We start from the raw sequence: 115,343 nt of genomic DNA on the forward strand, positions 1-115,343 counted from the left end.
TTGGCTGACGCGCAGGTCAACCTCGCAGTGGTCTGGTCCAGCGTCCTGGACGGGATCGACAACGACTCCCTCCCCGCGCACCAGCGCGCATGGCTGCCGCAGACCCGCCCGCTGGGCCTGATCGAGGACACCGCGCTCATCGCGGCGCCCAACGAGTTCACCAAGAAGGTGCTGGAGACACGCCTGTACCCGGCGATCAGCAAGGCGCTCTCCGCCCACCTGGGCCGGGAGATCCGGGTCGCGGTGACGGTCGACCCGACCGCGGTGCCGACCCCGCCGCCCACCCCGACGCCGCCCGCCGCCCCGGGGCCGCAGGGCCCGCGGAGCGTGGAGGGGCACACGGCGCCCGCCTTCTCCCCCGTCGTGCCGGGCACCGCCCCGGGCCCGGCCCGGCCGACGGCTCCCCAGGCGGCGCCCGCGGACGCCCAGCGGACCGCGCCCGCCTCCCGGGGACAGCACGCGCGCCCGACCGCCGAGCCGCCCGCCCCGTGGCCCTCGGCCCCGGTTCCGGAGCAGGCCGACCTGCTGGGCCCCACTCCCCCGGCCGACCCCCCGCCCGCCGACGAGGAGCCGCACACGGTCCGCGACGCGCCCGCGCCCTGGGTCCAGCAGACCTTCGCCTCGCCCCAGGAGACGCCCACCGCGCCCCCGCTGTGGGAACAGCCCTCGGCACTGGAGCGGCCGCAGGAGCCCGCGGGGTGGCAGCAGCAGGCCTGGACGGACCCGGAGTGGGACCGGCCCAACCGCTGGGAGACCCCGCGGGAGGAGGCGCCCGCGCCGGGGCCTGAGGCGGAGGAGGCCGCGCCGCCCGCTCCGGAGGCCGCGGAGGCCCCCGTGGAGGACGAGGCCCCGAAGGCCCCCTCCTCTCCCCCGGGGCGCTCGCAGGAGGTCCCGCCGGGCGAGCACGCGCGCCTGAACCCCAAGTACACCTTCGACACCTTCGTCATCGGCTCCAGCAACCGCTTCGCGCACGCGGCGTCGGTGGCGGCCGCCGAGGCCCCGGCCAAGGCCTACAACCCGCTGTTCATCCACGGCGGCTCCGGGCTGGGAAAGACCCACCTGCTGCACGCCATCGGGCACTACACGCACCGCCTCTACGAGGGTTCGCGGGTGCGGTACGTCAGCTCGGAGGAGTTCACCAACGAGTTCATCAACTCGATCCGGGACGGCAAGGCGGACGGGTTCCGCCGCCGGTACCGCGACATCGACGTGCTCCTGGTGGACGACATCCAGTTCCTGGAGAACAAGGAGCAGACGCAGGAGGAGTTCTTCCACACCTTCAACACGCTGCACAACTCCGACAAGCAGATCGTGATCTCCAGCGACCGGCCGCCCAAGCAGCTGACCACGCTGGAGGACCGGATGCGCAGCCGGTTCGAGTGGGGCCTGCTCACCGACGTCCAGCCGCCCGAGCTGGAGACCCGGATCGCCATCCTGCGCAAGAAGGCCGCGCAGGAGGGCCTGGCGGCCCCGCCCGAGGTGCTGGAGTTCATCGCGAGCAAGATCTCCACCAACATCCGGGAGCTGGAGGGCGCGCTGATCCGCGTGACCGCCTTCGCCAGCTTGAACCGGCAGTCGGTGGACCTGGACCTGACCAGCCAGGTGCTGCGGGACCTGGTGCCCAGCACCGAGGTCCCCGAGGTCACGGCGGGGGCGATCATGTCCCAGACGGCCGCCTACTTCGGCCTGACGGTCGAGGACCTGTGCGGGACCTCGCGCTCCCGGGTGCTGGTGACCGCCCGGCAGATCGCCATGTACCTGTGCAGGGAGCTGACCGAGCTGTCCCTGCCCAAGATCGGGCAGCAGTTCGGACGCGACCACACCACGGTCATGCACGCCGAGCGCAAGGTCCGCGGACTGATGGCCGAGCGCCGGTCCATCTACAACCAGGTGCACGAGCTCACCAGCCGGATCAAGGACCAGCCCTCGCTGACCTGATCCGCGTACTGCGCACGAACGCCGTGGGGCGGTCTCCTGGACGGGGGCCGCCCCACGGCGTTCGTGCCGCGGCCCGCGGCGGCGTGTCGGCCTGTGGACACGTCCACCTGTCGACACGTCCACAAGGCGGCACAGCCACAAGACGGCACGGCCCCGAGGCGGCACACGTTATCCACAGGGCTCCACCACGCCCGCGGACAAGTTATCCACAGGCTTGTGCGCACTAACGCCCCCCCCCCCCCCCCTCTGGAGGGGTTCGCCGCCTCTGTCGACGTCCGGACCGGTTCGTGCACGGCACGCCCTGTTCTCCCTGTTCTCCAGGCCTTCCGGGGGCGCTGTTGCCCTTCCCACACCTGGTCGGAGGCCTTTGCGCCGGTGTTCGGCGCGCGGAACGGGAGACGCCCCTGTGGACAAACCTGTGCACAGACCCTTTGTCAGGGTTCGGGGGATCTGTGGAGGGGCTCGGAAAAAAATTTTGGCGCTCTCTCGCCCAAGTTATCCACAGGAGAGGGGTCAAATCTGTGGACAACCCTGTGGACAACCTGTGGAAAAGCGCGTCGAGCCTGTGGGTAACCACCCCTGTCCCTGTGGACGACGATGTGGGTCACCCGGTGCCCGAACCACCGATCCCTGTGGAGAACCTGGGGAAAACCTGTGGACGACGCTGTGGACGGAGTGTGGAAAACCTGGGGACGGCCTCGTTCGTCCACAGGCGGGCCAAGTTACGCACAGGGTTACCCACAGGCCCTGTGGACAAAAATTCGCATGTTGACCTGCGAAAACAAGGGTTATCCACACTATCCACAGGCCCTACTACTACTGCGCACCTTCATTAACCAAGATGTGGCTTCGAAACCGCTCCGCGGAAAATCTGTGGACAACTCTCCGAGACTGGCGCGACGACAGCCCGGTGCTGAGCTGTCAGCGGCAGCGGGTGAATCCGGGTAACGTGTGGTCTCGCCCCTGTCCTCCGCCGCCCGGATCCGAGCGGTGACCCCATACGGGATCCGAGGCAGCTCCCGGCGCCACCGGCGGTGCCCGCGCACCGGCGCGGCCTCCACAGCCCTGTGGACGGAGCCCTCGGCAGACCCGCAGATCCACGAGCTGCAACGTTGAGGCTTCGACCGGCACGCCGGTCGTGCGGAAAGTGAGTCGGAAAGTGAAGTTCCGGGTCGAACGCGACGTACTGGCCGAGGCGGTCGCCTGGACCGCGCGCACACTGCCGACGCGCCCCTCGGTGCCGGTGCTCGTCGGCATCCTGCTGGAGGCCGGTGAGTTCGAGGGCCGCCAGCAGCTGCGCCTGTCCGGCTTCGACTACGAGGTCTCCACCCAGGCCGCGGTGGACGTCGATGTCGAGGAGCCGGGCACGGTCCTGGTCACCGGCAAGCTCCTGGCCGAGATCACCCGCAACCTTCCCGCGCAGCCCGTGGAGATCTCCACCGACGGCGCCAAGGTCGTCGTCACCGGCGGCAGCGCGAAGTTCACCCTGACCACCATGCCGGTGGAGGACTACCCCACGCTCCCGGAGATGCCCGGTGTGAGCGGGACCGTCGGCAGCGACGCCTTCGCCGCCGCGGTCAGCCAGGTGGCCGTGGCCGCCGGGCGCGACGACACCCTGCCGATGCTCACCGGCGTGCGCGTCGAGATCGAGGGCGAGACCATCACGCTCGCCTCCACCGACCGCTACCGCCTGGCCGTGCGCGAGCTCACCTGGAAGCCGGAGAACCCCGACCTGTCCGCGGTCGCGCTGGTCCCGGCCAAGACCCTCCACGACACCGCCAAGTCGCTCACCTCGGGCGCCGAGGTCTCGATCGCCCTCTCGGACGGCGGTTCCGGAGAGGGCATGATCGGCTTCGAGGGCGGCGGCCGGCGCACCACGACCCGCCTGCTCGACGGCGAGTTCCCCAAGTACCGGGCGCTGCTGCCGGACACCTTCAACTCGGTGGCCGAGGTCAGCCGCTCCGAGTTCGTCGAGGCGGTCAAGCGCGTCTCGCTGGTCGCCGAGCGCAACACCCCGCTGCGGCTGTCCTTCAGCCAGGGCCAACTGGTCCTGGAGGCGGGCACCGGCGAGGAGGCGCAGGCGGTCGAGGTCCTGGAGGCCGACCTGGACGGCGACGACATCCAGATCGCCTTCAACTCCGGGTTCCTCCTGGACGGGCTCGGCGCCATCGGCACCGACGTCGCCCGCCTGCACTTCACCACCTCGACCAAGCCGTCGATCCTGACCGGCAAGCCCGCGGAGGAGGGTTCCTCCCCCGAGTACCGCTACCTGATCATGCCGGTGCGTCAGCCGGGCTGATCCGCGGCCGGTCCGATTGACTGGCACCTGCCGGATCCGGTCCGCGACCCGGGCCGGCCGGCGTCCATCCACAGGCGGCGAAGGGGAGCAGAGCAACCATGCAGCTCGGAATGATCGGTCTCGGCAAGATGGGCGGCAACATGGCCGCCCGGCTGCGGGAGAAGGGCCACGAGGTCGTCGGGTACGACGTCGCCTCGCCGGAGCGCGACGTCGACACCCTGGCCGGACTGGTCGAACGGCTGGCCGCCCCCCGGGTGGTCTGGGTGATGGTCCCCGCCGGCGACCCCACGGCCGCGACCATCGCCGAACTGGGCGAGCTCCTGGACGAGGGCGACCTCGTCATCGAGGGGGGCAACTCCCACTACGCGGACGACCGCGTCCGCGCCAAGGCGCTGGAGGAGAAGGGCGTCGGCTACCTCGACGTCGGTGTCAGCGGCGGTGTCTGGGGCCGTCAGAACGGCTACGGCATCATGGTCGGCGGCCCGGCTGAGGACGTCGAGAAGGCCCGTCCGGTCTTCGCCTCCCTCGTGCCCGACGAGGGCGTGGGCTTCGTCCACGCCGGAGCGGTCGGCGCCGGGCACTTCGTCAAGATGGTCCACAACGGCATTGAGTACGGCATGATGCAGGCCTTCGGCGAGGGCTACGAGCTCATGGTCGCCTCCGGCCTCGTGGACGACGTCCCCGGCACGTTCGAGAGCTGGCGCGAGGGCACCGTGGTGCGCTCCTGGCTGCTGGACCTGCTCTCGCGGGCCCTGGAGGAGGACCCCGAGCTGTCGCGCCTGCGCGGCTACGCCGAGGACTCCGGCGAGGGCCGCTGGACCGTCCAGGCCGCCGTGGACCTCGCGGTCCCGGCCCCGGCGATCACCTCCTCCCTCTACGCGCGGTTCGCCTCCCGCCAGGACGACAGCCCGGCCATGAAGGTCGTGGCGGCCCTGCGCAACCAGTTCGGCGGGCACGCCGTGCACCGCGCCGAGACCTCCGACGACATCGACGTCTGAGGCTCCCTCCCCGCACCGACCCCGACCCGGGGACGCAGCCCACAGGGCCGTCCCCGGGAGCGACCCCTTCCCCCGACCGCCGCCGCCCCAGGAGGAAGGCCGGATGTACGTATCCCACCTGCAACTGGCCGACTTCCGGTCCTACCGCGAGGCCCTCGTGGAGATGGGCCCCGGCGTGAGCGTGTTCGTCGGCGCCAACGGCCAGGGCAAGACCAACCTGGTCGAGGCGGTCGGCTACGTGGCCACCCTCGGCAGCCACCGGGTCTCCTCCGACACCCCGCTGGTCCGCCAGGGCGCCCCCCGCGCGATCGTCCGGGCCAAGGTGGTGCGCGACGAGCGGTCTATGGTCGTGGACCTGGAGCTCAACCCCGGCAGGGCCAACCGGGCCCGGATCAACCAGGCGCCCGCGGGTCGCCCGCGCGAGGTCCTCGGAATCCTGCGCACCGTGCTCTTCGCCCCGGAGGACCTGGCCCTGGTCAAGGGCGACCCCGGCGAGCGGCGCCGGTTCCTGGACGACCTGCTGGTGGCGCGCGCGCCCCGGATGGCGGGCGTGCGCTCGGACTACGACCGGGTGCTCAAGCAGCGCAACGCCCTGCTCAAGTCGGCCTCCGGCCGGATGTTCCGCCAGCGTTCGGCGCCCGACCTGAGCACGCTGGAGGTGTGGGACTCCCACCTGGCGGAGACGGGCGCGGAGCTGCTGGCGGCGCGGCTGGACCTGGTGGAGGAGCTGCGGCCGAGGATCGCCGAGGCCTACTCCGGGCTGACCGACTCCGGGGGCCCGGCCGTCCCCGACTACCGCTGCGGCGCGGTCCCCGAGGGCGCTGAGCCGCCCACCGGCCGCCCACAGCTTGTGGAAACCCTGCGCACCGCCATGGCCGAGGCCCGCGACCGCGAGCTCCAGCGCGGCGTCAGCCTGGTGGGTCCGCACCGCGACGACCTGGTCCTGCGGCTGGGCGGGATGCCCGCCAAGGGCTACGCCAGCCAGGGCGAGTCCTGGTCGTACGCGCTCTCGCTCAAACTGGCCGCCTTCGACCTGCTGCGCTCCGACGGCGACGACCCGGTGCTGATCCTGGACGACGTGTTCGCGGAGTTGGACAGCGAGCGCCGCCGCAGGCTGGCCGAGCGCGTCGGCGACGCCGAACAGGTCCTGGTGACCGCGGCCGTGCCCGAGGACATCCCCAAGGAGCTGGACGGGGCGCGGTTCGGCGTGCGCGAGGGGGTCGTCACGGGTGAGTGAGCGTTATCCACACCCTGTGGACCGTGGCTCGGCCTCCGGCGCGGCCGACCACGGCGGCGGAGGACTCCGTCCACAGCCTGTGGACGGAGCGCGGCGCCCGCCGGAGACGGGGCCGTCGACTCCCCCAGCCCCGTCCGGGGCCGACCTGGCCCGCCAGGCTCTCGCCCGCGCCCGGGCGGAGGCCAAGGACCGCGGCGCGGTGCCCCGGGGGCTCCAGCGCTCGCGTCGGCGTGGCCGGTTGCGGTCACGCAACGAGCCCCAGATGTTCGGTGAGGCCGTGCGCACGTGGCTGATCGAGCACGGCTGGCAGGAGCAGGTGGCCATCGGCGGCGTGTTCGGCCGCTGGGCGGACATCGTGGGCGATTTCAACGCAGAACACCTCCGTCCGGAGAGCTATTCGGACGGGGAACTGGTCGTGGTGGCCGATTCGCCCACCATGGCGGCCCACGCGCGAGCGATGGTGCGCGATCTCATGCGCCGCCTCAACGAGGAGCTGGGCGACGGTACGGTCGTCGCCATCAAGGTCCGCGGCCCCGGTTTCCGGCGCCGCTGAGGCGCGCCCGCCCTGGCCGCAAGGGCGGGATGCCCGTTTCCTCCACTTTCGCGGCCTGTGGATATCCCCAGGTGAACGCCGTTCCCGCGGGTGTCCGCCGGCGCCGGGGAGGGCCCCGGGCCGCGTCGGGGCCGCCGGTCGCCGCAGGCGCCACTCAACCGCACCGGGACTTGCGCGCAGCCCCTCCCGCGTGTAGGGAGTCGTCTCCCTCCCTGAACGTTCGTTGTGAGGCGGCACAGGGCCGCCAATGCCACTTTGTCGCACCGTGCGGGGTATCATGGAGACGGTTCTTCAGACGCCTGTAGCCGGTCCCACGCCCCCAGAAGAGGGTGGGCGGACGGCCCCTGTGGCGAACGGTGATCCCCCAGGTGTCGCGGCACGCAGACCCTCCCGATCACCGTGTCACGGGGTGACCGTCGCCGCTCGGCCGCGGTCGGCAGGCGTCCCCAGCAGGAGGGTGTTCCCACTTGGCCTACGACGCAGGTTCAATCACGGTTCTGGAGGGGCTTGAGGCGGTCCGCAAGCGCCCCGGAATGTACATCGGTTCCACAGGGGAGCGGGGCCTGCACCACCTGGTCTACGAGGTGGTCGACAACTCCGTCGACGAGGCGCTGGCGGGCCACGCCGACGCCATTGAGGTGACCCTGCTGGCCGACGGCGGCGTGTGCGTGGCCGACAACGGCCGCGGCATCCCCACCGACCTCCACCCGGTGGAGAAGCGCCCCGCCGTCGAGGTCGTCCTCACCACGCTGCACGCGGGCGGCAAGTTCGACGGCAAGTCCTACGCGGTCTCCGGCGGTCTGCACGGCGTCGGCGTCTCCGTCGTCAACGCGCTGTCCACCGCACTGGAGGTGGAGATCCGCCTCCACGGGCACGTGTGGCGCCAGCGCTACGAGATGACCGCGCCCACCGGCGAACTCGTCAAGGGCGAGAGCACCGACGAGACCGGCACCCAGATCACCTTCTGGCCGGACGGCGGCATCTTCGAGACCACCACGTTCTCCTTCGAGACGCTCGCCCGCCGCATGCAGGAGATGGCCTTCCTCAACAAGGGGCTGTCCATCACCATCCGCGACGAGCGGCCCGAGCACACCGACGGCGGACCGACGGTCAACACCTTCCACTACGACGAGGGTCTGTCGGACTACGTCCGCCACATCAACGCCAAGAAGGAGCCGGCGCACGCGTCGATCATCTCCTTCGAGGAGGAGGGCGAGGGCATCTCGGTCGAGATCGCCATGCAGTGGAACCAGTCCTACACCTCCTCCGTGCACACCTTCGCCAACACCATCAACACGGCCGAGGGCGGCACGCACGAGGAGGGGTTCCGCTCCGCGCTGACCACCCTGGTCAACCGGTACGCCCGCGACCAGAAGCTGCTGCGCGAGAAGGACGACAACCTCACCGGCGACGACATCCGCGAGGGTCTGACCGCGATCATCTCGGTCAAGCTGGCCGACCCGCAGTTCGAGGGCCAGACCAAGACCAAGCTGGGCAACACCGAGGCCAAGTCCTTCGTCCAGAAGGTCACCAACGAGCACCTGCGCGACTGGTTCGAGCGCAACCCCGGCGAGGCCAAGGACATCGTGTCCAAGGCCAGCCAGGCCGCCCGCGCCCGCGTGGCCGCCCGTCAGGCCCGCGACCTGACCCGCCGCAAGACCCTGCTGGAGACCACCTCCCTCCCGGGCAAGCTGTCGGACTGCCAGTCCACCAACCCGGAGGAGTGCGAGGTCTACATCGTCGAGGGCGACTCGGCGGGCGGCTCCGCGAAGGGCGGCCGCAACCCGCACAACCAGGCCATCCTGCCCATCCGGGGCAAGATCCTGAACGTCGAGAAGTCGCGCATCGACCGCATCCTCAAGAACGCGGAGGTCCAGGCGATCATCACCGCCCTGGGCACCGGCATCCACGAGGAGTTCGACGCCGAGAAGCTGCGGTACCACAAGGTCATCCTGATGGCCGACGCCGACGTCGACGGCCAGCACATCCGCACGCTGCTGCTCACCCTGCTGTTCCGCTTCATGAAGCCGCTGGTCGAGGCCGGGAACGTCTACCTGGCCGCGCCGCCGCTGTACAAGATCAAGTGGGACCAGAAGGGCAGCGACGCCAGCTACGCCTTCTCCGACGCCGAGCGCGACCGGGTCATCGAGGCCGGGATCGCCCAGGGCAAGAGGGACCCGCGCCCGCGCGACATGGTGCAGCGCTTCAAGGGTCTGGGCGAGATGAACGCCAACGAGCTGTGGGACACCACGATGGACCCGGACCGCCGCGTCCTGCTCCAGGTCAGCCTGGAGGACGCGGCCCAGGCCGACGAACTGTTCAGCGTGCTCATGGGTGAGGACGTCGAGTCGCGGCGCGCCTTCATCCAGCGCAACGCCAAGGACGTCCGCTTCCTGGACATCTAGCGCTCCGCGGATGTCCGGGGCCTCCCGGGGAGGACCCGGGCCCCGCTCCCACCCGTGCTCAAGCAAGCTTCGTAGAAGGGACCGACATCCGTGACGGATGCGAACAACCCCGACGCCCCTGAGGGCGGGGACTCCAGCGTGGAGGCCCCGCCGCGCGTGACCGACCGGATCGAGCCCGTCGACATCCAGGTCGAGATGCAGCGCAGCTACCTCGACTACGCGATGTCGGTCATCGTCGGCCGCGCCCTGCCCGACGTGCGCGACGGCCTCAAGCCGGTCCACCAGCGCGTGCTCTACGCGATGTACGACGGCGGCTACCGCCCCGACCGCGGCTACTTCAAGTGCGCCCGCGTCGTCGGCGACGTCATGGGCAACTACCACCCGCACGGTGACAGCGCCATCTACGACACCCTGGTGCGCCTGGCCCAGTGGTGGTCCATGCGGATGCCGCTGGTCGACCCCAACGGCAACTTCGGTTCGGCGGGCAACGACCCGGCCGCTGCCATGCGCTACACCGAGTGCAAGCTCGCGCCGCTGGCCATGGAGATGCTCCGGGACATCGACAAGGACACCGTCGACTTCCGGCCCAACTACGACGGCCGCTCCGCCGAGCCCGTCGTGCTGCCCGCCCGCTTCCCGAACCTGCTGGTCAACGGTTCCTCGGGCATCGCGGTCGGCATGGCCACCAACATCCCGCCGCACAACCTGCGCGAGGTCGCCGACGGCGTCAACTGGTACCTCGACAACCCCGAGGCGCAGGACGAGGAGCTGCTCGACGCGCTCATCGCCCGCGTCAAGGGCCCCGACTTCCCCACCCGCGGCCTTATCGTCGGCAAGCGCGGCATCGAGGAGGCGTACCGGACCGGGCGCGGCTCCATCACCATGCGCGCCGTGGTCGAGGTGGAGGAGGACAAGCGGGGCCGCCAGACCCTGGTCGTCACCGAGCTGCCCTACCAGGTCAACCCGGACAACCTCGCGCTCAAGATCGCCGACCTGGTCAAGGACGGCAAGATCACCGGCATCGCCGACGTGCGGGACGAGAGCAGCGGCCGCACCGGGCAGCGCCTGGTCATCGTGCTCAAGCGCGACGCCGTCGCCAAGGTCGTGCTGAACAACCTCTACAAGCACACCCAGCTCCAGGAGACCTTCGGCGCGAACATGCTCGCGCTGGTCGACGGGGTGCCGCGCACCCTGCGCCTGGACCAGATGATCCGGCACTGGGTCAAGCACCAGGTCGAGGTCATCGTCCGCCGGACCCGGTACCTGCTGCGCAAGGCCGAGGAGCGGGCGCACATCCTGCGCGCGCTGCTGCGGGCCATGGACCGCATCGACGAGGTCATCAACCTCATCCGGGCCAGCGCCTCCGCGGACCAGGCCCGCACCGGTCTGATGGACCTGCTGGAGATCGACGACATCCAGGCCCGTGCCATCCTCGACATGCAGCTGCGCAAGCTCGCCGCCCTGGAGCGCAACGCGCTGACGGCCGAGTACGACGAGCTCATGGCGCAGATCGCCGACTACAACGACATCCTCGAATCGGACACGCGCCAGCGGAGCATCATCCGCGAGGAGCTGGGCGAGATCGTGGAGAAGTACGGCGACGAGCGGCGCACGCACATCATCCCCTTCGAGGGCGACATGCGCATGGAGGACTTCATCGCGGAGGAGGACGTGGTCGTCACGATCTCCCGCGGCGGATACGCCAAGCGCACGCGCATCGACAACTACCGCGCCCAGAAGCGCGGCGGCAAGGGCGTGCGCGGGGCCCAGCTCAAGCAGGACGACATCGTCCAGCACTTTTTCGTCACCACCACCCACAACTGGATCCTGTGCTTCACCAACCAGGGCCGGGTGTACCGCACGAAGGCCTACGAGCTGCCCGAGGCCGCCCGCGACGCGCGCGGCCAGCACGTGGCGAACCTGCTCCCGTTCCAGCCGGGCGAGGAGATCGCGCAGATCATGGCGCTGCGCGACTACGAGGCCGCCCCGTACCTGGTGCTCGCCACCCGTGAGGGCCTGGTCAAGAAGTCCCGCCTGGAGGACTTCGATTCGGCGCGCGCGGCGGGCATCATCGCGATCAACCTGCGCGAGGACGACGAGCTGATCGCCGCCCGGCTGGTCTTCCCCGACGACGACCTGCTGCTGATCTCCAGCGACGCCCAGGCGATCCGGTTCCCGGCCTCCGACGAGTCGCTGCGCCCCATGGGCCGCGCCACCAGCGGCGTGATCGGCATGCGGTTCCTGGAGGACGACTACCTGCTGAGCATGGACGTCATCCGGCCCGGCGACGGCTCCACGGACGTCCTGGTCACCACCGAGAACGGCTACGCCAAGCGCACCCCGTCCGAGCAGTACCCGGTGCAGAACCGCGGCGGCAAGGGCGTGCTGACGGCCAAGGTGGTGGAGGCCCGCGGCAAGCTGGTCGGCGCCCTGATGGTCGACCCCGAGGTGGACGAGGTCTTCGCGATCACCTCCGTCGGCGGTGTCATCCGCACCGGCGCCGACGAGGTCAAGCGGTCCGGCCGCACGACCATGGGCGTCCGACTGATGAACCTGGACAAGGGCAACAAGATCGTCGCCGTGGCGCGCAACGCCGAGGCCGCCGAGGAGGAGGCCGTCGAGACGGCCGAGGACGCGGGGGAAGCGGCCGCCGACACGGCCGAGGACGTGAACGCGAACGTCGAAGGCAACCCGGAGGCCTAGACTTCGCGTTAGGCCCCATATGGGCCGCGGGGTTCGTTTTGCGCGGACCCCGCGGACACCCTGGTCGCGCCAATCACCCGTTCTCAAGGAAAGTCCAGCGGTAACGTTTCTATGTCTGACAACCAGCGGAACACCACCACGAACGAAACCGACCCGGACACGGCGGAGAGCGCCAAGGGCGGGGACGTGGAGACGACCGAGAAGGACACGGCAGAAGCGGGGGCCGCCGTGACCACCGAGGTCGACGACAAGGCCGATGCGGCGACGGGCGCCACCGAGGCCGACACGGCCGAGGAGCCCGGCGAGGAGTCGGGGAACAAGCCCGGCGACGAGGACGAGGGTTCCGCCGACAGGGCGGACACCGGGTCCGAGGCCGCCGCCGGACCGGCCGAACCCGTGGCGGAGGACCGCGTCGAAGCGGGGGGAACGCCAGTGTCCGAATCGAAGACCTCGGTGCCTGAGGGCCCGAACGCTGTGAAGGCCAGCCTGTCCAGCCGTAAGGCACACCTGTCGGTCTCCCGTGTGGAGCCGTGGTCGGTGATGAAGTTCAGCTTCGTCGTCTCCCTGGTGTGCTTCATCATCCTGTTCGTGGCGGTCGCGGTGATCTACGCGACGCTGTCGATGCTGGGTGTCTTCGACGAGCTGACCAACATGCTCACGGCGCTCCTGGAGGGCGACGGGACCGAGGACGAGCTCGGCCTCGACCCGGCCTCCTGGTTCTCGCCGGGCCGCGTCCTGGGGTACACCGGCGTGGTCGGCGCGCTGAACATCGTGCTGATCACCGCCCTGTCCACGGTGGGCACCATGCTGTACAACCTCGTCGCCGACCTGGTCGGCGGCATCGACGTGACGCTGTCCGAGGCCGAGTAGCACCGCCGTGAGGGTCCGGTCCCCGCTGGGGCCGGGCCCTCACGCGTCGGTTCCGAGCACTTCCGCGCCCGGGTAAAATGGGAGGTGGAAAGGGACGCGTACGCCGCGTCCCGCCTCGCGTCCGCCCCGGATCACCGGTTCGCCCCGGTCCCGCCGATGCGGTAGAGTTCCACACGCAGCAAGGGCGTATAGCTCAGTCGGTTAGAGCGCATCCCTGATAAGGATGAGGCCCCAGGTTCAAGTCCTGGTACGCCCACACACGAGAAGGCTCCCCACGGGGGGCCTTTTCTCATGTCCGTGCGTCACACGTGCGTCGTCGGCGCCCGAGGCGCGGCCCGGCCGGGTGCCGTGTCTCCGTGTCGACAACGAGCCGTGTCGACCTGTCGCTCGTGTCACCCGTCGACTCGGGGACCTGATGCGGTCAGGGGCGCCTGTAGGATGCGGCGCACCGGGAGGGCTTCGTCACCTCCGCCCCGGAGCGCGGGGCGCGGGCGGCCTCCAGAGCGAGGACGGAGAAGCGTGGCCACGACCTTCGACTACCAGCTTCCGTTCCACATCAACCAGGTGTGAAACATGCTCCCCCACTCCGTGTCGCGCACCAAGGGGGCCTCGGGCCCGGGGAACCCGGTGCCCGGCCCCGGTTACCGCTACGCCTTCTCCACCGGCATGAGCCTGCTCACCTGGGGGTTCAACGTGTACGTCGACCTCTTCCCCCATCCCCAGGGCACGCACATGAGGGTGACGCCCAGCATGAAGTTCGGCATCGTCGACTGGGGCGAGGGCAGCGAGGTCGCCGCCAGCCTGCACCACCACCTCGGCAACATGCTCCAGATCCAGATCAACCAGGGCTACGGCCGGGGCGGGCGGTAGGGCCCGCCCCGGAACCGGTTGGCGGAACGGGCGCCGCCCGGCTCCGCCGCCGCGCCCGGTCGAGCCGGGAAGACGCTCCGGGTCGACGTGTCGACTCGTGCACGTGTCGATTCATGTACCTGTCGACACGGCGACCCGTCGACTCGGGACCCTCAGCCGCACGTGCTGACCCTCCCGGCGAGCGCGGCGTTGAGTTCGCACACCATGTCCTCGGGGTGCGGGTCGGTCGAACCCGGGCGGATCTGCGTGTCCACGTGGTCCCGCAGCACCTCGCTCACGTACGGGTAGTAGGGGGTGCGCGGCCGCAGCAGGCCCTCGCCGACGGCGTCGCGCAGCTCCTCCCAGTACCGCACGTCCCTGTCCTCGGCTCCGCTCAGCCGGTAGCCGCTGCCGCGGGCGGGGAGCAGCCCGGCCTCACGGAACTCCGCCTGGACGTCCTGCCCGGTCATGGCCGCGACCAGACTCCAGGCCTCGTCCCGGTGCGGCGAGTCCCCGGTGACCGCCAGGCTGTTGCCGCCGAGTACGGCCGCGGGCAGCCGGAGCACCCCGAAGGCGGGGTCGCCGCCCTGGGCCTCCCCCGCCCAGCCGACCCAGCGCAGCCCCTCCCGGAGCGTCTCGGCGCTCTCGGAGTCGGCCTGGAGCTGGGGCACGACCCGGGGCCAGTGGCGCATGAACACCACCTCGCCGCCGCGGAACCGGTTCAGGCTCTCGGTCTCGGTCTCCTCCAGGGCCGCGCGCGGGATGACGCCCCCGGCCTCGGGGTCCAGCCCCGCCTCCAGCACCTCCAGGCCCTGGAACTCCCCGCTCGCACCGGCGGACGTGGCACAGCCCTCCTCCGCCCCGCCGCCGTCCGCCGAGCCCGCCCCGTCCGCGCCGTGGAAGGCACCCCGGCTGTCCGCCTCCAGGCCGGGGTGCCCGCCCAGGACGAACTCCAGGGCGTTGACGGTCAGGCCCTCGTAGTCGCCGAACTGGCCCGTGTACCCGTGGTCCAGGCCGTGATCGTCGCGCACCTCGCCCGCGAGGCCCAGCAGCCCGCGCCAGCCGTCCTCCTCGATCCGGGCGGTGACCTCCTCGGGGCCGACCAGGTCGGCGCGGTAGTAGAGCAGTCCCACGTCCATGTGGAACGGCACCGCCCGCGCCCGGCCCTCGTAGCACACCGCGTCCCGGGCGCGGCCCAGGAAGCCGTTCCACGCCAGCGGGCCGTCTCCCCCGGTGTCCACCTCCGCCAGCCAGCCGCGTTCGTGGAACTCCGGCACCCACTGGTTGTCGAGGAGGAGGACGTCGTAGGCCGCCGGGTCGGCCTGCATCGCCACGACCATCTGCGAGCGCTGCTCGTCCGCCCGGGGCGAGAGCCACTGGACGTCGACCTCCCACCCCTCGTTCCGCGCCTCCCAGCGCTCGATGAGCCGCGTGTACACTCCGCCCTCGCCCGCGTCCCCCGTGGCGGTGACGTCCACCGGGAGGGCGACGCGCAGGACCCGTTCGTCCCGCTCGCCCCGTGCGTCGCAGGCGGCGGAGCCCAGCAGCACGAGCGACAGGAGCGCGCACACGACCGGCCCCGGCGGCCCCGGGCGGGGTCGCCGCCCTGGTCCCGGCCACGATGCCGTAGACGACCTGTTCGAGTTCGTCGGCGCGCGGGTGGTGGCACTCGGCCCCCGCCCCCGCCAGCCGGCTGAGCAGCCCGTCCCCGCCGCACCCCTCGTTGCCCACGGACACCACGTGCACCCGCACGCGTTCGTCGAGGTCCTCCAGCACGGCCGCCACGTCGTCCGCCCGCGCGCCGCCGCGCGGTTCGGGGAGGGCGACGCCGTCGGTGAGGACGACCAGGGCGCAGGCGCCGGGCTCCCCCGGCCGGTCGGCGCAGGAACCCAGCTCCTCGGCGCCGTCGCGGATCGCGTCGGCCAGCGGGGTGGCCGGGAACTCGGCGCTCAGCGCGTCGACCGCCTCGCGCGCCAGCTCCTCCCGGCGCGCGTCCATGCCCGGTTCCGGGGGCAGGACGCGCTCCTGGCCGGTGACGTCGTTGCCCGGCCCGCCCTCGGGGAAGGTCCAGACCCCCACGGTGTCCTGCTCCCCCAGGAGGCCGACGGCGGTCCGCGCCAGCCGCTGCGCGGTCGCCAGCCGGGTGCCGCCCGTGCCGGGGCCGCTCATGGAGTCGGAGCGGTCGACCACGAGCAGGACCTCGACCGGGGCGCGGGAGCGCTCCTGCTGCCGCAGCCCGGACTCCAGCCGCTCCCGCCACCGCTCGTCCCGCGGAGCCGAGTTCAGGTGCGTGACCTCCATCAGGGACCGCTCCGCCTCCCCGCCGATCACGGCGCCCTCCACCGTCCGGTAGCCCTGGAAGGCCGTCGTCCCCCGGGGCTGCCGCATCCACTCCCCGAACGCCTCCACCTCCCGTTCGACCCCGTCGCCGCCCCAGTCCAGCCGTACGAACGGGTGGTCCAGGCCGGGCGTCTCGGAGAAGTAGACCGGGACCAGGGGCTCGTCCGGTTCCCCGCCCGTCGGCCCGCACCCGGGACCGAGCTGCCCGCCCGTGTTGTAGGCGTCGACCGCGTACTCGGTGCTGAACACCCCGACGGAGGCGGGGTCGGCGCTCCCGCCGCGCAGCGCGCACAGCAGGCCGAGGTTGCCCTCGGCGTCGAGCCCGGCCGAGGTCGCGCGGGCCTCCGCGATCTGGATCTCCTCGGCGCCCCCGTCCCCGTACGCGGAGTAAAGGGCCTCGGTCTGGATCAGCGCCGAGACCGAGGCCTCCGGCGAGGGGCGGGCCAGGAGGAGCCCGGCCTCCGCCGCCGCGGCCGTGCAGACGACGAGGTCCGAACGCGCTCCGCTCGGGTCGGTCCCCGAACACGCGGGGATGTCGCCCGCGGACTCGGGCAGCCCCAGCACCAGGGGGGTGAGCCTGGTGGCGCTCCCCTCCCCCGCCTCCAGGCCGGGCGCGTCGCCCGGGTCCCCGCGCAGCAGGACGACCTCCGCGCTGGAGTCCGGCAGCCACACGTGCGGGCGGGGCCCCGCCCGCAGGTCGGTCCACCCCTCGCGCAGCAGCTCGCGCGTGCGCGCGGCTCCGCCCGCGACGGTGACGCTGACGCGCACGGGCACGCAGCCGCTCCTCTCGTCCCGGCCGCCGAGGTGGGCGGAGAAGTCGTCGGCGGCCCTCTGGACGACGGCGTGCTGGTCCGGGGTGGTGAGCACGGTGAGCTCGGTGGGCGGGGCGCACGGCAGGCCCGGCCCCAGGTGTCCGCTGGCCCGCAGCCAGTACACGCCGTTCGGGACGAGGGTGAGCAGCGCGACGGCGGCGACGGCCAGGGGCCGCACCGGCCGCCCGGCGCCTCGGCGCTCCCCGGTCCTCGCCGCGGCACGGCTCCCGCGGACGGGGACGGCCGCCGTCCCCGTCCGCGTGCCGTGCCCGCGCCGTTCCCGGAAGGCCCCCGCGAGCGTGTGCGGAAGCCTGCGCAGGGAGGAGAGCCGGGCGCGGACGAAGCGCCTGGCGGTGTTGCGCGCCGCGCGCAGGAGGTCCACCGGGACGAGCCGCGGCTCCGTCCCCGCGTCCTCCCTGACCAGGCGCCGGAAGTCCCTGTCTCGGGCGAACCTCGTGGACCGGCGGGCGATCAGGTCCCCGTTGCGCCGGTCGTGGTCGACGATGACGCCCACCAGCCGCTCCCCGACGAACACGGCGGTGCCGGAGGCCCCCTTCCACGACACGTCGTTGCCGTACTCCCGCTGGACGTCGAGCCGGAGGTCCTTCCTGACCATGCCGTCCCACGGGCTGAGGGTCCCCCGCAGGTCCTTCAGGTCGCGGCCCCCGTCGTTGGCCGCGAGGTCGGGGTAGCCGAGCGAGCGGTACGGCCGCGGTTCGTCCGCCGAGAGCTTCCCCCAGCGCACGGAGGGGTGGCGCTGAGGCTCCTCCAGCCGCAGCAGGGCGACGTCCGTCCTCCGGTCCGACCAGACGACGGAGCACCGCAGGAAACCGCTGGGCGGGTCGGCTCCCACGCGCACGTCGACACGCTCGTGGCCGTCGACCACGTGGGCCGCGGTGAGGACGAGGGAGGGCCCGACGAGGTAGCCGGTCCCTCCCCTGGAGGCATCCCCGCTCCTGACGACGCGGACGTCCGCGACACACCTCGGGTCCATCAGTCCAGGTCCCTGCGGTCCTCCCAGACCGCTCCGCTCTCGGAGGCGATCGCGAGCTTTCTTCCGTCCGCGTCGGTCAGGGCGAGCTTCAGCGTGATCCGGTGCGTGTCCCTGCGGCCGGCCTTGCCCTCGGCGTTGAGGGAGAGCACGCCGAAGCGCACACCGGCCTTCCCGGCCCCCTCCCGGTGCGCCTCCAGGAGGAGTTCGACCTCGGCCTCGACGATCTCGATGCCGATCTCGTGGCCCTCCCCCCTCCGGCGCGCGGCGGCGAGCTCCCGGCGCAGTTCGTCGATGGCCTGGGACAGTCCGATGGTGGGCACCTGATGACTCCCTGGGGGCGTTTCGTCGTGGGGACGGCGGGAACAGGGCCGTGGTCCAGGTCACATGTTGGTTGTGATAGTCAGTTTTCCACGCCGGTCCGTCGCCAACCGGGTGTTTTCCGCTGTACACAACCGCTCTCGGACGGGGTGCCCCGCTTCTCCCTGCTCACGGCGCCCTTCTGCCGGGAGGCCGACTCGGCGCCGTGTCGACTCGTCGATCCGCCGACATGTCGTCCGACCGGCGCGGGGTCGTGGCTGGTCACGGGCCGCGAGCCACCGACAGTGCCATCCATCTAACCGACCGTTCGGTCAGGACATGGCTTTCGAGCTGGGAAAAGCAGCCCCCGGTGTAGAAAGTGCCTTGGGTCACATGTCATGGTGTCCTGGGGCTCGGTCCGGTGTCGGACATGTCCTTCCTGACGCTTGTGCGACTGGAGGGGCGGGTGGTTGTCACCGTGACTGCCGATACCAGGAGCCCACGAGCGGAATCCGACCTCCGGTCGGCAGAGAACATACGGAGCACCAATGGCAACTTCCGACTCGACGGCCCCAGGGCCGGGCGGCGCGATGGAGACCAGGGAGCGGCGGCGCGTCCTCGCCGGGACCATGGTCGGCACCACCATCGAGTGGTACGACTTCTTCATCTACGCGCAGGCCGCCGGCCTCGTGCTCGCGCCCCTGTTCCTGTCGCCGCTGACCGAGGACAGCCCGGGCCTGGCCCAGATCCTGTCCTTCGCGACCATCGGCATCTCCTTCCTCTTCCGGCCGCTCGGCGCGATCGTCGCGGGCGCCCTCGGAGACAGGTTCGGCCGCAAGCGCGTGCTCGTGGCGACCCTGGTCATGATGGGACTCGCCACCTGCCTGATCGGCGTGCTGCCCACCTACGCCCAGATCGGCGTGGCCGCACCCGTCCTGCTGATCGTCCTGCGCATCCTCCAGGGCTTCTCCGCGGGCGGCGAGTGGGGCGGCGCGGCGCTGATGTCGGTGGAGCACGCGCCGGTCGGCAAGCGCGGCTTCTTCGGCGCCTACCCGCAGATCGGCGTTCCCTGCGGCATGATCCTGGCGACCTTCGTCGTCTGGGTGATCACCGCGTCCATCGGCCCGGAGGCGTTCCTGGAGTGGGGCTGGCGCATCCCCTTCCTCCTGTCCTTCCTGCTGATCATCGTCGGCCACCTCATCCGCAAGTCCGTGGAGGAGTCCCCGGTCTTCAAGCTCATGCAGGCGCGCAGGGCCGAGGCCTCCGCCCCGCTGGGCCGCCTGTTCCGCAACCACACCCGTGAGGTCGTCCTCTCCGCGCTGATCTTCATCGCCAACAACGCCGCCGGGTACCTCGTCATCGCCTACCTGGCGACCTACGCCTCCCGGCCGGTCGAGGACTTCGGCCTCGGCATGGACCGCGGCCCCGTACTCCTGGCGACCACCCTCGCCTCGTTCGGCTGGCTCATCTCCACGCTCTACGGCGGCATCCTGAGCGACAAGCTCGGCCGGGTGCGGACCTTCCAGCTCGGCTACGTGCTGCTGGCCGCCTGGTCCGTGCCGATGTGGTTCATGGTCGACACCGGCAACATCTACCTGTACTTCGCGGGCGTCTTCGTCTTCACGCTCACCCTGGGCCTGAGCTACGGCCCCCAGTCGGCGCTGTACGCGGAGATGTTCCCGGCCGAGGTCCGCTACTCCGGCGTGTCCATCGGCTACGCCCTCGGCGCGATCCTCGGCGGCGCCTTCGCGCCCACGATCGCCGAGCTGCTGCTCACCGAGACCGGCGCCTCGTGGTCGATCGGCGTCTACATCGTCGTGGCCTGCGCGGTCTCCTTCCTGGGGGTCACCCTGGTGAAGGAGCCCAAGGGCGTGGACCTGTACGCGGACGGCACCAAGCCGACCACGATCGGCACGTAGGCGGCGACGGGGCGGCGGGCCGGTCCGCCGCCCCGTCCCCTGTCGCCTTGTCGCCGCGTCGCCTTGTCGCTCCGTCGCCTTGTCGACCCGCCGCCCCCGCCCCGGGGCGCGCTCACCGCCCCCGCGACTCCGCGCGCTGGCTCGCCGGGCCCCGGCGGCCCCGGTCCAGCTCGTAGGCGGTGTTGACCAGGGCGATGTGGGACAGCGCCTGGGGGAAGTTGCCGACCAGCCGCCGCGCGCCGGTGTCGTACTCCTCCGCCAGCAGCCCCACGTCGTTGCGCAGGCTCAGCAGGTGCTCGAAGATCCCCCGGCCCTCGTCCACGCGGCCCTGGAGGACGAGGTTGTCCACCAGCCAGAACGTGCAGGGCAGGAACACGCCCTCACCGGGGGGCAGGCCGTCCACGTGCCGGGTCCCCTCGTCCATGGAGTAGCGCTGGACCAGGCCGCCGCTGCACAGCTCCCGCTGGACGGCGTCCACCGTCCCCCGCATGCGCTCGTCGGCGGCCGGGAGGAAGCCGACGGAACTCGCCATCAGGAGCGAGGCGTCCAGGGACTCGGAACCGTAGTACTGGGTGAAGGTCCGCCGACGGGGGTCGTACCCGTGCTCGCACACGTCCCGGAAGATCTCCCCGCGCAGGCGCTTCCAGTCGTCCACCGGGCCCTCCAGCCCGAACCTCTCCACGGCGCTGACGGCCCGGTCCGCCGCGGTCCACGCCATGACCTTGGAGTGAGTGAAGTGCCGCCGGGGCCCGCGCATCTCCCAGATCCCGTTGTCGGGCTCCCGCCAGTGCGACTCCAGGAAGTCCATCAGGTGCCGCTGGAGCTGCCAGGCCGGTTCCCTCGGCGGGATGCCGTGCTCCCTGGCCTGGTGGAAGACGTCCATCACCTCGCCGTAGACGTCGAGCTGCCACTGCTGGGCCGCCTCGTTGCCGATCCTGACGGGGCGGGCGCCCTGGTAGCCGGACAGCCAGCCCAGCTCCAGCTCGGGCAGCCTGCGCTCCCCCTCGATCCCGTACATGATCCGCATCTGCGCGGGCTCACCGGCCACCGCCCGCAGCAGCCACTCGCGCCATTCGGCCGCCTCACGTTCGTACCCCGACTCCAGCAGCGAGAGCAGCGTCAGCGTGGCGTCGCGTATCCAGCAGTAGCGGTAGTCCCAGTTGCGCACGCCGCCCAGCTGCTCGGGCAGGGAGGTGGTGGCCGCGGCCACCATGCCCCCGCCGGGCGCGTGCGTCAGGGCCTTGAGGGTGATGAGCGACCGGACCACCGCGTCGCGGTACTCGCCCCGGTAGATGCACCTGGACGCCCACTCCCGCCACACCTCCTCCGTGTGCCCGATGAGCGCGCCCACGTGGGGCGGGTCCGGCTCGGGGGCCCGCACCGGCGTCCACACCAGGGAGAAGTCCACGCCGTCCCCCGCGGCGACCGTGAACTCCGCGACCGGCCTGGACGGGGCCGCGACCTCGAACTCCACGTCGGAGTCCAGGTAGCAGCTGTCCGGACCGGCCACCATGTGCAGCCGCCGCCCGTTCTTGCGCACCCACGGGACGATGGACCCGTAGTCGAAGCGCGGCACGGCCTCGGTCCGCATGCGCACGCGGCCCTCCACCCCCTCGACCCGGCGCACCAGACCGGTCCCGTGCGCGCCGATGGGCATGCAGTCCACGACCCGCACCGCGCCGTCCGCGCACCGGAACTCGGTCTCCAGCACCAGGCTGTCGGAGCGGTACCGCCGCGCCGAGACCCGGTGCTCCCCTACCGGGGCCATGGTCCAGCGCCCGTTGCCCCCGTCGCCCAGCAGGGCGGCGAAGCAGGCGCCGGAGTCGAACCTGGGCAGGCACAGCCAGTCCACGCTCCCGTCCCTGCCGACCAGCGCCGACGTCCGCATGTCGCCCAGAAACGCGTAGTCCTCGATGGGCGGAGCCACGTCCCGTCCCCCTTCCGTCCCCGGCCGGTCGCCCGGGTACCCCGGTCCCGCGTCAGCGGTCTCCCCGCCCGCCTCCGGGCAGGAACTCCTGCGCCTTGGACACGACGCCCCGCTTGACCACGGACCACGCCTCGGGGTCGCCCTTGGCCAGGGCCTTGGCCACGCTCTCCATCTGGTCGAGCGTCGCGTGCGGCGGGATCGGCGGGACGGCGGGGTCGGTGACGAACTCGACCACGCAGGGCCGGTCCGCCGACAGCGCCCGCTGCCAGGCGTCGCGCACGTCGGAGGGGTCTTCCACCCTGATCCCCCGCAGGCCGATGCTCTCGGCGAACCCGGCGTAGGGGAAGTCGGGGATGCGCTGCGAGGGCAGGAACTGCGGCGCGCCGCCCATCGCGCGCAGCTCCCAGGTCACCTGGTTGAGGTCGCGGTTGTTGAGGACGGCGACGACCACCCGCGGGTCCTCCCACTCCCTCCAGTAGTGGCCGATGGTGATCAGCTCGTTGATGCCGCTCATCTGCATGGCGCCGTCCCCGACGAGCGCGACCACCGGCCGGTCGGGGTGGGCGAACTTCGCCCCCGTGGCGTAGGGGACGCCGGGGCACATCGTGGCCAGCGTGCCCGACAGCGTCCCCCGCATGCCCTCGCGGAACACCAGGTGGCGCGCGTACCAGTTGGCCGCCGAACCGGAGTCCGCGGTCACCATCACGTCGTCGGGCAGCAGCGGGGACAGCTCGTGGAAGACGCGCTCGGGGTTGACCGGGTCGGCGTCCACGTGGGCGCGCCGTTCGAGGACCTGCTTCCACCGCGCGACGTCGTTTTCGATCTTCTCCCGCCAGGAGCGGTCGGTCTTGCGGTCCACGAGCGGCAGCAGCATCCGCAGCGTCTGCGCGGAGTCGCCGACCAGGTTGCACTCGAACGGGTAGCGCATGCCGACCATGGTCGGATCGATGTCGATCTGGACGGCGCGCGCCTGGTCGAACTCGGGCAGGAACTGGCTGTACGGGAAGCTGGAGCCCACCACGAGCAGGGTGTCGCAGTCCCGCATCATCTCGTAGGAGGGCCGGGTGCCGAGCAGACCGATCGACCCGGTCACGAAGGGCGGGTCGTCGGGGAGGGCGTCCTTGCCCAGCAGCGCCTTGGCCACCCCCGCGCCGAGCCTGTCCGCCATCTCGACGACGGCGTCCGCCGCTCCCCTGGCCCCCTGCCCGACCAGCATGGCGACGCGCTCGCCGGAGTTGAGGATCTCGGCGGCCTCGGCCAGCCCCTCCGGGGACGGCGTGGACCGCGGTGAGGGGAGACCGAGGCTGGAGGGCACCATCTTGAACTCGTGCTCGGGCGGTGAGTACTCCAGGTCCTGGACGTCGGCGGGGATGATGACCGCCGTGACCGTGCGCCTGCTCGCGGCGATCCGGATCGCCCGGTCCAGCACGTTGGGCAACTGCTCGGGAACGGTTACCATCTGGAGGTAGTCGCCGGCCACGTCCTTGTACAGCGACATCAGGTCGACCTCCTGCTGGTAGGAGCCGCCCATCGCGCTGCGCGCGGTCTGGCCGAGGATCGCCACCACCGGCACGTGGTCGAGCTTGGCGTCGTAGAGGCCGTTCAGCAGGTGGATGGCGCCGGGGCCCGAGGTGGCCGCGCACACCCCCACCCGGCCGGAGAACTTGGCGTACCCCGTGGCCTCGAAGGCCGCCAGCTCCTCGTGCCGTGACTGGATGAAGCGGGGCCGGTCGCCGGCCCGCTCCCACGCGGCCAGCAGGCCGTTGATGCCGTCGCCCGCGTAGGAGAAGACGCGCTCGACCCCCCACTCGCGCAGACGCTTCAGTACGTGGTCGGACACCAGTTCCGCCATGACCGCTTCCCTCCCGGGCTCGACGCCGTCGGCCGGCACCCTTCCCGCGTCACCGCGTCCGCCGCGTGCGGGGCCCCGCCCCACCGGCTCGCGGCCCCCGGTCCACCGCGGAAGTGCCTCGCTGGCGCGACTACCCCGACTCCCGCGTCCGCACTCACCGCGCGGGCGGCGCTCCGCCCGCCCCGCTCCCGCGCTCCGCCCGCCCCTGTACCGGAGACCGGACGTTCGTTCCTGCCCGGGGCCGGTCAGTGGCGGTGGGCGGCACCGCCCGCCAAGGTGAGTGGTATGCGTCACATCGGGTAATGGTTCACCATCAGTCCCTTGCGTCACGGGGCCCATGAAACGGACGCGACACGGTGGAGGTGACCATGTCCAACCGGACATCGGCCCAGGGCGTGACCAGGATCCCCGGAAAGCCGATCCGTATCGCCGCACTCGTCTACGGCATCGTCTTCCTGCTGGTGGGCGTGCTGGGCTTCATTCCCGGACTGACCACGAACTACGACCAGATGCAGTTCGCCGGACACCACTCCGAGGCCATGCTGCTGGGGATCTTCCAGGTGTCGATCCTGCACAACCTGCTCCACCTGATCCTCGGCGTGGCCGGGGTGGCGATGGCGCGCACCGCCGGACTGGCGCGCGTCTACCTCATCGTCGGCGGCCTGGCCTACCTGGTGCTGTGGGTCTACGGGCTGCTGGTCGAGTCCGGCGACCCGACGAACATCGTGCCGCTCAACCACGCCGACAACTGGCTGCACCTGGTGCTGTGGGTGAGCATGCTCGCGCTCGCCATCGTCCTCAAGCCCTCCGGGCGCAGCCGCGCCGGGCGCTGACGCGTCCGCGCGGCTCCCGCCCGGAGCGGGAGTGACACGGCGACGGCCGCCGCCCCGCACGGGGCGGCGGCCGCTTCGCGTCGTTCGGCCGCGCCCGCGCCGTGGACGCACGCGACCGGCCCCGGCCCCCGCGGGGACCGGGGCCGGACGACCGCGAATCAGCGCCGGTCGAGCCACTCGTAGGCGGCGCTGGTGGCGCAGGCGTACACCGTGTGGTGCAGCAGGTCCACGCCGACCTCCTTGGCGCCCCACTTCCAGGCCGGGGGCGCCGTGCCCGTGGCAGGGAGGGCGACCTGCTCGCCGCCCCACACCAGTGCCAGGTGCGCGGCCGCCGCCGCGGTCCCGTGCAGCCCGGCGGCGCCCAGCAGCCCCCGGACCGCCCCCCACGAGGCCCCGTAGCCCCAGTGCACCGCCGTGTTGAACCGCTGCTCGCCCGAGGGGCCCTCCGGCCGCACCCCGAGCACCTTCCCGGCGGCGTCGGCGGGCGAGGTGCTGCCTCCCCTGCCGCGCAGCTTGGCCTCGGCGGTGCTGGAGACCGTCATCGCCGCCGTGCCGACCACCCCCGCCAGCAGTCCCCTGCCGACGGCGGACGAGGTGTGCGCGAGGGCCCGTGCCAGCCGTTCCACCACGCCCGCCTCAGCGCTCCACCACGTGCCGCTTGTTGGGCACGCAGTGGGTCATGGTCAGCCCCGACACGTCCCGGGGGCCGTTCTTGCCCAGGTTGGCCATGCGCTGGCGCTCCCCCTCGTCCAGGGTCTGGCTCCGCAGCGGCTCCAGGTGCGCCACGTCGCCCGGGCCGATGCCCAGCCCCTCACCGACGCGCAGCCCCAGGTCGTCGTCGACCATGAGGAAGTGCCAGACCATCCGCTCCTGGATCGGCCGGTCGCACTGGGAGAGCTGCCCGGTGAAGTTGCGCACCAGGTCGTCGCGCTCCCACTCCTCCATCAGCGTGTACCGCTGTCCCGCCTGCTGGTAGTCGTTGGTGCGGGAGATGCGCTTACGGGTCATCCGCCCCCGGATCTCCGGCCCCTGCTCGTCGTGCGTGGGGTACTGCCCCTCGCGCAGGCCGCCGTTGATGGACGGCTCGTAGTTGACGTGCGGGTTCTCGCCCCCGGAGTCCTGGTGGTAGGCCATCAGGCCGTCGCGCTGGTTGGTGCGCACGTCGGCGTTCCTGGCCTGGTTCACCGGCAGTTGGAGGTAGTTGGGGCCCACCCGGTAGCGCTGCGTGTCGCTGTAGGAGAAGGTGCGCCCGACGAGCATCTTGTCGTCGGAGAAGTCCAGGCCGTCCACGAGCACGCCGGTGCCGAAGGAGATCTGCTCGTTCTCCGCGAAGTTGTCCGACACGTTCCGGTCGAGCACGATCCGCCCCACCGCCTTGGGCGGGAAGTCCTGCTCCGGCCAGGTCTTGGTGTCGTCCAGCGGATCGAAGTCGAGCTCGGGGTGCTCCTCGTCGCTCATCATCTGCACGAGCAGCTCCCACTCGGGGTACTCGCCGCGGTCGATGGCCTCGTGCAGGTCCTTGGTCGCGTGCCCGGTCTCGTCCGCCTGGAGGTTGGCCGCGTCGGCCTCGGTCATGCTGCGCACGCCCTGCTTGGGCATCCAGGTGTACTTGACCAGGACGGTCTCGCCCACGTCGTTGACCCACTTGTAGGTGTTGACGCCGAAGCCCTGCTGGTGCCGGTAGTCCGCCGGGATGCCGCGCGGGCTGAACAGGTTGACCAGCATGTGCATGCACTCGGGGGTCTGCGACATGAAGTCGAAGATGCGGTTGGGCTCCTGGCGGAAGGTCACCGGGTCCGGCTTGAGGGAGTGGATCACGTCGGGGAACTTGATGGCGTCGCGGATGAAGAACACCGCCAGGTTGTTGCCCACCAGGTCCCAGTTGCCGTCCTCGGTGTAGAACTTGATCGCGAACCCGCGCGGGTCGCGCGCGCACTCCGAGGAGTCCCTGCCCCCGATGACCGTGGAGAAGCGCAGCGCGATGTCGGTCCGCTTCCCCCTGCCCTGGAAGAGCTTGGCCCGCGTGTAGCGGCTGATCGGCTCGTCGCCCCACGCGCCGTAGGACTCGAAGTAGCCGAACGCGGTCGCCCCGCGCGCGTGCACCACCCGCTCCGGGATGCGCTCCCGGTCGAAGTGGCTGATCTTCTCCAGGAACTGGTAGTTCTCCAGCGTCGCGGGTCCCCGCTCACCGACCGTGCGCTGGTTCTGGTTGTCGTAGACCGGGTGTCCCTGCCGGTTCGTGAGCACCTCGCGGTCGTCTCCCGGCGCGGATCCCTGGCTGGATACGTCGGTCATGGAACTGGTCCCCCACCACGTCGTCATGATCCCTGTCCCGGTGCCCCTGCCCACTGCCGCGGTGCCGGACGCGCGGCGGGGGAAGTTCTTACCAACTGGAGGGAGTACCGCAACTCTTCCCCGCCGGGGAAGTCCGGAAAGGGGGATTTTCGGCCCTCTCCTCCCCCGGTGTTTCACGTGAAACACCGCCGTCCGGGCCGCGTCACAAAAGCCCCATGGAACCGCCACGGGCGGCGTGTCCCCGCCCGCCCGGAGCCGCGCCCGGCGCACGGTGGGAATTCCGGACCCATGCTCCCCCTCGTCCTTGGGTAGCGGCAGACCTGGAGACCATCGACGGGCCCCGGGCCCGGGGCGGAGGCGAGCATGGGCGTACGCACGTGGATCGAGTCGTGGCCGGTGTACCGGCAGTTCACGGGGGACGACCCGACGGGACGCGGGGCCGCCGCGAAGTCCCGCCGGTCGGAGAACCTCAGGTCCCGCACCGAGGAGGCCGACCGGGTCGTGAAGTCGGTCTGCCCCTACTGCGCGGTGGGATGCGGGCAGAACGTCTACGTCAGGGACGAGAAGGTCGTCCAGATCGAGGGCGACCCGGACTCGCCGATCAGCCGCGGGCGGCTGTGCCCCAAGGGATCGGCCAGCCTCCAGCTCACCACCGGCTCCGCGCGCGAGGAGAAGGTCCTGTACCGGCGCCCCTACGGCACCGAATGGGAGGAGATCGACCTCGAAACCGCCATGCGGATGGTCGCCCACCGCGTGGTCCGCACGCGCGAGCAGACCTGGGAGCGGGAGCACGAGGGACAACGGGTGAACCGCACGCTGGGGATCGCCAGCCTCGGCGGCGCCACACTGGACAACGAGGAGAACTACCTCATCAAGAAGCTCCTGACCTCGCTCGGCGTCGTCCAGGTGGAGAACCAGGCCCGCGTGTGCCACAGCTCCACGGTCGCCGGGCTCGGGACGTCCTTCGGACGCGGCGGGGCGACCATGTTCCTCCAGGACCTGCAGAACTCCGACTGCATCATCATCGAGGGATCCAACTTCGCCGAGGCCCACCCGGTCGGCTTCCAGTGGGTCATGGAGGCCAAGGCCCGCGGCGCGGTGGTCATCCACGTCGACCCCCGCTTCAGCCGCACCAGCGCGCTCGCCGACATGCACGTGCCCATCCGCGCGGGCACCGACATCGCCTTCCTCGGCGCGATCATCAACCACGTCCTCACCGAGGAGAAGTACTTCCTCGACTACGTGCGCACCTTCACCAACGCCGCCACGATCGTCGGCGAGGACTTCCAGGACACCGAGGACCTGGACGGCCTGTTCTCCGGCTTCTCGGAGAAGGACAAGAGCTACGACGCCAGCACCTGGAGCTACGAGGGCGCGGAGGTCGCCGCCGCCTCCGGCAACCGCAACCAGCTGTTCAAGGAGCGGCTGGAGGAGAACCTCGGCACCAGCCACTCCGGGCGGCCCGAGCAGCAGGGGTCGGGCGGCGCGGTCATCCGGGAGAAGCCCAGGGAGGACCCGACGCTCACCGACCCGCGCTGCGTGTTCCAGGTCCTCAAACGCCACTACGCGCGCTACACGCCGGAACTGGTCGAGCAGGTCTGCGGTATCCCGCAGGAGACCTTCCGGAGGGTGTGCGACCACCTCACCGAGAACTCCGGCCGGGACCGCACCAGCGCCTTCTGCTACGCCGTGGGCTGGACGCAGCACACGGTCGGCTCCCAGTACATCCGGGCCGCCTCCATCCTCCAGCTGCTGCTGGGCAACATCGGCCGCCCGGGAGGGGGCATCCAGGCGCTGCGCGGACACGCCAGCATCCAGGGCTCCAGCGACGTGCCGACCCTGTTCGACCTGCTGCCGGGCTACCTGCCTATGCCCCACGCGCACGAGGAGCAGTCCCTGGAGACCTACATCATGGCCGCGGGCAACCCCAGGAAGGGGTTCTGGGACGGGATGGAGGCCTACACCGTCAGCCTGCTCAAGGCGTGGTGGGGCGAGCACGCGACGGCCGAGAACGACTACTGCTTCGACCACCTGCCCAGGCTCACCGGCTCCCACAGCCACTACGACACCGTGATGGGGCAGATCGCCGGGAAGTGCAAGGGCTACTTCCTCATGGGCGAGAACCCCGCCGTGGGTTCGGCCAACAGCAGGGCCCAGCGCATGGGCATGGCCGAGCTGGACTGGCTGGTCGTGCGCGACTTCTCGCTGATCGAGAGCGCCACCTGGTGGAAGGACGGGCCGGAGATCGAGTCCGGCGAGATGCGCACCGAGGACATCGGCACCGAGGTGTTCTTCTTCCCGGCCGCCGCGCACACGGAGAAGTCGGGCACCTTCACCAACACCAACCGGCTGCTCCAGTGGCACGACCAGGCCGTCAGCCCGAGCGGTGACCAGCGCAGCGACCTGTGGTTCATGTACCACCTCGGCCGTGGGATCCGCGGCATCCTCGCCGGCTCCGACGACCCCAAGGACCGCCCCGTCCTCGACCTCACCTGGGACTACCCCCTGGAGGAGGACGGCGAGCCCGACGCCGCCGCGGTCCTGCGCGAGATCAACGGGCACGACGCCGAGGGCCGCCCGCTCACCGTCTACACCGAGCTGCGCGACGACGGGTCGACCTCGTGCGGCTGCTGGATCTACTGCGGCGTCTTCAAGGACGGGGTCAACCAGGCGGCGCGCAGGAAGCCCCACACCGAACAGGACTGGATCGCCGGGGAGTGGGCCTGGGCGTGGCCGGACAACCGGCGCGTCCTGTACAACCGCGCCTCCGCCGACGAGAACGGGGAGCCCTGGAGCCCCCGCAAGAGCCTCGTGTGGTGGGACGCGGAGCGGGAGCGCTGGGTCGGGCACGACACCCCCGACTTCGAGAACCGCAAGGCTCCCGACTACGTGCCGCCGGAGGACGCCGAGGGCGTCGCGGCGCTGACCGGTCGGGACGCCTTCGTCATGCAGGCTGACGGCAAGGGGTGGCTGTACGCGCCCGCGGGTCTCAACGACGGCCCGCTGCCCACGCACTACGAACCGCAGGACACCCCGTTCGAGAACCCGCTGTACGGGCACCAGCGCAACCCGACGCGCCTGCTGTACCCGCACGAGTACAACCGCTACCACCCGGCCCCCGGCACGCCCGGCTCCGACGTCTTCCCGTACGTGGTGACGACCTACCGGCTCACCGAGCACTTCACCGCGGGCGGGATGACCAGGTGGACGCCCTACCTGGCCGAACTCCAGCCCGAGTTCTTCTGCGAGGTCGGGCCCGAGCTGGCCGAGGAGCGCGGGTTGGAGCACGGCGGCTGGGCCACCGTCGTCACGGCGCGCAACGCCATCGAGGCCCGGGTCATGGTCACCGACCGGATGGCGCCGCTGCGGGTGCAGGGGCGGGTGGTCCACCAGATCGGGATGCCCTACCACTGGGGGCCCAACGGGTACACGACCGGGGACGCGGTCAACGAACTGATGCCCATCGCGCTCGACCCCAACGTGCACATCCAGGAGGTCAAGGCGATCACGGCCGACATCCGGCCGGGGCGCAGGCCCCGGGGCGCCGAGCGCCTCGACCTGGTGCGCGAGTACCGGGAGCGGGCCGGAATCACGGAACAGACGGGACTGGAGGTGTGAGCGTGTCCGCGGAGAGCAACGGGGACGGCAGGCACGAGAGGGTCGGCTTCTTCACCGACACGAGTGTGTGCATCGGCTGCAAGGCCTGCGAGGTCGCCTGCAAGGAGTGGAACATGGTCCCCGAGGACGGCCTGGACTTCACGTCCATGTCGTTCGACAACAGCGGCGGACTGAGCGCGGACACGTGGCGGCACGTGGCCTTCGTCGAACAGCGCGAGCCCCTGGGCCACCAGGACCCGGGCGTGGGACGCCCCGGGGCCGTGGACCTGGGCATGCCGTCCTTCGAGCTGCCCGGCGCCGCCACGGGTGCCGACGAACGCGGCGAGTTCCGCTGGCTGATGTCCTCGGACGTGTGCAAGCACTGCACCAGCGCCGCCTGCCTGGACGTGTGCCCGACCGGCTCGCTGTTCCGCACCGAGTTCGGCACGGTGGTGGTGCAGGAGGACATCTGCAACGGCTGCGGGTACTGCGTTCCGGCCTGCCCCTACGGGGTCATCGACAAGCGCGAGGAGGACGGCCGGGTCTGGAAGTGCACCCTGTGCTACGACCGGATCGGCGACGGCCTGGAACCCGCCTGCGCCAAGGCCTGCCCCACCGACTCGATCCAGTTCGGCAACCTCGACGAACTGCGTGCGCGCGCCGAGGCGCGGGTGGCCGACCTGCACGAGGCCGGGGTGTCCTCCGCCCGCCTGTACGGCGAGGACCCCGAGGACGGGGTGGACGGCGCGGGGGCGTTCTTCCTGCTGCTGGACGAACCCGAGGTCTACGGGCTGCCGCCGGACCCGGTGGTGACCACCCGGGACCTGCCGTCGATGTGGCGGCACGCCGGTGTCGCGGCGGCGGCGCTGGTGGTCGGAGCGGCCGCGACGTTCGTGGGGAGGCGCTGATGAGCTCGTCGGACGTGACCAAGGAGGGCATGCGCGGGCAGCGCCCCGGACGGGAGGCCGTCACGGGGGCCGCCGACGTCGTCGGGGAGGAGCAGCGCCGCGAACACGGGGAGGGGCGGCGCAGGAAGAAGCGGCGCGGCGAGCCCACGCGGGTGCCCGACGCCGAGTTCCGCTCCTACTACGGCAAGCCGGTCCTCAACCAGATCGTGTGGAAGGCCTCCGACATCGGCGGCTACCTGTTCCTGGGCGGGCTCGCCGGGGCCTCGTCGGTGCTGGCCGCCGGCGCCGAGCTGACCGGCCGCCCGGAGCTGGCCCGCCCCCTCAAGTACACGGCCCTGGGCGCGATCTCCGGTTCGACGGCCGCGCTCATCCACGACCTGGGGCGCCCCGAGCGCTTCCTCAACATGCTGCGGGTGGTCAAGCCGACCTCGCCGATGAGCGTCGGGTCCTGGATCCTCATGACCTACGGCCCACTCGCCGGGGTCGCCGCGGTGACCGCGGCCACCGGGTGGTTCCCGCGGATCGGCCGGGCGGCCACCCTGGGCGCCGGGATGGTGGGGCCGCTCGTGGCCACCTACACGGCGCCGCTGGTGTGCGACACCGCTGTGCCCTCCTGGCACGACGGCTACCGGTACATGCCGTTCGTGTTCGCCTCCTCCGCGGCCTCGGCCGCGGGCGGGATGGGCCTGGTCACCGCGCCCCTGGCGCAGAGCGGTCCCGCGCGCCGTGCCGCCGTGGGCGGCGCCCTGCTGGAGACGGCGGTCTCCGGCGCCATGGAGCGCCGGATGGGGCTGTCCGGCGAGCCCTACCGGCAGGGGAGGGCGGGTGCCCTCATGCGTGCGGCCCGGACGCTCACCCTGGCCGGTGCGGCCGGTGCGGTGCTGGGCCGCCGCAGCCGGGTGGCCTCCGCGGTGAGCGGCGCCGCCCTGCTGGCCGGTTCCGCGTGCACCCGGCTGGGCGTATTCCAGGCGGGCAAGCAGTCCGTGGCCGACCCCAAGTACACGGTGGTGCCCCAGCGCCGCAGGCTGGCCGAGCGGGAGGCGGAGCGCGGGGGCGCCGACGCGGCCGCCGTTCCGCGGGCCCGTACGGCCGGGGACTGAGGAGCGGCCGTCCTCCCCCGCGGCTCTGGCGGGGGGAGGACGGCCGTCCGGCGGTCGGGGACGCGGCGCGGTGGTGCGGGCCACTTGTCCACGCCGGGAGGTGTTCTGGATCACACGGTTGGACGTGTGGCCAGGAATTCAGGCGAAATCCTCGACGTTTTCTTGAGTTCTGCGCGGTTGTGGCGAACAGATGGCAAGAAACAGCACCATGTGTCTGAACACATCTTTCTGACACAGGAGGCTGGCGCCATGGCTGATGACCGGGACCTTCTCCCCTCCGAGCAGCCGGTCCGGCTGCTCGACGAGACCGGAAGCCCGGTGGACGGGGCCGCCCTGCCGTTCCCGGCCCGGGAGCGGCTTCTCGCCGCGTACACCTCCCTGGTGATCGGCCGCCGCGTCAACGACCAGGCCAGCGCCCTCGTGCGGCAGGGCCGCCTGGCCGTGTACCCCTCCTCGCACGGGCAGGAGGCCTGCCAGACGGGCGCGGCCATGGCCCTGGCGGAGGGCGACTGGCTGTTCCCGACCTACCGCGACACCGCCGCCGTGGTCGCGCGCGGGGTGGACCCGGTACAGGTGCTCACCCTGCTCAAGGGCGACTGGCACTCGGGCTACGACCCCTACGCGCACCGCGTCGCCCCGCAGGCCACGCCGCTGGCCACCCAGCTCCCGCACGCGGTGGGCGTCGCGCACGCCGCCCGCCTGCGCGGTGAGGACACCGTGGTCATGGCGCTGTGCGGCGACGGCGCCACCAGCGAGGGCGACTTCCACGAGGCGCTGAACTTCGCGGCGGTGTTCCGGGCTCCGGTCGTGTTCTTCGTGCAGAACAACGAGTACGCCATCTCCGTCCCCCTGGCCCGCCAGACCGCCGCCCCCTCGCTCGCCCACAAGGGCGTCGGCTACGGGGTGAACGCGGAACGGGTGGACGGCAACGACACCCCCGCCGTGCTCGCCGTGCTCGACCGGGCCGTGGCCGCGGCCCGGTCGGGCGGGGGCCCCCAGCTCGTGGAGGCGCACACCTACCGCATGCAGGCGCACACCAACGCCGACGACGCCACCCGGTACCGCACCCAGGAGGAGGTGGACCCCTGGCAGGCCCGCGATCCCCTGCTGCGCATGGAGGCCTACCTCACCAGGAAGCGCGTCCTCACCAAGGCCCGCAAGGCGCGCATCGCCGAGGACGCGGAGGCCGTGGCCGCCGCCATGCGCGAGGGCGTCGCCGGGGACACCGACCCCGAGCCCGTCGAGCTGTTCGCGCACGTGTTCGCCACCCCCACGCCGCAGCTGGACGAGCAGGCCGCCTTCCTGGCCGACGAACTGAGCAGAGAGGGCAACTGACATGGCGACCGGCCCCACCAAGCTCTCCATGGCCCAGGCCCTCAACCGGGCCCTGCGCGACGCCATGGCCGAGGACCCCGCGGTGTACGTCTTCGGCGAGGACGTCGGCCCCCTCGGCGGCGTCTTCCGCATCACCGACGGCCTCACCGCCGAGTTCGGCGAGGACCGCTGCTTCGACACTCCGCTCGCGGAGTCCGGGATCGTGGGCATGGCCGTGGGCATGGCGATGAACGGCATGCGCCCCGTGGTGGAGATGCAGTTCGACGCGTTCGCCTACCCTGCCTTCGAGCAGATCGTCAGCCACGTGGCCAAGACGCGCAACCGCACCCGCGGCCGGGTCGGGCTGCCCATGGTCATCCGCGTCCCCTACGCGGGAGGGATCGGCGGAGTCGAGCACCACTGCGACTCCTCCGAGGCCTACTACGCCCACACGCCCGGCCTGACCGTGGTCACCCCGTCCACGCCCGCCGACGCCTACTTCCTGCTGCGCGAGGCGATCGCCTCCGACGACCCGGTCGTGTTCATGGAGCCCAAGAAGCTCTACTGGGGCAAGGACGAGATCGACCCGGCCGCGCCCGAGCCGCCCATCGGCCGCGCCGTGGTGCGCCGCCCCGGCACCGACGCCACCCTCATCGCCTACGGCCCCTCGGTACCCACCGCGCTGGAGGCGGCCGAGGCCGCCGCACAGGAGGGCCGCAGCCTCCAGGTGGTGGACGTGCGCTCCCTCGTCCCCTTCGACGACGCCACGGTGTGCGAGGCGGTCCGCTCCACCGGGCGCGCCGTCGTGGTCGCCGAGGCCAGCGGGTTCGCCAGCGTCGCCTCGGAGATCGTCGCGCGGGTGACCGAGCGCTGCTTCCACTCCCTGGCCGCGCCGGTGCGCCGCGTCACCGGCTTCGACATCCCCTTCCCGCCGCCGAAGCTGGAGCGCTTCCAGCTCCCGGGCGTGGACCGGATCCTGGACGCCGTCGACGACCTTCAGTGGGAGGACCAGTGACGACGCAGACCTTCGACCTCCCCGACCTGGGCGAGGGGCTCACCGAGGCCGAGGTGGTGCGGTGGCTCGTGGCCGTCGGCGACACCGTGGCCCTGGACCAGCCGATCGTGGAGGTGGAGACCGCCAAGTCGATCGTGGAGGTGCCCTCCCCCTTCGCGGGCACCGTCAGCGAGCTGCACGGCGAGGAGGGCCGGGTCATGGAGGTCGGGCGCCCCCTGATCAGCGTGACCGACGGTTCCGGGGCCGAGGCCGGGGCCGAGGCCGCGTCCGGGGCCGACGCTGCGAAGGCGTCGGCGGAGGGGGAGCGCTACCGCGAGGAGGAGCGCGCCGGAACGGGTTCGGGCAACGTGCTGATCGGCTACGGAACGCCGGAGGCAGCGGCCTCCGGGCGCCGTCGGCGTCCGCGCCAGCGCCCGCCCGCGCGTCCGGCTCAGCCCGCCGTACCGGCCTCCGCGGCCCCGGTTCAACCCGCCGTACCGGCCTCCGCCGCACCGGCCGCTCCCCCGGCCGCGCGTCCGCCGCTGGTCACCTCGCCCCTGGTGAGGCAGATGGCCCGTGAGGCGGGGCTGCGGATCTCCGAGGTCTCCGGGAGCGGACCGGGCGGACTCATCACCCGGCGCGACGTGCGCGAGGCGATCGATGCCGCGCGGGCCCCGGCCGCCGACCCCGCCGCCGACTCCGCTGTCCCCGCCCCCGGACCGGAGCCCGTCGCACCGGGGTTCGTGGACGCCCGCACGGGACTGGCCGAGTCCCGGCGCGCGGCCATGAGCGGGTTCCGCCGCAGCGTCGCGGCGTCGCTGTCCCGCAGCCGCAGCGAGATCCCCGAGGCGACCGTCTGGGTGGACGTGGACGCGACCGAGCTGGTCCGCCTCAGGCAGTCCGACCCGTCCGGACCCGGCCTGATGTCCTACGTGGCGCGATTCGTGGTCGCGGGCCTGCGCGCCCACCCCGAGCTCAACGGCAGGGTGGACGCCGAACGCGGTGAGCTGGTCCAGTACGACGGGGTCAACCTGGGCCTGGCGGTGCAGACCGACCGGGGCCTGGTCGCCCCGGCCGTGCTGGGCGCGCACCGGCTCACCACGACCGAGCTGGACGGCGAGATCCGGCGGCTCACCGCCGCCGCCCGGGAGGGGAAGGCCTCCCCGGCCGAGATGACCGGCGGCACCTTCACCCTCAACAACTACGGGTCACTGCGTGTGGACGGCAGCGCCGCCATCATCAACCACCCGCAGGTGGCGATCCTGGGCCTGGGCCGGATCATGGACCGCCCGTGGGTGGTGGACGGCGAGCTGGCCGTCCGCAAGATCACGCAGCTGTCGTTCGCCTTCGACCACCGCGTGTGCGACGGCGGGGCCGCCGCGGGCTTCATGCGCGTGGTCGCCGACGCCATGGAGAACCCGGCCGCGGCCGTCGCCCGCCTGTAGGCCGGGACGGAGCGGGCGCCCCGGGGAGTCGGCATCCCGGGGCGCCCCCGCGCGTGCCGGTCCGGCCGCCGTCGGAGCGGTCGGTCCCGCGTTCGCCGGACCACCGCGTGTCGACTCGTCGCCATGGCGACTCATCCCCATGGCGACCCGTCCACATGTCGTCCCGGGCGGGACCGGGCGCTGCCGCCCTACCTGCCCGCGATCCGCGCCATCAGGCCCGCCACCAGGGCGACCTGGTGCGGTGTCCCGCCGACCAGGACGTGCTCGTCGCGCGAGTGCGGCCCGGCGCCCACCGCGCCCAGCCCGTCGAGGACCGGGCGGCCCAGCGCGGAGACGAAGTTGGCGTCGCTGGCCCCGCCCACCGAGACCTCCTCCAGGGACGCGCCCAGCTCCCCGGCCACCTCGCGCAGCAGACCGAACGCCTTCTCCGAGGGCGGGTTGGGGTTCATCGGAGGACGGTTCCACCCGCCCGTGACCTCGACCGCCACGCGCGGGTCGGCGGCGGCGAGCGCGGCCAGCCCGGCGTCCACGCGGGCCATCTCGGCGGGGTCCTGCACCCGCACGTCCACCCCGCAGCGGGCGTGCCCGGCGACGACGTTGTACCCGGTCCCCCCGGAGACCAGGCCCACGTTCACCGTGGTGCCCAGCTCCGGCGCGGACAGGGCGGTGAGCGCGGGCACGACCTGGGCCAGGGCGTGCACGGCACTCGCCCCGGCGGCGGGGTCCAGGCCCGCGTGGGACTCCACGCCGCGCACGTCAACGTCGAAGATCCCCATGCCCTTGCGCCGGGTCTTGGGCATGCCCTCCCGGCTGGGTTCGAGGACCAGGGTCAGGTCCACGCCCTCGCTGGCCCGCTCGATGTGCGGGCGCGACGCGGGGCTGCCGATCTCCTCGTCCCCGGTGAGCAGCATCCGCACGGCGGGCCGGGGCAGGTCCAGTTCGCGCAGGAGCCGAAGGGCCCAGGCGCTCTGCACGATCCCGGCCTTCATGTCGAAGCAGCCGGGGCCGCTGAACCGGTCGCCCTCGACCGTCACCGGCCACTCGGCCAGGGTCCCGGCGGGCCAGACGGTGTCGTAGTGGCTGACGAAGAGCACGGTCCCCGCCCCGGTGCCGGGGTAGGACACCTCCAGCACGTCGCCGAAGGAGCCGCCGTCGTAGCGGACCCGGGTCTCGGGCGCGCCCAGCCGCCGGGCCAGCCACCCCTCGATGCCGTCCAGCCCGGCGGACAGCAGGTCCCTGTCGCCGCTGGGGGTCTCCAGCTCCACGAGGGCGCGCAGGTCGTCGATCATGCCGGGCAGGGCGCGCTCGGCCGCGTCCGCCAGTCTCGCGGTCACCGTCTGGCTCATCTGTCACTCTCTTCGTTGCGGTGGGCAGGGGATCCCGCCCGGGGCGGGAGGGAGGCGGTCAGCGCACCGGGACACCCGGTCCCAGCGGGATGCCGAGCGTCCACCAGCCCAGGAACAGCAGGGTCCAGCCGACCAGGACGGTGAGGCACAGCGGCAGCGTCAGGGAGATCAGCGTGCCGATGCCCGCGTCCCGGCGGTAGCGCTGGAGGAAGCCCAGCGCCATGACGAAGTACGGGCTCATCGGGCTGATGACGTTGGTGCTGGAGTCGGCGATGCGGTAGACGGCCTGGGTCGTCTCGGGCGGCACGTCCAGGAGCATGAACATGGGCACGAAGACCGGCGCGATGAGGGCCCACTGCGCCGAACCGCTGGTGATGAGCAGGTTCAGCACCGTGGAGAACACGATCATGCCGAGGAAGAGCACCAGGGGGTGCACCCCCGCCGAGTCCAGCAGCGCGGCGCCGCGGATGGCCACGACCTCGCCGATCCCGGTCCAGCGGAAGTAGGCGAGGAACTGCGAGGCCGCGAAGAACAGCACGACCACCGGAGCCAGGTCCCGCACCCCCGCGGTCATCGCCTCGGGAACGTCCCGCGCCGAGGCAACGGTGCCCGTGGCGCGCCCGTACACGACTCCGGCGAGCAGGAACAGGACGCCCAGCACGTAGGCGACCCCGGTGATGATCGGCGAGCCGAGGACCGTTCCGTCCTCCCCGCGCAGGGGCGAGGCCGGGGGCGCGAGCGCCGCCGCGAGGACCGCCACGGCCGCCAGCACGGTCAGCCCGGCGTTGCGCAGCCCCCGGCGCTCGGCGTCGGTGAGGGTCATCGAGCCCAGCTCCTGCGCCTCCCGGTCCCCCTCGCCGTCGCCGTCCTCGGCCAGGCCCTCGGAGCGCCTGCTCAGCAGGAACTCGGTGACGAGGGTGATCAGGGCGGCGAGCACGACGGCGGAGACGACGCTGAAGAAGTAGTTGTCCAGCGCCGTGACCGTGTAGCCGGGGTCGATGATCGAGGCGGCCTCGGTGCTCAGGGCGGCCAGGAGCGCGTCGGTGGGCGTGATGAGCAGGGACGCGTTGTACCCGGCGGAGACGGAGGCGAAGGCCACGACCAGGCCGAGGACGGGGCTGCGGCCCGCGGCCTTGAAGAGCAGGGCGCCCAGCGGGATGAGCACGACGTAGGCGGCGTCGGAGGCGACGCTGCCGGTGATGCCGGTCAGCGCCACGGCGAAGGTCAGCCACCGGGCCGGGACCCTGGTGACGCTGCCGCGCAGCATCGCGTTGAGCAGGCCGCTGCGTTCGGCGACCGAGACCCCGAGCATGACCACGATGATGATCGCCAGCGGCGGGAAGGTCGCGAAGTTGTCGATCGCGTCGCCGACGATGGTCTGCACGCCCTCGGGCGAGAGCAGGCTGCGGACCGCGATGCGCTCGCCGTCCACCGGTGAGACCGCGGAGACGCCCAGCGCGTTGAGCAGGGCGCTGAGCGCGATGACGATCCCGGCCATGATCGTGAACAGCCAGAACGGGTGGGGCAGCTTGTTGCCCACCCTCTCGATCACCTGGAGGGAGCCCAGGAGCAGCCGCATCGGCAGCCTGGGGCGTGTGGAATCGGTCGTGGTCACCCGTGCTCCCCTGACGTCCGGGCGGGCTGGCGCCCCTCCCTCGCTGCGTTGACCAGTACATTGCATGTGTGGTGGATGGATATGTCAACCACCAGCGATAAAGTGGTGGAATCATTCATCTCATACGGCTTATTTGGTGACAGCGGTCTTGGCGGAGGCGGAAGCGGTGCTGGACGAACTCGACATGGACCTGGTCGCCGCCCTCCAGTTGGCGCCCCGGGCGCCGGTCAGCGCCCTGGCCGAGGCGGTGGGGAGTTCGGCGAGCACCGTGGGGCGGCGGCTCCAGCGCCTCCAGTCCGAGCGGTCCGTGCGCGTGGTCGGCCAGGTGGACTGGCCGCTGCTCTCCGACGCCCACCCGCACCACGTGTGGATCACCACCGCCCCCGGCCACTCGCGGCGGGTGGCCCGCCGCCTGGCGAAACGGCCCGAGACGCAGTTCACGGCCGTCACCAGCGGCGGGTCCGACGTCTACTGCGTCGTCCACCCCTTCCGCCGCGACCGGGCGGCGGACCTGCTCGCCGACGGGATCCCCTCGGTGGAGGGCGTGGCGGCCACACGGTCCGACCTGGTCCTGCGCGCGGTGAGCCGGGCCGACTCCTGGCGGCTGGACCGGCTCGACCCCGCGCGCTCCCGGGCGCTGGACCCCTACACCGACTCGGGGGAGAACGGGCCGTCGGATGAGTCCCGCGGCCCGCTCGGCGCGCAGGAGGCGTCCGTGGTGCGGATGCTGCACCGCGACGCGCGCACCGGTTCGGGAGAGGTCGCCCGCGCGCTCGGGGTCAGCCAGTCCACGGCCTACCGCCTCGTCCAGTCCGTGCTGGAGCGCCGCATGGTGCGCCCCCGGGTGGAGGTGGAACCCGCCCTGCTGGGCATGGGCGTGGAGGCGGTGCTGGCCCTGGAGGTCAGCCCGCGCGAGATCGGCGGCGTCGCCGACGCGCTGGGGGCGCACCCCTCCGCGCGCTACGTCTCGGTCGTGGCCGGGACCTCGTCCGTCATCCACCACGCGGTGTTCCGCGACGAGGCCGGGCTCGCCGACTTCCTCTCCGCGGACCTGGGGCGCCTCTCGGGCATCACGGGCCTGCGGGTCTCGGTGGTGCTGGACGTGCTGCGCCGCTACTGGACGGCGCGCGAGGGGGCGCGGCTCGGGCCGCCCGGCCCGTCGGCGCTGCTGGACGGGAAGCCGTCCGCCGGGGAGTGAGCGGCTGCCTCCGGGGCCGCGCACTCCTCCGGCTCACGGGCCGCCCGCCGGGAGCCCCGGCACACACGACGGCACCCCCGGCCACGCCACCGCCGGGGGCACCGCCTGTCGGGAAGTCGACATGTCTGTTCGACGCCGCGTCTGTTTGACGACGTGTCTACTTACCGACATGCCTGTCCGACGCTGTTCCCGCTTGCGGGCGCGTCCGTGCGCGGGAGCGCCGACGCGCCTACCCCTCCTCGCCCTTGGCGACCAGCGTGAGCACGTCGTAGGTGGCCACGGCCTCGCCGTCCTGGTCGGTGACCAGGGCGTCCCAGCGCACCTCGCCGTAGTCGGCGTTCGTGCGCGGGGTGATCTGCTTGGCGGTCAGCGTCACCCGGATCGTGGCGTCCTCCTTCACGGGGGTGAGGAAGCGCAGGTTGTCCACGCCGAAGTTGGCGAGCACCGGGCCCGGGGCCGGGTCCACGAACAGGCCGGCCGCCAGAGACACCACCAGGTAGCCGTGCGCCACGATCCCGCCGAACAGCGGGTTGGCGGCGGCGGCCTCCTCGTCGGTGTGCGCGTAGAACGTGTCGCCGGTGAACTCGGCGAAGTGGTCGATGTCGGCCCGGGTGACGGTGCGCTCCGCCGACCGGATCGTGTCGCCGATCCGCAGCTGCGACAGGTCCTTGCGGAACGGGTGCACGTCGCCCACGGTCCGCTCGGAGCCGGTGGTCCAGTGGCCGGTGATCGCGGTGACCATGTCCGGCGGGGCCTGCACGGCAGTGCGCTGCATGTGGTGCTTGACGCCGCGCACACCGCCCATCTCCTCGCCGCCGCCCGCGCGGCCGGGTCCGCCGTGCACCAGCACGGGCAGCGGCGAACCGTGGCCGGTGGACTCCTTGGCGTCGTCGCGGTTGAGCACCAGGATGCGCCCGTGCCAGGGCGCCAGCCCCAGGACGACCTCGCGCGCCACGTCGGGGTCGCGGGTGACGAGCGAACCCACCAGGCTGCCGCTGCCCCGGGCGGCCAGCTCCACGGCCTCGGCGACCCCGTCGTAGGCGATCACGGTGCTGACGGGACCGAAGGCCTCCACCTCGTGCGGCTCCCGCGCGCCGGGCTCGGCGCGCAGCAGGACCGGGGACATGAACGCGCCCGCCTCGTCGTCGGCCCCGACGACCTCCACGCTCTCCGGGTCGCCGTAGACGACCTCGCTGGTGGCGCGCAGGGCCTTGACCGCCTTGCGGACCTCCTCGCGCTGGTCGAGCGAGACCAGGGCGCCCATCCGCGTGTCCGGGTGGTCGGCCGCGCCGACCACCACCCTGGCCAGGCGTTCGGTCAGGGCCCCGGTGACGGCCTCCGCCATCGCCGCGGGCACGATGACGCGGCGGATGGCGGTGCACTTCTGCCCGGCCTTGACCGTCATCTCGGTGACGACCTGCTTGACGTAGAGGTCGAACTCGGGGTCCTCCTCGGTCACGTCCGGGCCGAGGACCGAGCAGTTGAGGGAGTCGGCCTCGACGTTGAGCTGCACGCCCCCGCTGACCACGTTGGGGTGGTTGCGCAGGATGGCGCCGGTGGCGGCGGACCCCGTGAAGCCCACGACGTCCTGCGGGCCCAGGGCGTCGAGCAGGCCCCGGTGGCTGCCGACGAGGAGCTGGAGGGAGCCCTCGGGCAGCAGACCCGACTCGACCATGCGCCGCACGACCGCGGCGGTGAGGTAGGCGGTCTGCCCGGCGGGCTTGACGATGCTGGGCATCCCCGCGAGGAAGGCGGGGGCGAGCTTCTCCAGCATGCCCCACACCGGGAAGTTGAAGGCGTTGATCTGCACGGCCACGCCCGGGCGGGACGTGTACACGTGCTGGCCCACGAACGTGCCCTGTCTGCCGAGCGGCTCCAGGGGCCCGTCCAGGATGACGGTGGAGTTGGGCAGCTCGCGGCGGCCCTTGCTGGAGAAGCTGAAGAGCGTGCCGAAACCGCCGTCCACGTCCACGGCGGTGTCCCGGGCGGTCGCGCCGGTCCGGTGGGAGAGGGCGTAGAACTCCTCCTTGTACCCCGTCAGGTGCTTGGCGACCTCCTTGAGGATGTTCGCGCGCTGGTGGAAGGTGAGCGCGCGCAGCGCGGGGCCGCCGACGGTCCGCGCATGGTCGACCATCCCCGCGACGTCGGGGCCGTCGGACGAGATCCGGGCGACGGTCTCCCCGGTGTTCGCGTCGGCCAGGGGCGCGCCCTCGTCCGCGGGGGTGAACCATGCTCCCCGCGCGTAGCTCTGGAGTGTTTCGGGCACCGGACGGTCCTCTCCTCGGGCTGTGCTCTCTGACGAACAGTATTACAGACCGATCGGTCAGTAAATAGTCCCGGGGGAACCGCGCCGCTTCCCACCTGCCCTTTCCCCGGTTGTCCACAGGGCCGCGCGGAGGACCGGCCCGGTCCCCCGGGCCGCCGGCGGGAGAACCCGTGCGCCCGCGCACGCGAATCCCGCTCCGACGCTGTAACACGGAGGCCCCACCGGACAGAAGGGTGTGAGACCGCACGGAAGGAAGTCGATGAGCAGTGAGGACACGGACACGGACACGGACACGGAGGAACCCGCGAAGAGCGAGTTCACCCGGTTCTTCGAGCGCTACCACGGCGACGTGTACCGATACGCCGTGCGCCGCCTGGGCCCGGACCGCGCGGACGACGTCGCCGCCGAGACTTTCGGCGTCGCCTGGCGCAGGTACGACCGCCTGCCCAAGGACCAGCCCCTGCCCTGGCTCTACGGGGTGGCGCGCAACGTCATCCGGACCCGGCTGCGCGGCGATCGCCGCCGAGGAGAGGTGCTCAGCGCCGATGCCTCCGCGAACGTCCCCGGCACGGCCGACACCGTCCGCCAGGTGGAGGAGCGCGACGCCGCGCTGCGCGCCCTGGACCGGCTCAGCGCCACCGACCGCGAACTGGTGATGCTCCTGGCCTGGGAGGGCCTGGAACCGGCCGAGGCGGCCCGGGCCCTGGGCTGCACCACTGCCACCGTGCGTGTGCGCCTGCACCGGGTCCGCCGCCGGATCGAGCGCTTCCTGGACTCCTCGCCCCCGGCTCGCCGGGACCAGTCCCCACCGCGTCCGGCGACGCCGGGCCCCACGCACGTCCGAGTTCCCGTGGAGGAGAAGTGAACCGTAACCCCGCCAGCCGCGGCTTGCGCGGCGACACCGAAGCCGTGCGCGGAATGCTCGCCGCACACGATCCCGCGGCCTCAGTCCGCCCCGACCCCGCGGCCCGCGACCTCGCCCGGATCGAGGCGATCGCCTCGGGCGACCGCCTCCGGGACCGCGGTCTGTCCCCCCGGCGCACCGCCCCGCGCCTGGCGCTGGGCGCCGCCGCGTTCACCGCCGTGGCCGTGCTCGGGACCCTGGGCTGGAACTCCGTCCAGCCCGCGTACGCCGGTCCGCCTCCCGCGCCGCTGGAGGTCCCCCTGGCCGCCGACGCGCCCGCGGGCCGCGAGCACCTCCTCGCCCTGGCGGAGGCCGCCGAGGAGCAGCCCCCGCCGCCCGTCGGGGGAGAAGTCGCCTACGTGCACACCGCGGAGTGGACTCTCACCTACTCCCAGGACGCCGACACCGGCGAGGCGGGCTGGGGCGTCCTGCCGACGGACGAGCAGGTCTGGCGCACCCCGCACCAGTCCGGGCGCAGCGTCTCCGCCCCGAGCCTCCCCGAGCACGGGGGCGGCGACCCCGCCCCGCTCCGGTGGCTCTTCGAGAGCGGGCCCGAGGAGTTCGAGTGGGGCGGCGGCGAGGGCGGGAACGGCATGTTCTTCACCGTGGAGCCCGACAGCCTCTCCGCGGCCCCGGACCGGCTCGCTGAGCAGCTCCTGGCGGTCGGCGGCCAGGATTCCGGGGCCACGCCGGACCCCTCCCCCGCGGCCGGGCTCGTGTACGCCCTCCAGTTGCTGTACGAGGAGGCCCCGGTCGGCCCCGACGTGCAGGCCGCCGCGCTGCGCGCGCTCGCCGGGCAGGAGGACGTGCGGTACGCGGGCACGGCCAGGGACCGCGAAGGGCGCGAGGGCGAGCTGTTCCTGGTCGAGGAGGACGCCGGGGACGGCGTCGTCCTGGAGCGCAGGATCATGTTCGACGCCGACACGGGCACGCCGCTCTACCACGAGACGGTTGCCGTGGAGTCGCCTGGTGAGGAGGGGCTGCCGAGGGTGAACAACTACACCGTGCTGGTGGAGACCGCCTGGGTGGCGGAGGTCGGCGCCGCCCCCTGACCACCGCCCCCTGACCGCCGCTCCCGACGCCGGGAGCGACGCCGGGAGCGGAACCGGGACCGGCACTGGGACCGGGACCGGACGCGCACCGCTCGGTAGCAGCTCGGAACCAGCCGCAAACGGGGGCGGAGCACGCCGAAACCACACATCGATTTGTCGACATTCGTACCCGAAAGGCGACGAGTCCGCAGATGGACGTGTCGACACACGGCCGGGCGCCCCGCCCGGCCGCGTGGCCGCTCCCCTACCTGGTCAGCTACCTGGTCAGCGCCAGGACCTCGGCGCCCGGCAGGTCCGCGAGCAGCTTGCCGGGCACCAGCAGCTTGGAACGGCGCACCCCGCTGCCCACCACGACCCCGGCCTCGGCGGCGACCGCCTCGTCAACCAGGACCGGCCACCCCTCCGGCAGGCCGAGCGGCGTGATGCCGCCGTACTCCATCCCGGTCAGCCCGGTGGCCTCGTCCATCGGCGCGAACGAGATCTTGCGGGCGCCGAGGCGGCGGCGGACGATCCCGTTGACGTCGGCGCGCTGGGTGGCCAGCACCATGCACGCCGCGTAGGACACCTCGCCGCCGCGCCTGGCCGCGACCACCACGCAGTTCGCGCTGGTGGCCAGGGGCATCCCGTACCGTTCGCAGAACTGCGCCGTGTCCGCGAGCTCCGGATCGATGGGCGCCACACGCGCGTCCCCACGGCCGCGCACCGCGGCCAGGACCGGGTCGGCCAGCAGCTCCGGGTGCTCGTCCGCACGTACCCAGTTCAGTCCACCGGACATGGCACACCTCGATGTCGTCGTGAAGGTCGTTCGGAGGGGGTCCTCCGACGAGGGGACACCGCCAGGCTAACCGCCGCCTCAGCGGCGCCCGGCGATCCGCAGCGCCAGTTCGGCCAGGTCTCCGGCCCGGTAGCCGGGCCACCCGTGCACCGCCTCCAGGTACTCCCCCGGGATCGCGCCCGCGCCCCACCGGGCGCCGAGCAGCGCCCCGGCGATCGCGGCCACGGTGTCGGTGTCGTCGCCCGCGCGCACGGCGGCCCGCAGCGCCGGGGTGAACCCGTCCGGCTCGTGTACCACGGCCGACCACGCCGCCTGGAGGGCGGTGACCACGAACCCGTTGGGGCTGAAGGCCCGCGGCGGGCGCTCCTCGGCCTCGTCCAGCCACCTCGCCCACGCGCCGCGCCGCCCGGGCGGCAGCAGCTCCAGGCCCGCGCGCACGCCCGCCAGGTCCCCGTAAGCGACCGCGTGCCGGATCCCCTCGCACCACAGCACGCAGGCCTCGGAGGCCAGCGGGTCGCCGTGGGTGAGGCGGCTGTAGCGGTCGGCCGCCGCGGCCAGGCCCTCCGGGTCGTCCGGGTAGGCCAGGGCCAGCGGCCCCGTGCGCATGAGCGACCCGTTGCCCGCGCTCGGCACCCCCTCGGTGAAGCGCTCCGCCGCCGCCCGCTCCATGACCTCGGCCACATCCGGACGCCGGTAGGCGTGTCCGGCACGGCGCATCACCCACGCCGTCTGGTTGCCGATGTCGGTGGCGCCCTCGTTCCTCCAGCGCAGGAAGGCGTCCGCCGTGTGTCGCAGCGCCTCCGCCGACAGCGGGTCGCGGTGCTCGCGCAGGGCCTCGGCGATGCACACGGCCATCTGGGTGTCGTCGGAGTACTCGCCCGGGGCGTAGGGGCCCAGGCCGCCGCCGACCATCTCCGGGACCCTGTCCTCGGCGAGCGGCGGACCGAACTCGTAGGGAACGCCCAGGGCGTCGCCGCACGCCGCGCCGAGCAGGACGCCGGCCGCGCGGTCCTCGCGGGTTCCGGGGGAGGGGAGGTTCACAGGGGCCTCACAACGTTTCGGTACCAGGGATGCTGCGAGTCGACCCTACTGTTCGGTGCATGTCCGCATAAGGACCGGGAACGGGGGGTCGGGGAGGGTACGGGGACATAGAATCCGTCCCATGGAGACCCCCACTCCCGATCCCCTCTTCGGCATCACGCTGCACGAGCGCTACATCCTCGGGAAGCGGCTGCGCAGCGGCGCCTCGGGAACCGTCCACGCCGCGCACGACCTCGGCGGCGACCAGACCGTCACGGTCACCGTGCTGCACCCCTGGCTGGTGGGCGACCACGGCGCCGTGCACGCGTTCCTGGACCGTGCCCAGACCCTGGAGGGCCTGTCCCACCCGGGGGTCGCCCGGGTCCTGGGCCACGGCCGCGACGGCGACCACGTGTACGCGGTCGGCGAGTACCTGCCGGGGCACACCCTCGCGGAGGCGTTGGGCGAGGGCGGCGGCGGGCTGCGCTACCCGGTGCAGGCGGCGCTGGCCATCGTGGCCGGGACGCTCACCGCGCTCGACGCCGCCCACGGCGCGGGCGTCGTGCACGGCGCGCTCGACCCCCACACGGTCGTGGTGGACGGTGCGGGAGGCGTGCGGGTCACCGGCTTCCCCCTGCTCTTCGACGCGGAGGAGGACGCCGGTCCCGAGACCCGTACCGACGTGCACGCCGTCGGGCGGCTCCTGTACACGCTCCTGACCGGCGTGCCCGCGGACCCGGAGGCCCATCCCCTGCGGCCCTCGGCCGTCATCCCCGGCCTGCCCTCCGACCTGGACATGCTGGTCGCCAACGCCACCGACCCCAACCCGCGCTACCGCCCGCGCGACGCGGGACAGTACCTCACCGTGGTCGAACAGGTGCTGCGGTCGCTGCCCGGGGCCCCGGTGGACACCGCCGACGTCGACACCCGACCCATCCCCGTGATCACCGACGCCCCGCCGGAGCGCGGGGAGGAGCGCGCCGCGCCGGTCCCGCTGTGGCGGCGCGTCCCCGTCCTGGTCACCGCGGGCGTGCTGGTCCTGGTCCTGTTCGCGGCCGGGTGGGCGCTGGTCCCGGACGACCGCGTCGCGCTGCCCGACCTCGTGGGCGCCTCCAGCGAGCAGGCCGAGGAGCGGCTGGCCGGGCTGGGCATGGACCTGGCCGTGCGCTTCGAGGACGCCTACAGCGACACCGTCGGTGCCGGGGCGGTCGCCGACAGCACCCCCGCACCCGGCAGCGACGTGGCGCGGGGAACCGAGGTCCTGCTGCACGTCTCCACCGGGCCGCGGCACTCCGAGGTTCCCGACGTGGTCGGCGGCACCGAGAACGAGGCGCGCGAGACACTGCGCCAGGCCGGGTTCACCGGTATCGAGATCGTCCAGGAGCACTCCCCCGACCAACCCCCGGGCACCGTCCTGTCCACCGCGCCCGCGGCGGGCGAGGAGGGCGACCGCGAGGAGCCGGTCGTGCTCAGCGTGAGCGAGGGCGTCATCGTCCCCACGCTGATCGGCATGGGCCGGGAGGAGGCCGCGACCGCCCTGGCCGGACTCGGCCTGGTCGTACAGGTCACCGAGGAGCACCACGACACCGCGCCCGTCGGCGAGGTCAGCGGGCAGAACCCCGAACCCGGCACGATCCTGCCGGAGGAGGCCGCCGTCTCCCTCACCGTCTCCCTCGGCCCGGAGCCGGAGGAGGAAGAGGAGGAGTCCGAGGAGGAGGCCTCCCCCTCCGACGAGGACGACCCCCGCGCCGAGGAGGAGGAACAGGACGGCCGGGGCGACCAGGGCGGCTGGGGCGGCCGGGGAGATGACGACGACGACCGCGGACGCGGCGACGGAGGCGGCGGCTCCTGCGACGCCCCCCAGTGGAGCGAGGGCACCGTGTACGACACCGGCGACCGCGTCCAGCACGAGGGCCGTGAGTACGAGGCGCGCTGGTGGATCCAGGGCTACCCGCCGAGCAGCGACCAGTGGGGCGTGTGGGAGGACAAGGGCTCCTGCTGAGGCGCGCACGGCGGCCTCAACCTTCCCCCACACGCTGTCGGCGGCCTTCCCTGCCGCGACCGCCGAGAAGTAGACGACCCGGCGCACGTGCCCGGTCAGGGTGGCCACCGTCTCCCCGATCCCCTCGGCGCCGTACCCCGGTCAGAGCAGGTACGCTCCGCCGCGCCCTATGCCAGCCCCGTTGCACCCGGCGCCAGCCCGGGCTCTACGGGTGTCTGGTTGCCTTTGCCAGCAGGTTCTACGTCAACCCCCACGGGTGAACGGCCACCGCACATGCCACCCCAACCCCCTACGGCGCACCGCCGCTGAGCGCTCTACGGGTGCCTTGTTGCCGTCAGCGGCGGGCTCTACGTCAACCCCCCGAGACCTTCCCGCCAGCCCGGGCTCTACGGGTGCCTGGTTGCTGACGCAGCGACGCTCTACAACTTGCGGACCCCCTACGACGCGCGGTCACGCGCGGGGCTTCATGGCCGCTCTTGGTCTGAACCGTGTACCCCCGCTCACGGAGGGCTGAGGGAGACTCCCGGTGGGCGTTCCCACCGGCGACCTCCCGAACGCCTTCGTGACGCCCACCAGGCACCCCACATGACCGGCGTGCAGGGATCTCCTTCGGCAAGTTCGCCGGGCGAACTTGCTCTCAGTCGGTCCCCGCCCCCAGCACTGAACCTCGGAGCCTGTGCCCACCACGACCACCCACCCCCCAGGGGCTGACGGGGAACCCGCAACCTCTACGGGTGCCTGGCCAGTCACCAGCGCCGGGTGGTGTGGGGGTTCCCCGCCGCGCCGGGCCCGACAGGAAATCGTGCGTCGTCATGGCAGCAAACTAGGCGTGCCGCCGCGAGCGGGGGATGGGGACGCCGGACACACCCCCGGGCGCGTGACCGTGGTCTCCGGAGCCTGTCAGGCCCCGCCCCCGCCGCGCGCGAGGCGCCCGAAGTGGCTCACCGCCGCGCCCAGGGCGAAGTGCGCGGCCTGGTGCTCGGTCATCGGGACCACCCCGGCCGGGACGGTCACCCGGAAGGGGAACTCCTCGTCCGGCCGGATGCGGAAGTCGTCAATCACTCCCTGGGACAGGAGCATGGTCAGGGCCTCGCGGACCTGCCCGCTGCGGTTGTCTGACGCCCAGATCGACATGTCCCCAACCCTAGCCCGACGGCGGCCCTCCCTCGGGTGGAACGGCTAGCACTCCCACGGGCCGACAACGTAGACGGGCGGGCCGCGACCGCGACCCGCCCGTGCTCCGGAGGACGGACACGACCCCCGTGGTGTCCGTCCCCGCCGCCCGTCGCTGCCGTCCGTCGTCCCCCGACGGCGGACGCGGCGGACGGAGTCCGTGGCGCTTCAGCCGCCCTCGGGCAGCTGGGCCTGTCCCGCGAGGACGTTCGCGGTCAGGCGGCGCAGCGCCAGCCTGGTGGCCTCGAACTCCTCCTCGGGGAGGTCGATGACCCTCCCGATCGCCTCCGGGATCCCCTCGGCGCGCTCCCTGAGCCGCCCGCCCTCCTCCGTGAGGACGACGAGGACGGAGCGCTCGTCCCGCGGATCGCGTCCCCGGACCAGCAGTCCCCGGGCCTCCAGCCGCTTGAGCAGCGGTGTGAGGGTCCCGTAGTCCAGTTGGAGCACGGAACCGAAGTCCTTCACCCAGCACTCGCCGCGCTCCCAGAGCAGCATCATCACCAGGTACTGGGGATAGGTCAGCCCCAACGGCTCCAGCAGCGGCCGGTACAGGTTGGTGACCGCACGCGAGGCCGCGTAGAGGGCGAAGCACATCTGCTCGTCCACTGCGGGAAGAGGGAAGCCGCCCGCGGGGGCGGGGGATCGGTCGGCCATCGCCACCATCGTAGTTACCCCGCGCCCGATTTCCAAAGCCCGCAATTACCTTGCGCACAAAGAAAAGTGGTACGGGGTTCCCCATGTGCGCCGAACGGGGTCGTCGCAGGTCGGAACGGGCGCCTTCACCGCGTCCCGGAGTCCCCGCCGTCACCCGCCGTCGCACGGGCACGAGAACCCACCGGCCTATCCGCGCTCCTCCTGACGGGGCAGCAGGCGCTTGACCACCTTGCCCGTGGCGTTGCGCGGCAACTCGTCCACGACCACCACGTCACGCGGCACCGAGAACCGCCCGAGCACCCGCCGCACGTGCATCCGCACCTGGTTCGGGTCCACTCCCCCGCCCTCGTACGGCACCACGTACGCCGCGAACCGCTGCCCGAACTCCTCGTCGGGCACACCCGTCACCACGACCTCACGCACCTCGGGAAGCGTCACGATCGCCTCCTCCACCGGCCGGGGGAACACGTTCTCCCCACCCGAGACGATCATGTCGTCGTCCCGCCCCGCCACGTGCAACAGCCCGCTCGCGTCCACGTGGCCCCGGTCGCCGGTCTCCATCAACCCGTCCGCGACCCTCCTGCTCCGACCGTCCGTGTAGCCGTCGAAGAGCATGTCGTTGCCGACATGGATCGACCCCTCCGTCCCCGGAGGCACCTCCGCCCCACCGGAGTCCAGGACCGCGATCCGTGTTCCCAGGGGCGGACGGCCCGCCGTCGTCGGCGACAGCCGCATCTCCCCGGGCGTCGCGATCGTCGCCCACGACACCTCGGTCGACCCGTACAGGTTGTAGAGCACGTCACCGAACGCGTCCATGAAGCCCGTGATCAGCTGCGGGCTCATCGCCGAGCCGCTGCACGCCACGATCCGCAGCGACGACGTGTCGTACCGCTCGCGCGTGGACCGGGGCAGGTCCATGATCCGCCGCAGCATCACCGGCACCGCGAACAGCGCCGTGCACCGCTCCTCCTGGACCGTGTGCAGCGCGTCCTCCGGCTCGAACAGCCGCCTCATCACCAGACAGGCGCGCATCGACATGCCCAGCTGCACACCCGCCAGCCCCCATGTGTGGAAGATCGGCGCCGACACCAGGATGCGGTCCGAGGAGCGCAGCGGGATGCGCGACAGCACCGACGCCGCGTCCTGCGGACCCCTCGGAGTGGGCCTCCGCGCCCCCTTGGGCGTGCCCGTCGTCCCCGAGGTCAGCACGACCAGCCGACCGGGGCGCTCCGGCGGCTCCGGGTCGGCCTCCGAGACCTCCCGCGCCAGCCACGGCAGCCCCGAGCCCCCGTCGGAGGGCTCCCCCCAGGCCGTCAGCCGCACGACACCGGGACCGAGCTCGGCGCACATCCCCTCGAACTCGGCGTCGGCGACGACCACCGACACCCCGTTGTCCCGCACGGTCCCGGCCAGCTGACCCGACGACAGCCCCGTGTTCAGCAGCACGGTGTCGGCTCCCAGGCGCCCGCAGGCCACCATCGTCTGCACGAAACCGCTGTGGTTGCGGCACAGCACGCCCACGCGCGCACCCGCGCCCACACCCGTGCGGCGCAGGTCCCGGGCCAGCTCGCGGCCGCGCAGGTTCATCTCGCGGAAGGTCGTGGGACCCCGCTCGTCGACGACCGCGAGGGCGTCGGGCACGCGCTCGTTCGCGGCGGCGTAGCCCCCGGCGATCGTGGCGCCCCACACGCGCAGCGCGCGGAGCTGGCGGGCGACCCTGTCGGGGCGTCCCGGGCTGAGCACACCGGCGCGGACGAGCACCCGCACCGTTTCCAGGACGTGTCGCGTGCGGGAGGGGGCGGGCGGGCCTTCGGCGTTGGGCGCCATGGTGTCTCCGAGGGGCCGACGGGGACGGGCGAAGCGTTCCGCGCCTCACCGGGGAGCCTTCGCCGCGTGACTCCCCGGAAGTACTGCGACCGTAGGCGAGGAACCCCCGCCGTTTCTCCGTCCCCGGATGAGTCCCCGCCGACGCGCGGTTGTCACCCCCGTACGAAGGACGGGCGCGCGGGAACCCCTCGGGCACCGCGGCGGGGCCGCCGCGCGCACCGCGCGGCGGCCCCGGGCAGCTGCCACGGTCGGTGGGAGCTAGCCGGTCACTGTGATGGGCGAGGGCGGGTCGTCGGCGTTGGTCACCTCGTAGACCGCCTCGAAGGGGGCCTCCGTCGCGCTCGTCGGGCAGCCGAACCCGCCCGTCACCTCGACCGGGGCCGCGGTGTCGAAGGCCAGGGTCGAGGAGGGCGAACCGTTGGTCCACGTGCCGCCGATGGCGGCGGGCGCGTCAGGGCTGACCGTCGCGGTGCACGAGGCCAGGCCGCTCGTGGTCACCACGATGCCCCCGGCGGGGATCACCATGGTGCCGACGGTCGGCGACCCGTGCTGCATGGTCATCTCCCACACGGGGTCGGCCACGGTGACCGTCGCGGACACGAAGGGGACGTTGGTCGAGCAGTCCGTGAAGCCCGGCGCGTTGATGGTCGAGGAGACCGCGCCGCCGGGGTTGTGGTTGCCGGGAGCCGCGGGAACCAGGTTGTTCCCGTTGCCCGGAGAGGTGGACGACGCGTCGCAGGTCACCACGACGCCGCCGGCGGTGAAGGTGGCGCTGCCGCTCAGGGCGGCCTCGAAGGCCGCTCCGGCGGGCGTCACCGTGGTCGGACCCTGCTGGGCGGAGGCGCTGCCGCCCCAGGCCAGGGCCAGGACACCCGCCGCGACCGTCGCCAGGAGGGCGCGGGCGGGGGATATCGGTCGCGGAACCGACATGGGTACTCCTTGTGTGTGACGGCCGGACGGCACACGGATGCGCCGCACGGCGGGGTCGGGGGGTTGTACGCGCCGAATCGGTAGACGTGGTTTTCCTGTGGCCTCCGGGAACACACGGGCCCGTGACGCTCTCCGCGTGTGTCCCCGGTGGTACGGGGCCGGTTCAGTCCCCGGCTCGGGGGTTCGAAGGGGCCTCCGCGCCCTCTTCCCGGCGCCTCCGCCCTCTTCCCCTCCGCCGGGGCGGCCGGGCGATCGGCCGCCAGGAGAAGGCCAGCCCGCCACCGGCCAGCGCCAGCAGGGTGCCGACCACCAGACCGCCCAGGTTGGACAGGATGAGCGCGCCCAGACCGAGGAACCCCGCCAGCGAACCGGTGATGACGTGCTGGTTCGGGGTGAACCAGGTGACCAGCCCCAGAACGGCGAGCATGCCGCCGAACATCAGCGAGGAGACCCCGCCGACACCGGTCTGGATCATCAGCTCCACCGGCATCGCGACGAGCGAGGCCATGACGGCGCCGGAGAGGATCATCAGGAGCCCTCCCGCGAAGGGACGGCGCTTGCGCCATACGCGCCAGCGCGCACCCGCGCTCCGCGACGGCTTCAGAAGCACTCGTCGTCCCCCATGCTGATGCCCAGGCTCAGGCCGGAGAGGCGGAAGGTCCCGGCGCTGGCGGTCCTGGCCGTCTGCTCCAGGTCCTCGATCACGATGGTGTCGGACTGCATGCCGAACAGGTCGTTGAACCCCCGAGACCCCTCCGGGCCCTGGTCGAGGGTGCCCGCGTCGCGGCCGATCTCGATGTTCTCGAAGGAGGCGTTGCCGTCCATCTGCGACATGTCGATCACCAGGTTCTCCGCGACGACCGGGGTGCCCTGGTCACCGGCGGTCAACCGGAGCGAGATCTGCCCGACGATGGGGAACTCGGTCAGGACCGACTGGCACAGCCCCTGGATCTCGGCCTCCCGGATCCCGGCGACGGCCACCGGCACGGCCTCCTCACGGACCGTCTGGTCGAGCCAGCCGTACTGGACGAAGCCCTCGCCGTTCAGCTCCTCCGCGGAGATCTTGAAGTCCTGACCGGAGACGGTGAAGGAGGCGGCGAGGGCGCCCTGGGCCATGGCGACCAGGATGCCGCCCACGGCCACGCCCGCCGGGATCGAGAAGAGCGCGAAGCGCTTCCAGCTGGTGTGGCTCTCGGGGGCGTCGGGGGATGTGGTGTCCATGCATGTCCTTCCGTGGGTGCATGGCCGCGCTGCGCCTGCCGTCCCCCCGAACCTTCGGCACGCGGCCTGGTCGCGGTCGTCCCCGTCTGTCGGGGCGCCGGACCAGAGTCCGTTCCGGTAACGCTGCACATCATGTATTGCATCCGAGAGGATTTCAAGGGTGTTCTCCGAACTTTCCCGCCTTTTCCGATTTTCACGCCAAACACGGGTATGGCACTGTTGTCGGCTGCTCTGAGCTGCGCGAACGCGCGAATGTGCTTGTCGGGGGCGCGGCACCGCATTTGACGGTGAGCGCTCTTTGTCATTCCGGTGAGCGTTCTTCCGCGCCCGTCTTCTCAACCGGGTGAGTCGTCGGCGGCCGCTCCCGTGTCCGTGCCCGGGTGCGCGCGTGAGTCGATGTGTGAGCGGCGACACGTGGGCTGCGGTTTGCTCGGTGTTCACGAGGGGGGTAGTGTTCTCCGAGTCGCCACGGGACGGCGAGCGGCCTTCGGGCCGACTCGGAACCGGACCGGGTCCGGCGACACCCCTCCTCCTCTCAAACGAACCGGTTCGAGCACTGCTCTTCATCGGCTAGGCTTCGGGAGGCGCTTCCAAGGAAACACGGAAGCGAAACAGGAAACGGGCTTTACCCCGATCAGAAACACCACAAACCGCCGATTTGGCGGGGCGCGGAACACCTGATAAAGTAAAGACACAACAAAGCGGAAACGCACAACGCCTTCGGCGGAAAAGCTCACAGCAGCTTGTACACGAAGAGCGGTTGTTTCTTGAGAACTCAACAGCGCGTGTTTGATTTTCTTTAAGCCATGTTTGTTTTGGCCCCGTCACACAGAACCATTCCGGTTCGTGTGCGGAGGTTCCTTTGATTAGCCGGGGTAACCCGGTTGGTCAGGATTGCTTCTAGGTTTACCCGCCCAGGCCTCACGGCCGGGTCGGGTTGAGTGACCTTTATGGAGAGTTTGATCCTGGCTCAGGACGAACGCTGGCGGCGTGCTTAACACATGCAAGTCGAGCGGTAAGGCCCTTCGGGGTACACGAGCGGCGAACGGGTGAGTAACACGTGAGCAACCTGCCCCTGACTCCGGGATAAGCGGTGGAAACGCCGTCTAATACCGGATACGACCCGCCACCTCATGGTGGAGGGTGGAAAGTTTTTCGGTCAGGGATGGGCTCGCGGCCTATCAGCTTGTTGGTGGGGTAACGGCCTACCAAGGCGATTACGGGTAGCCGGCCTGAGAGGGCGACCGGCCACACTGGGACTGAGACACGGCCCAGACTCCTGCGGGAGGCAGCAGTGGGGAATATTGCGCAATGGGCGAAAGCCTGACGCAGCGACGCCGCGTGGGGGATGACGGCCTTCGGGTTGTAAACCTCTTTTACCACCAACGCAGGCTCGAAGTTCTCTTCGGGTTGACGGTAGGTGGGGAATAAGGACCGGCTAACTACGTGCCAGCAGCCGCGGTAATACGTAGGGTCCGAGCGTTGTCCGGAATTATTGGGCGTAAAGAGCTCGTAGGCGGCGTGTCGCGTCTGCTGTGAAAGACCGGGGCTTAACTCCGGTTCTGCAGTGGATACGGGCATGCTAGAGGTAGGTAGGGGAGACTGGAATTCCTGGTGTAGCGGTGAAATGCGCAGATATCAGGAGGAACACCGGTGGCGAAGGCGGGTCTCTGGGCCTTACCTGACGCTGAGGAGCGAAAGCATGGGGAGCGAACAGGATTAGATACCCTGGTAGTCCATGCCGTAAACGTTGGGCGCTAGGTGTGGGGACTTTCCACGGTTTCCGCGCCGTAGCTAACGCATTAAGCGCCCCGCCTGGGGAGTACGGCCGCAAGGCTAAAACTCAAAGGAATTGACGGGGGCCCGCACAAGCGGCGGAGCATGTTGCTTAATTCGACGCAACGCGAAGAACCTTACCAAGGTTTGACATCACCCGTGGACTCGCAGAGATGTGAGGTCATTTAGTTGGCGGGTGACAGGTGGTGCATGGCTGTCGTCAGCTCGTGTCGTGAGATGTTGGGTTAAGTCCCGCAACGAGCGCAACCCTTGTTCCATGTTGCCAGCACGTAATGGTGGGGACTCATGGGAGACTGCCGGGGTCAACTCGGAGGAAGGTGGGGATGACGTCAAGTCATCATGCCCCTTATGTCTTGGGCTGCAAACATGCTACAATGGCCGGTACAATGGGCGTGCGATACCGTAAGGTGGAGCGAATCCCTAAAAGCCGGTCTCAGTTCGGATTGGGGTCTGCAACTCGACCCCATGAAGGTGGAGTCGCTAGTAATCGCGGATCAGCAACGCCGCGGTGAATACGTTCCCGGGCCTTGTACACACCGCCCGTCACGTCATGAAAGTCGGCAACACCCGAAACTTGCGGCCTAACCCCTTGTGGGAGGGAGTGAGTGAAGGTGGGGCTGGCGATTGGGACGAAGTCGTAACAAGGTAGCCGTACCGGAAGGTGCGGCTGGATCACCTCCTTTCTAAGGAGTCTTTACAGGTCGGCATTACTTCTACAGCCGGCCGGACTCGAAAGTGGACCTGGTGCTGCGTGCAGTATCCAGGATGGCTCAAAGACAAATTGAACTTGACCTCGGGCGACTAGAAGCGTCCGGGGGCGCGCTGTTGGGTGTCTGAGGAAACAACCTCTGCTCCGTTGTGGAGTGGGTGTTGGTTCCCGCGGACCGCCTCTGAGAACTCTCGGTTCCTTGCCGTTGTGGCTGGGGATGTGAGTGGTGTTGGGGTATGCGGTTGGTGTTTTGATTTGTGAATAGTGTGCGCGAGCATCTTATTATCTGTAGTGGCCAAGTGATAGTGGCACACGGTGGATGCCTTGGCACCAGGCGCCGATGAAGGACGTGGGAGGCCGCGATAGGCCACGGGGAGCTGTCAACCGAGCTGTGATCCGTGGGTGTCCGAATGGGGAAACCTAGCCCGAGTTGTGTCGGGTTGCCGCCATCTGAATGTATAGGGTGGTTGGTGGTGACGCGGGGAAGTGAAACATCTCAGTACCCGTAGGAAGAGTAAACAACAGTGATTCTCCTAGTAGTGGTGAGCGAACGGGGAAGAGGCTAAACCGTAGGCGTGTGATAGACGGCAGTCGTTGCGTTTGCGGGGTTGTGGGATGCGTCTGTCTGGGTCTGCCGACCTGGAGCGCTGAGTGGTTCTTGTAGCTGAAGCCGTTGGGAAGCGGTACCGGAGTGGGTGAGAGTCCCGTAGGTGTAGGAAGAACCTAGGTGTTGGATGTATTCCCGAGTAGCGCGGAGCCCGTGAAAGTCCGTGTGAATCTGGCAGGACCACCTGCTAAGCCAAAATACGTCCTGGTGACCGATAGTGCACTAGTACCGTGAGGGAAAGGTGAAAAGTGCCCCGGTGAGGGGTCGTGAAATAGTACCTGAAACCGTGTGCTGTCAAGCCGTCAGAGCTGAACTTCGTGTTTGGTGATGGCGTGCCTTTTGAAGAATGAGCCTGCGAGTCATGGTGTGTGGCGAGGTTAACCCGGGTGGGGTAGCCGTAGGGAAACCGAGTCTGAATAGGGCGATTTGAGTCGCATGCTGTGGACCCGAAGCGGAGTGATCTACCCATGTCCAGGGTGAAGCGGGGGTAAGACCTCGTGGAGGCCCGAACCCACCAGGGTTGAAAACCTGGGGGATGAGGTGTGGGTAGGGGTGAAAGGCCAATCAAACTCCGTGATAGCTGGTTCTCCCCGAAATGCATTTAGGTGCAGCGTCGCGTGTTTCTTGCTGGAGGTAGAGCTACTGTTTGGCTGATGGGCCCGACAAGGTTACTGACGTCAGACAAACTCCGAATGCCGGTTAAGTGAAGCGTGGCAGTGAGACTGCGGGGGATAAGCTTCGTAGTCGAGAGGGAAACAGCCCAGATCATCAGCTAAGGCCCCTAAGCGTGTGCTAAGTGGGAAAGGTTGTGGAGTTGCTGAGACAACCAGGAGGTTGGCTTAGAAGCAGCCATCCTTTAAAGAGTGCGTAATAGCTCACTGGTCAAGTGGTTCTGCGCCGATAATGTAGCGGGGCTAAAGCACACCGCCGAAGCTGTGAAGCTCAAGACTAGTTTCTTGGGTTGGTAGGGGAGCGTCGTGCGTCCGGTGAAGCTGCCGAGTGATCGTGTGGTGGAGGGCGTGCGAGTGAGAATGCAGGCATGAGTAGCGAAAGCAACGTGAGAAACGTTGCCGCCGATTGACTAAGGGTTCCTGGGGCAGGTTAATCCGCCCAGGGTGAGTCTGGACCTAAGGCGAGGCCGACAGGCGTAGTCGATGGATAACGGGTTGATATTCCCGTACCCGTGCACGAGCGTCCAGTACTGAATCAGGTGATGCTAACCACGCTGGTGGTCTTGGGTCCCTTCGGGGAGCTTTGACTTACTGGTCTGGGAACCGAGCTTGTAGTAGGTAAGTGATGGGGTGACGCAGGAGGGTAGCTCTACCCGGCGGTGGTTGTCCGGGGGTAAGCGTGTAGGCTGAGAGGTTGGCAAATCCGCCTCTCATGTGAGCTGAGACGTGATGCCGAGCCGTTTTTGGTGAAGTGAGTGATCCCATGCTGTCGAGAAAAGCCTCTAGCGAGTTCGTGTGTGGCCAGTACCCTAAACCGACGCAGGTGGTCAGGTAGAGAATACCGAGGCGTTCGGGTGAACCATGGTTAAGGAACTCGGCAAATTGTCCCCGTAACTTTGGGAGAAGGGGAGCCCTGTCTGGTGACGGATCTTGCATCCTGAGCTGGGTGGGGTCGCAGATAGCGGGGGGAAGCGACTGTTTATTAAAAACACAGGTCCGTGCGAAGTCGTAAGACGCTGTATACGGACTGACGCCTGCCCGGTGCTGGAACGTTAAGAGGACTGGTTAGTGGGGGTTCGCCCCTGCGAAGCTGGGAATCTAAGCGCCAGTAAACGGCGGTGGTAACTATAACCATCCTAAGGTAGCGAAATTCCTTGTCGGGTAAGTTCCGACCTGCACGAATGGCGTAACGACTTCCCCACTGTCTCAACCATGGGCCCGGTGAAATTGCACTACGAGTAAAGATGCTCGTTTCGCGCAGCAGGACGGAAAGACCCCGGGACCTTCACTATAGCTTGACATTGGTGTTTGGGATGGTTTGTGTAGGATAGGTGGGAGCCGGTGAAGCTGTCACGCTAGTGGCGGTGGAGGCGTTGGTGAAATACCACTCTGACTGTTTCGGGCATCTAACTTTGGACCGTGATCCGGTTCGGGGACAGTGTCTGGTGGGTAGTTTAACTGGGGCGGTTGCCTCCCAAAGAGTAACGGAGGCGCCCAAAGGTTCCCTCAGCCTGGTTGGTAATCAGGTGTTGAGTGTAAGTGCACAAGGGAGCTTGACTGTGAGACGGACGTGTCGAGCAGGAGCGAAAGCTGGGACTAGTGATCCGGCACCGGCGTGTGGAAGCGGTGTCGCTCAACGGCTAAAAGGTACCCCGGGGATAACAGGCTGATCTTCCCCAAGAGTCCATATCGACGGGATGGTTTGGCACCTCGATGTCGGCTCGTCGCATCCTGGGGCTGGAGTTGGTCCCAAGGGTTGGGCTGTTCGCCCATTAAAGCGGCACGCGAGCTGGGTTTAGAACGTCGTGAGACAGTTCGGTCCCTATCCGCTGTGCGCGTTGGAGACTTGAGAAGGGCTGTCCCTAGTACGAGAGGACCGGGACGGACGAACCTCTGGTGTGCCAGTTGTCCTGCCAAGGGCATGGCTGGTTGGCTACGTTCGGGAGGGATAACCGCTGAAAGCATCTAAGCGGGAAGCTTGCTTCGAGATGAGGTCTCCTGCCTCCTTGAGGGGGTAAGGCTCCCTATAGACGATGGGGTTGATAGGCCGGGTGTGGAAGCCTTGTGAGGGGTGGAGCTGACCGGTACTAATAGGCCGAGGGCTTGTCCGCTGCAGATAATTGGATGTTCGCGCACACTTTTCACGGAGTTTACTGCTCACTGTGATTCCCTGCCCTGTGGGGGTGGGTGGAGTTGGGTGGGTGGTGTGTGGTTTCCGTGGTGGTTATTGCTGGAGGGTCACACCCGGTCTCTTTCCGAACCCGGTCGTTAAGTCTCTTTGCGCTGATGGTACTGCCCTGTGGTGGGGTGGGAGAGTAGGTCGCTGCCACGGTTTTTCTTGAAGGAGGGGTGGGGTTGCCTGTTAGGGGTGGCCCTGCCTCTCTTTTTTGTGGGGGTGGGGTGCCTGTTAGGGCGGGTCCGCCCCTTTTTTTTGTGTGGGGGTTTGTGCGTTTGTGAACGTTGGGGTGGGTGTGCGGGGGTGTGGGTGCCTGGGTGGGCCCCCTGTTTCCAGTCAACCGGATGCGGGCGTGTCGGTGCCAGGGCCTGTTGCGTGCTGTGGACAACCCGCACCAGGCCCTCAATGGAAGCGCGCGGGCTGACGCCGTACCCGGGAGGCGGGACATGGCAGGCCTCCGCCTACTGCGTCGCCCAGGTGAGGAAAGGACTCTCACCGCTGCACGGACGACCGCTGGGCGGCTCGTCCTCCTCGCCCGGCTCGACGACAGGCACGCAGGGGAGCGCAACACGGAGGCGCGAGTCACGGAGGCGCGAGTCACGGAGGCCCCTTCGCGGCGCACGCTGAGCACCGCGGTCACAGCGGCCTCGTCGTGCGCCTGGGGGGAAGGGGTGGGGGACCCGCGTCGGGGGACTGCCTCTGGTTAGTCCTCGTCGGCTTCCGGAATGTCGATGAGCTGCCGCAGCAGCGCAAAGAAGTCTTCTTCGCTCATCGCCGACCAGTCCACGTACTCGTTCATGGTCTGCGATTTTCCCCAACCCGGGACTGATAAGCCTGTGTTCGCCGTATTGGTTCGGGAAGTCTGGGTTAACGAGCCGTTAGCGCAGGTGGTCGGCTTGGTCCTCGGAAGCCTGGAGGGCCTGCCGGATCCACTGAAGGGCCTACCGGATCACACCCACGCCCCCGGCCGAAAGAAACCGAAACCTGTCCCCGACCTCTCCCCCGGCGATGCGCCCAGACGTACGGGACACCAGGACGCGGCGCGGGAACGGTCGGCTGTTCGGCACGCCGTTCGAGCCCCCGTGGTCAGACGTTCCGGACTCCCGCCGGTCAGGTGTTCGCTTCCGCCGCTGCCCTCCGTCGCCGGTGGCGCCTCCGAGTACCCCTCGACAGCGCCTCAGACGCGCTGCTGGAGAGCTCCCCGGCACTCGGGGCACCGGCACCGCTTGTTGTACCCGGTGACGGTCCCGTGCGGCAGGGAGGGGTCACGCTGCTCGGTGAGCGTGAAGTCGAGCTGGTCGCCGAAGGCCGTGAGGATACGGCCGGTCGAGAAGACCTGGGCCGGGCTGACGTCGAGTTCGGCCGCGGCCTCGTCGATGTGCTTCCCCATCCGGAGTTTCGCGATGAGACGGGAGCGGGTGCTCGGCGGCATCTCCGCCTCCGCGTTCGCGATCAGCTGCTCGGCGTCGTCAATGGGGTAGCTCATGGGTTTCCTCTATGTGTACGGTTACGCCCGCCGAAGCAGGCACCTCAAGCATCGTACGCGGTTTCTCCACGCTGGCATCAAGGTGAGACATACAGGACAGGAGTATGCAGGCGCCCCTGCCAGCTCTTCGATCACCGCGTCTCTGGGGCACCGCGGCTCTCAGTTCACCGTTCAGCGCTCCGCCGAGGACACCGGGTCCGCCGCATCGCGGTCCCGAAACAGGCCGACAGAGCCGGGGCGTACCGAAGGCCACGACCTTCCCCGGAGTTTCGGTCGTGTTCTGGGAACCCGGATTTCGCGAAGGTCCCAGAACCCGGCGGCCGATGTGATTCCTGGTGCACTGGCCTGGTGCGCTTGTTATTACTGTTACCCCTGTTGTTCCCGTTGCTCCTGTTTCTCAAGGGCCTAGAGAAAAACCTTCCATCCTCCTCCTTCGGCCTTCCACGTCCTTGCCGCCACTCGCCCTCGCCCCCACTCCTGTTCCGCCCAGGCCTTCGCCGCCACTCGCCGTTCCGTTTCCCTCCGCAGCTCCGCCCCCCTGTCACACCCACCGGGACCTCGTCCGCCTCCGACCCCGCTCCACTCTCCCCCCGTTCCCCGCCGGGGCTCCCCCGGTCCCCGCCCTCATGACGAAAGGCGGGTTTGCCGTTCCATCGCCCGGGTTTCCGCCCTCCGTAATGCATCGAATCGGCAGCTGTTTTCTAGAAACTCATTGCTAGATGCTAGGCGGCGTGTTTCGCTGGTGGTACACCTCCGCCACTCTGCGTCATGGGATCATCGTTATGGCCAGTCCCACGGTCCGTCGTCGACGGCTGTCCGCCGAACTCCGCCGCCACCGCGTACGGGCGGGTATGACCCTCAGCGATGTCGCGGACGAGCTGGAGTGGTCCCCGGCCAAGCTCGGCCACATCGAGACCGGTATCCGCAAGTGGCCGTCGGTCATGGAGATCTCCGCCCTCCTGCGCCTGTACGGCGTCACGGGAGGGCAGCGGGAGGCCATCCTGACCCTCGTCCGGGAGTCGCGCCTGCGTCCCTGGTGGACCGAGTACGAGGACGTCCTGTCCTCCGCGTACGTGGGCAACGAGGCGGGCGCCGTCTCCGTGCAGTCCTACGCGGGCATACTCGTCCCCGACCTCCTCCAGGTGCCCGACTACACCGCGGCGGTGGCGCGGGCCCTGGGCCACGGCGAGCGCACCGTCGAACGCATGGTGGCCGCCTACCTCAAGCGCCAGGAGGTCCTGGACCACGGCGGCCCCGACCTCGGCTCCTCCGGCAGCCTCGTCCGCTACCACGCCATCGTCGAGGAGGACGCCCTCCAGCGGGTGTCCGGGAACCGCGAACTGCTGCGCGCGCAGACCAGCCGCATCGTGGAGCTGGCCACGGGCTCCGATCGGGTGACGGTCCAGCTCCTGCCGACCTCGGCGGGCCCGCACCCCGGCGTCGCCGGGCCCTTCTCCGTCCTGGAGTTCGACGAGGACGAGGCGGCCCTGGTCTATGTCGAGGCCACCCAGGGCGGCTCCATCGTGGAGGCGGAGGAGTCGGTCGCGGCCTGCAAGCGGGTGTGGTCCGAACTCACCCGGATCGCTGCTCCTCCGCAGGCCAGCCTGGGTATCCTGCGCCGGATGGCACTGCTGACCTGAGGTCCCGCGTGCGCTCCTCACGTATCGGGCGCAGAAGTTGGTGGAAATCGGTCCACTGTGGCGGGGACCGCTCCCGACGGCTTGCTAGTCTGCTTGGTGACAACCTCATAAAGTTCTCTGCGGAGCCCCCGTCCCGGACGGGAGCCCGCGTTGACGCACCGGATTAACGAAAGGGTCCAGACAGTGAAGAAGATCATCGTTCTGGCGCTGGTGGCCCTCGGGGCTTTCGCCGTCTACCGCAAGATCCAGGCGGACCGCGCCGAGCTCGACCTGTGGACCGAGGCCACGGCGGCCAGCGAGAGCTGACCGACGGACCTCCTGGCCGCCCGAGCGGCCATGGGGCTTCCACAGGGCGAACCGGGGACCGGCGTGAGCCGTCCCGGCCCGCTCGTGAGTGACACGAAGACGTGGGTGGGCCGATGATCCCGAGGTGCGACCCACGGCTTTGTGCTGCTCCCGAGCTGCGAACCGTGGCTCCGCGTGCGGGATCCCGGCCGGGTGAGCGGGACCGCCCTCCGATGAAGGTATGCTCTCCAGAGTGACCAGGGCTCGCGCCCGGGTTCATGGGGCCATAGCTCAGCTGGCAGAGCGCCGGTTTTGCATACCGGAGGTCAGGGGTTCGACTCCCCTTGGCTCCACCCAGGAAAAGCGCGGAACAGGCGTTGTGACGGGGACTCCCTGCGGGGGGTCCCCGTTTTCCGTTGCGGGCGGCCGAGCCGGACGCGGGCTGTGTGGCGGCGGAGCCCGTCGTCGCCGAAGGCCCCCGGGATCTCCCTTCCCCCGTGCTCCGGGGAACCGCGGGTGCCCACGCGGCGCGGCGCCCGCGGACACGGCCGGGTCCGCGTCGTGCTCCCGACGGAGGACCTTCCGGCCCTTCCGCGCGGGCGGCGCGGCTCTCGGAAGATACATCACGAAAAAGCGGAATGGGCGTTTCGCGCTGATCCGCAAAGGCCCTTCCGCCACCGAAGTCCACGCAACTGATTTTGTTACTAATCGGTAGTTCCGGTTCGTCCGCCAAGGTGGGAAATGGGGGGCGGGTGTGGTCGCACGGTACGTACGACCGAGGGGTCCGTATAGCCCGTTCGGATGACATGGATGACGCAGAGTCCACTTCGCCCGGTCGCGTCCGGGTACCCGGTCCCACCACGTCAGCACTATGAATCCGCAGGTCATCACCCGTGTAATGGAAAGCCGGGGAGGTGCCTTCACGTCTTCGCGCATCGGGCTCGCCTCTACCATATGCAGTTACTCTGCGTGTGTGTATGATGACACTTCCCCTTAGTGCAATGGTCCTACTGGGCCATATGAGAAATAGGCCTCTTGGGGTCTGTTGGTGAACTGGGACGAACCGTAGTTTCGACACCAGCGACAACGAGGAAGACAGCGCGCCGAAACGATCGACCCCCGAAGGCGAGCCTGGCGGCCCCCGCCCGGCCTCGTAACACCGTCCTCGGATCGGCCCGCTTCTCCTCACCCGCCGGCGGTCGCGCCAGCCGGCGGATTCCGATCACCACACATGCTGATCTTGGGAGTGGGGCAACATGTGGAATGAGAAGATGGCGGCCCGTGCCAAATGCCGCGAGATCGACCCGGACGCGCTGTTCGTGCAGGGCGCTGCGCAGAACCGCGCCAAACTGATCTGCCGGGGCTGTCCGGTCCGGACACAATGCCTGGCGGAGGCGTTGGACAGCCGTATCGAGTTCGGTGTCTGGGGAGGCATGACCGAACGCGAGCGCCGCGCCCTGCTGCGCCGGCGCAAGGACGTCACCAACTGGTACGAGCTGCTCACCAGCGCCGAGCGCCAGTACGAGCGGGAGCAGGCCGAGCAGGAGCCCCCGACCCCTTCGACCCCGGTCGAGGCCCCGGCCCCGGCCTCCTCCCCCGCCCCGGACCCGGTCAAGGCCGCGGACCCGGCCAGGGCCGTCGCGCCGGTCCCGACCCGGATCCCCTCCGCCGTCGCCGCCAGGTGACGACGGGCTCCCGGGGAGGGGAGCCCCGGCGGCCCGGGGCACCGGGCCGTGGCGGCCCGGCGGCCCGACAGCCGGGGACCCGACAGACGAAAGTCGATGCGGCCTCCACCGAAAGGGGGAGGACCGGATCAGGGGAGGATCAGGGACGGCCCCGATAGCCGTAGCCGTTCCTATGGCGCATCATGAGGGGAGTACGGCCGATCCGTGCCGTACTCCCGTCGCCGTTGGGAGTGGGAGTGGCTGTGCAGGACCCTCAGTATCCGGCGAGGCGCCCCTGGGAACCGCAGGCCAGGCCGCAGATCCGCCTCACCGACGCCGAACGCGACGCCGCGATCACGGTTCTCCAGGAGGCCTTCGGCCGCGGCCAGCTCGACGAGGAGGAACTCGACGAGCGCACCGACAGGGCCATGCGGGCCAAGTTCGGGGCCGACCTGGCCCCCCTCACCGAGGACCTGGGCGTCACCCCGGCGGGGACGCCCCAGGCGGCCCCCGGCCCCTTCGGCCGGTTCACCGGTCAGGGCGGCCGCCAGAGGGCGGACTCGCGTGAGCCCCTGCCGAGCACCCCGGCCGACCGGGTCGTGGCCGCGGTCGGGCACGCGGGGAACTACTTCCTCCCGGTCATCGCCCCCCTGCTGCTCCTCCTCGTGAGCGACAGGATCTCGCCCTACGTGCGGCGCCAGGCCATGGAGTCGCTCAACTTCCAGCTCTTCTGCGTCATCGCCGGACTCACGAGCCTGGCCCTGTTCTGGCTCGTCGCGCCGCTGCTGGTGACGCTGGCGGTCGCCCTGGGCTGGGTGATCCTCCCGGCCATCGCCGGCATCTCCAGCCTCTTGGGCAACAACTGGCGCTACCCCTTCACCGTGCGAGTCCTCAAGGACTCCTGAGGGCCAGGTCGGAGGGGGGACGGGGCGCGTCGGGGAACAGCCTCCGAGCGCCCCGGAGCCGCGTCCTGCGGGGCCGCGCGGACGCCCGGGGGCCGGGCTCGTCGGTCCACGCGCACCCCGCCTGCGGACACGCCCCCCGACACGACGAAGCCGGGACGGAAGGATCCGTCCCGGCGGAGGGAGGGTAGCCAGTCCGGGGTCGGGGTCTCCCCCGCACGGCACGGCTGTCCGTCTCTCGTCGCTCCCGCGATCAGCCCTGGTGTCCGGGCTTGCCGTTCTCCTTGGCCCGGTTCTCGCCCGCGGCGGTGCGAACGGTCTCCTTGGTCTTGTTCTTCGCGGTCTTGGCCGCCTTGGCGGTCTCCTCCGCGGCCTCCGCGGCCTTGTCCGCCGTCGCCGAGGCCCGCTCCTCCAGGTTCTCCCGCGTCTCGCGGACCTGGTCGCGCGCCTGGTCCAGGTGCTCCTGCCACTCGGCGTCCTGGGCCGCCTGGCGCATGCGGACCAGCGAGTACACCACGATGCCGCCGACCACGGCGGCGCCGCCGATCAGGACTCCCCGGGGGATCCGGCGGTTGCCCTGCCGGAGCAGCATGAGCCCGCGACGACCCGGGTTCGGGTCCACGCGGTGGGCGGCCGCGGTGAGCACCTCGGCGACCCGCGGTGCCACGGTGTCCTCCACGCGCAGCGCGGCGTTCTCCAGCCGGGGTGCGGTCCAGCCGCGCGCCTGGAGGAGCTTCAGAGCGGCCTGGTCGCGTGCCTGGTCGGCGTACGGTCCCAGCCGTTCGGCCTGTTCCCGGGCTTTCTCCCGGGCCATGCCCTGCAGGCGAGCCAAGCTCGCCTCAGTCTCCTTCTTGCGTGCCTTGAGTCGCTTGGAAGAGATAGGCACGTCGTCAGCTCCTTCGGTCGTTCACCGGTTCTGCGGTCTCCACCCGGTGCGGCCGACCCTCGACGCCGCACGGATGGTTCCTCCGTCGTCCTTACCCGTTACCCGGGTGTTATCTCAACATACGTCCTCTCCGGGTGTGATCTTCGTTTCGACACCGGCCGAGGGTTTTTCTCCTGTCCGCCCGCCGCGAACGGAGGGCCCGGGAGGAGGAGTCACAACCCTCCGGGACCGAACGGACGCCCGGGGCGAGGGAGGGGTCCGTTCCGAGGCGGACGGAGTCCCAGGCGCCGCGGGCGGAGGAGGGGCGAGCTGCCCGGACGCCGCGCAACCGCGGCGGATCCAGGACGAGCCCGGGGGACGGACGGGTAACGTGAGCACGTAAACGAAGTCGACCGAAAGGCACGTAGGTGTCCGACTCCAAGGCTCAGCCCACCGCGCGGCTGAACACCTCCAAGGGAACCATCGTCATCAGGCTGTTCGAGAAGGAGGCGCCGGAGACGGTCGCCAACTTCATCGGCCTGGCCGAGGGCTCGAAGCAGTGGGTGGACCCCACCACGGGCAAGCCCTCCGACAGCAGCCTCTACGAGGGCACTATCTTCCACCGCGTCATCGACGGTTTCATGATCCAGGGCGGTGACCCGCTCGGCACCGGTCGCGGCGGCCCGGGCTACAAGTTCGGTGACGAGATCCACCCGAACCTGCGCTTCGACCGCCCGTTCCTGCTGGCCATGGCCAACGCGGGCCCCGGCACCAACGGTTCGCAGTTCTTCGTCACCGTGGACAAGCCGTACTGGCTCGACGGCCGCCACACCATCTTCGGTGAGGTCGTCGAGGGGGACGACGTGGTCACCGCGATCTCCAAGGTCGCCACCGACTCCCAGGACCGCCCCAAGGAGGACGTGGTGATCAACAGCGTCGAGATCACCCGATAGCTGTGACGGCGCCCCGGCTCCGAGGAGGAACACGTCCATGACCGCATCCCCACCGCCGTCCGGAGCGGCTCCGGAGCCGGAGCGCCCGGCCCCGCGCACCTGCTACCGCCACCCCGACAGGGAGACGGGGGTCAGCTGCAGCAGGTGCGAGCGGCCGATCTGCCCGGACTGCATGGTCGAGGCGTCCGTGGGCTTCCAGTGCCCCGGGTGCGTCTCGGAGGGGAACCGCGGGGTGCGCCGGGCCAGGACCGCCTTCGGAGGCAGGGCCGTCGCCAAGCCGTACGTCACCTGGACGATCCTCGGCATGATGGTGGCCGGGTTCCTCACCCAGCTGGGTACGTCCACCCCGATCGGGCAGGCGGGCGCCTCACCGCTGGTCTGGGAGTTCGCCATGCTCGGCGTCGGCCGGGTCGAGGACGGAACCCTGCTCGGGGTGGTCCCGGGCGAGTGGTACCGGCTCCTCACGGCCGCGTTCCTGCACGGCAGCGTCTTCCACCTGTTGTTCAACGGGTACGCCATGTACCTGCTGGGCACGCAGCTGGAGCGCTGGCTGGGGCACGTCCGCTTCCTGACCCTGTGGGTGCTCGGCGCGCTCGCGGGATCGGTGCTCAGCCTCCTGGCGGAGCCCAACCAGTTCTCCGTCGGCGCCTCCGGAGCGATCTTCGCCCTGTTCGGGGCGGTGCTCGTCATCGGCAGGCGGCTGCGCCTGGACCTGCGCATGATCGGCGTCCTGCTGGCGGTCAACCTCGTGCTGACCTTCGTGGTCCCCAACATCTCGTGGACCGCGCACATCGGCGGTCTGGTCGCCGGGCTCGTGCTCGGCGCGGTGTTCGCCTACCTGCCCGGAAAGTCCGCCGGGAACCGGGCCCGTACGGTCACGCACGTCCTGCTGGCGGCGGCGTTCGCCGCCCTGCTCGTGGCCCTGGTGGTCACGGCGCCGCTGATCATCCTCCGCTGAGGTCGGAGAGGTCGGGGCCCGGAGGAGGCTTCCTCCGGGCCCCGACGTCCGCGGACACCCCGCGCCGTCCCGGACGAGGGGCCGCGCGACGACTCCTGCCGGTTCCCACGTCCGCGGACATCCCCGCGCGGCCTCCGGCCCCCTGTGCTCGGGCACGGCGAAGAGAGCTACCCACAGCCTGTGGATAACTCTGTGGAAAACCCGTGTCGCTGCTGTTCACCCGGGTGCGGACATGCCAGTGGAGAGCACCCGGAGGGAGGGGCCGCCGTCGTCGCCGGGCGATCCGACCGCCCGGCCGGGGGTCAGTGCCAGCGTGTGGACAGGATGACGGCCACGATGATGCCGCTGAAGCCGATCAGCAGGTTCCAGTTCTGCCAGTCCTGCATGTAGGGGATCTGGCTGCCCGCGATGTAGTAGACGGCGATCCACAGGATGCCCAGCGTGAAGAAGCCGAGCATCGCCGGTGCCAGCCAGCGCGGACTGACCTTGGGCTTCTCCTTCGAAGGAGGCGGCGTGTAGACGGCCTTCTTCTTGCGATCGCTGCGGGACTTGGGCACGGTCGCTGCTCCAGTACGTGGGGCGGGTTCCTGAACGAGAACACAGTCTACGCCCCGGGGGGAGCCCCCGTCACCGGCGGGAGGGTACCGGATCCGGTCAGGTTCCGGAGGCGCCGGTTCGCCCCGGTACAGCCTTGGGGGTCCCGTCCACGGCGGCTGTCCCTCCGCCCGGACGGGCCCCGCACACGACGGCGGGCCGCCCCGTGCTGTCGCACGGAACGGCCCGCCGTCACGTCCGGCCCGCTCAGTCCCTGCGCATGGACGGGAACTCGAAGCCGCCGTCGTCGCCGCCGGGCGGGGTCTGGCCCCCGTCCTCACCGTCGGGAGGGGTCTCCCCGCCCTCACCCGGAGGGGACTCGCCGCCGTCGTCGCCGTCCGGCGGCCCCTGCGTGGCCGGTTCGGTGGCGAGCACGACGTTCACCGTGCTTCCGGGAGCCACGTTCTGCCCCGCCCCCGGGTCCTGCCGGATGACCGTGCCGACCGGGCCCTCCCCGCTCGGCTCCTCGGAGAAGGAGGCGCTCAGGTCCCTCTGCGCCAGCGCCGACTCCGCGCCGTCGCGGGTCATGCCGACCAGGTCGGGCACCTGCACCTGGTTGGGGCCCGAGGAGATCAGCAGCGTGATGTCGGTGTCCGGTGCGACCGACTCCCCGGCGGCCGGGTCGGTGCCGATCGCCTGGCCCTCGGGCACGCTGTCGTCCGCCCTCTGCTCAGAGGTGACGTTCTCGAAGCCCGCGTCGTTCAGGGTGCCTGTCGCGTCGGACTCGGACTGGCCCTGCACGGACGGGATCTCCAGGGCGTCCGGGCCGCTGGAGACGTACAGGACGATCTCCTCGTCCACCGGGACCTCGTCGCCGGCGGGCGGGTCGGTCTCGATGACCTGGCCCTCCTCGACATCCTGGCTCGCCTGCTGTTCCTGGGTGACGCTCTCGAAGCCCGCCTCGCTGAGGGAGGACTGGGCCTCCGTGACGGTGGACCCCGCCACGTCCGGTACCGCGGCCGTCTGCGTCTCGGGATCCCCTCCCCCGAGGTTCATCAGCACGAACACCAGGATCAGGGAGGCGATCACGCCGACGCCCAGCAGGACCCACAGCGCGGTCTTGCCGCGGCCGTCCTTCCCGCGGTCGTCGTAGCGGTCGTCGTAGTCGTCGTAATCGTCGTAGTCGTCGTACCGCTCGGCGGGTGCGGGCGGCATCGCCGTCGTGGCGCCGGCGGCGGCCATGGCCATGGTGCCCGCCTGGGTGGGCATCCCCGCCAGGCCGCGCTGGATGTCGGCGCGCATCTCGGCCGCGTTCTGGTACCGCTCCTCGCGGTTCTTGGTCATCGCCCGGAGGGTGACGTCCTCCAGCCAGTGGGGGATCTGGGGATCGATCTCGCTCGGCGGGACCGGCTCCTCGCGCACGTGCTGGTAGGCGATCGAGACGGGCGAGTCACCCGTGAACGGCGGATGGCCCGTGAGCAGCTCGTAGAGCACGCAGCCGGTGGAGTAGATGTCGCTGCGCGGGTCCACCCGCTCACCGCGCGCCTGCTCCGGGGACAGGTACTGGGCGGTGCCGATGACCTGCGAGGCCTGCGTCATCGTCGCCTGGTTGTCGTCCATGGACCGGGCGATGCCGAAGTCCATCACCTTGACGTCGGCGTTGCGGGTCAGCATCACGTTCGCGGGCTTGATGTCGCGGTGGACGATCCCGTTGTCGTGGCTGTACTCCAGCGCCTTGAGGATGCCGTCGACCAGCTCCGCCGAGCGCTCCGGCAGGAGGCGCCGGTCGTCGTCCAGCAGCTCCTTCAGGGTCCGCCCGTCCACGTACTCCATGACGATGTAGGGGATGGACACCCCGTCGATCATGTCCTCGCCGGTGTCGTACACCGCGATGATGGCCGGGTGGTTCAGGGAGGCGGCGGACTGCGCCTCCCGTCTGAACCTGGCCTGGAAGATGTGGTCCCGGGCCATGTCGTGTCGGAGGGTCTTGATGGCGACGAGCCGGTCGAGACGCAGGTCGCGTGCGCGGTAGACCTCGGCCATGCCGCCGCGCCCGACGATGGTGTCGAGCTCGTAGCGTCCGCCGAGGAGCCGGGGCTGGGACATGTCGTGTAGTGATCCTCGTGTCTTCCGGAGGCCGCCCGCGGGCCGCCGCCTACCCTGAACGTCTCTCGCTCACGGTCTCTAGGTGGTGCCTACTTCTTCTCCGCCGCCGTTGTCATCGCCGTTACCGCCACCGTCGCCGTTGGCCGGGGGAGTCTCCTCGCCCCCTGGCGGTCCCGGGGTGCCGTTACCGGGCGGAGGGCTCTGGCCGCCCTCGGAGTCGTCGTCCTCGCCGTCCTCGGGAGCGTCGCTCTCCTCGTCGTCCTCCTCCGGGGAGGGGGACGGGCTCTCAACCGGATCCTGCGGCTGCGTGTTCCAGCCGGTGTCGCCCTCCGGAGCCGCGGGGACGTCCGCCGGGGCGGACTCCACGGGCTCCTCGGTCTCCTCCGGGGAGGAGGAGGGGGACGCCGCGGGAGGGTCGACGGTGTCGCGCATGTTGCCCACCTCGGACCTCCCGTTGGACAGGAATCCGGCCACCACCGCGGCCGCGATGATGATCGCCGCGGCCGCGGCCGCGAGGATCACGGGCACGCTGACGCGGCGGCGCCGCTCCGGTGCCCCGGCCAGCCTAGCCGACGCGTCCTCCTGACCGGTGACGGCGGTCGGCTGACCCCCGGTCCGGTACGTCATCGCGCCCGAGCCGGGCCCGGTCACCGCTCCCACCACGGCGGTCTGCGCCATGCCCTGGAACCCGGTGGAGGGCGTGGGCGGACCGGTTCCGGCGTTGGAGCGGATCACCGCGGCCGTGTGCGCGACCTCGCTGGCCGACGCGGGCCGCTCCTCGGGCTCCTTCAGCAGAAGGGAGGAGACCAGGTGGTCGACGTTGTCGGGCACGTCCTCGGGCAGCTCCGGCGGCTCCTCGCGGGTGTGCGCCAGAGCGAGCGCCACCGGGGTGTCGCCGGTGAACGGCGGTGTTCCGGCCAGGCACTCGTAGGCCACCACGCCGAGGGCGTACAGGTCCGAGGAGGAGGTCGCGGGCCTGCCCGAGGCCTGCTCGGGGGAGATGTACTGGGCGGTCCCCATGACCATGCCGGTCTGGGTGAGGGTGACCGACATGTCGCCGCGGGCGATACCGAAGTCGGTCAGCTTGAGCTGGCCGTCCGGGGTGACCAGCAGGTTGCCCGGCTTGATGTCGCGGTGCACCACGCCGCGCGCGTGCGCGGCGGCCAGGGCCTTGGCCGCCTGGTACACGAAGTCCAGGGTCTGGTCCGCGCTGAGGTGGCCCTGCTCTCGCAGGACCTGGGAGAGCGGCTCACCGACCACGAGTTCCATGATCAGGAAGGCGCGGCCGTTCTCCTCGCCGTAGTCGTAGACCTGGGCGATCCCGGGGTGGGAGAGGCCGGCGGTGATCCGGCCCTCGGTGCGGAACCGCTCCCTGGCCGTCGGCTCGGCCATCTGGGAGGGGTGCAGCAGCTTGACCGCCACGGGCCGGTTGAGCAGGGTGTCGGTGGCCTTCCAGACCGTGCCCATGCCACCGGAGCCCACCTGCTCCTCCAGGCGGTAGCGGTCGCTCAGAACGGTCCCGGTGAGGTCACCGGGACCGTTCTGGGAAGACGGTTCGTAGGCGCTCACTACTGAACCACTGCCTCCATCATCTGCCGGGCGATCGGCGCGGCCAGCTCGTTGCCGCTGCCGCCGCCGAACTCGACCACGACCGCGACCGCGACCTGCGGGTCGTCAGCCGGGGCGAAGCCGATGAACCAGTTGTGGGTGGGGTTTCCTTCGCCGGTCTCGGCGGTACCGGTCTTGCCCGCGACCTCCATACCGGAGATGGCCGCGTTGGTACCCGAGCCGCCCGGGCCGGTGACCGCGGTCATCATCTCGGTGAGGTCCTCGGCCGTGCTGGCGCTGACCGCCTGCGAGTAGCTCTCCGGGCTGGTCTGGGTGACCACGGACAGGTCCGAGTCGCGCACGGTGTCCACCGCGTAGGGCTTCATGACCTCACCCGAGTTGGCCACACCCGCGGCGACCATCGCCATCTGGAGCGGGGTCGCCTGCACGTTGGACTGGCCGATGCCGGCGCGGCCCAGGATGTTGCGGTCGGTCTCCACCGGGGCGCTGCTCGGGATCACCGGCAGCGGGACCGTCAGCTCCTCCTCGCGGTTGAACCCGAACGCGGTGGCCTGCTCCGACAGGGCCTCGCCGCCCATCTCGATCGCCCAGTTGGCCATCGAGGTGTTGCAGGAGATCTGGATCGAGTGCGCCAGGGTGTCGGGCTGGCCGCCGTTGCAGGTCCCGCCCGGCGTGGCGTTGGGCAGCGTGCCGCCCAGCTCCAGCACGTCGGGCGCCTCCTGGGTGGTCTCCGGGGTGGCGCCCAGGTGCTCCATGGCCGCCGCGGCGGTCACCACCTTGAACGTCGAACCCGGCGGGTAGAACTCGTGGAGGGCCCGGTTGAGCAGCGGCTTGCGCGGGTCGGCCTCCAGCTCCGTGTAGTTGGTCACGGCCGCGTTGATGTCGGAGATGCTGACGACCTCGTTGGCGTCGTAGGACGGGTAGGATACCGCGCCCAGGATCGCCCCCGTGCTGGGGTCGAGCGCCACGGCCGCGCCGTTCTTGTCACCCAGGCCCTGGAAGGCCTCGTAGCCCGCCTGCTGCACCTCCGGGTCCAGGGTGAGCTGGACCTGTGCGCCCTCGGGCTCGCGGCCGGTGATGATGTCGCGGAAGTTGCGCACCGCCAGCCGGTCGTCGCTGCCGTCGAGCAGCGGGTTCTCGGTGAGCTCGATGCCCGAGGCGCCGTAGGTGCGGAAGGAGCCGACGATCGGCGTGTACAGGCCGCCGCCCTGGTACATGCGCTGGTACTCGGGGGACTGGCCCTCGTCGGCGATGTTCTCCGAGTAGGCCACGTTGTCGTCCGCGACCAGGATGGGGCCGCGGGCCTCGCTGAGCCGTTCGGTGAACTGGCGCCGGTTGAGCGGGTCGTCCTTGATCGCCTGCGCCTGGAAGCCCTGGAGCCAGGTGACGTTGGCCATCAGGATCAGGATCAGCAGGAAGGCGAAGATGCTGAGTCTGCGGATCGGTGTGTTCATCGTTGGATCACCTGTGTCGCGCCCTCGTCCTGGATGGCCTGCGGTGCCGGGCGCCTGGCGTTGTCACTGATGCGGAGCAGGATCCCCATCATGATCCAGTTCGCCAGCAGCGCGGAACCGCCCGCCGCCATGAAGGGCGTGGTCGAGCCGGTCAGCGGGATCACCCGGGTCAGGCCGCCCAGGACGATGAAGACCTGGTAGGCGAGAAGGAAGGCGACACCGCTGGCCAGCAGCTTGTTGAACGCACCGGTGGCCGCGAGCGCCATGCGCATGCCGCGCTCCACCAACAGGCCGAGCACCATGAGGATGGCGAGCAGGCCGGTCAGGCCCAGCTCCTCGCCGATCGTGGCGAGGATGAGGTCGCTGTCGGCGGCGAAGGTGTCGTACAGGGCCCCCGCGCCGAGGCCGGTGCCGAAGAGGCCGCCGTAGGCCATGCCCACCAGCCCCTCCACCAGCTGCTGGCTACCGCCGACCGCCTCGTACACCTCCTGGTCGAAGGCGTTGAGCCAGATGTTGACGCGGGCCTGGACGTGCCAGAAGAGCAGGTAGGCCGCGAACGCCCCGCCCGCGAACAGGACCAGGCCGATGGTCACCCACGAGGAGCGCTGGGTGGCCACGTACAGCATCGCCAGGAACGTGCCGAAGAGCAGCAGCGAGGTGCCCAGGTCGCGCAGGAGCACCAGCATGCCGATGGCCAGCACCCAGCCGACCAGGATCGGCGCCAGGTCGCGCGCCCGGGGCAGTTCGATGAGGGTGAAGCGGCCGACCTTGATCGGCTTGCCGACGATCTGCAGGACCTGGCGTTTGCTCATCAGATAGGACGCCAGGAAGATCACCAGGGCGATCTTGGCGAACTCCGAGGGCTGCATGGTGCCCAAGGGGCCGAGGGTGATCCACAGCCGCGCGCCGTACACCTCCTGGCCCAGGCCGGGAACGATCGGCAGGGCGAGCAGGATGATCGCGACCAGGCCGCTGACGTAGGTGTAGCGCTGGAGGACGCGGGGGTCCTTGAGGAAGATGATGATGAGGAAGCACAGGACCAGGCCGATCGCCGTCCACATCACCTGCGAACCGGCCCCGGCGCGCTCGATGTCCTCGGCCTCACCGGCCTGGATCCGCCAGATCATCGCCACGCCGATCCCGTTGAGGAACAGCGTGCAGGGCAGGATCAGCGGGTCGGCGTAGGGCGCCACGAAGCGCATCGCCACGTGCGCGGCGGCGGACAGGGCCGCGAAGGTCAGGCCCACCGTCCACATCGCGCCGGGGACCCGGCCGTTGAGGTTGACGCCCGCGATCGCGATGCCCGCCATGGTGATGACGATGGCGAAGAGGATGAGGACCAGTTCGGCGTTGCGCCTCTTGACGGGCGGCAGCGCGGTGGGCGCCTCGGGTTCGGAAGCCTTACTCACGCGGGCTCACCCGGACCCTTCCTCGGCCTGGGCCCCGGACGTCTCCTCGCTCAGCACGTCCACGCTCGCCCGGGCGTCGTCCAGGCTCTCCGCGGGCAGGGTGTTCTCCACCGAGCCGCGGTCGGCCTCCGAGAGCGAGTCCAGGCTGATCCGGGTCTCCTCGACCTCCTCCGACAGGCTGAAGCCCGCGATGTCGGTGTTGATGCCCTGGTAGATGCTGACGGTGTCCCCCGAGGGGGAGGGGCCCACGTAGTACTGGCTGTTCACGTAGCGGCTGCCGAAGTAGTACGTGGCTCCCGCGACGACGGCGACCACGACCACGAACACCAGCACCATCGGCCACCAGCGCCTGCGGCGGTACTCGGGTTCGGGACGGCCCCGCCGGTCGGCCGGCGGGGCCTCGTAGTCGTCGTATTCGCCGTTGTAGGGCTCCTGGTAGGCGCCGCCCGCGGCGTAGGCGTCCGGGCCGGGCTCGTCGCGGACGGGGTCCATCTCGGCGGTGTCGCCGGATCCCCCGCGCAGTTCCTGCGCCCGTCTGGCGGGTGTGTCGTTGCCCTGGTCGACGTTCTCGCGGCGCTGGTCGGCGGCGCCGACCACCTGGGAGGTGCGGGTGGGCCCCTCGCTGTCGGTCTCGGCTTCGATGACGTCGGCGACGACCGCGGTGATGTTGTCCGGGCCGCCTCCGCGGATGGCCAGCTCGATGAGCTTCTTGGCCGCGCCGCGCGGGTCGGCCTCGGTGGCGAGGGTCTCGTGGATGGTCTTCTTGCTGACCACGCCGGAGAGCCCGTCGGAGCAGAGCAGGTAGCGGTCGCCGGCCTTGGCCTCGCTGATGGAGATGTCGGGGTCGACCGGGCTCTTGCCGTCCAGGGCGCGCAGGATGAGGGAGCGCTGCGGGTGGGTGGCGACCTCCTCCTCGGTGATCTTGCCCTCGTCCACCAGGGTCTGCACCAGGGTGTGGTCGTGGGTGATCTGCTCGAAGCGGGGGCCGCGCATGAGGTAGGCGCGGGAGTCGCCGATGTGGATGAGCGCCACCCGCGGACCGGCCCAGAGCATGGCGGTCAGGGTGGTGCCCATGTTCTCCAGCTGGGGCTCCTCCATGATCCTGCGCGACAGGGAGGCGTTGGCCTGCTCGACGGCGCGCTGGAGCACCTCGGCCATCTCGTCGGACCGGGGCGGCTCGGAGTCGAGGCGGCGGATCGAGGAGATCGCGATGGAGCTGGCCACCTCGCCGCCCGCGTAACCGCCCATGCCGTCGGCGACCGCGAGGAGGTTCTGGCCGGCGTAGCCGGAGTCTTCGTTGCCTTCGCGGAGGCATCCTACGTCGGAGTACGCCGCGTATCGGAGAGCGATTGTCATTTGCGCAGTTCCAGGACGGTTTTGCCGATACGGATGGGCTGCCCCACCGTGATGGGCTGGGGGCGGTTCAGCTTCTGCTGGCCGAGGTAGGTGCCGTTCGTCGAGTTCAGGTCCTCCACGAACCAGCGGCCGTTGTCGGAGTAGACGCGCGCGTGGCGGCCGGACGCGTAGTCGTCGGTGATGACGAGCGTGGAGTCCGGGGCGCGTCCGATGAGGATGGGCTGCGAGGCGAGGTCGACGCTGGTGCCCTTGAGCGACCCCTGGGTGACGACCAGGGCCGTGGGCTCGTTCCGGCGCGCGCGGGGCTGCCGTGGCGGCCGGGCGGGCTGCGCCGACGAGTACGACGCGGAGGGGTCCTGGTCCCGGCGCGGCGCCGCCGGGCGCGGTTTCCTCCGGGGCTTCTTCTTGGAGCCGAAGAGATCCGTGCGGATCACACCGATCGCGGTGAGGACGAACAGCCAAAGCCCCGCGAGATACACGATCTTGATCAGTATGAGGGTCAAGTTGGACATCGAACTGCTCTTCAGCCCCTGTCGTGCTTCGGCCGGGATGGCGGTCATCTGCGCCGCCACCGTGTCTGCCCACCTTCGGGTCGGTGAGTCTCGAGGTCGCTGGACGCGGCCTTCGGCCGCGGCCATTGTGCCCGATCGGTCAGGTCTTCGCGGAGACTACCTTCCCGGCCGGATATCCGACAGCGGGCCTGAGCCCGGCCCGCCCCTTGTCAGACGCCGGCGGAACCGCGTTGGTTTTCCGGTTCCGCCACTGGACGTCAGTCGCGGCGGAACGTCATGGTGGTGCGGCCGAGGCTGATCCTGCTGCCGTCCACCAGGCGGGCCTGCCTGACCTGTTGTCCGTTGACGAAGGTCCCGTTCGTGGACCCCTTGTCCACGAGGACGGCCTCGTCGCCGTCCAGCCGGATCTCCACGTGGTGACGGGAGACGCCGTTGTCGACCAGGCGCAGGTCGCAGTCGGTGCCGCGGCCCAGGAGGGTGACCGGGGTGGTCAGCTCGAAGGACTGCTGCATCCCGTGGCTGGCGATGGCGCCCTCGGCGGCGGCGCCGCCGGGGGAGATCAGCAGGCGCGGACGCCCGGCCTGCTGCTGGCCCCCGCTGGGACCGGGGTCGCCGACGGGCTGGCGGACCTCGCCGTCCTTGCCGACCATGGTGCCCCGCACGACGCCGGAGCGGATGCGGAAGCGGCCGGTCTTGAGGCCTTCGTCGGACCTGAAGTGCACGCGGACCGGCCCGACGAAGGAGTAGCCCTGCTCCGTGGCGTAGTCGCGTGCCAGCTTGGACAGCTCCTGCCCCAGGCTGTCGGCGTAGACTTCGAGGCGCTCCTTGTCGCTGCTGGCCAGCTCGACGATGAAGTCGTTCGGAACCAGGGTGCGGCCCTGGGCGACGATGGCCGCCCGCTCGTCCATCTCACGTTGGACGGCGCTCGCCACCTCGACCGGTTGGAGCTCGGACTTGAAGGCCATCGCGAAGGTGCCTTCGATCATGCCCTCAAGCCTGCGCTCGAAGCGTTGGAGCACTCCCACGAGGTACCTCCCTTTGTACTCCACTTCGTATGTGTAGACGATCGTAACCGGGTCAAGGTGCCCCTGGTTTCAGGCACACCCCCGGGACGGCCGCCCGAGGGCCGCGGACCGGTGGTCCGAAAAGCGTGTGCGACCCACCTTCAGACCGTGCTAGCCTTATGCATGTCGCCAGGGGGAAACGGCCGAAAAGCCCGGTTCACCTGGCAACACAACTGAATGGCATGTCACTCGGGCGGGTGGCGGAACGGTAGACGCGCACGGTTCAGGTCCGTGTGTCCGAAAGGATGTGAGGGTTCAAATCCCTCCTCGCCCACGTTGCGCGGGTTGCTGCTCGCTGACCTCCGGTCGGCTCGCGGCAGCCCGCGGTTTCTTTTTCGGGGGGCGACCCCCGTGCCCCCGGTTGGCGCGGGTTGCTGCCCGCTGACCTCCGGTCGGCTCGCGGCAGCCCGCGGTTTCTTTTTCGGGGGGCGACCCCCGTGCCCCCGGTTGGCGCGGGTTGCTGCTCGCTGACCTCCGGTCGGCTCGCGGCAGCCCGCGGTTTCTTTTTCGGGGGGCGACCCCCGTGCCCCCGGTTGGCGCGGGTCGCTGCCCGCGGTCGGCCTTGGGGCACGACTTCTTCGTACCCCGGTGGCGTCAGGTTACCCGGCGAGGGTCGTTCGACCGCTCCACTGCTTTCCCGCTTCTCCTGGTCCCTCCCTCCGGCCCCGCGGCCGGACAGGGAGCGCACCACGGGCCGGGACCGGGCCGGGCGTCCCCGCCCGGCCCGGTCCCGGCACCCGTGTCCTCAGCCCCGGTCCCCCCTCTCCCCTCGGTCACCCACTCCAGCCGTTCGCGGATCGAGACCCGTTCCGGTGAGGCCTCGATCCGGTCGGAGGAGCGGTGCTCAGCCGCGTGCGGCGACCTCCTCCCGGTCGGACCCGCCGGGCCGGTCGACGGGGTCGAGCTGGACACCGCAGGCCAGGCGCCGGGTGTGGTCCACGACGCGCGTGGGCCCGTCGAGCAGGACCGGCACGGTGTGCCGGACGTCCTCGCTGGACGCGGACAGCAGCAGCTCCAGGCGGCCGGGTTCGACGAGGCGCCGCCCGTCCGGGCCGGTGTAGGAGGCCAGGTCGGCGTGGACGGAGAAGTCCACTGCCCGAGCCTCCCCGGGCTCCAGGTGCACCCGCGCGTAGCCGACCAGCTGTCTGCGGGGTCTGGCCACCTGGGCGACGGGGTCGTGCAGGTAGAGCTGGACGACCTCGGTCCCGGCGGCGCCGCCGACGTTGCGGACGGTGCAGCCCACGGTGACCTCGCCGTCGGTGCCCACCCTGGGGACCTTCTCCGGTCGGACGGCGCCCGCGTCCACACGCGGGTCCTCCCAGACGAACCGGGTGTAGGACAGGCCGTGGCCGAAGGGGTGGCGCGGGGCGGGGTCCACCGAGCTGACCTCGCTGCGGTGGGCCAGGTCGGGGCCCAGGTAGGTGGCGGGCTGGCCGCCGGGCGCGCGCGGCACGGACACCGGCAGGCGCCCGCTGGGGTTGACCCGGCCCGAGAGCACCCCCGCCACGGCGGGCATGCCCTCCTCGCCGGGAAGGAATGCCTGGACGACGGCGGCCAGCCGGTCGGCGACCGGGCCCAGCGCGTAGGGCCGTCCGGACACCACCACCGCGACCACGGGGGTGCCGGTGTCGGCCAGGGCCTCCAGGAGCTCCTGCTGGACCCCGGGGAGGCGCAGGTCCTCGGCGTCGCAGCCCTCGCCGGAGGTGCCCCGGCCGAACAGGTCGGAGCGGTCGCCCACCACGGCCACGCACACCCGGGCGCGCCCGGCCGCCGACACGGCCTCGGCGAAGCCGTCGGTGGAGTCGCCGTCCACCGAGCACCCGGCGCGGTGCTCGACGCGGACGCCGGGCAGTTCGGCGCCCAGGGACTCCAGCAGGGTGGGGATCTCCACGCCGACGGCGGTGCCGGGGTGGCGCCTGCCCACGTGGGCGGGGAAGGAGTAGCAGCCGAGCACGGCGTCGGCGGTGTCGGCGAGCGGGCCGACCAGGGCCAGGCCCCCGGTGTCGGCCAGGGGGAGCGCGTCGTCGGTGTTGGAGAGCAGGACCACCGAGCGCTCGGCGAGTTCGCGGGCCAGCGCGCGGTGTTCGGCGGGGTCCAGGTCCACGGGGACGGCGGGGTCCCCGGGCTCCGGAGACCAGTCGGCGTCGAGCAGTCCCAGCTGGCACTTCTGCGTCAGCACGCGCCGGGCGGCCCGGTCGACCAGCTCCTCGGGCACCTCGCCCGAGCGGACCAGGGCGGTGAGCCGGTCGCCGTAGCAGTGCACGGTGGGCAGCTCGACGTCCACGCCCGCGGTCAGGGCCAGGGCGCCGGCCCGCTCGGCGGAGTCGGCGACGCGGTGCAGGGTCTGGAGGAAGGCGATGCCGAAGTAGTCGGCCACCACGGTGCCCTCGAAGCCCCACTGGTCGCGCAGCAGGCCGGTGAGCAGGCGCGTGTCCGCGGCGGCGGGCACCCCGTCGTTGTCGTTGTAGGCGGACATGACCGACCCGGCGCCTCCGTCGCGCACGGCCATCTCGAAGGGGGGCAGCAGGACGTCGGCGAACTCGCGCGGGCCGATCGAGACCGGCGCGAGGTTGCGGCCGCCGCGGGAGGCCGAGTAACCCGTGAAGTGCTTGAGGGTGGCCACGATCCCGGCGGACTGGAGGCCGCGCACGTAGGCGGTGCCCACGGTCGCCACGAGGTGGGGGTCCTCGCCGATGGTCTCCTCGGTGCGGCCCCAGCGGGGATCGCGGGACACGTCCAGCACGGGGGCCAGGCCCTGGTGGACGCCGACCCGGCGCATGCTCGCGCCGATCTGCGCGGCCATCCGCTCGACCAGTTCGGGGTCGAAGCTGGCGCCCCAGGCCAGGGGGACCGGGTAGATCGTCGCGGTCCAGGCGGCGAACCCGGCCAGGCACTCCTCGTGGGCCAGGGCCGGGATGCCGAAGCGGTTGGCGGCCATGATCTCCCGCTGGCTGCGGGCCAGCGACGCCCGGCCGGCGGCGGGATCGACCGGGGCGGTGCCGAAGGGCCGGGTGAGCTGGCCGAGGCCGTGCTCGATGACCTCCTCCCAGGCGGGGGGCTCCTGGGTGAGGTCGTGCTGGTGCGGTGCGACGGCCTCGCCGGAGGCGTCCGCGCTCACCCACACACCGTGAAGCTGGGCGACCTTCTCCTCCAGGGTCATCGATCCCAGCAGTCGCTCGACGCGCGTCGCGCCGGGGAGGGAGGGGTTCCGCCAACCGTCGTCGGCGGCCTCCCGGTCCGCGACGTGTTCCGAGGGTCCGGTCATGTGGGTGGGCCTTTCTGTGCTCAGTGGGGATGCGGGGGAGTGGTGTGTCCGGATGGTGGCCCGCGCGCCATGGAATTCCGAAACTTTCGAGTCTAGTATCGAAACTTACTGACGGAGAATGTACGTAGTCGCGGTAGGCAGGTCAACCCCCGTGAGAGATATACGTCACAGGAAGGTGGTGACCTGCAGTGCCGAAAAGAGGGCCTGTCGGCAGCGGAGAAGGGGTTTCGTCAGGCACGTCCAGGGGAATCCGATGAGGCCCGAAACTTTCGGAAAGGCGGCCGGGGGCAGCCGCCCGGGCCGTCCGGGCCGCCCGGAATCTCCGAAGGGGCGGATGGGACACTTCGGGCGTGGGAATTCTCGAACGACTCCATGAGATCGGGCGGCCGCTGGTCGCCGAGCAGCTGGCGCACCCGACCGTCGCCGGGATCGCCCGGGGCGACCTGGACGAGCGCGCCTTCCGGTACTGGCTGGAGCAGGACCACCTCTACCTGCTCGACTACGCGCGGGCCTTCTCCCGGCTGGCCTGGCAGGCCCCCGACGGACACCTCGCCGACCTGGTGGGCATCGCGCACAGCACCCTCAACGAGGAACTGGAGCTGCACCGCTCCCTGTCCGGGGAGTTCGGCGCCGACCTGACCACCCGGGACAAGGGCCCGGCGTGCGCGGCCTACACCGCCTGGCTGCTCGACGCCGCCGCCGACTACCGCGACGGGCTCGCCGCGGTGTACCCGTGCATGTGGGGCTACAACCAGCTCGGGCTCGCGCTCGCCGAGAGCCGCCCGGAGGAGCCGCGCTACCGCCGGTGGGTCGACACCTACGCCGACCCGGAGTTCACCACCCTCACCGGGCACTACGGGAGGATGCTGGAGGAGGCCGCTCCGGAGCCCGCGCGCGCCGAGCGCCTCTTCCTGGAGGGCATGCGCCACGAGGTGGCCTTCTGGGACACGCCGCACACCGCGCGCACCGCCTGAACCGCGCGCACGCGCGGCGGGTTTCGGCTCCGGGGCGGTCGGGCCGGCGACTCCCACCCGGTCCGCGCGCACGCGCGACGGGGAGCCCGCGGTTGTCCACAGCACAGAGAACGCTCTGGTGTCGCTTGTCGGTCGGCGCCTAGCCTTGATGCGGGGGGACCAGGTTCCGCCGACGGGCGCCTCACACGCCCCCGTGTCCATGGTCTCCCGGTCGGCCCTTCGGAGGCGATCCCCTTCCGCTGCCTGTGGACGGACGGCGCACGCGCGACGGGGAGCCGGGCGGCGCGGCCCGGCTTCCCGCTCTGCCGTCGGGTGCCGCCCCAGTCAGGGGTTGAGCACCGTGGACAGGGTCTCGAAGCGCTCGATCTCGCAGCCGTTGCGCTTGTTGAACTCGGTGTCGACCTCGGTTCCGCCGACGTGCCCGGTCACGTGGACGACCTCGGGGCCGCCCACCTGCATCGTGCACATCATGTCGGAGGTGTCGCCGCTGCTGAAGGGGCCGGTGCCGACCGCCTCGATCTCGGCGCAGGCCGCCTCGGGGTCGGGGTGGTCGCCGCCCGCGGGGGAACAGGTGAGGGTCCACATCCCCTCCTCGTAGCCCTCCGCGGGCTCCAGGCCCTCGTCCCCGCTGAGAGTGCGTTCGATGGTGAGGCTGGTCTCGGCCTCCCCGTCCCCGGTCTCCCCCGGGGACGGGGAGGCCGCGTCGGAGGCGGAGGAGCTGGTGTCGTCGGGTGCGGACTCGGGTGCGTTCACCTCGGCGGGTTCGTTGCCGCAGGCCGTGAGGAGCAGGCCAAGGGCTGCGAGGGCGGCGAGGCGGACCGGCAGGGCCGTCGCGAAGGTGTGCTGAGCCATACAGTTCGGACGCGGGGGGTTTCCGACGGGTTCCCCCGATTCTCACATTTTTCGGAGTACACGGATACAGGGGGTCACATGTTCGGCAGCGGTGTTCCGGAGGCCAACGCCACCGAGGTGCCCGAGGGCGCCTACCTCCTCGACGTCCGCGAGGACGACGAGTGGAACGCGGGCCACGCGCCCGACGCGACGCACATCCCGCTCGGCCGGCTCAACGAGCGCGCGGGCGAGATCCCGCGCGACCAGCGGGTCTACGTCGTCTGCCGCGTGGGCGGCCGCTCGGCGCAGGCCGTCGCGGCGATGAACCAGGCCGGGTGGGACGCGGTCAACGTCTCCGGCGGCATGCAGGCCTGGCAGCACGCCGGACGCGACATGGCCGCGGAGGGCGGCGCGGAGCCCCGGGTGATCTAGGGAGTGTTCCGCGGAGGCTTTCGGATCGGCGAGCGGCCGTCCGGGTAATCTCTCGCAAGACGGTTCGCGCAGGTCAGCCTGGTTGGCTTTTCAAGCGAAACCGGTGCAGCGAGAGGCAGCCCGGTGGTCGCGAGCCCGAAATGGTCCGAGGAACACGACCCAGCGCGCCGGAGCCGATTTGGCTCCGATTGCGCAAAGCCCTGCCCCCGGGCCGCTCCCGGGTGGCACTATGACGTCGTGAGTTCCGAGCGCGCGCCCCTCAGCGCCGAAGCCGTGCTGGCCGCCTCAGCGGACGCGGTGGTCTGCGTCGACAGCGAACTCCGAGTCACCCTCTGGAACCCGGCCGCCGAACGGTTGTTCGGCTGGCGTGCGGAGGAGGTGCTCGGGGGCGAGCTGCCGATCGTCCCCGCCGAGCTGAGGGCCGAGCACGGCGCGGTGCTCGAACACGTGCGCGCCGGAACCCCGCTGTCCATCCACACCCGCCGGGTGCGCAGGGACGGCGCGGTCGTCGACGTGCGGATCAACACCAACCGGGTGCCCGGCGCCGACGGCGGCGTGGCCGGGTGGGTGCTCAACCTCTACCCCTCCGACAGCGACGTGCAGGCCCGCTCCTCGGCGATGGAGCGGGCCCGTCTCGTGCGGCGGCTCACCGACGTGGTCGTCGACATCAACGCCGACCTCAGCCTCAAGACCGTGCTCGACCGCATCTCCCGCGGCATCACCGAGCTCACCGGGGCGGACGCGGGCGGCTTCGTCCTGCTCAACGAGGACCGCGTGGAGCTGGTCAGCATCTCGGAGCTGTCGGAGGACCTCCAGGGGTTCAGCTCGGCGCTGGACGACAGCCTGTTCGGTGAGCTGCTGCGCAGCGGCAAGTCCGTGCTGCTGGCCAACGAGGACACCCGCGGCCTCCAGGACCTGGTCTGGGCCGACCTGCCCGGGCTGCACACCATCGCGCTGGGCGTGTCCAACGTGCACGGCCGCCCCTACGGCGCCCTCTACGCGCTCTACAGCCAGCGCAAGGTCGGGCACGTGGAGCTGGAGCTGCTCGAACTGCTCGCCGCGCACGCCGGGGTGGCGATCGGCAACGCGCTGGCCTACGAGGAGCTCAACCGCCAGCGAGTCCACGAGCAGGCCGTGGCCGACTCCAGCGCCGACGGTATCGCCGTGCTCGACTTCGGCGGCCGGGTGCGCAAGTGGAACCGGTCGGCGGTGGAGCTCACCGGCTACCCGGCCGAGGTGATGGAGGGGCGCCACCCGCCCTTCCCGCTGCCCGCCTGCCACGGCCAGCCCGTCAAGCACAAGCTCCGCGACGGCCGCTGGCTGGAGATCCTGATGGCGCAGATCCCGCGCACCCACGAGTGGGTGGTGGACTTCCGCGACATCACCGCGCAGAAGGCCATGGAGGACGAGCGCGAGGAGTTCCTGGCCACGAGCGGACACGAGCTGCGCACACCCATCACCGTCATCCACGGCTACGCCACCACCCTCCTGCGCAAGTGGTCCCGGCTCAGCCCGGACTCGCAGTACCAGGCCGTCGGCACCATCGCGGAGCGCTCCTCCGCCCTGGCCGCGCTGGTGGACCGGCTCCAGCTGGGCTCGGACGTGGCGCGCGGCGAGATGCGGGTCGGCCGCGAACGGTTCGACCTGCCCGAGGTGCTGCGGCAGGCGGTCAGCGCCTTCCGGCCCCTGTCCGACCGGCACGACGTCACCCTGGACGACCTGCCCGGCCTCCCGCCCACGGCGGGAGACCCGCTGGCCACGAGCATGATCATGGACCAGCTGCTGGACAACGCCCTCAAGTTCTCGCCCCGGGGCGGGGCCGTGCGCGTGAGCGCGCGGGAGGAGGGCGACGCCGTCGCGGTCGTGGTCGACGACGAGGGCGTGGGCCTGCGCCCGGGCGACGAGGAGCGGATCTTCGACCGCTTCGTGCAGTCCGGGGTGCGCGGTGAGGAGTCCCGCTTCGGCGGGCTCGGTCTCGGCCTCTACATCGTGCGCCAGCTGGCCAGGGACCAGGGCGGCGACGTGACCGCCCAGCGCCTGGAGCGCGGGACGCGCATGCGGTTCACCGTGCCGCTGCACTCCGGCGGGGGCGAGGGGGCCTCTGCACGCGGCGAACCGCTCCACAGGCAACCTGAGTCCCAGGAGACAACAAAAACCTCACCAACCCCCGAACCCCTGTCCCGTCAGCGATCCCCGCGCCGACGTGCGAGCCGTACACCGTGATTCACCTCGCGGTGGGTTTCCTCCCGAGGTGAACGGGGCATTTCCACCCCTGGTGGAATTCGCTGGCACACATCGGGCGGGTTCCGGACGGCCCGAGAAAGCACCAACGCGCAGGGATTTCGACGTGTCAGGAGACCACACCCCACTCGACGCGGGGGACAGCCCGCACAAGGTCGAGCGGAGCGTCACGCTCCCCCACACCCCCGCCACCGTGGCCGGTGCCAGGCAGCGGCTCTGCCGCGACCTCCGCGCCATGTGCGTCAGCGAGGAGTGCGTGGACGACGCGGCCCTCGTCCTCAGTGAACTCGTCAGCAACGCCCTCCGCCACGCCCGCCCCCTGCCCACCCCCGAGAACCCCGAGGACAGCGTCGGCGTGTCCTGGCGGGCCGAGGTGGACCGCGGGTCGGGGGCGTGCGGCTGGGTGGAGATCGCCGTACGCGACGGCGGCTCCAGCACCATGCCCCGGGTGGCGCGGCCCTCGGTCTCCGGCCTGGGCGGCCGGGGCCTGGGCATCGTCCAGTCCCTGTCCGGCCGCTGGGGCACCGAGATGGACGCGACCACCACCACGGTGTGGGCGGTCCTGGAGATCCCCGCCGAGGGCTCCGCCGCCGAGGAGGAGGACACGACCCGGGGGCTGCCGGAGGGTTTCGGGGCGAACCCGTACCCGGACGCCGCCGACGTCGTCGAGCTGCGGCTGGGCGCCGCCGAGGACACCAGGGCCCGCAGCGCCCTGCTCTGAGGGAGGCCGCCGCACGGCGGCGCCGCCACCGCGGAGGAACGTCACCGATGTCGCGAAACACCGCCAACGAGGTGGCCCGGCGCTGGTGGGGCCGCTACAGTCACGACTGTGGAGTTGAAGATATCAAGCCGGTCTCAGCAAGACGTCGCGGTGGTAACCGTTGGCGGTGAGATCGACCTGTACACGGCACCCCAGTTGCGTGACGAGCTCATCGGAGCCCTGGAGGACGGGGCGCGACGGCTGGTCGTCGACATGTCGCGGGTGGAGTTCTGCGACTCGACCGGCATCAGCGTGCTGCTCTCCGCCATGAAGCGCTCCCGCGACAAGGACGGCGACCTGGAACTCGTGGCTCCGAGGCCCGCGGTGACCAAGGTCCTGGAGGTGACCGGGCTCGACGCGGTGTTCGTCATCCACCCCGACCTCGACGCGTTGCCGGTGGCCGCGGGAACCGGCACCGCCCAGTAGACGGGACGCGCGTGCTTCGTGGGGAGGGCGCCGGTCCCGAGGGGACCGCGATCGCCGTGGTCATCGCAGCCAAGGACGAGGCGGTGCGCGTGGGCAGCACCGTCGAGGCCGCCCGCGCACTGCCCGGGGTGGACCTGGTCGTCGTGGTCGACGACGGCTCCGCCGACCGCACGGCCGAGCTCGCGCTCGACGCCGGGGCCCGGGTGATCAGGCACAGCCGCAACCGCGGCAAGGGGGCCGCGATGGAGACGGGCGCGGAGGGCGTCCGGCTCATCGAGGAGCACGAGGCGGGGGACGGGACCCCGCGCTCCCCCCGACACCTGCTGTTCCTGGACGCCGACCTGGAGGCGACCGCCGCGGAGGCGGCGCCGCTCGTCGAACCGGTCCGCGACGGCAAGGCCGACATGACCATCGCCCTCTTCCCCGCGACCCGCATGCGCCTGGGCGGCCACGGGTTCGTGGTGCGCCTCGCGCGCGGCGGCGTCCGCAAGGCCACCGGGTGGGAGCCCGAGCAGCCCCTCAACGGCCAGCGCTGCCTCACGCGCGCGGCCTTCGAGGCGGCCAGGCCGCTGGCCCCCGGCTTCGGCGTGGAGACCGGCCTGACCATCGACGTGCTGAGGGCGGGCTACCGGGTCCTGGAGGTGGGGGTGCCGCTGGAGCACCGGGCCACCGGCACCGACCTGCGTGCTCAGCTGCACCGGGCCCACCAGTTCGCGGACGTGGCCAGGGCCCTGGCGGTGCGCGAACTGCGGCCCACCGTGCGGCGCGGGTGGGACCGCACCCGTGAGCGCACGCGCACGGCGGGACGGCAACTGTCCCGCAAAATCGGGCACATGACTTGGAGAAACCGCCCGAAGTAGCCACATGGGTGCACTGTGTAGCTATACGCTCGCTCCGTGTTCACTACGATCCTGGCTTTGACGGGAATGCTCTCGGGACTGGGCGCGCTCGCCCTCGGCTGGCACGCGCTGTCCAGTGCCCGTGTGGTCGGCAGCGAGTCCCGGGCACTCGCCCAGCGGGCCGCCGCGGTCAGCGCCTCGGGCGTGGACCCCTTCGCCGTGCGCGACGTGGCGGTGCTCCACTACGACGCCCTGGAGGAGATGTCGGGCGCCCGCTCCTTCTCCCTGGCGCTGCTCAACAGCGAGGGCGACGGCGTCGTCGTCACCTCCATCAACGGGCGCACCGAGTCGCGCACGTACGCCAAGGCGGTGGTGGGCGGGGAGTGCGACACCCTGCTCAGCCCGGAGGAGTACCGGGTCGTCAGGTCGGCCCGCCTGGGGGAGGGCGTCGGCGCCGCCGCGACCGCGGGAAGCCCCTCGGCGCAGGCGGTGTCCTCGGCCGGGGGCCGTCCGACGCCCCCGTCCGCCGCCCGGGAGGAGCCCGGATCCCTGTCGTCCCGGGACGGGGAGCGGGGCGCGCGTGAGGACGCGGAGGCCGTTGACGCCGGCCCGGTCCGGGAGCGGGGCGAGGAAGCCCCGGCAGCCTCGACCGTCCCGAACGGCACGGGCGCGACCCGGGAGAACGTCGAACCGGCTCCGGCGGGCCCGTCAGCACGGACGGCCCGCGCCACCGAACCCGTCGCGGATGACGACCGAGAGGCTTCCGAGGTCATGCCAGCCTCAACCGGCACGGGAGCCTCAGCCGCCCCGGGCGGCGACCGGGAGGCACCGGACGCCGCTCCGGTCTTCTCCAACGCCACGGGTGATCAGCACGGTGCTCCGGCCACCGGGGCTACTGCGGACCCCGAAGCCCCGGTCGCCTCTGAGGTCGCGGACGACGGCCGAGAGGCCGCCTCCGCGGCCCCGGCCGTCCGGCCCGCCTCAACTGCTCCGTCGGCCTCGTCCAACCCAGCAGTCCCGGGCGGCGACCGGGAGGAGCAGGAGCCCCGCGGCCTCGTCTCCGTGATCCGCAGGACCATCGGGCGCGTCGGCGCCGACCGCCGACCCCCCGTCGCGGCCGTGCGTTCGGGCGTCGGAGCGGCGAGGCCGATCGCCTCCGCCAACGTCACGGTGCGACCGGGGCCCTCCGCCACCGCGGCGGGCAGCACCGGGAGCCCGGCCACCGGGAACGCGACGGCCGCCCGGCCGAGCCCGGAGGCCCCGGCCGACGAGGAGACCGGCGGGGAGGGCGCCCGGGAGGCGGACGCCTCCGCGTCGGAGGCGCGCAGGTGACCGCTCCGACACGGCCCGGACTCCGGTCCGGCCCCGGACACGGGCCCGCGCCGCGTCCCGAACCGCCGCACCCGGCGCACCGGTCCGTATAGCCTGGTGTTATGCCCAACCGCTACGCCTACCTCGGCCCCGAGGGCACCTTCACCGAAGCCGCGCTGCGCAATCTGCGTCCGGACGCGCCCGACGAGGCCCGCGTCCCCTGCGAGGGGGTCGCCGCGGTCTTCGACGCGGTCCGCTCCGGCGCGGTCGACGGCGGAGTCGTCCCCCTGGAGAACTCGGTCGAGGGCGGTGTCACCGCGACCATCGCCGAACTCGTCAACGGCGAACCGCTCCTCGTCACCGGCGAGACCGCGGTCCCGGTCGAGTTCTCCCTGTTCGCGCGGGGCGGGACGGTGCTTGAGGACGTCAAGCGGGTGGCCACCCACCCCCACGCCCTCGCCCAGTGCCGGGGCTGGCTCTCCCGCAACCTGCCCGACGCGGACACGCACACCGTCTCCTCCACGGCCGCCGCCGCGCGCGCCGTCTCCGAGCCCGGCGCCCCCTACGACGCGGCCATCTGCGCCGTGATCGCCGGGGAGCGCTACGGTCTGCACGCCCTGGCCTCCGGTATCGGCGACCGCTCCGACGCGGCCACCCGCTTCATCTACCTGTCCCGGCCCGGCGCCCTGCCCGGGCCCACCGGGGCCGACCTGACCTCGCTCGTCGCCTTCATCGCCGACGACCACCCCGGCGCCCTGATCGAGGTCCTCAACCAGTTCGCCGTGCGCGGGGTCAACCTCACCCGGCTGGAGTCGCGCCCCACCGGCGACCGGCTCGGCAGCTACTGCTTCTGCATCGACGCCGAGGGACACGTGGCCGAGGCCCGGGTCGGCGAGGCCCTCATGGGCATCCGGCGGGTCTGCCGGGACGTGCGCTTCCTGGGCAGCTACCCGCGCAGCGGCCGGACCACCGAGAACGACCCGCCGCTGCGGCCCCGACCGGCCACCGACGCCGACTTCGCCGAGGCCGAGCAGTGGCTGGCGCGCATCCGCGCAGGCCGGGTCGACTGAGGCCGGGCCCCGGCTCCGCGGACGGCTCCCCACGCGGCGCTCAAGCGCGGGCGGCCCCGACCGCTGGCCGCCCGCTCCCGCCCGGTCCCGGGTTCACGCTCCCCACGAACCCCCGGGACCGGTGGTCCTCAGGCCCGGACCACCTCCCTCGGGACGCCCCGGCGGACATCCTCCCCCGCGTCCGCGCGGTCCAGTTCCAGGCACAGCGCCAGCCTCAGCGCGAAGTCCTCAGGACGCGTCGCCCCCAGCACCTCCAGCGCGCTGCTGAGCTCCTCCGCGGTCATCTCGTTCAACGGCTTCACGATCGTCCCCCTCCTCGGTCTTTCACGTGAAGGACGAGGTCAGTGGGCGTCCATGACGCGGTTGCGGAAAAGATGTCGGGAGGATCGGGCCCGGACGGTAACCTGCAAGACGTGATCGACCTTCGCGCTCTTCGAGAAGACCCCGAACGACTCCGCACCTCGCAGCGGGCACGGGGGGAGGACCCCTCCGTCGCCGACCGCCTGCTCGGGCTCGACGCCGACCGCCGCTCCGCGCTGTCCCGGTTCGAGACCCTGCGCGCCGAGCAGAAGAGCGTGGGCAGGTCCGTCTCCAAGGCCTCCCCGGAGGAGCGCGAGGAACTCCTGACCCGCGCCAAGGCCCTGGCCGCCGAGGTCAAGGAGGCCGAGGCCGAGGCGGGCCGCCTCGCCGACGAGCTGGACGCCCTCCTGTCCGGCGTGCCCAACCTCGTGGAGGAGGGCGCGCCCGAGGGCGGCGTGGACGACTTCAGGATCCTGGAGACCGTCGGCACCCCCCGCTCGTTCGACTTCACCCCGCGCGACCACCTGGAGCTGGGCGAGATGCTCGGCGCCATCGACATGGAGCGGGGAGCCAAGGTCTCCGGGGCCCGGTTCTACTTCCTCACCGGCGTGGGCGCCCAGTTGGAGCTGGCGCTGCTCAACATGGCCATGAACCAGGCTGTCCAGGCGGGCTTCACGCCGATGATCCCGCCGGTGCTGGTGCGGCCCGAGACCATGGAGGGCACCGGGTTCCTCGGTTCGCACGCCGATGAGGTCTACCACCTGCCCGCCGACGACCTCTACCTCGTGGGCACCTCCGAGGTGCCGCTGGCCGGGTACCACTCGGGGGAGATCCTGCCCGCCGACGCCCTGCCCAACCGCTACATCGGCTGGTCGCCGTGCTTCCGCCGCGAGGCGGGCTCCTACGGCAAGGACACCCGCGGCATCATCCGCGTCCACCAGTTCAACAAGGTGGAGATGTTCGTCTACACCCACCCCGACCAGGCGCACGAGGAGCACAAGCGGCTGCTCGCCTGGGAGCGGGAGATGCTGGACAAACTGGAGCTGCCCTACCGCGTGGTGGACATCGCCGGCGGCGACCTGGGCACCAGCGCCGCCCGCAAGTACGACTGCGAGGCGTGGGTCCCCACCCAGGAGACCTACCGGGAGCTGACCTCCACCTCCAACTGCACCGAGTTCCAGGCCCGCCGCCTCAACGTGCGGTTCCGGGACGAGGACGGCAAGCCCCGCTTCGCCGCCACCCTGAACGGCACGCTGGCCACCACTCGCTGGATCGTCGCCATCCTGGAGAACCACCAGCGCGAGGACGGCTCCGTGGTGGTCCCCGAGGCGCTGCGCCCCTACCTGGGCCGCGACGTCCTGGAGCCGGTCGCCAAGGGCAGGTAGCACCCGGGGCCCGGCACCCTTACACCCGGGCCGCGGGGCCCCGGCGCCGGACACACGAGGAGCCCGCCCCGGCCGGGGGCGGGCTCCTCATTCGGCGCTACAGGTACGGGCCGGAGCCGTGCCGCTCCTCGTCCAGGCCGCCGGGGACGCCGGGCCCCTGGGCCTGAAGACCCGCGACGCCGGGCGGCAGGGCCTTGCGCATGTTCTCCAACTGGGCGCGGGCCGCCATCTGCTGGGCGAACAGGGTGGTCTGGATGCCGTGGAACAGCCCCTCCAGCCAGCCCACCAGCTGCGCCTGCGCGATGCGCAGCTCGGCGTCGCTGGGTGCCGCGCCCTCCGCGAACGGCAGGGTCAGCCGCTCCAGCTCCTCGATCAGCTCGGGGGCCAGACCGTCCTCCAGCTCCTTGATGGACGAGGTGTGGATCTCCTTGAGCCTGGCCCGGCTCGCCTCGTCCAGGGGAGCGGCCTTGACCTCCTCCAGGAGCTGCCGGATCATGCTGCCGATCCGCATCACCTTGGCGGGCTGCTCCACCATGTCGGCGAGGGTGCGCGGCTCCTCCGCGCCCTCCTCGCCGTCCCCGTCGCGGTCGGTTCCCATGACCAGGATCCGAGCCTGCTCCTCCGGGTTCTCTGCGCTGCTCATCAGTCCCCTTACGTGGATGTCACCGGCACGCCGTCAACGGGGAAGAAGGATCTTTCCGGTGTGCGCGCTCGTTTCCATGACGCGGTGCGCCTCCGCCGCGTTCCGCATCGGGACCGAGCGGTCGACGACGGGGCGGACGACTCCCTGTTCTACCAACGGCCACACCTGCTCGCGTACTCCCGAGACGATGGCGGCCTTCTCCTCCAGGGGGCGGGAACGCAGGGTCGTCGCGTGGACGGAGAGCCTCTTGGCGAGCATACGCCCCAGATCGGCCTCGGCGCGGCGCCCGCCCATCAGCGCGATGATCACTAGGCGGCCGTTGGTGGCCAGCGAGCGCAGGTTGGCGTCCAGGTAGGAGCCGCCCATGATGTCGAGGACGAGGTCCGCGCCGCCCGCCTCGCGCACGCGCTCGGTGAAGTCCTCCTCCTTGTAGTTGATCAGGATCTCCGCGCCCAGTTCACGGCAGCGTTCCAGCTTCTCCCCGCTGCCCGCCGTGACCGCCACCCGGGCGCCCAGGGCGCGGGCGAACTGGACCGCGAAGGTGCCGATGCCGCTGCCGCCGCCGTGGACCAGGACGGTCTCCCCGGCGCGCAGGCCGCCGACCATCACCAGGTTGGACCACACGGTGCAGGCCACCTCGGGCAGCGCGGCGGCCTCCACCAGGTCCACGCCCACGGGGACCGGCAGCAGCTGGCCCACCGGAACGGCGACCTTCTCGGCGTAGCCGCCCCCGGACAGCAGGGCGCACACCCGGTCGCCCACGGACCAGCCCGAGTCCTCGGTGCCGGGGCCGAGCTCGGCGACGGTGCCCGAGCACTCCAGCCCGGGGTACTCGGAGGCGCCGGGCGGGGGCGGGTAGTTGCCCTGGCGCTGGGAGACGTCGGCCCGGTTGGCCGCGCTCGCGGCCACGTCCACCAGGACCTCCCCCTCGCCGGGGACGGGGTCGGGAACCTCGGTCCAGGCCAGGACCTCGGGTCCGCCCGGTTCACTGATACGGATCGCGTGCATGAGCCAGACAGTACCCGGGGAGGTTCCGCGGCAGGCAACGGATTCCTCTGTTCACCTGCTCGTAAGGATGCTTCGGCGGGGGCGGGCGGGTAAGAGTGATTCCAGGGAGCGGATCCCGTCTCTTCCCCGCTGGGGTATCCCTCCCTCCACAGCACGCCCCCTTCAAGCAGGAGAACTCCGGTGGCACACCAGGAACACAACGGGTCGGGTCGAAGCTCTGAGACGGGCCCCGGACCCGCGGCCGGGGAGCACGTCGAACCCGACCGCTCGGCGGGTGACCCGGAGGAGCACGACCCGCATGCCGCCGCGCCGGGGCCGACCGCGCCCGAGCCCTCGCCCCACGACCAGTGGTTCGGCGGCTTCGAGGGCGAGGCGCCTCCGCCGCCGCCCTACGCCAGGCTGCCCGAGGACACACCGCTGCTGGGCATGGGGCACCACACGCCGCCTCCGCCGGACGGGGCGGGCGGGGCGGAGGGGTTCGGCGGTGAGCCGGAGCGGTCGGCCTCCGCTGCTCCCGAGCCTTCGGGGCTTTCCGCCGTCCCCGAGCCGGAGGGGCCCGAGCAGGAGGGGCCCGAGGCCGGTGTTCCTCCGGCCTCTTCCGGTGCTCCCGGGGTTTCCACCGGGACTCCTGAGGGCCCCGGCGCCCCCGGGCCTTCCGGAACGTCCGAGCCCCTGCTTCCCCCGCGGGCCCCCGGGGTCTCCGGACCCTCGGAGTTCCTGGCGGGTTCGGAGGCCGCCGAGTCCGCCGCCGCTGCCGAGGCCGCCGACGACAACGGCGACGGCGAGGAGGAGGGCACGGTTCGCCTGGTGCCGGGAGCCGCGCGCAGACGCCCGCAGCGGCAGCGCCTCCAGCGCCCCACCCGTCCGGGCGAGGACCCGTTGGCGCCCCGCAGGCTGCGCCCCGACCCCGACGTGCCCGAACCGGAGCAGCTGCCTCCCCTGGAGAACGAGCGCGACGACGCACGCGGCGGACCGCGCACCACGGAGCCGGTTCCGACGGAGACGGGATCGGGTCCGCTCGCCTTTCAGGCACCCGGTTCGGGCCCCGTCCGGGGACCGGGAGACGGGGGACCGGGCACGGACTCCGAGCGCCGGACCGCGCGGGACACGGGGCTGGGCGCGTGGCTGGATGAGGACTCCGGGCCGTTCCGGACCGCGTCGCCGCCGGGCGAGCCCGCCCGTCCGGCGCCGTCCCGCACCCCCGAACCGCCGTCCGCGCTCACCGGGCCCCGGGCCGACCTCGCGCCGCCACCGCCGCCGCCCGCTCCCCCGGGTTCACCGGACCGGCGCCCCGAACAGGAACGGCAGACCTCAGACGCGCTCAACGCGGCCACCCTCGTGCGCAACCGGCGCCAGGGGCCCAGCGGCGGGTGGCGCCGTGCCGTGCACGCCGCCACCCTGGGTCTGGTCAACCCGGGGGAGTCGGCCAAGGTGCTGCGCCAGCGCGAACTGGTGGCCCGAGCGAGCACACCCGTGGCTGCCGGGCACCACCGGGTGGCCGTGCTCAGCCTCAAGGGAGGGGTGGGCAAGACGACCACCACGGTCGCCCTCGGCGCGACGCTGGCCTCCCTGCGCGGCGACCGGGTGCTCGCGGTGGACGCCAACCCCGACCGCGGCACGCTGTCGGACAAGGTGCGGCTGGAGACCGCGGCGACCATCCGCGACCTGCTCAACGAGCGCCATCTGGTGTCGCGCTACGCCGACATCCGCGGGTTCACCTCGCAGGCGCCCAGCCGACTGGAGATCCTGGCCTCCGACCGCGACCCGGCGGTCTCCGAGGCCTTCAGCGACGCCGACTACCGCGAGGTCGCCCGGATCGTCGAGCACTTCTACTCCATCTGCATCACCGACTGCGGCACCGGCCTGCTGCACTCGGCGATGCGCGGGGTGCTGGGGCTGGCCGACCAGGTCGTCCTGGTCAGCTCGGCGTCCGTGGACGGGGCCCGCAGCGCCAGCGCCACCCTGGACTGGCTGGAGGCGCACGGCCACGGCGGCCTCGTCCGCGACGCCGTGGTGGTGCTGTCGATGGTGCGTTCCGACAGCAAGAGCAGCGTGGACCTGAACCGGCTGGAGGAGCACTTCTCCGGCCGGTGCCGCGACGTGGTGCGGGTGCCCTGGGACGGGCACCTGGAGGAGGGCGCGGAGGTGGACCTCGAACGGCTCGCCCCCGCCACACGGGACGCCTACCTCCAGCTGGCCGCGTCGGTCGGGGAGGCGTTCGCCTGGCAGAGGTGATGCGGTCGCGGGCGGGGCACGGCGCGCGCGGCCCCTCCCCCGCCCCCGCCCTGGTTTTCCGGGGCCCACTTCCGGACAGGGGAAGGGCGAGGGGGAAGGGGTTGGGGATGAACGCACAGGAACGCCCGCCCGCGGTCGTGGTCGGCGTGGACGGCACACCCGCCTCCCACGCCGCCCTGGTCTGGGCGACCGAGGAGGCGGCCAGGCGCGGCACACAGCTGCGGATCGTGCACGGCCTCGGGATGCCGGTGGTCATCGGCGCCTACGGGGCTGCCGGGCGCACGGCCGTCGAGGACCAGCGGGAGGCGGGGCACGACCTGCTCACCGCGGGCGCCGCGTACGCGCACCGGTCCCGGCCCGGCCTGGACGTGGCGACCGTCCTGGCGCCGGAGGACGCGCCCGCGGTCCTGCTCAACGACGCCCTGCCCGAGGACGTCGTCGTGGTGGGGTCACGGGGCCTGGGCGGGGTCCGGGCGATCATGCTGGGCTCGATCAGCGTGCGCGCCTCCTCCCACGCGCCCTGTCCCGTGGTGGTCGTTCCCAACCAGGAGAAGCCACCGCCGCGGCGCGGCCGCGTCGTGGTGGGCGTGGACGGGTCCGAGTCCTCCCGCCGCGCGCTGCGCTTCGCCCTCCACGAGGCGCTGTTGAGCGGCTCGGAGGTCGTGGTGGTCAACAGCTGGGAGGTGCCGATGCCCGCGGACGCCGAGTCGCTGGCCGCCGATGCCCGGGCCCTGCACGAGGAGATGTTCGACCGCCAGTCGGAGGAGATCGTCGCGGGCCTGCTCGCGGAGGTGGTCGACGAGCGGACCGAGCACCTGGAGATCAGTGCGATCAGGACGCAGGCCAACCCCGTGGACGCCCTTCTGGAGGCGGGCCGGGACGCGGACCTGCTGGTGGTGGGCTCGCGCGGACGCGGAGGCGTGCGGGGACTGGTGATGGGATCGGTCAGCCAGGGGGTGCTGCGGCACGCGCCGGTGCCCGTGGCCGTCCTGCCGCCGCTGGCGGAGGACGAGTGACCGGTGGAGGGGGAGTGACCGGAGGGAAGTGCGGACGAGCGAGGGGAGCGATCGGGGGAGAACGGCGGCCTGAGGGAAGTGGGCGGCCGGGGAGAGCAGGCGACCGATGCGGAACCGTGCCGTTCCCGGGGACGGCCGTCCTCCCCGGCGATGATGGACAGCGTTACCAAGGGGGGAACCATGCCAAGCAACGAGGAGCACTCGTCCAGGGTCGTGGTCGGCGTCGACGGCTCCGACCACTCCCGGGCGGCGCTGGAGTGGGCGGCCGCCGAGGCGGAGCGCAGGGGTGTGCCGCTGCGGGCCGTCCACGCGCTGGGAATGCCGCTGATCGTGTCGGCCGGCTCCGTACCCGCCCGTTTCGACCCCACCGCGGAGATCTCGGACCAGGCCGACGAGGTGCTCACCAAGGCCGCGGAGCACGTGCGCCGCGTCCGACCGTCGGTGACGGTGGAGACCGAGACCGCCCTGGAGGAGCCGCCGCTGGCGCTGCTGAGCCACAGCCGGACGCACGACGTGCTCGTGCTCGGCACACGGGGCCTGGGCACGTTCGCGTCGGTGTTCGTGGGCTCGGTGAGCGTCCGCGTGGCCGCCCAGGCGGCCTGCCCGGTCGTGGTGGTGCCCTCGCACGGGGGCAGCCCCGCGACGACCTCGCTCGGCCGGGTCGTGGTCGGCGTGGACGGTTCCAGGAACGCCCGCCGGGCGCTGCGCCTGGCCGTGGACCTGGTGCGCAAGAGCGGCGGCGAACTCGTCGTGGTCAACAGCTGGGAGGTGCCCTACCCCTACGACCCGATCGCGATGACCTCCATGGGCTACGAGCCCCAGGAGAAGCTGTTCGACCGCAAGTCCGAGGAACTGGTGGGCGAGATGCTGCTCGACGTCACCGGCAGGCGGCGCGAGGACCTCGACTTCGACGTCAGCGTGGTGCGCACCCAGGACAGCCCGGTCAACGCGCTGATGGGAGCCGCCGAGGGAGCCGACGCGATCGTGGTGGGCTCCCGGGGCCGGGGGAGCGTGCGCGGACTGCTCCTGGGCTCGGTCAGCCAGGGCGTGCTGCACCACTCCGAGATCCCGGTGGTGATCCTTCCGCACCACGCGGAGGAGGAGTAGCGAGTAGCCGTAGGCACCCGTCCGGGCGCCCCCGGACGGGTTAGGCGTCCCTGGTGCCTCAGGCAGCTCAGGCAGCTCAGGCGCCTCCTGCGGCGTACTCCAGGCAGAACGGGTGCCCGGCGGGGTCGGCGTAGACCCGGAACAGATCGCGGGGGTCGTCCTCGGCGACCGCGAGCCTGCGCGCCCCGAGCGCCAGCACGCGCTCCTCGGCCGCCTCGATGTCCTCCACCCAGACGTCGAGGTGCGCCTGCTGGGGCCGCTCGGGGTCCGGCCACGCCGGGGCCTTGTGGTCGGGCGCGTGCTGGAAGGCGAGCCGCGGCCAGTCCTCCCCGACCACCACCCAGTGCTCCTCGCGCTTGGTGACGGGGAGCCCGAGCAGCTCGGCGTAGAAGTCCGCGAGCGCGCCGGGGTCGGGGCAGTCCAGGGCGATGGTGTGCAGTCGTCCGATCATGGCTTGCACCTGCCCAGCCGCATCGGAACGATGCGGCGACATGTCGACACGTCACCAGGGCGGTCGGACGCCGGTCACCGCCCGCCGTGGGGCTTCCTCGGTCTGGTGCGGCCGTGGACGGCGATCCCCAGACAGACCAGCCAGGTGATGAGGACGTCCCAGGCGAGGAAGGTCAGCCAGCCGCCCAGGTCGGGGCCCAGCGCGATCCACGCGGCGCTGCACGCGACGAGGGCGATGCTGAGGAGTAGGAACCAGGGGCGCGGCCGCTCAGGGCGCATGTCGTGGGGACTCCCGAAGTCGCAGGACTACTTCCGGAACGTGCCCCGCTGGGGCACGGTGAACACCAGCCCTTCCTCCACGAGTACCGCGATGGCACGTCGCACCGTGGAGCGGGCCAGGCCGTACTGCTGGGTCAGGTCCGTCTCACTGGCCATGCGGCGGCCGGGCTCCCAGTCCCCTCGCGCCATCCGCGCACGCAGGATGCCAGCGAACTGCTTGTACTCCGTGAGCGGCGCTTCCGGGTCGATTTCTGCGTCAGGGTCGAACTCCATGGACACGAAGCTATTCGTGTCGAGTCAAGACCACTTCAATAGATACGTCTGGCGACGTATAGATACGAGGAGATACAAGAAGGTGCTATGAAGCTCCCGCACACAGCGGGGCCCCGCGACGCGCGCCAACGCGTCCGAGGCCGTGGTCAACGCTTTCTGGAGCGCCGACATGCACCACCTTATGGATCTGTTGCCCCTGTTTCTGCGAATGCTTCGTCCGGCGCAGGGCCTCCACGCGGCACCGCGCATCCTCGCCGGAGAACTGCGCGCCGAGGCCCGCAGGCGCCGCGCCTCCCGGGTGCGCCGCTACGCCGCCGATCCCGGCACGGTAGCGAGCGCACCGGCTTCCCCTCCGGTCCCCGCCCCGCGCCCGGCGCCCGACGACGCCCGGCGTACCCCGCTGCCTCCGGTCGAACCGCCGGAGGCCCTCGTACGCGGCTACTACCTGGCCCACGAGGCGCGGCGTCGGCCGGTGGGGGACCTTCTGGCGGGTCTGGGGGTGATTTCGTGAGTGTGCCGATTCCGCCGGACCGTCTCGGGCCCGCGCCCGGATCGGACACCGCCACGGACCTGTACGACACCCTGTCCGAGGCACTCCGGACGCGACCGCATCACGCCGGTGAGGCCTACGCGGCGCTGCACGAGGCTGATCGATTGCTGTCGCTGCTGGACGTCCACCTGCGCGCGGGCGGGCCGCTGCCCGAGCCGTGGCGCACGGCAGGCGGTCGCCGCGAAAGGTAGCGACCGGGACCTGCGAAGAACACCTGTGGTCGACGAAGGTTTCCCGACGAACTGGCAGATGGGATAGGGGCCCTCGGCTCCGCGGGGTTATGGGATACGAACCCACGAAACCCTGCTGTACCGAGGGCCTTAACCATCTGTCGACAAAACGACGAATCGGCTGGTGGGCGGGTGCGTGGACACGGCGGCGGAGGTCATCCCGAGGATGGTGTGGAGGAGCGAGATGCGCCCTTGCTGACGCGCGCGGTCTACTCCCGATGTGACTCCGGGCCGTCGTCGCCCGGGGTGCCGCCATTCCCGCGTCGCCGTGCGGCAAGGGCGTCCTCGCGGTCCTGCCTGCGGAACCTGAGTAGGTAACCGAGGCCCGTCACGCCGAAGCCCAACGCGGCCACCGCATTGGCCCACGCCGCCCATGTGGGGCCGTCCAAGGCGAAGCGGCCCACGGCCTGGAACGCCCATGCCCCGCCAGCCACCAGGTTGCACCAGATGAGGAAGGGTCTCATCCACCCGGACGGAACCCGCTGCTCTGGCTGACGACGCATGACTACAACTCCTCGTGCGGGCGGGCGGCGCGGTGGCGTCGTCGCCGGTACAGCAGAAGTAGCACGTACACCTGGACTCCGAGCGCGGCGAGGACCAACAGAGCGCAGAACGTCAGGAAGCCGTAGTTTCCGTTTGCGTAAGCCGAGGTGCCGCCGGACAGCATGGCCACCATGCCCAGGAACGGGCTGAGCAGGTGTACTGGCCGCACATGGTCGGGGGAGTCATCAGCGATGGTCCTCACGGAACCTTCCGTGTTCACTGCCGGTGCGGTCCACTGCTGGCCCGAGTGGACGGTGGAACCGGGTCAGCCAACCCGGCTGCACCGGCCGGTGAAGCCGGGGAATGGACCGCGAGCCGACAAGGGGGTGTGTATCCGGTCGCTCTTCCCGAGAACTACCTGTCTCGCTCCGGGGCAAACCGGAACAGCCGAGGGGTCTTGGCGACCTGTCGACAAACCGACCAGCTGCGTCGTGGCGTCCGGTCCGATCAGAGGGGCCCTTGAACGGAACGTCTACCCATCAAAGTTTCTATCCTTTCCTTGAACCGGCGAGCCGACCTATGGCCTGTGCCGGTGCGCAAAGGGTTTCCGGCGGTCCCAGCTTCTTTCCGGAGTCCCACACATACTGAGTGCGCGCTGCGACGGTGCCGTCTACGGCTCAGGCCAGAACTGCGCCAGGTACTGCTCGCGACCTTCGAGGTCGCGCTTGGCGGCGGCGAAGCCCGATCCGCGTATGTCGTCGAACCTGTCGAAGAGAGCCATGTAGGCCTCGCTGACCAGGCGGCGGTTGCGGTGCGCGATCCGAATCCGGTAGCGGCCCGGTGCGGGGAGGGTGAGCAGGTTGTGCTGTGCTCCGTACGTCAGCTCGCTGACGCCGATCACGCCGCTCGGAAGGGTGACGGCTGTGGTGTGGTCAGCCTCCCACTCCCCGCCCAAGGTGGGAGGTTCAGATCGCCAGGACTCCAGGTCGAGGCGGACGCGGAGGTTGGTCTGGAAGCTGCGGAGGAACACGGAGCGCTCACCGACGCTGAAGTCGTCGTGTCCGGGCAAGGGAGCATCCGGCTCATCCTGAGCGCAGTCGATGATCTGGAAGATTCCGTAATCGGGGTAGACGAGGGCGTAACGCGTGCATAGAAGGCGACTCACAGCGCTCTTCCGTCCCTGTAGGAGGCATGGGACACCGAGAGTAGGTTCTGCTGCCGTCAGAACGCCTTGTGGGCCATGGCTACGTACGCGCCCGGCCCCCGCACCGTCTGTTTCCGCTCCCACGACGCCCGGCCCGGCCCCAAGCCCGGAAATGCCGAGGACCGGTGGGCCCGAGCCATGTCATGGCCCAGACCCATCGGCCTCGGCCACTGCGGAGGGTGTGGGATTTGAACCCACGAAGTCCCGTTGTGCCGAGGGGCCCTGACGACCTGTCGACAAACCGACGAAACGCCTTGTGAACTGCGCGGATGTTCCGAGGGCTTCCCAGCGCTTCCGGCCTCTTCTCGGAGCCATGTGCGATGAATGTGCGATGCGGTGAAGCGTGTTCCTGTGGTCCTGGCTGCACGCACGGATGGTGGTGACGTCCTTAGCTTGGGAAGCCGAGAACACCTATGGCGGCTGACCTCGCGCCTCTCCTGCCCACGCTGATGTGGGCTGTCTGATCGTGATTCCCCATGGTTCCCCGGCTTTGCCTGCTCCGTGTGGCACGGAGCCGGGACTACTGCTCGGTTCGCATGGAGGGTCGGAAGACGTCGGCGTTGAGCATGGAGAGGTAGACCCATGGTGGCTTACCGTCTTCCCGTATTCGGGCGACGACGGCGCTCGTCTCGGTTCCGATGGCCGGGTAGTCCTCGGGTTCGGCCCGTGGGTGTGGGGAGTCGATGACACCCCCGTCCACTGATGCGCCGATGTGTTCGTGACCGATGATCTGGACCAGGACTCCCCACGGCTCGTGGCTCGTGACCTTGATCCGCACGAGGTCTCCTGGGGCCAGGCCGAGCGTTCGACTACTGAGGAAGCTGTCCGGCTCCGTGACCACTCGTGCCGTCCTTCCAATAGCCCGGTTCGGTGGGACCTGTCCGGCCCACTTGATGAACCAGCTATACACCCCGGCCACAGCGGAGGGTCACCACGGTTTCGGGCCGAGGTGCCCGGTAGCGCTGGTGGCGACCGCCCAAGACAGTCGTACTCCGCTACCGGGTGCCTCGGGATCTGAGCACGTCATCAACCGATTTCGTCCGAACGGCAACCGTTCGTCTGCGGGCCGCGTCATGATGCCAAGTAGTACGGCCGTTGGCCGCGCTCGGGACCGGGCGGCAGCCCGCAGCCCGAGCGGCGGCCAGAGGCCGCCGCGACGGCGCTTGCGCCGTTGCCTTGATTTCATACAGCACAATTCGGCAGTGCCTATTATTTGACCCTGAAAAGGGGAGCCTAATTTGCCACTTTCGACCCTAGAAGGCTTGTTAGCAAGTGTATTTTTTCGGATACATTTCCAACAAGCTCCTGTGCTTGACGTGGGTATAGTTCCAAGGTTGCAGACTTTGGCACGGAAGAACGGTGAGCCAAGTCGCCTCTTTTTGAACCCAGTGCCTCGAGGTGAATTATTAGCTCGTTGCAGCTATCGGTTACTTCGTCCTCGGTAAATCCTAGAGGGTTGGTGAGTGTGAGAATATTTTTCTTTTTAATTCCGTTATTTGCCGAAATGAGTTTCTTATAGTGGCCGATGGCTGCCATGCACAGATCGTGGTGACTTTTCTTTGCGTAGTCCCCTTGGAGCTTTTTTGAAAAAGAAATAAATAGGTGGGTAAAGCAGGCTCTGATGCTTGGGTCGCCTGCATTCGGTGTAATTGCTCGGGCAAACGAGAGAAATTGGTCCTCTATGAATTCTTCAATGTGGGCGTGTGCGAGAATAACGTAGGAGTTTATTAGCAGGCGGGATCTGTCATCTAACTCATCAGGTGGATGTATGCTCGATATTTCAGGTGTCAAGAAAACAACACGTAATTTTTCTATGTCAGATTTTAGAAGAGCAGAAGGTCCCATCGGATGCCCACTATCGAACGTTGCTTGGAGTAGGGACGTTCAAGCCAAGTACCGTTTCGAGGGATTTAGCCCAAGTTGTAAAACGCGTTTTTGTTGCCTGGAGGCTCTTGGTTGTGGTAGTTACTGCTTTGATGAAATCGGGATCATCGACACAAATATTTTTAAATACGGTCTTCACTTCCTCGGGCTTTTGGAGTGCCTTTTCTCGGACCTCAGGGCTGCTTAGTGTGTAAATTTGAATATCGAAAACAGCTCGGTTAAAAGATCGCTCCCATCGGTTGCCGGACCACTTGTGGCAGGCAGCCTCTTCTCCGAATATCGCACAAGCTGCGGCGATAGCTAGCTCCATCTCATTGAATTTTTTCTCTATTTCTGATTTCTTTTCTTCCCATTTGTCGTTGTAATATTCGCAGACTTTATCCAAAAATTCTTTTAGATTTCCTCGATATTCGACATCTTCTGTTTGGAAGGCCACGTATCGAGTGAATAGTTCTGCATCCATCATTCGGCGGTCCGGTCCTGGGTTGCCAAGAATAACTTGCAAGTGACGACTCTTGCTGGACTTTTCTTCGGCGTAGTCGGTGAAGCCTCCCGGAACAAGGGCCTGGCGCAGTTCTTGGGGCGACAGGGGAACGCTGCCAGTATTAAGTCTCAGGAACAGTGTGAAAAGGAAGTTCTCGGACTCCCAATTTTTGATTGTTACTGTGCGAATGGTGTGATTTTCAAAAGCGTCAAAAACATCCGGCCGTTCGCTTTCTAGCTTTTGAATATCAAACCCCTTCAAGTCGGGAATTACTGAGAGGGCGCCCAGTTTGTACGAAGTGAATTCCTCATCGGAAGGGTTGCCTTGGCCTGCATAGAACTGACGAAGCGCTAGCAATCTCTGCTTTCCATCGATGACAAAATAGTGGCCGGGCTTATTTTTCTTTTCGGCTAGGACGATTTGAGGAATGGGGTAGGATAGAATCACTGATTCAATAAAACGGCTTTTAGTGGGAGATACCCAAGCGGATCGACGCTGGAATTTCGGGTTAAGGTCAATCCTTCCTTTCCTCATTTGGGTTACGATTGTTTCAACTGTCCAATCTGTTGCCGAAACAGTTGCATGGGCTGCGCTAAGGCGACCCAAAACGTCATCTTCGCCCTCGCCAGATTCTTCTGAAATGGGTATAGCGATCTGTTCTGGGGTGCTCGACATTCGGTGTGCTCCTTGGCTTATGCCTGGGTAGATGATTGTAGTGTACTGGTATTTTCCATTGTGTCAATAGCTAGCAGGCGTAGACGTGCACTAGCTGCGGCAAGCCGTGAAATAACTTATAAATCTATTTTATTCTATTCATTTAGCTTCTTTTTTCTGGTTAATATGTACTCCGTTGTGGGTGCGGACGTGAGGGTTATCTGGATTCAAGGCATCCAGTAGGCGAATTGCGTAGACCTCGCCTATGTGCTTCTGGACTTCGTTTGAAGTGAACCAATTGACGTCGGTCGCTTCGGAAGTTGGGCGCTCCTCGCCGCCAGATGGCTTGCAGCGGAAGACCAGGGCCACCACTCCACGGGCCATGTTCTTGTAGACGCCCGTGAGCTGTTCCACCTCAACGTGGATGCCGGTCTCCTCCAGGACTTCGCGGACAACACCCTCCTGCGGGGTCTCGTCCAACTCCAGCACGCCGCCCGGCGGCTCCCAGTTGCCGTTGTCCCTGCGCTTGATCACCAGCATCCGCCCGTCCTCGCGGATGACGGCTCCCGCCACGGAAACGGAGTGGAGCGGGGTTGGTGAGCGTCCGTCGCTGTCGCGGTTCATGCGTTGCAGACCTGAGTTCCAGTTCTACTGCTCTAGAGAGAGTTCTCCGTCTGGTCTAGAGCAAGCCGCCATGGGAAGGTATCGAACGCGCTCGTTCCGCTTCCGGCTTCGTGAGGGACGAACGCATCTTGTCCGATCAACACGGACACCTCTTCGGCCCGGAGCTTCCTGACGCTCTCTCGGAACGGGGCTCTGCTGGCGTAGGCGGAATTTAAGAACGGGAGGATGACGGTTGGCACGCCGAGGCCGATGGCCTCGTTCACCACGTCCAGGACGTAGTTGTCGGCGATCCCGTTGGCCAGCTTGTTGATCGTGTTGAAGGTGGCCGGGGCGATGATGATGGCGTCCGCCTTGGGAGAACGCGGGTCTCCCGGAGCGCGGTGCTGGCTCCGCACCGGCCTGCCGGTCTGCTTCTCCAGCGCCTCGACGTCGATGAAACTCACCGCCGATGGTGTGGCCATGACCTGAACGGTCCAACCCTGCTCCTGGGCCAGATCGACCAGCTTGCCGACATTCGAAGCCGGACCTGCCGCGCACACCACCACGTAGAGAGTCTTCTGCTCACTCACTGAGTCAGGCACCGACCCTTTCCGCTAGTTCGCTGACGTTGTCGTACAGGTGACCACTCGCCCGGGTACGGATGTCGTTAATCAACTGGTGCACCACCGGACGGGCGGTCAGCTCCTCGCTCGCCATCTCCTCGGCGTTGCGCAACGCGTGGTAGGCGTGCTCGGTCTTGCCCCACTGCTGATACGCACGGGCCGCGTCGATGAACAGCGTCACCCGGCGTTCCATCACGTCGATGTTGTCCAACCGCACCTGGCGCGCGTAGTCGATCGCGCTGCCCGCGTCGCCCAACTCGACGGCCGCGCTCACCCGATGCAGCAGGACGTTGGTCGGCCCGAAAGCGGTCCACTGGTAGTTGAAATCCCCGCCGAGCCGTTCACCCGCGTCGCTGGCCTCGTCGAGCAGGCTGAGAGCCTGGCCCCGGTTTTCGCGCTTAGCCGCAGAGACCGCGCCGCTCAGCAGAAGCGACCCGTACACCGACAGGGATTCCGGCGTGGCCTCGTCGGTGGCGCTGTCCACCCGTTCGGCGGTGCTCGTCGCCAGTTCCGTCGCCGCCTTGTAGTGGCGCTCACGCATCAGTGCTCGGGCGAACGCCCTGGCGCTCGCACCCACGACCGCGGGGTTCTCGCTCGCCTCGGCCGCGCGCATGCTTCGGTCGGCTGCGAGGTAGGACAGACCGCGCTCCTCGCACTTGAGCAGGAGGCTCGCCGCCACGTGGTACGCCTCCGCCCGAAGCGCGTGCATCCGGGAGAGGTCGTCGTCTTCGGCACCGGACACCGCGTCATCCAGGCCGCGCAGCAGTTCGGGTAGCCCTTTGGCCACCGCCGTGTAATGGCACGCCTGGTATCCGGCCTTGGCCGCGTGCGTCCGCTTGGCGAGCTCGTCGAGACTCGTCGCCGCTCGCACAGCCGACCGACGACCTCCCGCGTACCTGGTGAGTGCTGCTGCGATCTCGTCCATGTCCAGCACTGAACCTGTGGTGGCCTGGAACAGGGCGGTTCCGGCCAGTCCGACGAATGCGCGACGTCGCACCTTCTCATCCTCCCCCGGGCCCGGGCTCCTGGGTGCGGGTCGCCTCGGTGGTGCCGAGGACTCCGCGCTGTCGGATCCAGTGAACGTGCCGGGGTTCTTCGGTGCAAGGCCGAACAGCATCCGCGCGCGGTCGGGCATCCCGAAGCCGTCGGCGATCCGTTCGTACACCTCGAAGGCCGTGACGGTCTTGCGGCCGTTCAGTACCTCGCTCACCCGCCCCTGTGAGAGGCCGGTCGCCGCCGAGATCGCCATCTGGCTCGCACCGCCGTACTGGCGCCCGAACCGGAAAAGTGCCTGGACATCGCGCCTTCTCAGGAACTCCGCCGTGTGCTCGCGTTCCCATGCCCACGACGGGATGGTGATCCGGCTCGTCGGGTGGCCCGGCATCGTGACTCCTCGGCGGTGCGAGTGCAGGGGGGACGGCCAGTATCCCCCCTTGTCATCCCGAGGAGGAATGGGTTTCGGGAAACCGAATCGGGATTGTTGGCCTCATGGACAGCAGCAGCGCAACCACGTGCAGGTCATGTCGCGGACGGGGCTGGAAGTCCGTCCGCCCTCGGCGCTTGGTCGTCGTTCGGGTCCCCTCCGATACGGAGCCGACCAGGCGTACCGCGATGTGCCCCTTCTGCAAGGGGACGGGACAGGTCTCCACCATGGCGTCTCCGTCCCACGGCAGTGGTCTCGCCTGCTGACCCATGACAAGACAGACCCCCGCGACGCGGTGGAAGGCGTCCGGGGGCGCGGCCAACCTGAGGAAAGCAGGCTGACGTGAGCGACCTTATCGCCCTGATTCGGGCTTGGGTGACTCTGATTCGACCGGAACGACACGGCAGGCACCACCGCACCGGCCCCCGGGCCTACTACCTGCCCGCACCCGCGCGGGCGGAGCTGTGGCCCGCACCGGACCCCATCGTGATGGACACGGGCGACCCCCGCGCCTACTTCCTCCCACGCGGCCCCTACGCCCACCTGGAGCACCGGCGCCGCGCACAGCGGGCCGAACGTGACCGGCGGGGGATCGACCTGCTGGTGCAGATCGCGCGTTCGACTCCCGCCCTCGACGACATGGCCGAGTTGCGTGACCTGGTGCGCACGGCCATCGCGGTCGGGGCGGTGCGGCGATGACCACCGAACCCTCTGCGCCGATCGCCGACCGGGAGACCCTGACGGCTTGGGCGCGGGAACAGGGCGTGCGGGTGCGGATCTCCGCCGAGGACTGGGACTCCATCACCTACGAAGCCCTCTCCACCGGCCCGGACGGAACCCCGCTGGTGGAACGGTACCGGTGCGTGCTGCCCGCGTCCCTCGCGCTGCGGCGTCTGCGGCTGACCTACGTCGTCGGGCTCTGCCACGATGCGGGCGGGGCGGCGTGCAACCACGTCCGCCGGGTCGTGCCTCCGGTGCTCTCGGCCTCCGAGTCGGCCGCCCGTCATGACGTGGCGCTGGTCGCGGCGGCGCTGGTGGAGTCCGAGCGCCGGGCGGTGTGCGGGGCGACGGTGGACAACCTGACCGTGTACACCGTGCAGCGCGCCCAGGACTGGCAACCCTTCTGAGGGTCCTTCCTCCGGCGCTTCTGTGACCCCCGCGTGCCCTGATGTCTCTTCGAGACCACGGGGCCCAGGGCACGCGGGTCCCTTCTTCGCGGCGACGTGCACGCCTGGGGGTGTGCTTCCCGCCGTGTCCTCTGACCAGTGGTGGGGGTTCATATGTGCCCCCACCTGCTGACAGAGACGACCGAGAACAGTAAGCTACTCGACCATACGAGTACTAGAGTCACCAGGTGGACATCATGTCGAGTCTGGAGTTCGCTCCGCCCAAGTACGTGCAGATCGTGCGGGCGATTCAAGAACGCATCGAGGACGGTACCTATCCGGTGGGGGAGATGCTTCCCTCCGAGTCGCGGATGGTGCGCGAGTTCGGGGCCGGGCGCTCCACGGTGGTGCGGGCCTTGCAGATTTTGAGCATGCAGGGGTGGATCGACCGTGAACACGGGCGCGGGTCCTTCGTGCGCGGTGTCCCGCAGCAGGGCTCCGAGCGCTCCCACGCGGGGGCCAGTGCCTTCGACGCCTCCGAGGAGGCCAAGCGCAACCGCATCCTGACCGCTGGACGTGCCCCGGCCTCCGCTGCCGTGGCTGAGGCGATCGGTGTGCCCGAGGGTTCCCCGGCGATCATGCGTCAACGCCTGGTCCTGGACGAGGGCGAACCGAGTGAGCTGGTCACCCTGTGGTTCCCCCTGGACGTGGCCGAGGGCACCGACCTGGGCGAGACGCAGCCGATCAGCATCGGCGCACGCGAACACGTGCAGATGGTCAAGCAGCTCAGGCCCTCCAAGGTCGTCGAACGGCTCTGCGCACGCCTGGCCACCGACGTTGAACGCGAACCCCTGGGGCTGGACGAGGGGACTCCGGTCCTGGGCATCACCGCGCGGATACTCGATGCCTCCGGGGGCGTGATCGCCGTCGCTGAGGTGGTGCTCCCCGGTGACCTGCACGAACTGGAGGACTCCTACCCGGCCGTGTAGACGCGGCTCCAAGACCGGTCACATATCCACTTGTCCGGACGAGTGTGGCCGGTTATTCTTAGGCCCCACTCGACCGGTCAAGTAGTTGAGTGAACATCACGAGGAAGGTTGATCAGATGGCTATTCAGGGTGCGTTGCCGGTGGCGTTCGGGACGGTGTTCCCCCACGGTGCGTTCGCGTTGGGGGTGGAGGCGATCACCGACTTCGAGACCAAGCGGCCCCAGCTCGACAAGGACACGGGCCTGCCGCTGTGGGCGGTGGACGTGATCGACGCCGACCCCGAAGCGCGGGGCAAGGCCAAGAGCGTGAAGGTCAAGGTCGCCGCCGAGGTCTGCCCGACCCTGCCGGACGAGGTGCCGGGGCTGCCGTTCCGGCCGATCGAGTTCGAGGCGATGGCGGTCATGCCCTACGTGGACGACTCGGGCCGTCGTCCCCGGGTGGCGTACTCGCTGCGCGCCCGTGGCGTGAAGGCTCCCGGGGGCGTGGCTGGTGGTCGCCGCGCTCCGGCTGCGAAGGACGCCGCCTGACCCCCGGCATGTAAGCGGGGCGGCCTGGTGCTGGAACACCTCGGCCGCCCCTTGAACCCCTCCCCAAGCCGTTGCACAAGCTTCGTGAAGAGGTGTCTCCAAGTATGTCCGATTACCCCCGTGACCTGTCCGGGCACAGCGGCCCCGAACTGGTCCGCCTGCTGCTGGACGCGACCAACCCCCCGCCTGCTACCGACACCGAGCGTGCGGAGTTCTTCGACTTCAAGGCCCGGGTGTTCGCCACCCTGGCCGATCGGGAGGAGAACCCCACCGCCGCGACCTTCGCCGCCCGTGCCCGCTCCGACCGTGACCGGCTCCTGGCCCAGACCGAGAACGAGAACGGCGGTGGCCAGCGATGATGCGCCAACCCAAGGTGGGGGCCGCTCAGTCCTCCCCGACCCTTCCCACCCCCGCGCAGGGGGTGCGGTGGACCACTCCCATCGTGGAAACCCCCGGCATCGTCGTGCTGGCCTCCTGGATCTGGCGGCTGGTGCGCTTCCTTCTCACCCTGCCGTTCCGGTTCCCGGTCATGGTCGTCTGCCTGACCGTCTCGTCGGGGGCCTGGTGGTGGCTGGACTGGTCCGGCCTCGCCTGCCTGTGGGGCGTGGCTGCCGTGGTGTCCCTGCTGTGGTGGCGGGCCTGGCCAGACTCCTACCGCGCCTGCGTCACCCTGCGTCTGCTGGCGTGGTGGCGGCACCTGTTCGTGTACCGGCGGCACTGGCAACCGGTGTTGGTGATCTCCGGGCTGGCCGAGTCCTACCAGGAACGCCGCTACCTGCCCCGCGTCCGGCGCGTGCGGTGCAACTCCTGGGCCGACTACGTCCGGGTGTCCCTGGTGGCCGGAACTTCCCCGGCCGACTTCGAACACCGCGTCACCGAGCTGGCGCACGGCTTCGCCGCCCCCTCCTGCCGCGTGGTGGTCAACGGGCCTCGGGACATCACCTTGGAGTTCCCCCGCCGCGACACCTTGGCCGAACCCCTCGACGCCCTGCCCGTCCCCGACTCCCCGGACCTGGACGCGCTCCCGGTCGGACAGCGCGAGGACGGCTCGCCGTGGCTGTTGCGGTTGCACGGAACCCACGTGCTCGTGGTGGGGGTGACCGGGGCCGGCAAAGGCTCGGTGATCTGGTCCACCATCCGCGCCATGCTCCCCGCCCTGTCAGACGGCACCGCGCAGGTGTGGGCGATCGACCCCAAGCGCATGGAACTGGCCTACGGCCGCGACCTGTTCACCCGCTACGCGGATACCGGCGAATCCGCGGTGGCACTACTCGAAAAGGCAGTAGCGCAGATGCAGGAGCGCGCCGAACGCTACGCGGGCAAACAGCGCTCCCACGTGGCCACGGTCGATGACCCGTTCGTGGTGGTGCTGCTCGATGAGGTGGCGTTCCTGACCGCCTACCACCCGGATCGGGACGTGCGCCGTCGCGCGGAGAACGCGATCGCCACGTTGACCTCGCAGGGGCGTTCGGTCGGCTTCGCGGTCCTGGCGGCGTTGCAGGACCCGCGCAAGGAGGTCATGAACCTGCGCAACCTCTTCCCGGACAAGGTCGCCCTGCGCCTGGACGAGGCGTCCCAGGTGGACATGGTCCTTGGCGAGGGAGCACGCGAACGCGGGGCGGAAGCCCACCTGATCGACCCCGCCCTTCCCGGGGTGGCCTACGTCCGCCTGGAAGGCTTCCCGGCCCCGGTGCGAGTGCGGGCCGCCTACGTCTCGGACGAGGACATCACCGCCATGGCCGAGGGCTACGGCGTGGGTTCTTGGAAGGCCGAGTGATGAGCAAGGTATTCGCGTCGGGCCTCGATGTAGACACGCCTTTCCTGAACCACTCGGACTGTGCTGACTATGGCCCAGAGCGCCGCTATGACCAGGGCACCCGGCCGTCCGACCATGTACAGAGCGTGGACGCCCAGGAAGACCAGGATGATATTCGCGGCAAGGAGAACTGCCCACACGGTGAGAGGCCACTTGCGTGGTGGTTGGGGTTCCATGCGGTGGGGGCCTTCCGCTCTGTGGTTGTGGGGGTGGGCTGATGCCGACGCCTACCGGTAAGACAACCCGGGCCGAACGCCTCGCGCAACCGCTGGCCCGTGAGGTGGCCGAACAGGTCGCCGCCGACCACGGGGTGTGCATCCGCCCGGTGTCCCTTCGACGCACGAACCTCGCCACCGGTGCCACCGAGGTCATCGACGTTCCGTGCGGGTCCACCCTGGAATCCCGGTGCCCGGCCTGCGCCAAGAGGAAGCGCAGCCTTCGCCGCTCCCAGTGTGAAGAGGGCTGGCACCTGGCCACTGAACCCGTGGCGGAACCCGACCCGCCCACCGAACAGCAACGGGCCTGGGTGGAACAGCGTGCGATGGTCACCGCCGAACGGGACCGCCTCGCCGCCACGGGATCGGCCTCGGCCGAGGAACTGTCCGCGCTGGATGCGGCGATCGCGGACCTGGACGAGGAGATCACCGCCTCCGGGCTACGCGGTTCGGTCACCCGCTCCGGCGACTCCTCGGGCTCGTCGGGGTCGCGTCGGGTGCGCTCGACCAAACGCCGTCAGGACGTGCCCGACCTGCCCAAGCGACCCATGACGAGGAAGACGGTCGGGCGGGCCTTCACCGATCCTGCCTCGGGGAAGGTGTTCCGTCCGTCGCTGTTCATCACGCTGACGTTGGACTCCTACGGGCGGGTGCGCTCGGACGGAACCCCGGTCGATCCCTCGACGTATGACTACCGGCGTGCGGCTCGGGACACGTTGCACTTCTCCAAGTTGGTGGATCGGTTCGTGCAGAACCTGCGACGGGTCGCGGGGTTCGATGTGCAGTACTTCGCGGCCGTGGAACCCCAACGGCGTCTGGCTCCGCATCTGCACATGGCCACCCGGGGCACGATTCCCCGGGCTGAGCTGCGCCAGATCGCTGCCGCGACCTACCACCAGGTGTGGTGGCCTGCCGCCGACCGCGTCGTCTTCGAGGATGACCACCTGCCCGTGTGGGACGAGGACAACAGCATCTACCTCGACCCCACTACGGGGGAAGTGCTGCCCACCTGGGATGAGGCGCTGGATGCTCTGGACGAGGAACCAGACGCCGAACCCTTCCACGTGGTGCGGTTCGGGAAACAGGTGGACGCCAAGGGAGTCGTAGCTGGCTCGGAGGACGCCGCCCGGTGTGTGCGCTACCTGGCCAAGTACCTGACCAAGGACATCGCCGACTGCCATGTGGCCGAAACGGTCCGGCAAGAACAGCACGTGGACCGGCTCCTCGACGCCCTGCGCTTCGAGCCGTGCTCGCCCCGGTGCTCCAACTGGCTGCGCTACGGCATCCAACCCGACCAGGCCAAGGCCGGACAGCGCCCCGGGTTCTGCCGGTCCAAGGCTCATCGCCGCGAACACCTGGGCTACGCGGGCCGCCGCGTCCTGGTCTCGCGCAAGTGGTCCGGCAAGACCCTGGCCGATCACAAGGCGGACCGGCTCGCCTGGGTCCTCAACGCCCTCGGAATTAACGGCGTTAATAGCGACCCCGCCAACGAGGACCAGGCGGACGAGGACAACCCGCGTCCCCCGGCGCTGGCCTCGGTCTCCTCGGGCTCCTTCGAATGGGAACTGGCCAAGCTCACGGACCCCGACGTGGCCCCTCGGGAGCAACGCCTTCTCCGGGCGGTGGGCGAAGCACTCAAACGCCGCGCCCAGCTCGACGCGGCACGGCGGAACGATCTTTCGGCAACCCACGGAAGCAGGACGGCATGAGTGCGACGACGGCGACCCCGGCCGTTCCGGAACAGCGTCGGGACCACGGCCTGTGGTCGGTGAAGGACACGGCCTCCTTCCTGCGCGTGCCGCCCAAAACGCTCTACGAGTGGCGCTACAGGGGCGACGGTCCGCCCTCCCACCGCGTCGGCCGGTACGTGCGCTACGTGCCCGCCGAGGTCCACGCCTGGGTCCTGGCCCAGTAACCCACGGAAAGGAGACACCCCCATGGCTCGCGCGTGGGTCTACGACCGCACCAAGGACAGGGCGTACGCGGAGGCGGTGAGCAAGGCCAAGGCGTCCAAGCGCACTCCGCCCGGCCGGTGGTGGGTCCGCTACTACGACCCCTCCGGGAGGATCAAGAGCGGCGGCGTCTTCCAGAAGAAGCCGGACGCGGAGAAGAAGCGGACCGAGATCGAGAACAGCCTTCACGAGGGCTCCTACCGCAACCCCCACGACGCCAAGGTCACCGTGGCGGAGATGGCTGAGAAGTGGCTCATCACCCGCACGGACATCAAACGGTCCACGTGGTGGCAGTACCGGGCGGTCCTGGACAACCACGTGCTGCCGCGCTGGGGAGACCTGCGCCTCTCGGCAGTCCACGCCGAGGACGTGGCCGTGTGGGTGGCCCGTCTCCAGAAGCCCCGGGACGAGGGCGGTAGCAACCTGGGGGCCTCCCAGACCCGGCACGCGCACGTCGTGCTGTCGATGGTCCTGGGCTGGTGCGTCCCCCGGCGTATCCCCTTCAACCCGGCCAGGGGCGTACCGCTGCCCAAGCCCAGCGAGGCCGAACACGTCTACCTCGACCACGCCCAGGTG

Annotated in this window: 94 protein-coding genes, 3 tRNA genes, 3 rRNA genes and 2 pseudogenes (1 of these 102 running past the window's edge); 57 read left to right on the top strand and 45 right to left on the bottom strand. The window is 70.5% G+C overall.

Going from position 1 to position 115,343, the window contains the following annotated elements:
* The first annotated feature begins 27 nt into the window (after positions 1 to 27).
* From dnaA to AC0VX6_RS00050, 10 genes are all read left to right on the top strand, one after another.
* Positions 28 to 1,938, top strand: coding sequence for a chromosomal replication initiator protein DnaA (gene dnaA, locus AC0VX6_RS00005; RefSeq protein WP_475469470.1), 1,911 nt, complete (start codon positions 28 to 30; stop codon positions 1,936 to 1,938).
* A gap of 1,159 nt (positions 1,939 to 3,097) precedes the next feature.
* On the top strand, positions 3,098 to 4,237 hold the full coding sequence (gene dnaN / locus AC0VX6_RS00010; RefSeq protein ID WP_274975588.1) for a DNA polymerase III subunit beta: 1,140 nt from the start codon (positions 3,098 to 3,100) through the stop codon (positions 4,235 to 4,237).
* Between the two features lie 98 nt (positions 4,238 to 4,335).
* Positions 4,336 to 5,235, top strand: a complete 900-nt coding sequence (gnd, locus tag AC0VX6_RS00015; protein ID WP_274975589.1) for a phosphogluconate dehydrogenase (NAD(+)-dependent, decarboxylating) — start codon at positions 4,336 to 4,338, stop codon at positions 5,233 to 5,235.
* Positions 5,236 to 5,338: 103 nt separating this feature from the next.
* Entirely contained in the window at positions 5,339 to 6,472 is a 1,134-nt protein-coding gene (gene recF, locus AC0VX6_RS00020) for a DNA replication/repair protein RecF (RefSeq protein ID WP_475467037.1), read from the top strand.
* 79 nt (positions 6,473 to 6,551) lie between these two features.
* Positions 6,552 to 7,025, top strand: coding sequence for a DciA family protein (locus AC0VX6_RS00025; RefSeq protein WP_274978289.1), 474 nt, complete (start codon positions 6,552 to 6,554; stop codon positions 7,023 to 7,025).
* A 467-nt stretch (positions 7,026 to 7,492) separates the two neighbouring features.
* Positions 7,493 to 9,430, top strand: a complete 1,938-nt coding sequence (gene gyrB / locus AC0VX6_RS00030) for a DNA topoisomerase (ATP-hydrolyzing) subunit B (protein ID WP_130395903.1) — start codon at positions 7,493 to 7,495, stop codon at positions 9,428 to 9,430.
* A 90-nt stretch (positions 9,431 to 9,520) separates the two neighbouring features.
* Entirely contained in the window at positions 9,521 to 12,133 is a 2,613-nt protein-coding gene (gene gyrA, locus AC0VX6_RS00035; protein WP_274975591.1) for a DNA gyrase subunit A, read from the top strand.
* Positions 12,134 to 12,244: 111 nt separating this feature from the next.
* Positions 12,245 to 13,003 carry a DUF3566 domain-containing protein gene (locus AC0VX6_RS00040; protein ID WP_274975592.1) on the top strand — a complete coding sequence of 253 codons (759 nt, stop codon included), beginning with the start codon at positions 12,245 to 12,247 and terminating at the stop codon, positions 13,001 to 13,003.
* A gap of 182 nt (positions 13,004 to 13,185) precedes the next feature.
* A tRNA-Ile gene (locus AC0VX6_RS00045) sits at positions 13,186 to 13,259 on the top strand.
* Positions 13,260 to 13,576: 317 nt separating this feature from the next.
* The gene (locus tag AC0VX6_RS00050) at positions 13,577 to 13,873 is read left to right on the top strand and encodes a hypothetical protein (RefSeq protein ID WP_475467039.1); all 297 of its coding nucleotides are present in this window, start codon (positions 13,577 to 13,579) and stop codon (positions 13,871 to 13,873) included.
* A gap of 152 nt (positions 13,874 to 14,025) precedes the next feature.
* Here the strand turns inward: AC0VX6_RS00050 and AC0VX6_RS00055 are convergent, their stop codons facing one another.
* A complete protein-coding gene (locus AC0VX6_RS00055) occupies positions 14,026 to 15,423 on the bottom strand; it encodes an extracellular solute-binding protein (protein WP_475467040.1) in 1,398 nt (465 codons plus the stop codon).
* Positions 15,424 to 15,686: 263 nt separating this feature from the next.
* Here AC0VX6_RS00055 and AC0VX6_RS00060 point away from each other — a divergent pair, with 263 nt between their 5' ends.
* Positions 15,687 to 16,205 (top strand): hypothetical protein, encoded by a 519-nt coding sequence (locus AC0VX6_RS00060; RefSeq protein WP_475467042.1) that lies wholly within the window; start codon positions 15,687 to 15,689, stop codon positions 16,203 to 16,205.
* Positions 16,206 to 17,524: 1,319 nt separating this feature from the next.
* On the opposite strand, the pseudogene AC0VX6_RS00065 reads toward AC0VX6_RS00060, so the two are convergent.
* Together AC0VX6_RS00065 and AC0VX6_RS00070 are read right to left on the bottom strand one after the other, a co-directional pair.
* Positions 17,525 to 17,998: pseudogene (locus tag AC0VX6_RS00065) on the bottom strand (S1 family peptidase); the annotation flags it as partial.
* Complete coding sequence (locus tag AC0VX6_RS00070; RefSeq protein WP_475467044.1) at positions 17,998 to 18,318, bottom strand: trypco2 family protein; 321 nt, start codon at positions 18,316 to 18,318, stop codon at positions 17,998 to 18,000. The pseudogene AC0VX6_RS00065 and the gene AC0VX6_RS00070, both read right to left, overlap by 1 nt.
* A gap of 525 nt (positions 18,319 to 18,843) precedes the next feature.
* On the opposite strand from AC0VX6_RS00070, the gene AC0VX6_RS00075 reads away from it, so the two are divergent.
* Positions 18,844 to 20,214: an MFS transporter gene (locus tag AC0VX6_RS00075; protein WP_274975608.1), complete on the top strand. Its 1,371-nt coding sequence runs from the start codon at positions 18,844 to 18,846 to the stop codon at positions 20,212 to 20,214.
* A gap of 112 nt (positions 20,215 to 20,326) precedes the next feature.
* Here the strand turns inward: AC0VX6_RS00075 and AC0VX6_RS00080 are convergent, their stop codons facing one another.
* Entirely contained in the window at positions 20,327 to 22,141 is a 1,815-nt protein-coding gene (locus AC0VX6_RS00080; RefSeq protein WP_475467046.1) for a glycoside hydrolase family 15 protein, read from the bottom strand.
* 52 nt (positions 22,142 to 22,193) lie between these two features.
* Entirely contained in the window at positions 22,194 to 23,993 is a 1,800-nt protein-coding gene (locus tag AC0VX6_RS00085; protein WP_274975610.1) for a thiamine pyrophosphate-requiring protein, read from the bottom strand.
* A gap of 368 nt (positions 23,994 to 24,361) precedes the next feature.
* On the opposite strand from AC0VX6_RS00085, the gene AC0VX6_RS00090 reads away from it, so the two are divergent.
* A complete protein-coding gene (locus tag AC0VX6_RS00090) occupies positions 24,362 to 24,826 on the top strand; it encodes a DUF4383 domain-containing protein (RefSeq protein WP_274975611.1) in 465 nt (154 codons plus the stop codon).
* A gap of 158 nt (positions 24,827 to 24,984) precedes the next feature.
* Here the strand turns inward: AC0VX6_RS00090 and AC0VX6_RS00095 are convergent, their stop codons facing one another.
* Together AC0VX6_RS00095 and AC0VX6_RS00100 are read right to left on the bottom strand one after the other, a co-directional pair.
* On the bottom strand, positions 24,985 to 25,452 hold the full coding sequence (locus AC0VX6_RS00095) for a hypothetical protein (protein ID WP_248772906.1): 468 nt from the start codon (positions 25,450 to 25,452) through the stop codon (positions 24,985 to 24,987).
* A gap of 10 nt (positions 25,453 to 25,462) precedes the next feature.
* Positions 25,463 to 27,121, bottom strand: coding sequence for a catalase (locus AC0VX6_RS00100; RefSeq protein ID WP_274975612.1), 1,659 nt, complete (start codon positions 27,119 to 27,121; stop codon positions 25,463 to 25,465).
* A gap of 363 nt (positions 27,122 to 27,484) precedes the next feature.
* Between AC0VX6_RS00100 and fdh the strand changes: the two genes are divergently transcribed.
* The 6 genes from fdh (at position 27,485) to AC0VX6_RS00130 (ending at position 36,479) form a co-directional block, all read left to right on the top strand.
* Positions 27,485 to 30,739 carry a formate dehydrogenase gene (fdh, locus tag AC0VX6_RS00105; RefSeq protein ID WP_274975613.1) on the top strand — a complete coding sequence of 1,085 codons (3,255 nt, stop codon included), beginning with the start codon at positions 27,485 to 27,487 and terminating at the stop codon, positions 30,737 to 30,739.
* Entirely contained in the window at positions 30,736 to 31,626 is an 891-nt protein-coding gene (locus AC0VX6_RS00110) for a 4Fe-4S dicluster domain-containing protein (RefSeq protein ID WP_274975614.1), read from the top strand. Before fdh ends, AC0VX6_RS00110 begins: the two co-directional genes overlap by 4 nt.
* Positions 31,626 to 32,726 carry an NrfD/PsrC family molybdoenzyme membrane anchor subunit gene (gene nrfD / locus AC0VX6_RS00115; protein ID WP_475467048.1) on the top strand — a complete coding sequence of 367 codons (1,101 nt, stop codon included), beginning with the start codon at positions 31,626 to 31,628 and terminating at the stop codon, positions 32,724 to 32,726. Before AC0VX6_RS00110 ends, nrfD begins: the two co-directional genes overlap by 1 nt.
* 249 nt (positions 32,727 to 32,975) lie before the next feature.
* Positions 32,976 to 34,061, top strand: a complete 1,086-nt coding sequence (pdhA, locus tag AC0VX6_RS00120; protein WP_475467050.1) for a pyruvate dehydrogenase (acetyl-transferring) E1 component subunit alpha — start codon at positions 32,976 to 32,978, stop codon at positions 34,059 to 34,061.
* 1 nt (position 34,062) lies between these two features.
* On the top strand, positions 34,063 to 35,055 hold the full coding sequence (locus AC0VX6_RS00125) for an alpha-ketoacid dehydrogenase subunit beta (protein WP_274975617.1): 993 nt from the start codon (positions 34,063 to 34,065) through the stop codon (positions 35,053 to 35,055).
* Complete coding sequence (locus AC0VX6_RS00130) at positions 35,052 to 36,479, top strand: dihydrolipoamide acetyltransferase family protein (protein WP_475467051.1); 1,428 nt, start codon at positions 35,052 to 35,054, stop codon at positions 36,477 to 36,479. The genes AC0VX6_RS00125 and AC0VX6_RS00130 overlap by 4 nt, the downstream gene beginning before the upstream one ends.
* 188 nt (positions 36,480 to 36,667) lie before the next feature.
* Here the strand turns inward: AC0VX6_RS00130 and AC0VX6_RS00135 are convergent, their stop codons facing one another.
* Positions 36,668 to 37,825 (bottom strand): M20 family metallopeptidase, encoded by a 1,158-nt coding sequence (locus tag AC0VX6_RS00135; protein WP_475467053.1) that lies wholly within the window; start codon positions 37,823 to 37,825, stop codon positions 36,668 to 36,670.
* A 58-nt stretch (positions 37,826 to 37,883) separates the two neighbouring features.
* Positions 37,884 to 39,404 (bottom strand): AbgT family transporter, encoded by a 1,521-nt coding sequence (locus AC0VX6_RS00140; protein ID WP_274978290.1) that lies wholly within the window; start codon positions 39,402 to 39,404, stop codon positions 37,884 to 37,886.
* A gap of 202 nt (positions 39,405 to 39,606) precedes the next feature.
* On the opposite strand from AC0VX6_RS00140, the gene AC0VX6_RS00145 reads away from it, so the two are divergent.
* Positions 39,607 to 40,638, top strand: a complete 1,032-nt coding sequence (locus AC0VX6_RS00145; protein ID WP_475469472.1) for an Lrp/AsnC family transcriptional regulator — start codon at positions 39,607 to 39,609, stop codon at positions 40,636 to 40,638.
* 229 nt (positions 40,639 to 40,867) lie between these two features.
* On the opposite strand, the gene paaZ is transcribed toward AC0VX6_RS00145, so the two are convergent.
* Entirely contained in the window at positions 40,868 to 42,904 is a 2,037-nt protein-coding gene (paaZ, locus tag AC0VX6_RS00150) for a phenylacetic acid degradation bifunctional protein PaaZ (protein WP_475467055.1), read from the bottom strand.
* Positions 42,905 to 43,163: 259 nt separating this feature from the next.
* Between paaZ and AC0VX6_RS00155 the strand changes: the two genes are divergently transcribed.
* Positions 43,164 to 43,769 carry an RNA polymerase sigma factor gene (locus AC0VX6_RS00155; RefSeq protein WP_475467056.1) on the top strand — a complete coding sequence of 202 codons (606 nt, stop codon included), beginning with the start codon at positions 43,164 to 43,166 and terminating at the stop codon, positions 43,767 to 43,769.
* A complete protein-coding gene (locus AC0VX6_RS00160; RefSeq protein ID WP_274975622.1) occupies positions 43,766 to 44,860 on the top strand; it encodes a CU044_5270 family protein in 1,095 nt (364 codons plus the stop codon). Before AC0VX6_RS00155 ends, AC0VX6_RS00160 begins: the two co-directional genes overlap by 4 nt.
* A gap of 256 nt (positions 44,861 to 45,116) precedes the next feature.
* Here the strand turns inward: AC0VX6_RS00160 and AC0VX6_RS00165 are convergent, their stop codons facing one another.
* On the bottom strand, positions 45,117 to 45,635 hold the full coding sequence (locus AC0VX6_RS00165) for a YbaK/EbsC family protein (protein WP_475467057.1): 519 nt from the start codon (positions 45,633 to 45,635) through the stop codon (positions 45,117 to 45,119).
* Positions 45,636 to 45,713: 78 nt separating this feature from the next.
* On the bottom strand, positions 45,714 to 46,676 hold the full coding sequence (locus tag AC0VX6_RS00170; protein ID WP_274975624.1) for an ADP-ribosylglycohydrolase family protein: 963 nt from the start codon (positions 46,674 to 46,676) through the stop codon (positions 45,714 to 45,716).
* Positions 46,677 to 46,797: 121 nt separating this feature from the next.
* Here AC0VX6_RS00170 and AC0VX6_RS00175 point away from each other — a divergent pair, with 121 nt between their 5' ends.
* Positions 46,798 to 48,657 (top strand): PASTA domain-containing protein, encoded by a 1,860-nt coding sequence (locus tag AC0VX6_RS00175; protein ID WP_475467059.1) that lies wholly within the window; start codon positions 46,798 to 46,800, stop codon positions 48,655 to 48,657.
* A gap of 900 nt (positions 48,658 to 49,557) precedes the next feature.
* Here the strand turns inward: AC0VX6_RS00175 and AC0VX6_RS00180 are convergent.
* From AC0VX6_RS00180 to AC0VX6_RS00205, 6 genes are all read right to left on the bottom strand, one after another.
* Positions 49,558 to 49,791: a hypothetical protein gene (locus tag AC0VX6_RS00180; RefSeq protein ID WP_212642029.1), complete on the bottom strand. Its 234-nt coding sequence runs from the start codon at positions 49,789 to 49,791 to the stop codon at positions 49,558 to 49,560.
* A 207-nt stretch (positions 49,792 to 49,998) separates the two neighbouring features.
* The gene (locus AC0VX6_RS00185) at positions 49,999 to 50,493 is read right to left on the bottom strand and encodes a MarR family winged helix-turn-helix transcriptional regulator (protein ID WP_274975626.1); all 495 of its coding nucleotides are present in this window, start codon (positions 50,491 to 50,493) and stop codon (positions 49,999 to 50,001) included.
* 177 nt (positions 50,494 to 50,670) lie between these two features.
* Entirely contained in the window at positions 50,671 to 52,311 is a 1,641-nt protein-coding gene (locus AC0VX6_RS00190) for an AMP-binding protein (protein WP_274975627.1), read from the bottom strand.
* A gap of 258 nt (positions 52,312 to 52,569) precedes the next feature.
* The gene (locus tag AC0VX6_RS00195; protein WP_274975628.1) at positions 52,570 to 53,241 is read right to left on the bottom strand and encodes a hypothetical protein; all 672 of its coding nucleotides are present in this window, start codon (positions 53,239 to 53,241) and stop codon (positions 52,570 to 52,572) included.
* Positions 53,242 to 53,404: 163 nt separating this feature from the next.
* Positions 53,405 to 53,770 (bottom strand): DUF6114 domain-containing protein, encoded by a 366-nt coding sequence (locus AC0VX6_RS00200; protein ID WP_274978292.1) that lies wholly within the window; start codon positions 53,768 to 53,770, stop codon positions 53,405 to 53,407.
* A gap of 71 nt (positions 53,771 to 53,841) precedes the next feature.
* A complete protein-coding gene (locus AC0VX6_RS00205) occupies positions 53,842 to 54,462 on the bottom strand; it encodes a DUF6230 family protein (protein ID WP_475467062.1) in 621 nt (206 codons plus the stop codon).
* A gap of 947 nt (positions 54,463 to 55,409) precedes the next feature.
* Between AC0VX6_RS00205 and AC0VX6_RS00210 the strand changes: the two genes are divergently transcribed.
* From AC0VX6_RS00210 to rrf, 3 genes are all read left to right on the top strand, one after another.
* Positions 55,410 to 56,942: ribosomal RNA gene (locus AC0VX6_RS00210) — 16S ribosomal RNA — on the top strand.
* Positions 56,943 to 57,260: 318 nt separating this feature from the next.
* Positions 57,261 to 60,358: ribosomal RNA gene (locus AC0VX6_RS00215) — 23S ribosomal RNA — on the top strand.
* 104 nt (positions 60,359 to 60,462) lie between these two features.
* A 5S ribosomal RNA gene (gene rrf / locus AC0VX6_RS00220) occupies positions 60,463 to 60,578 on the top strand.
* The 16S, 23S and 5S rRNA genes sit together here, the layout of an rRNA operon.
* A 1,021-nt stretch (positions 60,579 to 61,599) precedes the next feature.
* Here the strand turns inward: rrf and AC0VX6_RS00225 are convergent.
* Positions 61,600 to 61,908 (bottom strand): hypothetical protein, encoded by a 309-nt coding sequence (locus tag AC0VX6_RS00225; RefSeq protein ID WP_047869472.1) that lies wholly within the window; start codon positions 61,906 to 61,908, stop codon positions 61,600 to 61,602.
* A 782-nt stretch (positions 61,909 to 62,690) separates the two neighbouring features.
* On the opposite strand from AC0VX6_RS00225, the gene AC0VX6_RS00230 reads away from it, so the two are divergent.
* From AC0VX6_RS00230 to AC0VX6_RS00250, 5 genes and pseudogenes are all read left to right on the top strand, one after another.
* Positions 62,691 to 63,548: a helix-turn-helix domain-containing protein gene (locus tag AC0VX6_RS00230; protein WP_302475379.1), complete on the top strand. Its 858-nt coding sequence runs from the start codon at positions 62,691 to 62,693 to the stop codon at positions 63,546 to 63,548.
* Between the two features lie 183 nt (positions 63,549 to 63,731).
* The gene (locus AC0VX6_RS00235) at positions 63,732 to 63,854 is read left to right on the top strand and encodes a DLW-39 family protein (RefSeq protein ID WP_014912962.1); all 123 of its coding nucleotides are present in this window, start codon (positions 63,732 to 63,734) and stop codon (positions 63,852 to 63,854) included.
* Positions 63,855 to 64,113: 259 nt separating this feature from the next.
* Positions 64,114 to 64,186 (top strand) — tRNA-Ala (locus AC0VX6_RS00240).
* A gap of 903 nt (positions 64,187 to 65,089) precedes the next feature.
* Positions 65,090 to 65,410, top strand: a pseudogene (locus AC0VX6_RS00245) (WhiB family transcriptional regulator); the annotation flags it as partial.
* Positions 65,411 to 65,760: 350 nt separating this feature from the next.
* Positions 65,761 to 66,402, top strand: a complete 642-nt coding sequence (locus tag AC0VX6_RS00250; protein ID WP_274975631.1) for a DUF1707 and DUF4870 domain-containing protein — start codon at positions 65,761 to 65,763, stop codon at positions 66,400 to 66,402.
* A 250-nt stretch (positions 66,403 to 66,652) separates the two neighbouring features.
* On the opposite strand, the gene AC0VX6_RS00255 is transcribed toward AC0VX6_RS00250, so the two are convergent.
* Positions 66,653 to 67,285 carry a hypothetical protein gene (locus tag AC0VX6_RS00255; RefSeq protein ID WP_475467064.1) on the bottom strand — a complete coding sequence of 211 codons (633 nt, stop codon included), beginning with the start codon at positions 67,283 to 67,285 and terminating at the stop codon, positions 66,653 to 66,655.
* 407 nt (positions 67,286 to 67,692) lie between these two features.
* On the opposite strand from AC0VX6_RS00255, the gene AC0VX6_RS00260 reads away from it, so the two are divergent.
* Both AC0VX6_RS00260 and AC0VX6_RS00265 read left to right on the top strand, forming a co-directional pair.
* Positions 67,693 to 68,217 (top strand): peptidylprolyl isomerase, encoded by a 525-nt coding sequence (locus AC0VX6_RS00260; protein WP_274975633.1) that lies wholly within the window; start codon positions 67,693 to 67,695, stop codon positions 68,215 to 68,217.
* Between the two features lie 37 nt (positions 68,218 to 68,254).
* Entirely contained in the window at positions 68,255 to 69,175 is a 921-nt protein-coding gene (locus tag AC0VX6_RS00265; RefSeq protein ID WP_274975634.1) for a rhomboid family intramembrane serine protease, read from the top strand.
* 302 nt (positions 69,176 to 69,477) lie between these two features.
* Here AC0VX6_RS00265 and AC0VX6_RS00270 read toward each other — a convergent pair whose 3' ends face one another.
* From AC0VX6_RS00270 to AC0VX6_RS00305, 8 genes are all read right to left on the bottom strand, one after another.
* Complete coding sequence (locus tag AC0VX6_RS00270) at positions 69,478 to 69,732, bottom strand: cell division protein CrgA (RefSeq protein ID WP_013156232.1); 255 nt, start codon at positions 69,730 to 69,732, stop codon at positions 69,478 to 69,480.
* Between the two features lie 244 nt (positions 69,733 to 69,976).
* Entirely contained in the window at positions 69,977 to 71,815 is a 1,839-nt protein-coding gene (gene pknB, locus AC0VX6_RS00275) for a Stk1 family PASTA domain-containing Ser/Thr kinase (protein ID WP_475467066.1), read from the bottom strand.
* A 78-nt stretch (positions 71,816 to 71,893) separates the two neighbouring features.
* Positions 71,894 to 73,384: a serine/threonine-protein kinase gene (locus AC0VX6_RS00280; protein ID WP_475467067.1), complete on the bottom strand. Its 1,491-nt coding sequence runs from the start codon at positions 73,382 to 73,384 to the stop codon at positions 71,894 to 71,896.
* The gene (locus AC0VX6_RS00285; protein ID WP_274975637.1) at positions 73,384 to 74,838 is read right to left on the bottom strand and encodes a peptidoglycan D,D-transpeptidase FtsI family protein; all 1,455 of its coding nucleotides are present in this window, start codon (positions 74,836 to 74,838) and stop codon (positions 73,384 to 73,386) included. The genes AC0VX6_RS00280 and AC0VX6_RS00285 overlap by 1 nt, the downstream gene beginning before the upstream one ends.
* The gene (locus AC0VX6_RS00290; protein WP_274975638.1) at positions 74,835 to 76,247 is read right to left on the bottom strand and encodes an FtsW/RodA/SpoVE family cell cycle protein; all 1,413 of its coding nucleotides are present in this window, start codon (positions 76,245 to 76,247) and stop codon (positions 74,835 to 74,837) included. The genes AC0VX6_RS00285 and AC0VX6_RS00290 overlap by 4 nt, the downstream gene beginning before the upstream one ends.
* A gap of 6 nt (positions 76,248 to 76,253) precedes the next feature.
* Positions 76,254 to 77,603, bottom strand: a complete 1,350-nt coding sequence (locus AC0VX6_RS00295; protein WP_475467069.1) for a Stp1/IreP family PP2C-type Ser/Thr phosphatase — start codon at positions 77,601 to 77,603, stop codon at positions 76,254 to 76,256.
* Entirely contained in the window at positions 77,600 to 78,115 is a 516-nt protein-coding gene (locus AC0VX6_RS00300; protein WP_200904095.1) for an FHA domain-containing protein FhaB/FipA, read from the bottom strand. Before AC0VX6_RS00300 ends, AC0VX6_RS00295 begins: the two co-directional genes overlap by 4 nt.
* A gap of 257 nt (positions 78,116 to 78,372) precedes the next feature.
* On the bottom strand, positions 78,373 to 79,140 hold the full coding sequence (locus tag AC0VX6_RS00305) for an FhaA domain-containing protein (RefSeq protein WP_449411439.1): 768 nt from the start codon (positions 79,138 to 79,140) through the stop codon (positions 78,373 to 78,375).
* A 230-nt stretch (positions 79,141 to 79,370) separates the two neighbouring features.
* On the opposite strand from AC0VX6_RS00305, the gene AC0VX6_RS00310 reads away from it, so the two are divergent.
* A tRNA-Leu gene (locus AC0VX6_RS00310) sits at positions 79,371 to 79,453 on the top strand.
* Between the two features lie 570 nt (positions 79,454 to 80,023).
* Here AC0VX6_RS00310 and AC0VX6_RS00315 read toward each other — a convergent pair.
* Complete coding sequence (locus AC0VX6_RS00315) at positions 80,024 to 82,444, bottom strand: beta-xylosidase/alpha-l-arabinosidase (protein WP_274975640.1); 2,421 nt, start codon at positions 82,442 to 82,444, stop codon at positions 80,024 to 80,026.
* A gap of 350 nt (positions 82,445 to 82,794) precedes the next feature.
* On the opposite strand from AC0VX6_RS00315, the gene AC0VX6_RS00320 reads away from it, so the two are divergent.
* On the top strand, positions 82,795 to 83,418 hold the full coding sequence (locus AC0VX6_RS00320) for a TenA family protein (RefSeq protein WP_274975641.1): 624 nt from the start codon (positions 82,795 to 82,797) through the stop codon (positions 83,416 to 83,418).
* Between the two features lie 324 nt (positions 83,419 to 83,742).
* Here AC0VX6_RS00320 and AC0VX6_RS00325 read toward each other — a convergent pair whose 3' ends face one another.
* Positions 83,743 to 84,270 carry an SSI family serine proteinase inhibitor gene (locus tag AC0VX6_RS00325; protein WP_475467071.1) on the bottom strand — a complete coding sequence of 176 codons (528 nt, stop codon included), beginning with the start codon at positions 84,268 to 84,270 and terminating at the stop codon, positions 83,743 to 83,745.
* Between the two features lie 78 nt (positions 84,271 to 84,348).
* Here AC0VX6_RS00325 and AC0VX6_RS00330 point away from each other — a divergent pair, with 78 nt between their 5' ends.
* The 7 genes from AC0VX6_RS00330 to pheA all read left to right on the top strand — a co-directional run bounded on the left by AC0VX6_RS00330 (position 84,349) and on the right by pheA (position 91,328).
* Positions 84,349 to 84,681, top strand: coding sequence for a rhodanese-like domain-containing protein (locus tag AC0VX6_RS00330; protein WP_274975643.1), 333 nt, complete (start codon positions 84,349 to 84,351; stop codon positions 84,679 to 84,681).
* 237 nt (positions 84,682 to 84,918) lie between these two features.
* Entirely contained in the window at positions 84,919 to 86,904 is a 1,986-nt protein-coding gene (locus AC0VX6_RS00335; protein ID WP_274975644.1) for a sensor histidine kinase, read from the top strand.
* A 124-nt stretch (positions 86,905 to 87,028) separates the two neighbouring features.
* Positions 87,029 to 87,643 carry an ATP-binding protein gene (locus AC0VX6_RS00340; RefSeq protein WP_274975645.1) on the top strand — a complete coding sequence of 205 codons (615 nt, stop codon included), beginning with the start codon at positions 87,029 to 87,031 and terminating at the stop codon, positions 87,641 to 87,643.
* Between the two features lie 108 nt (positions 87,644 to 87,751).
* Complete coding sequence (locus AC0VX6_RS00345) at positions 87,752 to 88,108, top strand: STAS domain-containing protein (protein WP_013156254.1); 357 nt, start codon at positions 87,752 to 87,754, stop codon at positions 88,106 to 88,108.
* 11 nt (positions 88,109 to 88,119) lie between these two features.
* Entirely contained in the window at positions 88,120 to 88,968 is an 849-nt protein-coding gene (locus AC0VX6_RS00350; protein ID WP_475467074.1) for a glycosyltransferase, read from the top strand.
* Between the two features lie 36 nt (positions 88,969 to 89,004).
* Positions 89,005 to 90,279, top strand: a complete 1,275-nt coding sequence (locus AC0VX6_RS00355) for a DUF4446 family protein (protein WP_475467076.1) — start codon at positions 89,005 to 89,007, stop codon at positions 90,277 to 90,279.
* A gap of 101 nt (positions 90,280 to 90,380) precedes the next feature.
* On the top strand, positions 90,381 to 91,328 hold the full coding sequence (gene pheA / locus AC0VX6_RS00360; protein WP_274975648.1) for a prephenate dehydratase: 948 nt from the start codon (positions 90,381 to 90,383) through the stop codon (positions 91,326 to 91,328).
* 128 nt (positions 91,329 to 91,456) lie between these two features.
* Here pheA and AC0VX6_RS00365 read toward each other — a convergent pair whose 3' ends face one another.
* On the bottom strand, positions 91,457 to 91,630 hold the full coding sequence (locus AC0VX6_RS00365) for a mechanosensitive ion channel (protein ID WP_274975649.1): 174 nt from the start codon (positions 91,628 to 91,630) through the stop codon (positions 91,457 to 91,459).
* Positions 91,631 to 91,741: 111 nt separating this feature from the next.
* Between AC0VX6_RS00365 and serS the strand changes: the two genes are divergently transcribed.
* Positions 91,742 to 93,013: a serine--tRNA ligase gene (gene serS, locus AC0VX6_RS00370; protein ID WP_475467078.1), complete on the top strand. Its 1,272-nt coding sequence runs from the start codon at positions 91,742 to 91,744 to the stop codon at positions 93,011 to 93,013.
* 97 nt (positions 93,014 to 93,110) lie between these two features.
* Here the strand turns inward: serS and AC0VX6_RS00375 are convergent, their stop codons facing one another.
* Together AC0VX6_RS00375 and AC0VX6_RS00380 are read right to left on the bottom strand one after the other, a co-directional pair.
* Positions 93,111 to 93,656, bottom strand: coding sequence for a bacterial proteasome activator family protein (locus tag AC0VX6_RS00375; RefSeq protein ID WP_212642001.1), 546 nt, complete (start codon positions 93,654 to 93,656; stop codon positions 93,111 to 93,113).
* 33 nt (positions 93,657 to 93,689) lie between these two features.
* Positions 93,690 to 94,664, bottom strand: coding sequence for an NAD(P)H-quinone oxidoreductase (locus AC0VX6_RS00380; RefSeq protein WP_274975651.1), 975 nt, complete (start codon positions 94,662 to 94,664; stop codon positions 93,690 to 93,692).
* A 180-nt stretch (positions 94,665 to 94,844) separates the two neighbouring features.
* On the opposite strand from AC0VX6_RS00380, the gene AC0VX6_RS00385 reads away from it, so the two are divergent.
* The 3 genes from AC0VX6_RS00385 to AC0VX6_RS00395 all read left to right on the top strand — a co-directional run bounded on the left by AC0VX6_RS00385 (position 94,845) and on the right by AC0VX6_RS00395 (position 99,022).
* Positions 94,845 to 96,899: a MinD/ParA family ATP-binding protein gene (locus AC0VX6_RS00385; protein WP_475467080.1), complete on the top strand. Its 2,055-nt coding sequence runs from the start codon at positions 94,845 to 94,847 to the stop codon at positions 96,897 to 96,899.
* Positions 96,900 to 97,006: 107 nt separating this feature from the next.
* Positions 97,007 to 97,915 (top strand): universal stress protein, encoded by a 909-nt coding sequence (locus AC0VX6_RS00390; RefSeq protein WP_475467081.1) that lies wholly within the window; start codon positions 97,007 to 97,009, stop codon positions 97,913 to 97,915.
* 180 nt (positions 97,916 to 98,095) lie between these two features.
* Positions 98,096 to 99,022: a universal stress protein gene (locus AC0VX6_RS00395; protein WP_274975654.1), complete on the top strand. Its 927-nt coding sequence runs from the start codon at positions 98,096 to 98,098 to the stop codon at positions 99,020 to 99,022.
* Positions 99,023 to 99,098: 76 nt separating this feature from the next.
* Here AC0VX6_RS00395 and AC0VX6_RS00400 read toward each other — a convergent pair whose 3' ends face one another.
* From AC0VX6_RS00400 to AC0VX6_RS00410, 3 genes are all read right to left on the bottom strand, one after another.
* Positions 99,099 to 99,473 carry a VOC family protein gene (locus AC0VX6_RS00400; RefSeq protein ID WP_061082871.1) on the bottom strand — a complete coding sequence of 125 codons (375 nt, stop codon included), beginning with the start codon at positions 99,471 to 99,473 and terminating at the stop codon, positions 99,099 to 99,101.
* A 74-nt stretch (positions 99,474 to 99,547) separates the two neighbouring features.
* Positions 99,548 to 99,751, bottom strand: coding sequence for a hypothetical protein (locus AC0VX6_RS00405; RefSeq protein WP_475467084.1), 204 nt, complete (start codon positions 99,749 to 99,751; stop codon positions 99,548 to 99,550).
* 27 nt (positions 99,752 to 99,778) lie between these two features.
* Positions 99,779 to 100,024 carry a winged helix-turn-helix domain-containing protein gene (locus AC0VX6_RS00410; RefSeq protein ID WP_475467085.1) on the bottom strand — a complete coding sequence of 82 codons (246 nt, stop codon included), beginning with the start codon at positions 100,022 to 100,024 and terminating at the stop codon, positions 99,779 to 99,781.
* A gap of 208 nt (positions 100,025 to 100,232) precedes the next feature.
* Between AC0VX6_RS00410 and AC0VX6_RS00415 the strand changes: the two genes are divergently transcribed.
* Positions 100,233 to 100,535: a hypothetical protein gene (locus AC0VX6_RS00415; protein ID WP_274975657.1), complete on the top strand. Its 303-nt coding sequence runs from the start codon at positions 100,233 to 100,235 to the stop codon at positions 100,533 to 100,535.
* A complete protein-coding gene (locus tag AC0VX6_RS00420) occupies positions 100,532 to 100,765 on the top strand; it encodes a hypothetical protein (protein WP_274975658.1) in 234 nt (77 codons plus the stop codon). Before AC0VX6_RS00415 ends, AC0VX6_RS00420 begins: the two co-directional genes overlap by 4 nt.
* A 248-nt stretch (positions 100,766 to 101,013) precedes the next feature.
* Here the strand turns inward: AC0VX6_RS00420 and AC0VX6_RS00425 are convergent, their stop codons facing one another.
* From AC0VX6_RS00425 to AC0VX6_RS00465, 9 genes are all read right to left on the bottom strand, one after another.
* Positions 101,014 to 101,307: a hypothetical protein gene (locus AC0VX6_RS00425; RefSeq protein WP_475467087.1), complete on the bottom strand. Its 294-nt coding sequence runs from the start codon at positions 101,305 to 101,307 to the stop codon at positions 101,014 to 101,016.
* 2 nt (positions 101,308 to 101,309) lie between these two features.
* Positions 101,310 to 101,549 (bottom strand): hypothetical protein, encoded by a 240-nt coding sequence (locus AC0VX6_RS00430; RefSeq protein WP_475483709.1) that lies wholly within the window; start codon positions 101,547 to 101,549, stop codon positions 101,310 to 101,312.
* Positions 101,550 to 101,957: 408 nt separating this feature from the next.
* A complete protein-coding gene (locus AC0VX6_RS00435) occupies positions 101,958 to 102,452 on the bottom strand; it encodes a hypothetical protein (RefSeq protein WP_475483710.1) in 495 nt (164 codons plus the stop codon).
* Positions 102,453 to 103,011: 559 nt separating this feature from the next.
* A complete protein-coding gene (locus AC0VX6_RS00440; protein ID WP_013156266.1) occupies positions 103,012 to 103,269 on the bottom strand; it encodes a hypothetical protein in 258 nt (85 codons plus the stop codon).
* A 455-nt stretch (positions 103,270 to 103,724) separates the two neighbouring features.
* On the bottom strand, positions 103,725 to 104,336 hold the full coding sequence (locus tag AC0VX6_RS00445) for a HEPN domain-containing protein (RefSeq protein WP_130395967.1): 612 nt from the start codon (positions 104,334 to 104,336) through the stop codon (positions 103,725 to 103,727).
* Positions 104,337 to 104,346: 10 nt separating this feature from the next.
* Entirely contained in the window at positions 104,347 to 105,534 is a 1,188-nt protein-coding gene (locus tag AC0VX6_RS00450; RefSeq protein ID WP_475467093.1) for a GmrSD restriction endonuclease domain-containing protein, read from the bottom strand.
* A gap of 138 nt (positions 105,535 to 105,672) precedes the next feature.
* The gene (locus AC0VX6_RS00455; RefSeq protein WP_475467095.1) at positions 105,673 to 106,137 is read right to left on the bottom strand and encodes an NUDIX hydrolase; all 465 of its coding nucleotides are present in this window, start codon (positions 106,135 to 106,137) and stop codon (positions 105,673 to 105,675) included.
* A gap of 32 nt (positions 106,138 to 106,169) precedes the next feature.
* Positions 106,170 to 106,718 carry a flavoprotein gene (locus tag AC0VX6_RS00460; RefSeq protein ID WP_475467096.1) on the bottom strand — a complete coding sequence of 183 codons (549 nt, stop codon included), beginning with the start codon at positions 106,716 to 106,718 and terminating at the stop codon, positions 106,170 to 106,172.
* Positions 106,711 to 108,123: a helix-turn-helix domain-containing protein gene (locus tag AC0VX6_RS00465; RefSeq protein ID WP_475467098.1), complete on the bottom strand. Its 1,413-nt coding sequence runs from the start codon at positions 108,121 to 108,123 to the stop codon at positions 106,711 to 106,713. The genes AC0VX6_RS00460 and AC0VX6_RS00465 overlap by 8 nt, the downstream gene beginning before the upstream one ends.
* A 414-nt stretch (positions 108,124 to 108,537) precedes the next feature.
* Between AC0VX6_RS00465 and AC0VX6_RS00470 the strand changes: the two genes are divergently transcribed.
* The 9 genes from AC0VX6_RS00470 to AC0VX6_RS00510 all read left to right on the top strand — a co-directional run.
* Positions 108,538 to 108,861, top strand: a complete 324-nt coding sequence (locus AC0VX6_RS00470) for a hypothetical protein (RefSeq protein WP_475467099.1) — start codon at positions 108,538 to 108,540, stop codon at positions 108,859 to 108,861.
* A complete protein-coding gene (locus tag AC0VX6_RS00475; RefSeq protein WP_475467101.1) occupies positions 108,858 to 109,289 on the top strand; it encodes a hypothetical protein in 432 nt (143 codons plus the stop codon). Before AC0VX6_RS00470 ends, AC0VX6_RS00475 begins: the two co-directional genes overlap by 4 nt.
* Before the next feature lie 227 nt (positions 109,290 to 109,516).
* Positions 109,517 to 110,257, top strand: a complete 741-nt coding sequence (locus tag AC0VX6_RS00480; RefSeq protein ID WP_370011038.1) for a GntR family transcriptional regulator — start codon at positions 109,517 to 109,519, stop codon at positions 110,255 to 110,257.
* A 116-nt stretch (positions 110,258 to 110,373) separates the two neighbouring features.
* Positions 110,374 to 110,784, top strand: a complete 411-nt coding sequence (locus tag AC0VX6_RS00485) for a plasmid replication, integration and excision activator (protein ID WP_475467102.1) — start codon at positions 110,374 to 110,376, stop codon at positions 110,782 to 110,784.
* 104 nt (positions 110,785 to 110,888) lie between these two features.
* Positions 110,889 to 111,143 (top strand): hypothetical protein, encoded by a 255-nt coding sequence (locus AC0VX6_RS00490; RefSeq protein ID WP_475467103.1) that lies wholly within the window; start codon positions 110,889 to 110,891, stop codon positions 111,141 to 111,143.
* Positions 111,140 to 112,561: an FtsK/SpoIIIE domain-containing protein gene (locus AC0VX6_RS00495; RefSeq protein ID WP_475467105.1), complete on the top strand. Its 1,422-nt coding sequence runs from the start codon at positions 111,140 to 111,142 to the stop codon at positions 112,559 to 112,561. The genes AC0VX6_RS00490 and AC0VX6_RS00495 overlap by 4 nt, the downstream gene beginning before the upstream one ends.
* Before the next feature lie 256 nt (positions 112,562 to 112,817).
* Entirely contained in the window at positions 112,818 to 114,524 is a 1,707-nt protein-coding gene (locus AC0VX6_RS00500) for a replication initiator (protein WP_475467107.1), read from the top strand.
* The gene (locus tag AC0VX6_RS00505; RefSeq protein WP_013156279.1) at positions 114,521 to 114,730 is read left to right on the top strand and encodes a helix-turn-helix transcriptional regulator; all 210 of its coding nucleotides are present in this window, start codon (positions 114,521 to 114,523) and stop codon (positions 114,728 to 114,730) included. Before AC0VX6_RS00500 ends, AC0VX6_RS00505 begins: the two co-directional genes overlap by 4 nt.
* A gap of 22 nt (positions 114,731 to 114,752) precedes the next feature.
* Positions 114,753 to 115,343, top strand: the beginning of a protein-coding gene (locus tag AC0VX6_RS00510) for a tyrosine-type recombinase/integrase (protein WP_475467109.1). Its footprint extends 609 nt past the window's final position; the window shows 591 of its 1,200 coding nt (coding positions 1-591); it begins with the start codon at positions 114,753 to 114,755; the stop codon falls past the right edge of the window.

The organism is Nocardiopsis sp. iso_25 (genome assembly GCF_056173305.1).

What these genes read in the sequence shown, in the direction of transcription:
- gnd (WP_274975589.1), top strand. Translation starts at nt 4,336, where the DNA reads ATGCAGCTCGGAATGATCGGTCTCGGCAAGATGGGCGGCAACATGGCC.
- recF (WP_475467037.1), top strand. Translation starts at nt 5,339, where the DNA reads ATGTACGTATCCCACCTGCAACTGGCCGACTTCCGGTCCTACCGCGAG.
- AC0VX6_RS00040 (WP_274975592.1), top strand. Translation starts at nt 12,245, where the DNA reads ATGTCTGACAACCAGCGGAACACCACCACGAACGAAACCGACCCGGAC.
- AC0VX6_RS00050 (WP_475467039.1), top strand. Translation starts at nt 13,577, where the DNA reads ATGCTCCCCCACTCCGTGTCGCGCACCAAGGGGGCCTCGGGCCCGGGG.
- AC0VX6_RS00075 (WP_274975608.1), top strand. Translation starts at nt 18,844, where the DNA reads ATGGCAACTTCCGACTCGACGGCCCCAGGGCCGGGCGGCGCGATGGAG.
- AC0VX6_RS00085 (WP_274975610.1), bottom strand. Translation starts at nt 23,993, where the DNA reads ATGGCGGAACTGGTGTCCGACCACGTACTGAAGCGTCTGCGCGAGTGG.
- AC0VX6_RS00090 (WP_274975611.1), top strand. Translation starts at nt 24,362, where the DNA reads ATGTCCAACCGGACATCGGCCCAGGGCGTGACCAGGATCCCCGGAAAG.
- AC0VX6_RS00100 (WP_274975612.1), bottom strand. Translation starts at nt 27,121, where the DNA reads ATGACCGACGTATCCAGCCAGGGATCCGCGCCGGGAGACGACCGCGAG.
- fdh (WP_274975613.1), top strand. Translation starts at nt 27,485, where the DNA reads ATGGGCGTACGCACGTGGATCGAGTCGTGGCCGGTGTACCGGCAGTTC.
- nrfD (WP_475467048.1), top strand. Translation starts at nt 31,626, where the DNA reads ATGAGCTCGTCGGACGTGACCAAGGAGGGCATGCGCGGGCAGCGCCCC.
- pdhA (WP_475467050.1), top strand. Translation starts at nt 32,976, where the DNA reads ATGGCTGATGACCGGGACCTTCTCCCCTCCGAGCAGCCGGTCCGGCTG.
- AC0VX6_RS00125 (WP_274975617.1), top strand. Translation starts at nt 34,063, where the DNA reads ATGGCGACCGGCCCCACCAAGCTCTCCATGGCCCAGGCCCTCAACCGG.
- AC0VX6_RS00135 (WP_475467053.1), bottom strand. Translation starts at nt 37,825, where the DNA reads ATGAGCCAGACGGTGACCGCGAGACTGGCGGACGCGGCCGAGCGCGCC.
- AC0VX6_RS00140 (WP_274978290.1), bottom strand. Translation starts at nt 39,404, where the DNA reads ATGCGGCTGCTCCTGGGCTCCCTCCAGGTGATCGAGAGGGTGGGCAAC.
- AC0VX6_RS00155 (WP_475467056.1), top strand. Translation starts at nt 43,164, where the DNA reads ATGAGCAGTGAGGACACGGACACGGACACGGACACGGAGGAACCCGCG.
- AC0VX6_RS00165 (WP_475467057.1), bottom strand. Translation starts at nt 45,635, where the DNA reads ATGTCCGGTGGACTGAACTGGGTACGTGCGGACGAGCACCCGGAGCTG.
- AC0VX6_RS00175 (WP_475467059.1), top strand. Translation starts at nt 46,798, where the DNA reads ATGGAGACCCCCACTCCCGATCCCCTCTTCGGCATCACGCTGCACGAG.
- AC0VX6_RS00180 (WP_212642029.1), bottom strand. Translation starts at nt 49,791, where the DNA reads ATGTCGATCTGGGCGTCAGACAACCGCAGCGGGCAGGTCCGCGAGGCC.
- AC0VX6_RS00185 (WP_274975626.1), bottom strand. Translation starts at nt 50,493, where the DNA reads ATGGTGGCGATGGCCGACCGATCCCCCGCCCCCGCGGGCGGCTTCCCT.
- AC0VX6_RS00190 (WP_274975627.1), bottom strand. Translation starts at nt 52,311, where the DNA reads ATGGCGCCCAACGCCGAAGGCCCGCCCGCCCCCTCCCGCACGCGACAC.
- AC0VX6_RS00195 (WP_274975628.1), bottom strand. Translation starts at nt 53,241, where the DNA reads ATGTCGGTTCCGCGACCGATATCCCCCGCCCGCGCCCTCCTGGCGACG.
- AC0VX6_RS00200 (WP_274978292.1), bottom strand. Translation starts at nt 53,770, where the DNA reads ATGATCCTCTCCGGCGCCGTCATGGCCTCGCTCGTCGCGATGCCGGTG.
- AC0VX6_RS00205 (WP_475467062.1), bottom strand. Translation starts at nt 54,462, where the DNA reads ATGGACACCACATCCCCCGACGCCCCCGAGAGCCACACCAGCTGGAAG.
- AC0VX6_RS00225 (WP_047869472.1), bottom strand. Translation starts at nt 61,908, where the DNA reads ATGAGCTACCCCATTGACGACGCCGAGCAGCTGATCGCGAACGCGGAG.
- AC0VX6_RS00230 (WP_302475379.1), top strand. Translation starts at nt 62,691, where the DNA reads ATGGCCAGTCCCACGGTCCGTCGTCGACGGCTGTCCGCCGAACTCCGC.
- AC0VX6_RS00265 (WP_274975634.1), top strand. Translation starts at nt 68,255, where the DNA reads ATGACCGCATCCCCACCGCCGTCCGGAGCGGCTCCGGAGCCGGAGCGC.
- pknB (WP_475467066.1), bottom strand. Translation starts at nt 71,815, where the DNA reads ATGTCCCAGCCCCGGCTCCTCGGCGGACGCTACGAGCTCGACACCATC.
- AC0VX6_RS00285 (WP_274975637.1), bottom strand. Translation starts at nt 74,838, where the DNA reads ATGAACACACCGATCCGCAGACTCAGCATCTTCGCCTTCCTGCTGATC.
- AC0VX6_RS00295 (WP_475467069.1), bottom strand. Translation starts at nt 77,603, where the DNA reads ATGACAATCGCTCTCCGATACGCGGCGTACTCCGACGTAGGATGCCTC.
- AC0VX6_RS00300 (WP_200904095.1), bottom strand. Translation starts at nt 78,115, where the DNA reads ATGTCCAACTTGACCCTCATACTGATCAAGATCGTGTATCTCGCGGGG.
- AC0VX6_RS00315 (WP_274975640.1), bottom strand. Translation starts at nt 82,444, where the DNA reads ATGACCGGACCCTCGGAACACGTCGCGGACCGGGAGGCCGCCGACGAC.
- AC0VX6_RS00325 (WP_475467071.1), bottom strand. Translation starts at nt 84,270, where the DNA reads ATGGCTCAGCACACCTTCGCGACGGCCCTGCCGGTCCGCCTCGCCGCC.
- AC0VX6_RS00330 (WP_274975643.1), top strand. Translation starts at nt 84,349, where the DNA reads ATGTTCGGCAGCGGTGTTCCGGAGGCCAACGCCACCGAGGTGCCCGAG.
- pheA (WP_274975648.1), top strand. Translation starts at nt 90,381, where the DNA reads ATGCCCAACCGCTACGCCTACCTCGGCCCCGAGGGCACCTTCACCGAA.
- AC0VX6_RS00375 (WP_212642001.1), bottom strand. Translation starts at nt 93,656, where the DNA reads ATGAGCAGCGCAGAGAACCCGGAGGAGCAGGCTCGGATCCTGGTCATG.
- AC0VX6_RS00380 (WP_274975651.1), bottom strand. Translation starts at nt 94,664, where the DNA reads ATGCACGCGATCCGTATCAGTGAACCGGGCGGACCCGAGGTCCTGGCC.
- AC0VX6_RS00390 (WP_475467081.1), top strand. Translation starts at nt 97,007, where the DNA reads ATGAACGCACAGGAACGCCCGCCCGCGGTCGTGGTCGGCGTGGACGGC.
- AC0VX6_RS00395 (WP_274975654.1), top strand. Translation starts at nt 98,096, where the DNA reads ATGCCAAGCAACGAGGAGCACTCGTCCAGGGTCGTGGTCGGCGTCGAC.
- AC0VX6_RS00400 (WP_061082871.1), bottom strand. Translation starts at nt 99,473, where the DNA reads ATGATCGGACGACTGCACACCATCGCCCTGGACTGCCCCGACCCCGGC.
- AC0VX6_RS00405 (WP_475467084.1), bottom strand. Translation starts at nt 99,751, where the DNA reads ATGCGCCCTGAGCGGCCGCGCCCCTGGTTCCTACTCCTCAGCATCGCC.
- AC0VX6_RS00410 (WP_475467085.1), bottom strand. Translation starts at nt 100,024, where the DNA reads ATGGAGTTCGACCCTGACGCAGAAATCGACCCGGAAGCGCCGCTCACG.
- AC0VX6_RS00415 (WP_274975657.1), top strand. Translation starts at nt 100,233, where the DNA reads ATGCTTCGTCCGGCGCAGGGCCTCCACGCGGCACCGCGCATCCTCGCC.
- AC0VX6_RS00425 (WP_475467087.1), bottom strand. Translation starts at nt 101,307, where the DNA reads ATGCGTCGTCAGCCAGAGCAGCGGGTTCCGTCCGGGTGGATGAGACCC.
- AC0VX6_RS00445 (WP_130395967.1), bottom strand. Translation starts at nt 104,336, where the DNA reads ATGGGACCTTCTGCTCTTCTAAAATCTGACATAGAAAAATTACGTGTT.
- AC0VX6_RS00450 (WP_475467093.1), bottom strand. Translation starts at nt 105,534, where the DNA reads ATGTCGAGCACCCCAGAACAGATCGCTATACCCATTTCAGAAGAATCT.
- AC0VX6_RS00455 (WP_475467095.1), bottom strand. Translation starts at nt 106,137, where the DNA reads ATGAACCGCGACAGCGACGGACGCTCACCAACCCCGCTCCACTCCGTT.
- AC0VX6_RS00465 (WP_475467098.1), bottom strand. Translation starts at nt 108,123, where the DNA reads ATGCCGGGCCACCCGACGAGCCGGATCACCATCCCGTCGTGGGCATGG.
- AC0VX6_RS00475 (WP_475467101.1), top strand. Translation starts at nt 108,858, where the DNA reads ATGACCACCGAACCCTCTGCGCCGATCGCCGACCGGGAGACCCTGACG.
- AC0VX6_RS00485 (WP_475467102.1), top strand. Translation starts at nt 110,374, where the DNA reads ATGGCTATTCAGGGTGCGTTGCCGGTGGCGTTCGGGACGGTGTTCCCC.
- AC0VX6_RS00490 (WP_475467103.1), top strand. Translation starts at nt 110,889, where the DNA reads ATGTCCGATTACCCCCGTGACCTGTCCGGGCACAGCGGCCCCGAACTG.
- AC0VX6_RS00495 (WP_475467105.1), top strand. Translation starts at nt 111,140, where the DNA reads ATGATGCGCCAACCCAAGGTGGGGGCCGCTCAGTCCTCCCCGACCCTT.
- AC0VX6_RS00500 (WP_475467107.1), top strand. Translation starts at nt 112,818, where the DNA reads ATGCCGACGCCTACCGGTAAGACAACCCGGGCCGAACGCCTCGCGCAA.
- AC0VX6_RS00505 (WP_013156279.1), top strand. Translation starts at nt 114,521, where the DNA reads ATGAGTGCGACGACGGCGACCCCGGCCGTTCCGGAACAGCGTCGGGAC.